A 115,343-nucleotide genomic window follows, 5' to 3' on the forward strand; every position below is an offset into this window, starting at 1 on the left:
GACATGCTATTGTATCGATTGCGCGCGCTTTTAGTCCCGCATGGACCCTAGCAGGACAGGGACTCGCCGTCCTTATCGTTCGCGGTACCCTCGAGAAGATATTGCGGCGCGTAGCTCGAGCGGCGGAATTCACGGCCTCAAAGCACGCTTAATTGCGCCCAAGATCGAGCATAAACGCAAGCATTTTATCGAATTACTCACCTTTGCCGTCAAGTTTCACATTGGACAATTGGAGCCAAGGAGGATTGTCGGCGTACATCTCGCGGATCAAACGCTTGATTTGCTCGATCCGGGCGTTGGGCTCATTGTGCCGATAGCTCATGATCACCGGGGAGGTCGCTCTTTCCTCCGCGATTGTCCGATAGCACACGTCATCTGGCCGCTGCCGTTGAGATGCAGCCGGGATGAGACAGACTCCGGCGCCGGCGGCGACCATGCCTAGCGCACCCTGGATGTCGCGAACCTCCTCGACCTTCGAGATTCCAATTCCGAACTCTGTAAACAGAGATAGAACTTCGTCGGCGAAACTCGGCCGCGGCACAGAAGGATAAAGAATGACAATTTCCTGCGAGAGCGAGGCAAGGTCAATTGGCTCTTCGGAAACAGACAAGGGGTGAAACTTGGGTATCGCTGCGACAAGGCGCTCTTCGCGAAGCGTAAGACGTTCGACCTCCCTATCGTTGAACCTGACCCTACCGAAGCCGAGATCAATACGTCGCTCCTTCAAAGCGCTGACCTGCTCCGTCGACATCATCTCCCGAATTTCGATATCAAGATCGGGCCAGACCTGCCTCATACGCCGAACCAGATCAGGAATGCCGCCGTAAAGCGTTGAGCCCACGCATCCGATAACAAACCGCTCGCGCTGCGAGCTGCCGATCTTGCGGGTCTGATCAATAATATGCTCAGTCCGTACGAGGATATGGCGAGCCTGCTCATAGAGAAACCGCCCGGCCTCCGTCAGCGCGATCGGACGTTGATTGCGATCGATCAGTTGTACGCCCAGTTCTTCCTCAAGCTGCTGAATTTGTCGGCTAAGCGGCGGTTGGGCTATATGGAGCAGATCGGCAGCTCGTGAGAAGTTCCGCTCACGCGCCACCGTTACGAAATATCTAAGTTGGCGAAGATCCATCCGCTGGCCTCCCGATGCATCTTTTGGGACTATCGCTGGTGATCGCGAGCCCGTCCAGCCGGATTGCATCGGCCGTTACCGGCATAAAAAATCACAAACCGCCGCATTGAAAGCGTCTGGACTCTCCACGTTTAAAATATGTCGGCCTGGTAGGCAAAGATGACGGCCGTCGCGCACCCCCTTTGCTATCGCTTCCAGATCGTTCGGCGGACATACACTATCATCGGCACCGGACAGAGCGAGGATCGGGTTCGAGATCGAGCCAATATCCTCTCGGAGGTCTGCATCCCGCAACGCTTCGCAGCAGCCGAGATAGCCTTCCTTGGAGGTCCTCGAAAAGCTGCCAAGTACCCTCGCGGTTGCGTCGGGGTGGGAGGCGCGAAACTCGGGCGTGAACCAGCGCTCGGCCGTGGCGGGCACCAAAGACTCCAAGCCGCTGGCTCTGACGTCATCGATCCTCGCTGTCCAACCTTCGGCGCTCCCGATCTTGGCCGCCGTTGCGCAAAGTATTATTTTCTCGAATCGAGCCCGATGATGGATCCCAAGCCACTGTCCCGTCAGGCCACCGATGGAGAGACCACAGAAGTGGGCACGCGGGATACCGAGAGCGTCCATTAGCGAGATCACATCACCGCCGAGGTCGGCAAGCGTATAGGGCCGAGGGGGTGCGGATGACAACCCGTGCCCCCGGCGGTCATAGCGCAGAATCCTGAAACTGTCAGCGAGTTCGCGAATTTGGCGATCCCACATGCGCAGGTCCGTGCCAAGCGAGTTGCAAAATATAAGCCAGGCCTTGTCGGAGGTCTCGCTAGTAGTACCGTCAACTCGATAATGCAGGCGGTGCGTTGGTAGGTCTAGGAATGACATTAGATCAACGTAACGCCCACTGAAACGCACTAAGCGGAGCGTTGTCTATTGTGTCATTCACACCAAAGTCGCACATTGTCTCCTCCCGAGTTGCTACGCATTCAAGAACACGAGGTCAGCCGAGGTCGCCTCCCGCGACCGGCAGTATGCTTCCAGTAATGTATGAGGCCTCGTCGGACGCCAGAAATAGGATTGGCGCGGCCTGCTCGGCGATGCTGCCATAACGCTTCATGAAGCTTGATTGCCTTACCTGCGCGACGACCTCGCCCATCCAGGCCTTTTCCTCGTCGGTGTCGCCTTCAGCGTTCCGAGGGATAGCCCGTGCGGGAGCTTCCGTACCGCCGGGCGCGGTCGCCACGACACGGATGTTCCGTTCAGCCAGCTCCATGGCTAGCGACTGGGTGATGGCATTGATGCCGCCCTTGGCCGCCGAGTAGGGCACGCGATGAATCCCCCGGGTGGCATTCGATGATACGTTGACAATAGTGCCGCCGCCGCGCGCCAGCAGATGCGGGATCACCGCGTGGCATCCGTAGAGCGTCGGCATCAAGGATCGACGTATTTCCGCGTCGATCTGCGCCGGCTGGAATGCTTCGTAGGGACGCATTCGGATCGCTCCGCCGACGTTGTTAATCAATACATCGATGCCGCCGAAGGTTTCTACGGCAAAACGCATCGCAGCCGATGCGCCTTCGTAGGTCTCCAGATCGGCCATGAACGACGCCGCGTGCGTGCCTGCCTCGCGCGCCACTTCCCCGACAAGATCGGCGCGATCCACCAGCACGACGCGAGCACCTTCTTCGGCGGCGCGTATGGCCACGGCACGCCCAATGCCTTGCGCCGCGCCCGTCACAACGAGTACCTTGCGAGCAAAGCGGTCTCGATAGGTGGTCATCGCTATGCCGCCTCTTTCCCAACCGCATTGGGCGTGAACTTCTCGTAGTAGAAGCTGCTAGGGCTGACACCATTGTCATTAAAGTGCTTGCGCACCGCATCGACCATGGGCGGCGGGCCGCAAAGGTAGACGTCGACATCACCGCCGTGCAGGACTTCCGCGGGCATATGCTGCGTTATCCAACCTTTGCGCGGGTGGCTGGACGTGTTTTCGGCGACGACGGTGCTGAAGCTGAAATTCGGCAGGCGATCGGCATAAGCCTCTATCACGTCGACGAGAACGAGATCGAGATCTCGCGTCACCCCATAGATCATATGGATCGACTGGTCAGAGCCGGCGCGAGCGAGCGTTTCAAGCATCGAGAGGAAGGGCGCGAGCCCTGTCCCGCCAGCAAGAAACAACAGGGGACGTTTCACTTCACGCAGATAGAAACTTCCCAGCGGGCCCGTCAGGTCAAGCTTGTCGCCAGGCTTCGCGCCGGCGAGCCAGCCGCTCATCGCACCGTTGGGAATCCGCTTGATGAGAAAGGCGACGCGCTGATCACCCGGAGCCGAGGAGAAGGAGTAGGAGCGGTTCTGACCATAGCCGGTAACGTCGATATTGACGTATTGGCCGGGCAGGAAGGCCGGTAAGGATGCCGCATCCACTCGCATTTCAAGGACAATCGCAGCATCTAGGTGCGGCGTCACTGCGGTAACGGTGGCCGTGAACTTCTGATGGCCGGTCTTGCAGGCAAGCGAGGTCGCGGGCACTGAAAGAACGCAATCCGATGTCGGTCTCATCTGGCAGGTGAGCACCAGACCGCTTTCCGCCTCGTCCGCGGTCAGGGCGTCGTCGATAAAATCATCACCGAGGTCGTAGCTGCCGCTTTCAGCGCGGCACTTGCACGTGCCGCACACGCCGTCGGAGCAATCCATCGGGAGGTTGATCTTGGCGCGATAGGCAGCGTCGAGAACCTTCTCGCCGCTATTGCATCCGATGAAACGGGTAACGCCGTCCTCGAAGTTCAAAGCGATGTTGTAGCTGGTCATGGAAGCCTCCTCATGCGTTCCAATGCCGTCAGGAGATGCCTGTCAGATGTGATAGACGTCGATGACCTGGCGGATGTAGTCATTCTTCAGCACGATCTTCTTGTTTGAGATCAGCAGTTGATCGCCGCTCCTGCGCAAGGTGACGAACATGGTTCCGAAGAACTGGTCCGTCACCTTGTAGCGGTGATTGAGCGTGTGGAAGTTGCAGCGAATGTCGACCTCCGCTTCGCGGCGAGCCAATACCTCGACATTGGTGACGTTGTGGCTGGTGCGTGGTTCAGGCGTCGATGCACCGGAGCGCTCGGTCTTGATACGGAACACCCGGTCTTCCAGCCCGTCCCGGCTTGGATAGAAAATCAGCGATATCTGGCTATCCGGGTCCTCGGTCAGTTGATCGTCATCATCCCAGGCCGGCATCCAGTATTCGACATCCGGTGCATAGCAGGTCAACCATTCATCCCATTCGCGATCATCGAGCAGTCGCGCCTCGCGATAGAGGAAGGCGCGGATCTCGTCATAGGAAATGCTCATGAGAGGACTCCTTCCTTCTCGGCCGCGAGCGCCTCGCGCATCACCTTCGCCCAATATTCATGCTGGCGGACGAACAGTCCCTCGTCCTCGCTGCGTTCCCCTGACAGCAGCGGCTCCACGCCCATCCGCCTGGCATTCTCGTCCGGGCCGTCGATCCAGAGGGGCGCCCCGCGCGACAGATCATTCCATAGTGCCGTCGTTCCGGCGTAACCGGCCTGGCAGGCTCGGAATTCCTCCAGGTCATCTGCGGTACCCATGCCCGATACATTGAAGAAGTCTTCATATTGCCGGATACGAAGCGTGCGATCCGCCTCGCTTTCGCCCTTCGGCGCAAAGCAGAAGATGCTGATCTCTGTCTTGTCGACGCTGATGGGGCGGGTCACGCGGATCTGGGTGCTGAACTGGTCCATCAGGAACATATTCGGATAAAGGCAGAGATTGCGGGTCTGGTTGATGATGAAATCCGCCTTGTCGGCGCCCATGCGGGTTTCGATCTCGTCGCGACGGTTATAGACCGGCCTGACCTCCGGGTTCATCGCCCGGGTCCACAACAGGATATGGCCGTTCTCGAAACCGTAGACGCCGGCGATGGACTTGCTCCAGCCATTGGCATCGACGGCCTTCGTGCCCTCCTCGTTGCGCCGTCCCATGGTGGCGGCGTAGTTCCAGTGGACGGAGCTGACGTGATAGCCGTCGCAACCGTTCTCCATCTGCAGCTTCCAGTTTCCGTCATAGATGTAGGACGAGTTGCCACGCAGGACTTCCAGGCCCTCGGGCGCCTGATCCACGACCTGGTCGATGATGACCTTGGCTGCGCCGAGATAATGCTCCAGTGAGGCAACGTCTCCGTTCAGGCTGCCGAAGAGGAAGCCGCGATAGCTCTGGAAAAGCGGCACCCGCTTGAGATCGTGCGAGCCATCCTTTGCGAATTGCTCGGGATATTGCGTCGTCTTCTCGTCCTTGACCTTCAGCAGCTTGCCGGTGTTGGAGAAGGTCCAGCCGTGGAAGGGGCAGGTGAAGCTGCCCTTGTTGCCATGCTTGCGGCGGCAGAGCATGGCGCCGCGATGAGCACAGGCATTGATGACGGCATGCAGCTCTCCAGTCTTGTCGCGAGTTATGACCACGGGCTGACGGCCGATATAGGTGGTGTAATAGTCGTTGTTATCTGGAATCTGGCTTTCATGCGCCAGGTAGACCCAATTGCTCTCGAAGATATGCTTCATCTCCAGCTCGAACAGGTCTTCATTAGTGAAGATGTCGCGGCGGCAGCGGAATATTCCCGCCTCCTTGTCATCCTGCACCGCGGTTGCAAGCAGATGATCGAGATCTCGGGCCTTATCGATGATCGCAGACATGGTTTTTCTCCCGCTCGCGGCGCCTCGGCGCGGCACTAGCAACAATGTCGATGATGAAGAGAGGGGCGGTGGCCGTCCCGGCCACCGCGTCATGCGGTTAGGCTGCCGCGCGCTTGCGCTGCTCGTTGATCTGGTTGTCGACGCCGTTGACGAGGGCTGTCAGATGGAAGTCGAACTTGATTTCGGCATAGGGGCCACTGAGATTATTGGCCTTGATACCGGCCTCGTCGGTGCGTTCGGTGACCTCGGGCACGAGGCCGTCCCTGGTCGCATAGGCAAAGTCGTCATTGACGAGCGGATCGCCGGCGATGTTGATCTGGGTCGTCAGCTTGCGATGGTCGTCGGCGCTGATGAAGAAGTGGATATGAGCTGGGCGCTGGCCGTGGCGGCCGAGTGCCGACAGCAGCTTTTCGGTGGGGCTGCCCGGCGGCACGCCATAGCCATGCGGCACGATGCTCTGGAACTTGTAACAGCCGTTGACGTCGGCGATGATCGTGCGACGCATGTTGAACGGGGCCTGCTTTCCCGTGGGGTCGAAATGCGAATAGAAGCCACGGGTATCACAGTGCCATACCTCGACGCTTGCGCCGGGTAGCGGCTTGCCATCGGCGCCATGGACGGTGCCGTGCATGATGAGCGTGTGGCCGTTGGCATCGGTGCCGTCGTCAAGGCGGGCAAAGCCGTGCGCGACCGGCGCGCCGGCCACATAGAGCGGCCCTTCGATCGTGCGCGGCGTCTCGTTCTTGATGCCGAGCGCGTCGTCGATGGCATCGAGGCGTTCGTCGAGAAAATGGTCCAGCCCGAGGCCGGGCGAGATGAGGCCGGCCTGGCCGGCCGCGCCGAGTTCGTTCAGCCAGGCGATCGCCGTCCAGTATTCGTCGGGTGTGATGCCGAGGTCGTCAATCGCCCTGAACAGATCCGACACCAGCCGGTGGATGACCTGCTTGACGCGCGGATTGCCGCCATCATTGGTCAGGCCGCTGAGCACCTTCAGGAAATCCTGTACGTCAGGCCTGTCAAAAATCCTCACACTCATGTCGTACTCCTCCTCTTTTCCGATCGTTGCGATAGCCGCTTCGAAGACCCTGCGAGCGGCAAGGCCCTCTTGCGGGTCGTCGCCTCAGGTGTCGTCGTCGCGGATCGACGACGGATGCCGCAAAAGCGGCGTGACTTTGATGGTCATGAACTTGAACAGCGGCAATCCACTCAGGATCGCATGCAGCTCTTCATTGTCCTTCACATCGAAAATACTGTGGTTCGCGTATTCGCCGGCAATGCGCCAAATATGCCGCCATTTGCCGCTGCGCTGCAGTTCCTGCGAATAGGCCTTCTCTCTAGCGATAATCTCACCCGCGTCGGTCTGCGGGAGATCCCAGGGGATGTTAACGTCCATTCGCACGAGAAAAAGCATGACCCCTATCCTTTACATAGCGACGCTGACGGTCTTGCGCGGCCCATCGCGCAGGAAGAATTTCACGCGCTCATCGTCGAGCGCGATGCCGAGGCCTGGCCCATTTGGAACGGCGAGCTCGAATTCGCCATAGTCTAGCGGCGTCGCGAGAATTTCCTCGGTCAGCAGCAGCGGCCCGAAGAGTTCCGTTCCCCATTGCAGATTGGCGAAAGTGGAAAAGACGTGAGCGGAAGCGGCGGTCCCAACGACGCCCTCGAGCATGGTGCCACCATAGAGTTCGATGCCGGCTGCATCGGCGATGGACGCGACGCGCTGCGCATTGAAGAGGCCGCCGCTTTGCTCGATCTTGATGGCGAAGACATCCACGCCGTTGGTCTTCGCGAGCTCGAAAGCGGTTTCTGGACCCTGTAGGGATTCATCGGCCATCAGGGCGATGGAAAAGCGGCGCACGAGCCGCGTCAATGCCGCCGCGGAAGCGACTGGCTGTTCGACCAGCTGGCAGCCCGCATCAGCAAGCGCGGCCATGCCGTAGGCCGCTTCGGTTTCGCTCCAGGCCATGTTGACGTCGACGCGAACCGCGCCGCGGTCCCCAAGCGCGCGCTTGATCGCCGCGACATGCGCGATGTCTTCGCTGAGCGTCCTGGCGCCGATCTTCAGCTTGAAAATCCTGTGGCGGCGAAGGTCGAGCATCTTCTCGGCCTCGGCTATGTCGGTGGCCGTATCGCCGGAGGCGAGTGTCCATGCGACTGGCAACCGGTCGCGTACGCGTCCTCCCAGGAGTTCGCTGACCGGCAAGCCGAGACGCTTGCCGTGCGCATCCAGCAGTGCCGTTTCGACGGCGCATTTGGCGAAGCGGTTTTCCTTGATCCTTTTACCGACGCGCGCCATCAGGAGCTGTATACGGGTGGCGTCCTGGCCCATCAGAGCCGGCTAAAAATAGGTATCGATCGCGAGTTTCATACCCTCCGGGCTTTCCCCGCCGTAGGAGAGCCCGCCGATCGTCGTTCCCTCGCCAATGCCAACGATGCCGTCGCTGCAATGGATTTTGACCAGCATCAGGCTCTGACCATGCATCGTCGTGACGGAGAGCCTGTGCGGCCGGATGGTCGGCAGGTCGATCAGCAAGGTTTCCACCCCGTCGATGACCGGGGCTATGGGTGCGTTCTGAGCAATGGGTGCGAAAACCGTGTTCATGACGCAAATGTGCGCCGCGGCCGAAGGATCGTCCAACACTGAATAGGTTTATTATAATACCCTGTAGGTATAATGTGCTTCAACCTGACCGGAATGCAGGCTTTCCGCACTACACAATACCAGACGAGTTTAAAAATAAGCGGTGAGTAGGAGGCGTCGAAAGGGACTTCGTCAACTCCGCTCCTCGTCGGCCGACGAGCACCCAAGCGATCCGGTATCAGTTATCGATAATCGCTACCGCGCGGCACCAGCCGGCGGATGCTCGCTCGATCTTGACGGGGAAGCAGCTGATCGTGAAGCCGGCCGAGGGGAGTTCCTCCAGATTGTGCAGCTTTTCGATATGGCAATAGCCGGTGTGCCGGCCGGCCTTGTGGCCTTCCCAGATCAGCGATGCATCCCCGGTCTCGATATATTTTTTTGCGGTATGCACGAACGGAGCATCCCAGCTCCAGCCGTCCGTGCCGGTGACGCGAACGCCCCGGTCCAGAAGGTACATGGTCGCTTCATAGCCCATGCCGCAGCCGCTTGCGACATAGTCCGGCTGGCCGAACTTGATGCCAGCGGATGTGTTGACGACGACGATTTCCAGGGGCTTCAGCACGTGGCCGATACGCTTCAGCTCGGCTTCGACGTCGGCCGCCGTGGCGACATAACCGTCGGGAAAATGGCGGAAGTCGAGCTTCACCGCCGGCTGGTAGCACCATTCGAGCGGCACCTCGTCGATACGCCAGGCCGGTTCGCCATGGTTCATCGTCGGATGGTAATGCCACGGCGCGTCAAGATGCGTGCCGTTGTGGGTCGAAAGCACCACTTTTTCAACCGCCCAGCCTGCTCCTTCGGGCAGGTCCTCGGCCTTCAACCCTGGAAAGAAGGACAGGATCTGGTCGAGGCTTTGGACGTGGTCGATATAGCTCACGGACGGAATCTGGATCGGCGGGTCGGCCGGGATGTCGTTGGCAATCGGGACTGAAAGGTCGATGATACGGTGCGCCATTGTTTCCTCCCAAGGCGATGCGTTCGCGCAATATGGCGTCAGGCGAATTGCCGGACGACCTTGTTCTTCAAGATGCCGATCTTCTCGATCTCCAACTCGACGATGTCGCCGTCCTCCAGGAAGTGGCCGGTTTCCAGGCCGCATCCGTTGCCGATCGTGCCCGAGCCGATAAATTCGCCAGCATGGACGGTTTCGTCCTGCGACATATGCGCCAGGATCTGCTCGAAGCTGAAGAGCATGCCAGCCGTCGTGCTTTCGCAACGGACCTCGCCGTTCACTCGGACGGCAGCCTTCAGCGAATAGGGATCGGGTATCTCGTCCCGGGTCACGATCCAAGGACCGAGAACGTTGGCGCCGTCGAAGCTTTTGCCCTTGGCCGGGCCGAGCCAGCCCGGCATTTCCTTGCCCTGCTGGTCGCGCGCCGAAAAGTCGTTGAAGATCGTGTAACCGAAGATGTGGTCTCGGGCGTCTTCGACGCTGATATTGGCGGCGGTCTTGCCCACGACGATGCCGTATTCGAGCTCGTAGTCCATCACCCTGGAATAACGGGGCCATGCCACCGTGGCGCCGGGGCCGCCCACGATCAGCCGGTTTGTGATGTAGTAGATCGGCAATTGACGATAGATATCCGCAAGCGGCGCAAGCGGTTCGGCGTCTATGGCCGCAATGGCCTCGCTGTCGCCCGCGGCCATCAAACGCCGCATGCCTCGGCTCGACTGCCGTATATGGGTTTCGTAGCTCATGCCGTCGCGCATCTGACGCGGTTCGGGAAGCGGCGCCAGCAATTCGGCCGAACCGACCGGCAGCCCGAGCGCGGCGTTGTCGCCGTGTTCGGCAAACAGGCGCCGGGCTTCCTCAAGCGCGCCATCGCCGCCGTCGATCAGCGCCAGCATGGAAGAAAAGCTTCGCGCATTGTCGCTGTGAAGCTCGGCCGCGTGTGTCAAGTCGAACAGGCGCGTATCGCCTTCATGCACGATTCCGACACGTGGGGAACCGTCCGCGTTTCGAAAAGTCGCCAGTTTCATCAGTCTCCTCCGACTTGCGATCATATATATTTTGTGACTATATCGATATTTGATATCATCCCGATTGGGAAGCGGGATTTTGGGAGGAATTTAAATGACGGTTTTCGCGAGGGCCGCGTTCGGAGCGGCACTGGTACTTGCTGCGTGGGCAGACAATGCTACGGCGCAGACGAAGGTCAATATCGGCTGCACGGCGACGACGGATTGCGCATCCGCCGCGGTGGCGCTGCAGGAGGGCATCTTCAAGAAGAACGGTCTGGACGTCAGTCTGACGCTGATAGGGCTGAATTCCAACATTCCCGCGGCCCTGCTCTCGGACTCGATCCAGATCGGGGGGCCGACGCCGTCCGTCTTCTTGCAGGCCATCGATGGCGGGCTCGATCTCGTCGCGGTGGCGGGAGCCAGTTCCACCGCCAACAGTACCTATGACTCGGCAGGGGTGATCGCCGCGCCGGCAAGCGGGATCAGCGGCCCGAAAGATTTCGTTGGCAAGAAGGTGGGTGCACCCGGTATAGGGGCCTTCCTCCAGGTCCTTTTCTCCAAGTGGCTGATCGATAACGGCGTCGATCCCAAGCAGGTGAATTTCGTCGAGGTCACCTTTCCGACGATGAGCGATGCACTGAAATCCGGAGCCGTGGATGCCGTGGTCGGGGCCGAGCCGTTCATGTCGCGCATTCTGGCGAGCGGCACAGGCAAGATCGCGGGCTATTTCCTCGAAAAGCTGCCGGAGCGCCGACCGCAGATCCTTTATGCGTCCACTCGTGTCTGGGCGGATGCGAATCCGGATGCCTTGAAGGCGTTCCGGGCCTCCATCCAGGAAGGCGCGAAGATCGTCAACGAGTATCCCGACAAGGGCCGGAAAGCCATCGCCAATTTCACGAAGATTTCGATGGACGTGCTTTCGAAGATGAAGCTTTCTGTTGCGGATCCAGGGATCGATCAGGAACAACTTGATTGGTGGGTCAGCACCATGAGCGAGCAGAATATGCTGCAGGGAAAGCCGGATACGGCGACACTTATCCAGAAATGATCGAAGCTAAAATCAATCCACTGTTCGGGGAGGCTGCGACGGCCTCCGATACCTTGAGCGAGCGCGCCGCGGCGGTTGTCGAGCACGATATTCTGTCGGGCATCTGGCCGCCCGGGGAACGCCTCGGTATTCAGGCCCTCTCCGAGCGTTACGGCATCGGTGCCACGCCGCTCAGGGAAGGTCTGTCTCGTCTTGTCTCGAGAGGATTGATTTCGGCCGTCGGCCAAAAAGGTTTCCGGGTCGCCGGTGTTTCGAAAGCCGATCTTGCCGACATCACGCTCGTGCGAACCCTGACTGAGCTGGAAGCCCTGCGGCTTTCAATGCAGCAGGGAGGCGATGAATGGGAGGCGGGCATCCTGTCGGCTCTCCACCGTCTCGTCCGGTCCGTCGAACGCGATCCTGAGACGATGCGGGAAGGAACTCCGGAGTTCGACCGCCTGCACAAAGCCTTCCATCGGGCGTTGCTCGAAGCCTGCGGCTCGGAGCGCCTGCTGCGAATACACGATGATCTGTATTACCAGGCTTATCGCTACCGACGGGTGATGATGAGTCGCCTTGCGCCGCATCACGATGCTTTCCTGGAAGCCCACAAGGCGCTTGCCGATGTCGTTCTGGCGCGGCGGTTCGACAAGGCCGAGGCCGAGCTCGCCAGCCATCTCGCCCAAACCCTCGATGTCGTCTACGGCCGAACAGAAACATAAGGGGAAACATGAACATGGCCGTGACAGCCAATCCAACGGCGATAAGCAGAGATGCCGTGCAGTCGGTGATAAGCTTCGACGGGGTGAGCCTTGCCTATGGCGGCCGGGTCATCATCTCCGAATTGAGCCTCGACGTCCGCCGCGGCGAAATCGTCTGCATCATTGGGCCTTCGGGCTGCGGCAAGACCACGGCGCTTCGCATGGCCGGGGGCCTCGTGCGTCCGAGCGCCGGCACGGTGAGGCTGCTCGGCGCCCCGCTGACCGCCCCACGGCAGGACGTGGCGATCGTCTTTCAAGACTACGCCAAGGCGCTACTCCCCTGGCGCACGGCGGCCGCGAATATCTCGCTGGCGCTTGAGGCGGCCGGCGTACCGCGTGGCGAGCGGCAGGCCCGCATCGGGCCACTTCTCACCAAGGTTGGGCTTGCGGGACACGAAGATAAATATCCTGGGGAGATGTCGGGTGGCATGCAGCAGCGCATTCAGATTGCCCGCTGTCTGGCCCAGGAGCCGGCCGTGTTGCTGATGGACGAACCGTTCGGAGCTCTCGACGCCATGACCCGACAGGGCCTGCAGGACGAGATGCTCTCGCTGGTGGCGGAAACAGGGACGACCGTCTTCTTCGTGACCCATGACCTGGAGGAGGCGGTCTATCTCGGCGACCGGGTCATTGGCCTCATGCCTAATCCCGGCCGCATCGGCATCGACCAGCCGGTAGATCTGCCCCGCCCGCGCAATCAACTCGAGACCCGCGAAATGCCCGAATTCCTGCGGCTTCGGCGCGCGCTGTTCGATTTCATTGAGAAGGCGGAACCATGAGCGCTAGCCGATGGAAAGGTTTCGTTGTGCCGGGAGCGCTGCTGATTGCGGCGGAAATCGCCATGCGGACCCGTGAATCGGATTCTCTGTCGCTTGCTGCACCGAGCGACATCGCTGCTGCTCTAGTCCGGATCCTGGTTGACGGATCACTGCTGGCTGCAACGCGTGATACGCTGGTGACCGCAGGTGTCGGCCTGTTTCTCGGCGGAGTGATCGGTTTGATACTCGGCATGCTGTTTGGTCTGGTCGAGACGGTGGATCGTCTGATGGAGGTGACTGTGGAAGCGGTGCGCCCGATTCCGTCGGTCGCGGTTCTGCCGATCGCCATGCTGCTGTTTGGCTTCGGTTATCGCATGGAGATCGCCATTGTCGCCTTCTCCTGCCTTTGGCCGATCATGATCCTGACTCGCTCGGCAATGGGTGGCATCGAGCCGCGACTGATGGAAGTCGCGCGAGCACTTAGGCTGTCGACCTGGAGCCAGATGCGAAAGATCGTGCTGCCCGCAGCGCTGCCGCGCATCATGGTCGCATTTCGTTTGGCGGCGGCGATTGCGCTTGTCGTGTCCGTCACAGTCGAAATCGCCGTCAATCCAATCGGACTGGGCTACGGCATCCTGATCGCGCAGCAGGCCCTGCAGCCAGCCATTATGCTCGCATATCTGGTCTGGATCGGTATCGTGGGATGGGGGCTGAACGGTCTGTTGTCGCTGGTGCAGAACAAATTTTTTGGTCGCATCGGACGAGTGGAGGCCGTTACATGAAGGCCTGGCGCGTGCTCTGGCTCGGATTGAGCTTTCTGATCGCCGTTCTCCTCGTCTGGGCATGGCAGATGCTGGCGGAATATAAACTGGTCAGCCCCGTTTTCCTGCCCGGGCCGGATCGCGCCTGGGGCGCTTTGATGAAAGGCTTCATGACCGGCGATCTCGGGAGAAAGCTGCTCTCGACAATGGGGCGGATGTTCTGGGGATGGCTGATCGCCTCCTTGCTCGGCATTATTCTAGGCGCCGCCATCGGCACCTCTCCGCGCCTGCGCGTCTATCTTTCGCCGGTGCTGGAGTTCCTTCGCCCGCTGCCGGCCTCCGCGACGATTCCCGTGGCCATCGCGATACTCGGCCTGTCGGACGGCATGGTGCTTGCCGTGATCGCCTTCGGCGCGCTTTGGCCGGTGCTCCTTGCCACCGTGCATGGTTTTTCGGGGGTTGAACCGCGCCTCTATGAGGTCGGGCGAGCGCTAAAACTTTCGCGAGTGGCCGTGATCGGCAAGATTGCATTGCCATCGGCGAGCCCGGATATTCTCGCTGGTATGCGCCTCGGGCTCACGGTGGCCCTCATCCTGTCAATCGTATGTGAGATGATTGCAGGTCGGGATGGACTCGGTAACTGGATTCTGCTCGCCGCACGCTCGTTTCGTGCCCCGGACCTCTATGCTGGCGTGATCCTGCTCGGTGTGCTGGGATATCTGACCGCGGTTGCGATTGGACTTGTCGAGGCCCGATTGCTTAACTGGCGACGGCGCACGAAATAACTCCAAGCAACAGACGTTGAATCTGCTCACGCGCGGCCACGACGGCACTGCTTTTGCAACCTCCGGCGAGCAACCTATCGCTACGGTTCGGAGGTTGGCCAACGGCGCTGTGTCGCAACGCCAGGCCTATTCGGACCCACAGCTAAAGCGGCGCTGGCAGACTTGGAGCGCTTCGACATCATCAAGGAAATAACGGGTCGCAAGCGCGGGAGAGTCTTCAGCTATGGCCGGTACCTCGCAATTCTGAGTGAGGGCGCCGATCCGTCGTCCCCGGCCGCGTGAAAAAACAGAATATTTATAGGTCGCTGGGTCGAATCCGTTCAGCTGCAAACAGTACCGGAGATTGCGATTGCTTCTGGCCAAATCTATTAAGCTGATGCATGACCTGAGATTGATGCGCGCGCGCGACTGGTACCTAAATTTATGACGCCACAAGCCACATATACGCTGCCGCCGTCCAGGAGAAGCCAAGGCCGCCGCAGCCTTCACCAGTGACCGGGTCGAAATATTCAGCAAAACCCTCCGCCTCGATCGCCGAGATGGTCGACTTGCGCAGCTTCTCGGCATCATCTACGCGGCCATTGCGCTTCAGGCCGTCGATCAGCAGCCAGTTGATGATCGCCCAGGCCGGGCCGCGCCAGTACCGTTTCGGCTCCCAGCTGTCGATGCCGGGCTTTACTGTCGGGAAGGCGACTTTCATCCCCTTGGACCAAGCCTTCATTTCATCGGCGAGAGCGCCGACGACTGCCTTGTCGAGATCGAGCGACAGAAGCGGGATGAAGCCCGCCTGTGTCGGCGCCACGATATCCTGGCCAGAAACGAGATCGCGGGATACGAAACGCGACAGATCGGGTCGCCACTGGGCGAGGATCGCGTTACGAGTTTTTTCATTGAGCGCGGCGATCTCGGACGCGTCTTCCATGCGGCCGAATTCGTGGGCAAGTGCAGCAAGGTCTTCGCCGGCCTTGAGCAGGATCGCGGTGGTCTGGATCTCGGCGACCTTGAAAGATGCCTTCGCCCACTGTCTAGCTGGCTCCCAGGCGCAGGCGGCATAGGTATCAACCAGGTGGATGAAGCGCTGATAGTCCTCGTTGCGGGGACGCATCAAAGCGTTCACGTGGCCGGTATCCTTGCGCACGACCGGCGTGTCGGTGGTGGTGGGAACGCGGGCGAGCGCGACGTCCCATGCGGGAGAATTGTCGCTGCCACTTTCCCAGGGATGGAGCAGGGCAACGAGGCCTGTTCCTTGCGGGTCGCGGGCCGCATACCACCAGCGCTGCCATTTCAGGGCCGCCTCGTAGAGCGGCAGGGTGCGGGTCTTGTCACCGGTGGCTTGGTGCAGCTTGCGCAGCGCGATGGCGAAAACCGGCGGCTGGGTGATGCCGGAGGTGGGGATCGTGTGGTGGGTGCGCCAGACGTTCGGGCCTGGAAAATAGGTATCGCTCGCCTGGTGGAAGACGATATGCGGGATCATGCCGTCCGCCCACTGGCCCTCGACCAGCCGCTCCAGTTCGCGATAGGCGCGGTCCGTATCGTAGAGCGCGAAGCCCATGGCGACGAAGGCGGAATCCCAGTTCCATTGGAAGGGATAGAGCCGGTCCGTCGGCACCGTATAGCCGCCGCGGTCATTGGCGACGAGAATGCGCTTGGCTTGATCGATATGCAGGTTCATGTGGGTACTCCGGTATTGGGGAGGGACGCCCCTAGGCCGTCACGGGCGGAAAGGATTGGCCGCTTTCGGCGGAAAGCCAGGTGATGCGCTTGCGATCGAGCTTCAGGCCGATCGTATCGCCGCTCCTGACGGTTTCGGAGGCAGGCAGGATGACGCGGACGGGCTGATCGTGGATCGAGCCGGTCAGGAGCAGGTGCGAGCCCATCGGTTCGGCGACCCGCACTTTCATTTCAAGGCCCTCGGGCAGGCCCGCGAGCTCGACCGCCTCGCCGCGCAGGCCGAGGATGATCTCCTTGCCGGCTTCCCGCGGTGTATTCAGTTGCTCGATCCCGGCAGCGACCTGGCCGTTCAGGACGGGGACCTTGATGAAGTTCATCGGCGGATTGCCGATGAACCCGCCGACGAAGCGCGTTGCGGGATGATTGTAAACATCGACCGGCGAGCCGACCTGCTCTACGATCCCTCCGTGCATGACGGCGATGCGATCGGAAAGGCCCATCGCCTCCGTCTGGTCGTGCGTGACGTAGATCGTCGTCGTGCCGGCCGACTGCAGCACCGTCTTGAGTTCGGTGCGCATTTCGAGGCGAAGCAGCGCATCGAGGTTGGAGAGCGGTTCGTCCATGAGGAGTACCTTGGGCTCGACGGCAAGCGCGCGGGCAACGGCGACGCGCTGGCGCTGGCCGCCCGAAAGCTTGTTCGGGTAACGGTCGAGATATTGCTCGATATGCAGCAGGCCGGCGGCCTTTTCGACTTGCGCCTTGACGCGTGCCTCGTCCGCCTTCTGCATGCGCAACCCGAAGGCGACGTTTTCATAGACCGTCATATGCGGGAAGACCGCGTAGTTTTGGAAGACCATCGCGAGGCCGCGGTCCTTGGGAGCGAGCCCGAGGACCGACTTGTCGCCGATGCGGACATCGCCGCCGGATGCGGTTTCGAGACCGGCGATGATGCGCAGGAGCGTGGTCTTGCCGCAGCCGGACGGGCCGAGAAGCGAGACGAATTCACCGTCGTTGATCGCCAGCGAGACCTCTTTCAGGGCCTGGAATGTTCCGAAACTCTTGCGGACACGGTCGATGACAATATTGGCCATGGAGTTGGTCCCGTTATTTGGAGGAAATGCCCCAGATCGCGAAAAGGTAGCGCCTGACCGCGAAGATGAAGACAACAGAGGGAAGGATGAGCATCAGGCCGCCGGCGAAGCGGTAATGCATCGGGCTTTCGGAAAGCACCGTCAGCAGATAGGCGGTCAGCGTGCGATTGCGCACCGTCAGCACCGAGGCGGCGAAGACTTCGTTCCACGAAATGACGAACGCGAAGACCGCCGTCGCGACGATCCCCGGCAAGGCGAGCGGCGCCACGACCTTGAAAAAGGCCTGGATGCGGGTGCAGCCGAAAACCCATGCGACTTCTTCCAGCTCCTTCGGGACGCCGAGGAAAATGCCCTGGGTCACTAGAGCCGCGAAGGGGAGCGCCAGGACCGTATGGATCAGGCCGACGCCGACGATCGTATCGTAAAGGCCGAGCCGGATGAAGGAGACGGTGAGCGGCAGCGCCAGGATCGCCAGCGGGAAGGCGCGCGTCAGCAGAACCAGCAGCCGGTAGCTGTCCTTGCCCGGAAAATTGTATCGGGCGAGCGCATAACCGGCAGGTGCCCCGAGCAGGATGGAGAGCGCTACCGTGATGCCCGCGGCGCCCAGCGAATTGAGGAACGAGCGGACGACCCCTTCCGTCTGCAGGAAGAGCATGAAGGGTTCGAGCGAGATACCGGTCGGCAGGCCGGTCTTCGGCCAAATGTAAACGCCCTGTCGTCCGCCGAGCGCGCCTAGCGCCACGAGATAGATCGGCACCAGAACCCAGGCGCAAAGCGCGCCGATACCGCTCCAGAGCAACCAGCGGCGCGATGAAACGAAGCTTGCGGGATTGGCTGTTGCTGCTTCGGAACCGATGGCTTGTGTACTCATGGCAGGCGCTCCGGATCGACCTTGAAGGCCTTGAGATAGACGAGGGTTGCGGCGAGCGAGATGACCATGATCAGAACCGCATAGGCGGCCGCGACGCTGTAATTCTGGTTCTGGTTCTGCCAGTTGTAGGCTTCGCCCACGAGGACCGGGAAATTACGGCCGCCCAGTGCGTATACGACTGCGAAGACCTCGAAGGCGAGCACGGTGCGCAGGATGAGGGCCGATTGCAGCGCCGGGCGGATCAATGGCAGGGTTATTTTCCAGAAGCGCGTCCATGGACCAGCCCCGAAAATTTCGGCGGCCTCCTTGAACTCCTTCGGCACCTGGTTGAGGCCGGCGACGATGATGACCATGACGATCGCCGTGCCGCGCCAGATCTCCGCCACCGCGATGGCGACGAAAAGCGCGACTGGCGTCTGATAGGAGAGCCAACTCGCCTGCCGGCTGATCACGCCGAGGCTGAAGAGCAGCGAGTTGAAATAACCGGTATTCTGCAGGATCGACAGCCAGACGAGGCCGGCGGCGAGATCCGAAATGCCGAGCGGAATCGTCCAGATCCAAAGGATCGTCTCCCGCCCGCGACCGATCTTGGCGACCATCGTACCCATGGCTAGCGCGATGGCGATCTGGACCGGTACGACCACGATCGTCAGCAGGAAGGTGTTGCGCACCGATTGGATGAAATTGATGTCCGCTACCATGCGCTGCATGTTTGCAAGCGACGGCGCGCCGTCATCCGAGACCGCCAGCCAGATCGTCTGCACAAGTGGCACGATGAAAAGCAGGCCGAGGAAAACGACGGATGGCAGGATCAGCAGATAGGGGATCCAGGGTCGGTTTTGGCTCATAGGCTCCCGCCTCGAAAAGCAGGGTTGCGGAAAGAATGACCGGGCATTCGCGCCCAGGCACCCAGGGAGGATTATTGAACCGGGCAGGGGCCGTCACTCTTGGCGTCCGGTGCCCAGCAGGGAGCCTTGGTATCCGTCATCAGCTTGGCCATGACGGCACCTTGCTTGGTGAGCACGTCGCCGATGGGCTGGTTCTGCAGCACGATCAGCTGGAAGCTGTCCATGTAGACCTTGTTAAACTCGCCGCCCTTGTCGGCGAGGCCGACTGGGAGAAGCGAGATCACCGCATCCTTGGCGGCCTGGGTCTTGGTGACTGCACCAGCGAGAAGTGCGACGCCCTGATCGAGATCCGGCGGCAGCTGGACGTTCAGCGTCGGGAAGAAGCCGACCTTGGACGCGGTGAGCAGCTGGATCTTCTCAGTCGTCAGTGTTTCGATGATCTTCATCGCGCCCGCCGCATCCGGGGCGCCCTTCGGGATCGAAAGGCCGGCGAGAACGGGCATGTATCCGCGCCCCTTGGGGCCGGCCGGAGGCGGGAATACGACATAGTCGTCCGGCGAGGCGGAAATGGCATTCTTCAGTCGGGCGACATGGTCCCAGGCGACCATGACTTCACCGGCGGCCAGCGGCTCCTGCATGAAGTCGTAATTGGTCGAGTTGGGGTTTACATAGGCCCAGAGCGACTTGAGTTTCTCCCAGCCTGCCACGGCATCGGCGTTCTTGAAGGTGCGTACTACGCCGCCGGTGAAGGACGGATAGAAATAACCCTGGAAGTAACGTGCCATCAGGCCCTTGGGACCGGCCGGGAAGCCGATCTGCGGCTGGCCAGTCGCCTGCTGCATGTTCTTGCCCCACTCGATCAGCTGATCGTAGGTGATGGCGTTGATATCGGCGCCCTTTGGCAGGTATTGCAGGGCTTCCTTCTTGGCGGCCATGACATAGGTCGCCTGCATCCACGGAATGTATTGCTGGGTGGATTTGCCGAGCTTGCCGAGGTCGAGGAGCGATTGCGGCATGCCGCCGGCAGCGAGCGTCTTAGCGAGATTATCAAGGGGTTCGAGCTGATCCTTGTCGGCAAGTGGCGAAAGCTCACCGTGCAGCGCGCCGATCAGGCTGACGGTGTGCTTGCCGGCCTTGGCCTCCGCTTCCATGCGTACGGCGAACTGCGGCGGTTCCTCGACCACATAATCCACCTTGCCGGCATCCTTCAGCAGGTCCTGCCGCACGACGGTTGCCTCCTCGATCGGGCGAAGCTGGGTGGATACGAAAACCGTCTGGGCAAGCACCGGCGAAGCAAAGGCCAGCACAGTGGAAGCCAGAATTCCGAATGACGTGATGCATTTCATGTTCTCTCCTCCTTCATTGTTTTTATCTGTGATGCACTGTGTCGGATCATGCCGCCTTCATTTGACGGCGATGACTGTCGCGATCAATGAATTCGATCGCGTGAAGCTCCTGCAGTTCCTCCGCGGGCTCGCCGGCGATCGCCCGCAACAGCAGCGAGGCGAAGCTCGCGCCGAGGTTTTCGCCGGTCATGCGCATGGTCGAGAGGGAAGGGCTGGTGAAAGCGCCCGTCGGCAGGTCGTCGTGACCGACAATGCTGATCGCGTCGCCGCCGTCGATCTCGCGTAGCGCCCTCAGCGCTCCGATCGCCATTTCGTCCGTGGAGCAAACGAGCGCAGTGGGACGCGAAGGCTGCCGTAGCAATTCCAGTGCGGCGAGATAACCGCCCTGTTCCGTGGGCGCGCCTTCGGCGCAGAGATCGGCATTCAGACCTGCCTCATCCATCGCGGCCTTCCAGCCCGTGCGGCGCGCATGCGCGAAGTAATATTCCTGAGGCCCGGCAACATGGCCGATGCGGCGGTGGCCGGCGGCCTGAAAGCGGACCGTTGCCGCGTGGAACCCGGCAAAGCCGTCGCCGTCGATATAGGGATGCGGCACGAGGCTTTCGGTGCGGCCGTTGGTGACGAAGGGAATGCCACGCGACTGGAGAAATTCGACGCGTTCATCCCGTCGCCTGGTGCGGACGAGAAGCATGGCGTCGACGCGGCGGCCATCAACGAACCGACGGCAGATGTCGAGTTCGCTCTCACCGCGTGGCACGGGTGCGATGACGAGATTGAGGCCAGCACTTGCAAGATGTTCAGCACAGTTGGAGAGCATGTCGAGGAAATGCGGCGGACCGATATGGCCGGGGTCGCTCGGCAGCGTGACGGCAACCAGTTCCGCGCGTTGTTTTCTGAGCCTGCGCGCCGATGCGTTGGGACGGTAACCAGCTATGTCCGCGGCCTCTCTGACCCGCTTGCGGGTCGCGGCAGAGACATCGTCATAACCATCGAGTGCACGGGAAACCGTGGTGATCGACAGTCCGAGCGACTGCGCGAGCTGCTTGAGATTGGCCAAGATCATCCTCCAAAACAGCAAGAAAGATTCTCCAAAACGTTTTGGGAGTCAAGTCAAAACGTTTTGGGTCCATCGATGGGCAAGCTAAGGTGAACACCTGCCGCCTCCCGATGCGCATGTTTCAGATCCCGTTCGCGATCTGACACCAGCCATGTGATCTCATCTATGGAGATCGCGGCTTTTGCATAAGGCCGCGCCGCCTGCTGACAGATCGTCATGCTGGTCGATGCTTTGAAGAAACGCCCTTGGAACAATGGTCAATCCGAAGGGCGGATCAAGCGCCTCGAGATGCCGAAGCGAGCAATGGACGGCCGCGCGGCCCAGACTGATGAGAGAGAATGCTGCCGATGAATCACGGAAATCGAGGATGAGCCCCGAGAAGTTACTCGGCTCAGTTCCGCGTTGAAACCGACAGCGTGAGTTCTTGGATCTCGGACCCGCCATGCTTCTGTCCCGACGTTTTGCTGCAGGACCGAAAGCAAACTGGACCCGACGGAGGAGCAGCGATCGAATAACAGGCGCGAGACCCGGACACTATTTCAGACGGAAAGATATCTTATCTCGCGCAGCACGCGCTGTGTCGTCCTTTCGAAAGCGAATATCTTGGCATCGATTATATCCGCTCGAAACCCGATGAAGAGCCTTCCGTTCTCGATATCCGGCGTGCAGGAAAGGGATTGGACCGTTCCGGCCGCCACATAGCGGTTGGCAATGGACGTAGGTAGAATGCCGACGCCAAGAGCCGCGGCAACCAGCTCGCCAATGACCGCGACGCTGTTGCAAATAATAATGCGCTCCGGTTTCAAGCCTTCAAGTGCAAACCAATGCGTCACCTGCCGGTACATCGCGGATGGTGGCGGGTTCGAAATGATCGGCCTGTCGGCCAGCACCTTGGGTGTGATCTCGCCCGGCAGGTGCCACGCCCTCGGAGCGACCCATTGTGTCGGCTGAGGTCCGAGCGGCCGCAGATCGAGCTTCTCGTCGCCCAGCGGATTCAACAGCACCGCCACGTCCAGCCGGTTGTCGATCAGCATCCCCTCCAAGAGCGTACTGGTCGTGACCGTCCACTCGGGCTCCAAGGCAGGATGATCGCCGGACAATCCGGCAAGCAATGGTGCGAGGCAGGTGACGGCGAAACCTTCCGCAAGACCTACGCGCAGTGGACCGACAACCTTCGGATCGAACTCCCGCTCCTTGATGCCCCGCATCTCGGCCATGATGGTTGCCGCGCGTGGCAGCAGGTCGCGTCCCTGCGCCGTGATTTCCAGCCCTCGGCTTCCCCTGTGAAACAAGTCGCTCGCGAGCGTCGTGCTCAGCTCCTTGAGTCTCAGGGATACCGTGGGTTGGGAAACGTGAAGCTGGTCCGCCGCCTTCTGGACCGATCCCAGCTGGGCTGTCCAATAGAAGGCCTCAATCTGGGCAAAGGTGATCCGCATTATTTGAAAAACCTATATGACGAGCTCAGAATAACAAATTTGCTCAGGAAAATAAATGATTATATGAAAATATCTCGACGGCATGTGAAGGGCCGCTGGGGAGGAGCAAGATCATGACTGAGCGTTCGGATATCATTCTCAAGGTAAGGAGGAGGGTCATTCCGATCCTGCTGCTTTGCTATTTCGCGGCCTTTCTCGACCGCGTGAATATCGGCTTTGCGGCACTGACCATGAACGCCGATCTCGGCTTCAGCGCATCCGCTTTCGGCTTTGGCGCGGGAATATTCTTCCTCGGGTATGTTCTTTGCGAGCTACCGAGCAACCTCATGCTTGCAAAGGTGGGGGCGCGGCTTTGGATTGCGCGCATATTGATCACTTGGGGCATTCTTTCGGCGCTCACCGCATTCGTCTGGTCGCCCGCCAGCTTCTATGTGGTCCGGGTACTTCTCGGTGCCGCGGAAGCCGGTTTCTTTCCGGGCATCATCTTCTACATTACGCTTTGGTTTCCGAGAGCATATCGTGGCTCGACCTTCGCGCTCTTCAATGTCGCCGTTCCTTTGGCCTCGGTAATCGGTGCGCCGCTATCCGGATTGATTTTGCAGGGGTTCGACGGCGTGGCAGGCCTCCATGGCTGGCAGTGGATGTTCCTCATCGAGGGGTTGCCCGCATTCATCATGGGCTTCGTGGTCCTCTTCGCCTTGCCGGAATTACCTGAAACGGCGCGGTTTCTCACCCACGATGAACGGGGCTGGCTCGTCGACGCCCTGCGAAGCGATCGGCAGATGCAGGAAGCATCCGGACGTTTTTCCGCCGTGCAGGCGCTCTTCGATCCCAAGGTATTGTTGATGTGTCTGATTGCCGTCGGGCTGGTCATGGGCACGACCGGCATTGCCATCTGGATGCCGCAGTTCATCAAGCAATTCGGCCTCTCCAATCTGCAGACCAGCTTTATGGCTGCTATTCCATCTGCTTTCATGGCAGTTGCAATGATCGTGGTGGGCCGGAGTTCGGATCGCAGGCACGAGCGCGTCTGGCATACCGCCGGGCCATTTATGGTAAGTGCTCTCGGATTTCTGATCGCTGCCTTCTCGGGCAATCCGGTTGTTTCGGTGGTGGGCCTGACCCTGGGGGCGGCCGGAATTGGCGGCGCGTCGCCGACTATCTGGACATTCCCATCGACGCTGTTGACGGGCACCGCCGCCGCTGCTGGAATCGCACTCATCAACTCGGTCGGCAGTACCGGCGGTTTCTTTGGGCCCTCGATTATCGGTTGGGTTCGCGACGCGACGGGCGGCTTTCAGGGAGCACTCATATTCCTGGCGATCGTCATGGCGATCACCGCCAGTCTCATCCTCATTCTCGGCAGAAGCATGCGAGAGCTCCTTTCCCCGCTCGGTCGGGGCCAGACTCCGACAAAGGCATGATCATGAAAATCGACGAAATACGCCTCTATCATCTAGTCGCCATGTTGCCGGAGCCAATCGGCAACGCGCTGGTCTCCTTTGCGAAGCGGGAAACCTTGCTGGTGGAAGTCGCGGCCGGTGACCTGACGGGCTGGGGGGAGGCGTGGCTCGCGCCCAGAACCGCGGCTGCCGCCATCGAGTTTCAGCTCGCGGGGCGGATACTCGGGCAGGATCCCTCCCACATATTGTCGGTGTGGCGAAATTTGCGGCAGGCCGTCGAGGGAGAAACCGCCGCACCTGCCATCGCCGCCCTGGATATGGCGCTGCACGATCTGACCGCGCGCGCCTACAAGATTCCGGTGTCCACGCTCATTGGCGGCGCCCGGCGTCAACGGGTGACGGCCTATGCAAGCGGGCCGTTTTTCAAGCCTGGCGGACATCCTTACCGCGACTTTGAGCGGGAGATCGATGGATATCTCGAGGCGGGCTTTCGGGCCATCAAGCTGAGAAGCGGATACACGGTTGAAGAAGATGCCAAGACGGTCCTCGCCTCTCGACGGCAAATCGGCGCTGATCGCGATCTGATGGTCGACTTCAATCAGTCCTGCTCGGCCCGGCGCGCCATGCGAACCGCCGATCTCATGAAAGATGCCGAACTGCTGTGGATCGAAGAGCCGACTAAGCCGACGGATATCGGCGGTTATCATGCTTTCGCTGCTCATGCCGCAACCGCGCTTGCTGGCGGAGAGACATTCACCAATGCATCGGCGTTCCTCCCGTTCCTAATGGGCGGATGCCTGGATATCCTGCAACCCGATATAGCGATCTGCGGCGGGCTGACCGGGGTCTCACAGGTAGGCCTACTCGCCGACCTTTACGATCGACCGCTTATACCGCATGTCTGGGGAAGCATCGTCAATTTGCATGCCGCCCTGCACTTTGTTTCGACATTGCCGGAACATAGAGGCGGTGGGCAAGCGCATTTTCCCTATCTGGAATTCGACGTCGGTCCCAATCCCTTGCTCGATCTTGCGCAAAGACCTGTCCTGAATGTCGATGGAACGATCAGCGTGCCGGACCTGCCAGGCCTTGGCGTGAATCTCAAGGCGGAAGACTTGCAACCCTATACCGCCGAATTCAGGAGGATCGCCTGATCGGGCATCACGACGCCGGCTATGCTTGCCGCCTACAAGTTCACGCTTAGCGAAGTCGCCAACCTCTCCGAAGGTTTCGATCCGCTTCATTGGGGTGCCGTTTGACTATCCTTTGATTGAGCGCATTAGCGGCCTTAAGATAGCGCGCTATTTCCGGACCAAGCTGAAGGTGAAGTGGCTGCCGCGATGATAGTCGACGGCGTAGATCACGGGAACTCCGACATCATTAAAGCAGGTTTCAGTAATGAGGAGGGCAGGGCCGAAATCCTTGAGATCGTGGCGCTCAGCCACCTGTTGGGGAAGCATGACGGCGCTAACGGACGCGGACGACATTCGGGGGCGGTGCCGGTATTGCTCCAGCAGAGACAGTAGCGATCCGCTCCAGTCGATATCGTATAGCCGAGCGGGAACGATACGACGTGGTACGAAGTCAAGGCAATACATGATCGGATTATCGTTCTCGAGGCGTACCCGCTCCAGACGGATGACCGTCTCCTTATCGTCCAGCCGCAAATGCTTGGCGACCGTCGCATCGGGAATTTCTTCGGAGATGGAAAGCACCTTGTTCACGGTCTTATAGCCGTAGGCGAGCGTCATGTCGGTGACGCTTTCGAAGACCGTGATCGGGCGATCGACGTGGACGGCCGACATTGCGGAGACAAAACGGCCGCGGCCATGCTCGACATAGATATCGCCCTCCTGCTCGAGCAATTTCAATGCCTCGCGCAGGGCGGGTCGGGAAACGTTGAAGCGCTGCGTCAGCTGGGCTTCGGTTGGCAATTTTTCGCCGGGCCTTAGTCCCTCGCTTTGAATGAGGTCAGCGATACGGTCGCGAAGCTGGATCACGATGGTGCGCGTATCGCGAATAGACTCGTCCAATTCATCCCTCTCACAACAATTTCATCACATCCACCGTCTTGTCTGACAAATATCGCTTGGTCAAGGCTTTCATGCAAGGTCGAAGGCTTCTCCAACTCTGCCAGTGCACGCGTAGGCACCAATGATCGCATGATCAACGTCTTGACAGTTAGACTCGATGATGTCAGTTGTCTTACAACTTTGCTGGATCGGCGAAGCTACACCCCAAAGCGCGTCCATGCGACGTCATCAACCGAGAGACACTCATGCTGAATTTTGATGAAGAGCGGTTCCTGCGTATTCAGTCCGGCGCTTTGGCGCTGGCCCAGCGCCTCGACCACGTGATTGGTACCTGCCTCGCCGCGGGTGCGCAGAATGTATTTTTCCTCGGAACTGGCGGCGCCGCCATTCTCATGCAGCCGGCGGCCCAATTGCTGCAGCGCAATTCGTCCTTCCCAACCTTCATCGATCTGACGGCTGAGCTTTATATTTCCTCCTCTGTCAACCTGACTGCAAGATCCATCGTCGTCATGCCTTCGCTTTCCGGGACGACAAAAGAGAGCGTCGCCATGCTCTCCAAGCTCAAGGAGATCGGCGCCACCGTGCTGACGCTGGTCGGGCATGAGGAAACGCCTCTCGGCAAAGGCGGCGACCATGTCTTCGTCAACTTCGCCGAGGATGATACGTCCTGCGAATCCTTCTATCTGCAGTCACTTATTATCGCTCTGTCGATCATGAAGCATCGAGGTGAAATCTCCAACTATGACAGCATAGTCAGGGAACTGACGACACTCCCCAAACTTCTGCTGGAGGTGAAGCGCGATTTCGAGGCTAAGGCCCAAGCCTATGCGACGGCGTTCGCATCGTCTGATTATCACATCATCACAGGCGCCGGAAATGTCTGGCCGGAGGCCTTCTACTACGGCATGTGCATCCTTGAAGAAATGCAGTGGATCCGCACGCGCCCGGTCCACGCGTCCGATTTCTTCCACGGCACGCTGGAGTTGGTCGACAAGGACGTCAGCGTTATCCTGTTTAAGGGCGAGGACGCCTTCCGGCCAGTGGCCGAGCGCGTTCAGAACTTCGCCCCGAACTACACGGAAAGGCTCAGCGTGCTGGATACGGCGGAATTCACGTTGTCGGGGATATCAGAGGAGGTCCGCGCGCTGATTTCGCCGGTGCTGCTTGCAACCGTGCTGGAACGCATCAGCGCGCATCTCGAGATCATGCGCAATCATCCGCTGACCACCCGTCGGTACTATAAGCGGGTTGCCTATTGAGCCACCCGTCGAAACAAGCAGCCTAGCCGCGGACGCTGAAGGCGCTCGCGGCTGCAAGCGTCATTAACAGCTGGTTTTTCCGCGGGGGGACGAATGCCGCCTTTTCGATTTGCGACCGTCGGTGACAATTGTATCGATCGCTTTCTGCCGCCGGTGGCCCAGTCGCTCGTCGGCGGAAACGCCGTGAATGTCGCGGTTCAACTCGCCCGGCTCGGTCACTCGGCCACCTATTTTGGGGCGGTAGGCGATGACCTGGACGGTGTCCGGACAAAACACATACTCAAGGAGAATGGCGTTAAAACCGATCATGTTCGTCTCCGTCCCGGCGTGACCGCCTATACGGACATCGAGCAGACCGCTGTTGGTGACCGGATCATGGTCTTTGAAGAGTTCGGCGTCTGCGCGGGCTATCGACCGAGCGAGAGCGAGGTTGCTATTCTGAAGGATGTCGATCACGTCCATCTCGGCTGGATGGATGACGGCGGCGCCTTGCGTCGCCGGCTCGCCGCTGATGGCGTGAGCGTGTCCCAGGACATTTCCGTCAATGCAAGTCCTGAAAATCTGGGCGTCGCGGGACTGACAGTCGCTTTTGCTTCCGCCGGCGCTCGTGGTGACAAGGCCGAAGCTATGCTGTGGCATATGATCAGGGGCGGCGCGATCTGTGCCGTCGTTACGTGCGGCGCCGACGGGGCGATTGCCTCGCGCGGATCGGAGAGGGCCGAGATCGGCATTTCCAAGGTTCAAGTCATCGATACGACAGGGGCAGGAGACAGCTTCATTGCTGGCTTCCTTGCGTCTTTCATTGCTTCGATGCCGCTGTCGGCCTGCATGGCGGCCGGCCGCGACATGGCCGCGATCACCTGCACCCATGTCGGCGGCTTTCCTCAGGCGCCGATGCCGCTCAGGTCCGCGGCGCGATAACTCGCGCCGCGAAAGTGGCGGCCGGCCCTGCCTTCAATGCAGGATCTGGCTTAGGAAGAGTTTGCTGCGCTCGTTCCGAGGATTGTCGAAGAACTCCGCCGGCGTCGCTTCCTCGACGATCGCGCCGCGATCCATGAAGATGACGCGGTCGGCGACCTGGCGCGCGAAGCCCATTTCATGGGTGACGCAGATCATCGTCATACCGGTATCGGCAAGCGATACCATCGTATCGAGAACTTCCTTGACCATTTCAGGATCGAGCGCCGAGGTTGGCTCGTCAAAAAGCATGACCTTCGGCTGCATGCAGAGCGCGCGGGCGATCGCGACGCGCTGTTGCTGGCCGCCGGAAAGCTGGGCAGGAAACTTGTCGGCGTGCTCGGGAATGCGAACCCGTTCGAGATAATGCCTCGCGATTTCGATTGCTTTGTACCTGTCCATCTTACGCACCCAGACGGGCGCAAGAATGCAGTTTTGCAAAACAGTGAGATGTGGGAAGAGATTGAAATGCTGGAAGACCATTCCAACCTCGCGACGGATCTCGTCTATGTTCTTCTCGTTTTCCGAAAGCTCGGTGCCGCGCACGGCGATCCGGCCCTCCTGGTGCGCTTCGAGCCGGTTGATGCAGCGGATAAGCGTCGATTTTCCCGAACCGGACGGGCCGCATATGACCACGCGCTCGCCTTTGCGGATCGAAAGATTGATATCGTCCAGCGCATGGTAGTGACCATACCATTTATGTACGCCTGACAGTTCGATTTCCGGCTGTTCGATGCGGGGCTGTGACATCAATTTATCTCCCTGGATGACTTGAGAACGAGCCAGCCCGACAGGATGATGATAACCCCGCCGGCGATCGTATAGGTTTCAATCGGATTGCCGAACAGCATCACGCCATAAAGGCAGCCCCAGATGATCTGACTGTATTGAAAAGGGGCGAGAACCGAGGCATCGCCACTGCGAAAGGCGCGCACGAGAAATGCATGTCCGGCGTAGAGCAGTGTGCCCGCCAGCCCGGCATACGCCAAGGTGGGCAACGCGACGCGGCCGAAGCCGCCCGTCGCCATGGTGACGCCAAATGCGCCGCAGCCAAGCATGAAGAGAAGGGCGGCGACCAAGGCATCGTCGCTTTCTTCTGCCTCGATGACGCGCAACAGAATGAGCGAGGCGGCGAACAGGGGCGCCGAGCCAATCGCCGCGGCGTGGCCGAAGTTCAGCATCACGCCAGCGGGCCTGAGCGCGACGGCCACGCCGGCAAAACCAAGCAGCACACCCAACTGACCGGTCCAGGACAGCCGCTCTCCCAAAAGGATATAGGCGAGAACGGCAACGAGAACCGGTGTCAGGAACGCTAGGACATAGGCTTGCGCGAGCGGAAGCATCGCGAAAGCATAATGGATGAGGAGCGTATCGCCGGCGAGTAGCAAGGCGCGCAGAAGCGCAAGCCGCGGCCGTTTCGGCACCAGTCCGCTGAGCGTGCCGTTCGAGGCCGCGCGTCCAATGACGAGCGCAAATGCCGCGCAGGTGGTCATGAATGTCACCTGTGGCACCCGCACATCCGCACTCATCAGTTTCACCAGCGCATCGCAGCCGGAAAAGACGCCGAAGGCGGCCAGGACGCCGCCGATAGCGGGCAGATTGGCGCTGGCCCTGAGGGTCGGCGGATGAAGGCTATCGGGCATTGAAGCGGCCAAATCGCTCTTCGATGCGAGCCTGAAGGAATTCCAGCGCCATGGAGAGAATCCAGTAGATCATCGAAGCGGTGATAAGCATTTCGATGTGGCGGAACTCCGTTTGACCCTGGGTGCGGGCAAGATACATGATCTCCCAGACGCCGACGACCGAGACGAGCGAGGAATCCTTCAGCATGGCGATGAATTGATTGCCCGTTGGCGGGATGATGACGCGCATCGCTTGCGGAAGGATTACCAGGAACATGGTCTGGTTCGGGCTGAGCCCCAGAGCTGTCGCGCCTTCGGATTGACCGCGCGGAATGCTCTGGATACCGGCGCGAAAGATTTCCGTCATGTAGGCACCGTAGCACAGGGAAAGCGCCAAGATGCCCGCCGGTATGGCGCTGATGACGTAACCGACCTGAGGCAGGCCGAGATAGATGATATAGATCTGCATCAGGAGCGGCAGACCGCGAAAGAGCGAAGTGTAGAACGTCGCAAGGCCGTAGATGACGCCGTTTCGCGACAATTTCGCGATGGCGCCCGCCAACGCGATCACGGTGGCGATGATGATCGATATGGCGGATATGTAGAGTGTCGTCACCACACCCTGTGAGATGAGGAACCCGATCTTTTTGGCAATGAAGGTATAGGAAAGATCGAAGGTATAAAAGAAGAGCAGCAGGAGCGCGAGGAGCTCGATCCACACACCCACGATCTGCTGACCGCGCGGCAACAATCTCAGAAGCTTGATGTTGACGGCGATGATAAGGGAGATCAGCACGGCGGAGACGAGCCGGCTTGCCTGGGGACTGTCCGTCAGCCAGCCAACCGTCATCGGCACCAGCTTGCCAATCCAGGCCGAACTGATGCCAAGCGCGTATAAAACAGCGGTCATCAGCGTCAGCAGGAGCAGCAGCCCGGTTCGTCGTGCCGCGTCCGGGTAGTTCAAGATCAATCTTCCAAGCATCATCGTTCCCCTTGATGATCTTTCTAGGCGGCTCTTTCGCGCCACCAGTCCTGTGCCTGCAGCTTCCAATAGGTGAGTTGTGCCGCCGCGAGTCCGGCAATCCCGCCGGCCCAGACGAGACCGAAGGGCTGAAACAGGCGGTAACGATCGGATTGACCCAGAATCCCCTCCGCCACGATCTTGCCACCAATCGCGGTCGTATTGAGACCGTGGCCACCAAACGCGGTACAATGCCAGACACCCGGCATCATCTCGCCAATTTGTGGCATGAGGTGACGGGCGTAGGACATTAGCCCTGACCAGGCGAGCTCGGTCTTGAGTTCGGAGAGTTGCGGGTAAGTCCCAGTCATTTCGCGACGCAATTCGCGGGCGAGCGCTACCGGCGAGGCGGCGCGCGTGGTGATGCGCCCGCCCCAGAGAAGACGCCTGCCGTCTTCCACGACGCGATAATAGTCCCCGGCGCGGCGGTTGTCGCCGATCGCGCAGCGTGTCGTGATCGCTTGGGCGATCAGATCGGGATTTTCCTCGGAGATCATCACATAGGTGGCGATCGGCAGGAAAGAGCGCTTGAGCTTGCCAACCAACTGGCCGGTATAACCGCCCGTCGTCAGCACGACCCGGCGCGCCTTCACATGGCCACGCGCCGTCCGCACGATCTTCTGGGCGCCCGCGAGCTGGCAACCGGTCGCCGCGGAACTTTCATATATGCGCCCGCCGAGGCGCTCGAATTCGCGGGCTATCGCTCGCAGATAATTCAGCGGATGGATGTGGAAGGACTTCTTGCTGTGGAGGGCCTGAAAATAGCGATTGGATTTCAAAATGGCGCGAAGCTGATCGCGGTCCATAAATTCGAGATCGCTGCCGAAATCGCGGTTCATGTCTTCGGCATAGCGCTTGAGGCCGTCACCGCCGTCATATCGCAGCGCGCTGATGATGCCCGGCGTCAGCTTAGCGTCGGCAATATCGAGATCGCGGATGGTATCGCGAACGAAGTCGACGCCCTCGATGGAAAGGCGGTGAATGGCCTTTGCGGTTTCGGTGCCGGTGACGCGGGCGATCGCCGCGCTGTCGGTGGCAAACCCCGCGCTGACGAAGCCGCCATTCCGGCCGGAAGCGCCAAAGCCGACGGATTCGGCCTCCAGCACGACGACGTTGAGATTGGCGCGCGCGAGTTGCAAGGCCGTCGTCAATCCGGCAAGGCCGCCGCCGATGATCACCGTGTCGCATTCGACCGGGCCACTCAGCGCGGGCCGCGCGGCAGTCTCACTCATCGTTCGGCGATAATAGGTGTCGGGATACGACATGGTCGATCTTTCAAGGCAATCGGGAAGAAAAAGGGTCGGGGCTGCCGCCCTGACCCGAGCTTGATCAGTCGGTGCTGTAATCCGCGCCGTACCACTTCTTGGTAAGCGTTCCGAGCGTGCCGTCGGCTTTCATGGATTTGATGATCTCGCCAACCTTGGCGGTCCATTCTGAATCACCTTTTTCCGCGATGACCACAAGTGGTTCACGAAAGGCATATTCGCCTTGGATGATGCGAAGCGGATAGCCGTTCTTGATCGCATTCAAAGCGGTCTGTTCTGGCGCGATGACGGCGTCGAGGCGTACGCCCGGACCGAGGCGCAGGTCGTCGAAGGGAAGCATGGAATCAGCGAAGGTACGCACTTCGCCAGGCTCGACCTTATATTGAATTGGCGGCATACCTGGCGCGTCGATCTGCAAATTGCGGCGAATGAAGTCTTCCGAAGTGGTTGCCGTTTCGACCCCGATCACCTTGCCGTTGAGATCGCCAACGGACTTCAGCGGGCTGTCTTTATGGACCACGTAGACATAAGGGCTGTAATAGTAGATGCCGGCGAAATCGATGACCTGGGCGCGGGATTTGGTGGGTGTAACCGAGCCGACACCGACATCGTAGCGGCCCTGCCAGTGCCCACCCGTGAGGGTTGCCCAGTCTGGGGTCTGGAAGCTGACCTGCACGCCAAGGCGCTTGCCGATCTCTCGGGAGACGTCGATATCGAAGCCGACCATCTCATTATTGTCGTTGAGGAAGCTTTGTGGTGGCCAGCCACTGTTCGTCGCGACCACCATGCTTTTCTTTGACATGACGCGGTCAAGCGTTGCGCCCGCATGCGCGAGGGATGCCATTGCGAGGACGGCCGCGGCGATTGCCGTACATTTCACGAAACGTTTCATAGATCCTCCATTGCCAGGCACTCGTTCCACTCTATGTAAGATGTCTGACAACTGGAACTAGATTGCATTGGTCCTAGAGTGTCAAGGCTCCTGTCCCAAAAACTTTATGACCCTTCGGCAATAACTCATGAAATACCCGCATAGCAACTCCCGAGAACACCAATAGCGCGGGTGTGGAGGGATCGAATCCGTGAGAAGTGGTGTCAGACGAGTTTCGCCCACGCACCGAAACTGTGTGCTTTGCGCATTTGCTTATGCGCGCCAGGTCCGGAGATAACCTCTCGGGCTCTTCCAACCGGATAATGTCCAAGCAGCGTTGCCGCATGGACCATATGGCACCGTCGATCCTGGGCTGGACGGAAGCTGAAATGTTGGGCCAGACGCTGGAGCGCATGTTTACCGACCAGCACCGTCAGCGAGACATATTGGGAAATGAGATGCGCGACGCGCTGGCATGCGGATGTGAAGAGGTTTAGACGATACTCGGCCACTAGGCGAGCCGTGTGGAACATTATTTCACTTTGGCAGTTGATCATAAGGGAAATTAAGGAGGATACGCAAATGCGAAAGATAATTATTGCCTGTGCGGCCATCTTCATCGGTGCTGGTTTACCTGTGGCTGCGGTTGCGGAAGAGGTCGTCATTGATGGGCCTTCCTATGATCAGGGCTATCGCCATCATCGCCATCACCATCCGTATGTTGCCTTAACCGATCGGGGCGTTGCCATTGGATCGGTTCGCGATCGTGACCGTTACGATCGATATAATGATCGCGGCGGCTGCATGACAAGGACTGTCACACGCACCGATGAAAACGGCGACCAGATCACTAAAACCATTCGGCGCTGCGATTAACAGCGCCGATGGGTGATTGCTCCCTGCGAGCATCTATCCCTAACGTCACCGGGAGTGGCACGGTCGTCGATTAGACTTCTGCCGGACTGGCACGCGAAGAAAAAGCGCCGCAAGAGATCGTGCGCCCCCAGCTTTTCTGCGCCAGTGCTTGGGCTTGGCGAAGAGCTTATAAGATCGGTCTGAGGCCGCACGAGTACTTGGACGGGAAGAGAAGGCGCATCCTGGCTTTGCGAATGGCGAGGCGCGGCGCCTTGCCCCTGTGACTACGCTCCCGGTCTCGGCCACCTGCTTCGCGATTTAATTGGCGCCCTGTGGCTGACGCCGCGCCGAGCAGAGGCCGCACCCCGCGAAAGCCTCGCGCGAATTAGTCGAATATCCAGCTACCGAGACTGGCCTCCTGTTGGATGGTGGTGCTCGTCGATCAGCAAGGTTTTCGCATCGATACATCTGGCGCTTCATTCTGCTGGCAGGCCGCGGTCCCAACACGATAGCGGAGGTATTCTATTGTCAAACAGCCGCTGGCCTCAGTTGCAGACTCAATTCGATAAACTCCCTCCGAAGGAGATAAGAGCGCGCAGCTGGTGAATTGGAGGTGGCCTAATGGGCTCCGCCTCCAATTCCAATCCATACATACTCAACAATTCGGCGGTTGGCTGGATTACAGCGAGATTTCGCCTACGATGCCGCGAGCAAATATCCCTCCCGCGGATCATCGATTGCGGTCCCATTGATCGTGATCGCATATCCTCCTGTCGGATCAACTCTCGAAACCGAAATTTCGTATCGACCGCTGGGCAGTTCCAGCGCAGCCGAGTAGCCGTCCCATCCGGCCGGCAGCGCAGGCTTGATGTGCAATCGCCCGCTGTCGGTGCGAATGCCGAGGATACCTTCGATTGCGACGCGATAGAACCACCCGGCCGAACCGGTGTACCAGCTCCAGCCACCGCGGCCCCTGAGGTCGCCTTCTCCATAAACGTCGCCGGCGATGACATAGGGCTCGACGCGATAGGTCTCCGCGGACGATTTGTCGAGCGCGTGGTTGATGGGGTTCAGCATTTCGACCGCGCGCCAGGCGTCCTCGCCGCGGCCCATCCGGGCAAGGGCAAGAGCCGTCCACATGGCGGCATGCGTGTATTGGCCGCCGTTTTCGCGGACACCTGGCGGGTAGGCCTTGATCACACCGGGATCATTGACCGGCTTGACGAAAGGTGGCGTCAGCAGGCGGATGAACTTGCCCTCCTCATCAACCAGCTTATCGAGGACCGCGTTCATGGCCATGTTGCTGCGATCGGCATCTCCCTCGCCGGAGAGCACGCTCCAGGATTGGGCGATCGAGTCGATCTTGTCTTCCGCCGATTGGCTGGAGCCGAGAGGCGCGCCGTTGTCGTAGTAACCACGGCGATAATATTCGCCATCCCATCCGGCCGTTTCGATCGCGGCCTTGAGCTTTTCAAGATGATCCGCCCAACGGCTGACGCGTTGCGTGTCGCCGCGCTTTTCCGCATAGGCGATGAAGCGACGCAGGGCGCCCGCGAGGAACCAGCCCAGCCAAACGCTTTCACCACGGCCGGCCACGCCGACACGATCCATCTTGTCGCACCAGTCACCGCTCATCATCAGCGGCAACCCGTTGACGCCCGTGCGCTTGATCGCGAGATCGAGGCCGAGAGCGGCATGTTCGTAGAGCGATGCGGTCTCGTCGGAGACACGTGGCTGCAGGAAGGCGTCGTACTGGCCGGGGCTGAGCTGCGCGCCTTCGACGAAGGGCAGCATCTCGTCCATGATCGAAGCGTCGCCGGTCACCGTGCAATATTGGTCGAGGGCATAGGCAAGCCAGACCGGATCGTCGGAGATGTTCGTGCGAACGCCGGCACCGCTATCTTCCAGCCACCAGTGCTGGAAATCGCCTTCTGGGAACTGACGGCGGCCGGTATTGAGGATCTGCTTGCGGGCGATCTCAGGCGAATGCAGCAGGAAGGCCAGCGAATCCTGCAGCTGGTCGCGCAGGTTCCACGCACCGCTCGATTGGTAGAAGGCGGTACGGGCCATGATGCGGCAGCCATAGGTCTGATAGGGCAGCCAATTGTTGACCATGAAGTCAAGCCGCTTGTCCGGTGTCGAGACGTGCGTCTTGCCGGTGAAGCTCTTCCAGAACTCACGCGTCTTCTCTAGAACCTCCGCAAAACCGATGGAGCGGATGTCGGCGATGAGAGCGGCGGCTTCCTCCTGCGAGGCGGCATCACCCATATAAAAGCAGATGTCGCGCACTTCACCTGACTCGATCGTCAGGTCGAATGCCATAGCGGCTGCGGGATCACCATCGAGATCGACGGCATTGGAGAGCCGCGAGCCGGCCGAAACCGTGCGCGGCTGCTGGATCGTCCCGTGCCGGCCGATGAACTCGCGCCGGCTGGTGGAAACGCTCGAAGGTGTTTCGCTTGCCGCGAATGCCGCCACGCGTGCCCCGAAGCTTACACTGAATGGATTTTTCGCAAAGACCGCTCCGCTCACGCTGTCGAAGCTCGAGATGATGAAGGGCTTGCTCTTGGTCGGGTTGTTGCCGAGAATCCATTCGGCATAGCCGTAAAGACGCAGCTTGCGTGCTTCTCCCGCGTCGTTGCGGATACGCAGTCGCGTCAACTTGACGGGCTTTTCCATGTCGAGGGTCTGGGTGACCTCCAGGGAAATCTCGTCCTGAACCGTCGAAAAGATCGAGTAGCCAAGGCCATGCCGGGCTTCGAAGCGCGTGTCTGCGCGCTGCGCGAGCGACGCGTAGGGCACGATGACGGAGCCGCGGTCGAGATCCTTCAGATAGAAGGCCTCACCCGGACGGTTTGTGACCATGTCGTTGGTCCAGGGCGTCAGCTGATGATCGCGGGAATTCTGGCTCCAGGTGAAGGCAGCGCCTTCCGCCGAGACATGGAAGCCGAAGCTCTCGTTGGCCATGATGTTAACCCACGGATGAGGCGTCTGTTCGCCGCCGGACAGGCGCACGACATATTCGCTGCCGTCGGCCGCAAAGCCGCCATAGCCGTTCCAGAAGACAAGATCGCTGCCGTCGACTGGGGGCGTCCCGACAGTGTCGCGAACCATACGCGGCACCAGGGTGGAATCGCCCCACTGACCAAGCAGCGCGGGCGTACCGGAAACGGAACGGGCCTTCTGCACCTGATCGATGAGGCTGCCGTCGCGACCGCGCAGCACGACGCGCGAGGCGGCGATGATGGCGTCATAGGCTTCCGGAGTCGTCAGATCCTTGCGCAGGACATAGATATTGCGCTGGATGCCGGCAACCTCGCTGGCGTGACGCGCCGCGTCACAGAGCTGGTCGACGGTACGCTGCATTTCGGCAGCCGCCTCACCGGTGCGCTCGTTGAAGATGACAAGATCGACCTCGACGCCGCGCGATTGCAAGAGGCCTTGCGCACGCAGAAGTTCCTTGACGAGATCGGTGCCGAGCTCGTCGGTGATGCGCAAGGTCATCAGTGGTGCATCACCGGAGAGAGTCGCTCCCCAAAGAACGGACTGCGACTTTAGGCCTTCGCGAACCGTCTTATTGTCGGCACGCAGCGCCATGTCCGGATAGATAATGTAGCGGGCAAAGCGCTGGTAGGCGGCCGCCTCCTTCGAATTGACGCCGATCTGGCGCAGCTGGCTCTGCGTTCTCGTCCAGGCCTGAACAAGACCCTGGGCAAAGCTTTCGGGCTGGCGATAGTGATCGACCGCCGCCTCGAGCTCGGTGCGTTCGGCCGCGGCAATGGTCCAGAAGGTTACGCTGACCTTTTCTCCTGCCGGCACACGAAGCGTCCTGCGCAGCGACAGGCAGGTATCCATCGTGAAGCCGCTCGAATTGGAAAGTTCCGCACCTGCGTCGAACGCGGCAGCTTCCGTCAGCGTGCGCCCCCGCCCAAGGAAGCGCATGCGGTCCGTCTCATACTGTGTCTGCAGGCTCTCGCCCGACGTATCGACGATGAGATGGGCGATGGCGACCTCGGGATCCGTCACGCCACGCTTCTGCCGCTCGACGAAGATTGCGTCACCTTTCGCGGCGATTTCTGTCTTCAGGAACATACGCGCAAAGACGGGGTGACCCGTATCGACGGCATCGAGAGTGGCGACAGGCTCCATGTAGGAGGTCACCTCGATCACCCGATCTTCCGTGCCGGTGTTGCTGATCGTCAGACGGCGGCCTTCGGCATCGTAATTGCTTGCGACGAAGACTTCCATTTCGCTCGTCAGCTCACCAACTGTCTTGATGAACTCCGCCTTGTCGTCACTGAAGCTTACGCGAACATGCTCGTTGGCGATCGAGCGCGGCTCCGCCGTTGCCGACCACCATTCGTTCGATGCGGTGTCGCGCAGAAAGACGAACGATCCCCAGCGATCCTCGGTCGGGTCGGCACGCCAGCGATTGACGGAGAGATTTTTCCAGCGGCTGTAGCCGGAGCCGGTCGCCGTCAGCATCGTGGAGTAACGGCCGTTCGACAACAGCAATAGCTCGCGCTCGCGCGATGCCGGGTCTTCGAGGCGCCGCACTTCCGGACGCATCAGGTCGCCTTGGATGGTCGCCGGCGCGTCGGTTTCGTGCTTCGAGGCCATGACGGGAATATCGCGCGGCGCCTTTTCCTGCAGCAGCAATTCGGCAGCCTCGATCACAGGATCGGCATGGAACAGTTCGCGCAGTAAGCCGTCGAAAGCCACATTGGCGACAGCGGCGATCGACATGCCGTGATGGTGCGCATAATAGTTGTAAACCACCGCGCATTGCTTGCCCTCGGGCACGCGGCTTGCCGTGAAATCGACGGCATCATGGAAACCATACATGCCGAGCGCGCCGACGGCCCGCAACCGCTCTAGGTTTTCGAGGGCTGCGACCGGATTGTACTGGCTTGCGAGCAACGAGGCATAGGGCGCAATGACGGCGTTCTGTCCGAGACCGCGTTTCAGGCCGAGCGTCGGCACCCCGAAGTTGCTGTACTGATAGTTCATCTGATGATCGCGGGCGTTGAAGGCCGCTTCCGAGATGCCCCACGGCGTGCCAAGCTTGCGCGCATAGTTCATCTGCTCCAGAACGATCAGATTGTTGGTCTGGTTGAGAATCCCGCCGCTGCGCTCCTGCATGACGAGAGGCGGCATCAGATATTCGAACATCGAGCCGGACCACGAGACCAGCGCACCGCGCGTGCCGACGGGCACGACGTGGCGGCCGAGCTTGTACCAATGCTCCGTCGGCAAATCACCTTTTGCTACGGAGAAGAGGCTCGTCAGACGAGCTTCCGAAGCAAGTAGATCGTAGCAGGCGGCATCCACTTCTTCCGTCTCGACGCGGAAGCCGATCGACAGCAACCGGCGCTCCGGGCGATAGAGGAAGCTGAAATCCATATCGAAGGCGATTTCACGGGCGCGATTGCCGATCCGGATCAGCCTTTCGCTGATATCAGGTGCCTGGGCGGGATCGAAAGCCTTGTCGACCTGATGGAGTTCGCAGGTTTCGACCAACTTCTCCGCCCAATGGACGACTTCCTCGCTCCGCGTGGTCTTGACTTCCCTGTCAAGGCTTCCGGCAAGTTCGCGGATTTCCCGAGCCTGCCCGGCAAATCGTTCGATGAGGCCAGAGGAGAATTCCTTCTCGCGTTTACCGGTCGCGACCGCCGCTTCAAGCTCGGCGATACGGCCGTCCAGCCGGTCATGAAGGGATCGGTTCGACCGCGTATCGTCATCAAGCTCCGAAAGCACCTCGCGCAGAATTGCCGCGACATCGCCGATGCCGTCGAGATCGGTGTGGATATGGGCAAGAGGAGACTGGGCCCAGATGCGGCATGCGGATGAAACGGCGATCAGATGGCCGGCAAAATTTCCGCTATCGACTGAGGATACATATTTGCGGCCCAGCGGCTTCAACGTGTCCGTATGATACCAGTTGAAGAGATGACCTCGATATTTTTCCAGCTTTTCGACCGTCTCGATCGTCTGTTCGATGCGCTTGACCGCGTCCTCGAACGAAATCCAGCCGAAACGACGCGCCGAAATGACCGACAGCAGATAGACGCCGATATTGGTCGGCGATGTACGCATGGCGACGACAGCATGCGGCGTCTGCTGAACGTTGTCGGGCGGCAGGAAGTGCTGATCGGGAACGACGAAGTGGTCGAAGTAGCGCCAGGTACGTCTCGCGATCTTGCGCAATTCGTTGCGGACGTGGTCGGGCACAACAAGCCGATCTTCGGTTTCCGCCGTCTGGCTGACCAGCCAGGCGATGGCTGGCGACAGCACCCAGAGAAACGCGAAGGGAAGTCCGACCAGCCAGGCGATGTCGCCGGAAGAGGCGGCGAAGACCAGCGCCACAATGGCCAGGAGGGGCGCGCGCCACATGACCTTGTAATGGCCGAGGATCGTCGTCTGCGCCATGGCCTGCGCACTTGCGGCGGTGCGCCACTGCAACATCAGCTTGCGGCTGACGAACATGCGGTAGAGCGAGCGGACAATCGCATCCGCCATGACGCAGGCGATGTCGGCGATGAAGATGATGCGCAGCGCCACCTGGGCATTGGCATTCTCAATATCTTTCCAGACGGTATGGAGATGCGCCCGCAGGATGATGTCGCTGGTTCGCGGGATGATGCCATTGATCAGTGACAATGTCGGAGCAACGAACAGGCTGAAGATCAGCAGGATCTGCCAGATGAGCGCGCCGAAAGGATCCATCCAGTACCAACCGAGCACGGAAGCGAAGAACCAGGCGATCGGCGTCAGCGAGCGACGCAAATTGTCGAGCATCTTCCAGCAGCCGAGCGCGGTAATGCCACGGCGCTCGTCGAAAATGTACGGAATGAGCTGCCAGTCGCCGCGAGCCCAGCGATGCTGACGCGAGACTTCGACCTCGTAGCGAATCGGGAAATCTTCAACGAGCTCGCAGTCCGTCACCAGACCGCATCGCGCCATCGAGCCTTCGAGCAAGTCATGGCTCAATATCGAGTTCTCGCTGATCCGCCCCTTCAGCGAGGCTTCGAAGGCATCGACATGATAAAGGCCCTTGCCAGTGAAGGTACCCTCGCCGGTGATGTCCTGATAAACGTCGGAGACGGCGAAGACGTAAGGATCGAGACCGCGATTGACCGAGAAGACGCGCTGGAAGGTCGATGCGTCCTTGCCCGTCGTCAGCGACGGCGTCACGCGCGGCTGCAGCACGCCATAGCCATCGACGACACGCTGCTTCTTGTCGTCGAAAACCGGGCGATTGATCGGATGGTGCATCTTGCCGACGAGCTTCGTGACGGTATCGCGAACAATGCGCGTGTCGCTGTCCAGTGTCATGACGTACTTGACGTCGACCGGCACGGCATCGAAGCCCGCGATAAAGCTCGTGTCTTGGCTGCCGCGCAGCAGCATGTTGAGCTCGTGCAGCTTGCCCCGCTTGCGCTCCCAGCCCATCCACACGCCTTCGGCCGGGTTATATTGTCGGCGGCGATGCAGGAGATAGAAGCGCTGCCTGCCTTCTTCCGAATAACGTGATTCCAGTTCGGCGATCTTGCTGCGCGCATAATCGAGAACGTCGAGATCGCGGGCGGTCTGTTCTTCCTCGGCATCCGGCCAGTCGGTCAGGAGTGCGTAGTAGATTTCGCCGCGGGCATTGGCAAGGTAATGCACTTCAAGATTGCGAACGAGCTCATCCACGTGCTCACGCCTGCCGATCAGGGAAGGAATGGTGACAAGCGTGCGGGCGTCCGCCGGCAAGCCCTTCTTGAATTCATAGCCGACGAGACGATCAGGCGTGATGAAGAACGTGGCGAAGAAATTGAAGAGGCCGGTCGCGCCCTCGGATGCTGGGAGCGCGAACATCAGCAGCAGGACGATCGTCGCAAACAGCGGCATTCCCGCGTCGACGAATGCCCATTCGACCAAGACGAGCGCCAGCAAAGTCAGGAGAAGCACGGGAACGGCGATCGATAGCCAGTTCAGCTTGCGGACCATCCGCATGAACCGCAGGCCGAGCGTCGGCCGGAAGCCGATTTCCGCCTCCAGTGCCGGGCGCCCGTCGCCGACGAAATAGTAGCCAACGTTGCTTGCAGATCCGTCCCTGCTCTCATTCTTTGCACGGTCGGTCAGCCGCACGGCGGCCTCGGCGATATCCATCTCCGTCTTGTCGGACCGCTTCGCGAGCTTTTCGATCTGGCGGCGGTAGCTGTTGCGAGATCCGGCATCGAGCTCTGCATAATCCGTCTGCTGCCAGAGGAGCTTGTCGATGGTGCTGACCTCTTCGACCCATTCGGACCAGTCGGTGTCGTTGATCTCGCGCAGGCTCTTGATGATGCTGCCCATCAGCGCATTGGCCGCGCCAAGACGGGTCTGCTCCGCCGACATGACGGCTTCGGCATCCGTTCCGTTGGCGGAAAGTTTGGCCTCCAACCAATTCAACGCAGCTTCTGTTGGCTCGAGTGCATTGCGAAGACGATAGTGGAGCTGTGTGACGAAGGTCGTGTCGTCGAGATTGGCGGCCAGCGTTTCCAGATGTTGCGCCGCGCCGGCGTCACCGAGCGAAATTGCCTCGGTGGCCGCTGCATTGGCCGCCGCGCGCATTTCGCGGCTCTTATCGATCTGCGATGCCACCCGGCGAAGATTGTCGATCAAGACATAGCGCACCAGCGAGGGCAGCGCCCAGAGTTCGCCGATCCGTAAGGTTTCGCGGTCCTGGAACCCTTCGGTGACCGCGGTCATGCCAGCATTGCTGATATTGCTGTGCGCATGCGCCATGTAGAGCCAGGCAAGTGCGAGGGTGCGCGGCACCTCTGTGCCGTCGAGATTGATCTTGCGCAGTTCGCGATAGAACTTCTTCGGAAAGTCACGGCGAACTTCCTGGATTGCCTCTTCGACAATGTAGTGGTTGTCGAGCAGCCATTCGGCAGCTGGCGTGATGCTTTCGCCAGCATCGACATCCGCGGCGGCGGCGCGATAGACCCGCAGGATCTCGTTTTCGTTCTCCTTATGTCGGAGATAGAAATCGAAGCCACTGAATTTTAGGAGATCAAGCGTGCGAGTTTCTGCAAACTTTGCTGCCATCGCTCTCAGCTGATCGTTGGACAAGAGAGTGGCGCGAATTCCGAATTCGCGATCCAGATGAGCCATCTGAGGAGTTGGAGCAGAATCGTTGACAGTATCTTTAGATGACATGTGTCTTTCGCTTTTGTCTCGTCGTTTCCCAAATGCAGAGTTCCAGAAACGACAACCCGGAGCCTGAGATCTTCATTGCAGCGCCCCAGTTGACGGTAACTGGGGCGATGATTGCCGCTTAACTAGCCGCACCACCCTGAACGCAGGATTAATTGTCTGGGCCGGCGACGTTGGCGGCCGTCGGAATTGCCGTCTCGAAGCAATCGGCCATTCTCGCTGAGCTTTCCTGCAAAGCTCCTTAGAGGCAAAACAAAATCATCTTATTCCGGAATTACTGGCACACAATCTTACGGCGTATTTGATCCCGTAAATTCACAAAGGAATGAATTACCAGAAGGGGAGCTTAAATGTCCGTAATCGCACCGACACTTTCCCATGTGCTTCAAAATATCGAGCGGTTCAAGGCAGAGCTAGACAGCAGCGCCGACCTCCGGCGTCGCCTGGCATATGCTCGCACTTGGTATGCTCTTCAACCGAAGATGGCAAGTGGCTCTTCGCGCCAGACGCGATGGGCGTCGAGCGGAGAAACAGCTGCAATCCTGGTTGACCTCCGTGCCCCAAGCCGATCATCTTAATCAGGAGTTGACGGAAGCGCTCACGACCTTTCTTGCCAGCTACGGCAAATCGCCGAGCACAGCCTGTCGGATCAGCGTAACCAGCGATTTCTACCAGAGCCAAAACAACCGATCGGCGGATGATCATGTTTTGACCAATCTCTTGATTGCCGTGGCAAGTCGCCTGTCACCTGAGGAGCGCCTCGGACTGAGAGCCGCCCTCTGGCGGGAATCCTCGCATATCCTGCGGTTTTCAGCCGAACTTCATGCCACTGCGCGGGCTTACCACGCAGACGCCGTCGAGACACCTAGAATGTGGCGATATTACAATGTGTTAGAGGAAAGAGGGCACAACTCCCATCAAAAGCATGAATAAGATGAAGGCGACTCCAACCGGACACCTGCGTGCCTTCCCGATAGTCGGCACGCGTTCGCAATGAAGCTCCGAAACGGACGGCTACAAATTCCGGATCGGACGCATGTAAGTTCCAACGTGAACGCGCTGGCTATCTTAATTCGCGCCACGGTCGTTTGGTGATAATACGACCGAAAGGTGGCCCCCTGTTGGCTAATGTCGTTTAGTCGCGCCAAGGCGCACCAACGCATATCCGGCACCGCCAATCTCAATCAAAAGGTCTGATCTCATTTCCCGATCGGTGACCACCTTGATTTTAGTCCATTTGTCTATCTTGGTGTCGTGCGGGAGAGGCAATCCCTCTCGCAGCAGGAGGGTGAGCTCAGGTGCTCTTTCCGACTTATAAATACAAATCCTCATCGCGCGGAACCCTAACTGCACAGATTTGTGACAGCTATATTGCAGTGCGTTATCAACTATTGCAATGCCGCGAAATCATTCTTTGCAAATGGCCGACGAATATGTCTGTCGTCCTATCCATGATTCTACCGCGATGCGTCTGGGTAACGATAGATCAATCAGCTTCCGGCATTCGACCGACGCCTTGATCCAACGGCCTCATTGGCTCGTGAGCCGACACGTAGAGCCTCGACAACAGGGCACCACGTCCGCTGGCGCCGAGCTTCGATGTGTCAGCTTTTATGACGAAAGCCATTTTTGGTGGCATGCACCATGAAAACATTTGGCGAATCGCTCGGGATCGTCCCAAATGAAGCGGGTTTGCTGCTCGCGCCAATCGCTTCATCAAATTGTAGCCGGCGCGCAGCATGATCTCTTTGAAGAAGACGAGTTACTTGTTTCTTCTCAATCTCTTGATACACTTCAATCACGAATACCAATCGTAAGTCTCTGCAATCAAAAGGCGTTCAAGAACTAATTGAGGTTGGGATGGGGATTGTAACGCTGGATCATTTCGCCCGTTGTGTCGGGGAGGGGTTCGAAATCGATATGGGGGGAGGCGGCCCTGTCTTTACATTGACCGAGGCGCGGCCGTTGCCTGAACGAGGCTTCGCCGGATTGACGCGGGCGCCATTCGCGCTGCTGTTTCGCAGCGGATCGAAAGTTGTCTTTCCGCAGCAGATTTATAGGCTGAACAACGCCACGCTTGGAATTCTCGACATCTTCCTGGTGCCGGTCGCCAGGGATCAAGATGGGATCATCTACCAGGCGATCTTCAATTGACTCAGGATGATGAATCCCGCGGATCTGACGGAAGCTGATGTCTGCTCCACTCCATGCCTATGTGGGTATCGGTGGCGTCAACTGTCTTAAATCCCAAGACCTGATAAAGCTCGTATGCACGTCTGTTGTTTCGATCGACATGCAAGGTAATCCCCGAGCTTTTGCTCGCTGCTGTCGCATCTTGAATGGCTTTTAGCGTCGCGGTGCCCAGGCCCAAACCACGCCATTCCGGTAGAAATCCGATATCGATGATGTGCCAGATGTCCGTGCTGACATTAAGGTAAAGGCGGCCGATGGAAATGCCGTCCTTTTCTATGATGAGGAAGTCTGTTTGCGGGAAGGTGGCGATATAATAGCGATGTTGGAGATTGAATTGCTGATCTAGAAAAGCCTGTTTGCCCTCCGGCGACCACGGCATCAACGCCAGTTCATTCTCGCGAAACGAACAGTAAAGCTGGCGTAAAAACGGAATATCGTCCAGCCGCGCGGGACGCAGCATGCAGGCGGGAACATCGAGCCGATGATGGCCAGGGCGCGCAGGAAACTCCGGTAGCTGGCCGACCACTGCGCCAGACATCAACCGAAGGATGGAAATGTGCCGCTGAGCGCGATGCTGAAGTTGACCGCGAGATAGGGCTGACGGTTTTCGTGCGGCTGGCCCTCGCCCGCAATGCCGATAACATTTTGCGCGAACTGCGCGTTCGGCTGGGCATTGGCCAGAAACGGACTGCTCGAATTCGGCAGGCTCAAGGCGTTTCCGGCGCTCGGTGTCGCGGCTCGCTTGGACGTGTCGCCTTGATTAAAGAGGGTCAAGGAATGCGCGTGTGCCGGCATCTGCGCCTGGGTTAACGCTACTCCGTTGCTGCCGAAGGTCTCGCCCTCGGTACGTGGCGTCAGGCCTGGTCCCTGTCCCTGATTGCAGCCTGCGCGATTGGCGAAGTTGGGCAACTGGAATGTGGTGGTGCCGTTGCCGCCATACTGGACGCCAAGCAAGGAAAAAAGCGCGGTGTTCTGTTGGATCGGGATCGTCGCGCCATTGCAGAATGCCCAGTTGCGCGGAGCGAAGTCGAAACCAAACAGCTGGATCTCACCGATAAAAGGTTGTGTCATAGCAATGTCCTCGATGGAAAAGGCGCGATTCAACCCTGTGAGGGAAAGATGCCGGCCCATGCGATGCAATACTGCACCGTTAGCGTCGGCATCGTATTGTCATGCGGGGTCGTCGATCCCGTCATCTGCGTTGCCGCCGGTGATGTGGTGATCGGAGTGGCTCCGCTTATATCCGTCGCATACATCGTATCGCCGCTCACCGCGCCAAGTTCGACCGTCGGTCCAACAGCCATGCTGGTCGCGGCGCCAGTGGTGGCAAGGTATGGATGTGTGTGCGACGGCATTTGCAAGGGTAGGAGTGTGACGTTCTCACTGCCAGCGGATTGGCCGATCACATAGGTCGACAAACCCGGCCCCGCACCCTGATGCATGGGCACGCGCCCGCATAGATTGGGCGTCGCGAATGTTGTGATGCCATCGCCACCGTAGATCGTACCGATCAACGTGTACAGTTCCTGATATATGGAGATGGACTGCAGCGAATTGTCGCACGGCAGCCATCCGTAGGGCACGCGGGAAAAGCCAAAAAGCCGGATTTCTCCGACAAAGGGGGCGCTCATCGTTGATCCTCCGAGCAAAAGGTTGACAAGAGCTGATCAGCTGCGAGACGGAAAAATTCCCTGCAGCGCAATGCAATAATTGATTACGTCGTAGGGTTGCATATTGGCGTGAGGCTGGGTGTTGCCGGCGGGAGTCACGGTCTGGCTCGACAGCACCACCGTATCGCCACTGGAAGGGCCGTAGATATTGGCGCTGTTGGTGCCGTAAAGCGCATTACTCGGGCTACGCACGGTGCCGTTGCTGGTCGTCCCGGTCGCGAGGTGAATGTGCTGAGGCAATTGCTGCTGCAGCACGGTCACATTTTCTGCACCGCCGGTTTCGCCGATATTGTATGGCGCGGGCTGCCAGGCGGGATCCACGGAAGGTCCAAATCCGACAGGCGTACGGCTTTGCATGTTGGGCAAGGCAAAGGTTCGAATTCCATCTCCACCGTAGTAGGTGGCCAATAGTGAGAACAAGGCTTGGTTCTGCGCGATGGGAAGAATCTGGCCATTGCAAAGCGCAAAGCCCCTAGGCGCAAACGGAAATCCTGTGAGCATAATCTGGCCAAGAAACACGTCTGACATCTCATACCCCTGAATATTCTAATTATATTATTTGCCATCATCTCTCAATCAATACGATAGATGCAAGAACAAATTTGACCCTCATAGGTATAAAAATTCAGGGAATTTCTATTATTTTTTTAAAAATCAAAGGTTGTGATCGGTTATCAAAAAATCGTAAAAGTCTATATTCATCATCATGTTGCGCGGTTGTATAAATTAAAAATACAAGGATGTGAGTGTTCAAAACACCGGACTACCCGTTCACGGACAGCCCCTGCCATGGAGATCGGCCTATCGTTCGTTCCGTAAGCACAAGTTACACCGATCACGGTCGACCAAATGTTATCCCGGCACGAAACTCCTCCCGTCGGGCGGACGCTTTCTTCGAGTGTATATTTCGATTTCCCCGGCCAGACGTAAGGGGAAAGCAAGGAAGATCGCGCGATATCTCCTACCGAAGGACAGGACATGATCTGGCGAGCCGGATAATTTGAAACCGAACATGGAGCGGCCGTCTATGGGGCGGCCTCAGGATTGGCCGACCCTCGCGAAGCCCTGAGGAGCCCCCTTAAAATTTCTTGCTTGCGGCGACCTTGGCGCCGACGGATTTCTGGCCATCGCCCTCGATATTGAAGAGCAGGCTGGTATCGAGCATCCAGAAGTTCGTTGTCTGTATAGAGACGCCAGCGGTGACCGCACCGAAGGCGCCGGCGCCGTCGAGACCGGAGAAGCCGCCCGTTAAACCAAGCTTCGGTGTCAGCTTGGCGCCGCTTTCGAGCATGAAGGACCTTGCGATCTCGGCGCCAAGGCTGACGCGGAATTGGTCCTCGTTGAAGCCTTCGATGGTGATCGCATCGCCGGCACCGTTCTTAACGGTATAGTCGTCGACCTTTTCCGAGAAATAGATCGCCCTGAGCTTCGGCGACAGCGTCGTGTCCTCGTCGAGGTACCATTGGCCCTCGATCGAGGTATCCGCCATCCACCGCGTGGTCTTGAAATTGCCGTCCCAGAACTGGGTATCGATGGTGTTGTTCGAGCCGCCATAGCGCAGGCTGCCGTTCCAGAATACGCCCTTGCCGAGCTCGATCGAGGCATAGGGTCCGGCAAGCCAGCCATTGCCCGTCAGTTCCGCGTCCTCATCGGTTGGGTCGGTCATGCGGTCATAATGGAAGGAGAGACCAATTAGCGCATGTTCGGAGATCAGATAGTCCACGCCCATGTTAACCATGGCGAAACTGCCCCACTTCGAGTTATGCGTGTCCTTGCTGCCCTTGTCGTCATGGGTCAGGAAGGCACCGCCGATCCAGACGTTGAACCGGGCTGACGCCGCATCCGGATCGCCGCCAGCGGCCCGCATCTGCGTGAGGCTGGTGGAGAAGCTGAGCGTCATGCCCTCTTCCGATGGCATCATGCGACCGCTGATCGGGTCGGTCGCCTTTTCCATCTGCCGGCGCTGCAGGAGCCCAGGTACCTCGATCGTGTTGGCGATCATGTTCTGCCGGGATTGCACGAAGTCATGCACGAGGTTGCTGATATCCTCGGCAACCTTCCCGGCGTCATAACTGACATTATAGGTGACTGTAGCCGTATTGGAGGTTCCAAGCGCGCTGACAAGCTTGTAGCCGACCCGGACCTGGCCGGAATAGGCGGGGTTCAGCACATAATGCAGGTACCAGCCAACCGGAGTGGTGACCGGGCCTGCCTGCGCCAGCTGACCCTGGATGATCGTTGCCGTGCCGGCATTGGCCGGCTCCACGAAAGCGAGGATCGCGGAGGTGAAGGGGCCGCCGGTCGCGCCGCGATTGAGGTAGACGTCGGGCGGAGCCGAGCCTGCAGGTACGTTGACGACCATGTCCAGAACGGTAACCGATCGGGTCTTCACTTTGAGGCTATAGGAGGCGCTCCCGGTCGCGCCGTTGCCATCGCGAACCTGGATGGTGAAATTGTAGTCCCCTTCCGTGCCTGCCGAGATCGGACCGTTGAGCTGGCCAGTGGAGATGTTGAGTACCAGGCCGTTCGGCAGGTTGCCGGAGACAATACTATAGATGTTCGTGCCCGCACCGCCGGTTGTGGTGATCTGCTGGCTATAGGCTTCGCCCGCCATCGCATCGGGGAGGGGGCCGCCTGCCGGACTGAATACGAATGTCGTTGGTGGCGGCGAAATGGCTATCGTATAGGTCGCGGAGGTCACGGCGCCGTTGGCATCGGTGGCGGTGATGGAGAAGCTGTAATTGCCCGGCGTCGTCGGCGTGCCGGTAATGGCTCCCGTCGCATGGTTGAGCGCCAGCCCGGCCGGCAGCGTGCCGGTAGCACTGTAACTATAGGGGCCGGTTCCCCCCGAAGCAGTGATGGTCTCGCTGTAAGCCGTGGTGACGATGCCCGCCGGCAGGGCACCGCTCGGCGGCGAGAATGTTAGGTTTGGCGCCGTGATCGTCATGCTGACGGTTGCCGGTGCCGAAGTGCCTGAGGCATTGGTTGCGGTGTAGGTGAAGCTGTCCGATCCGCTATAGCCCGGGTTCGGCGTGTAGGTGATGGATGTCCCCGAGGCGGTCGCGGTTCCGTGGCTGGGCCCCGTTGCCACCGCCACCGAGGCCGCCCCGCCGCCGGTGATGGCGAGCGTGATCGGATTAGCCGATGAATTGGCGGCAACGGTCGCCGCGACGTTGCCGGCGATCGGTGGCTGGACGTTGACCGCCAGACTGTATGCCCTAGAGCCTGTGAAGGGACCGGCTCCGGTCGAACTATCGGTTGCGGTGATCGTCACATTGAAAGTGCCCGATGCCGTCGGAGTGCCGGAAAGAACACCAGCCGACGAAAGCGTCAGGCCGGCGGGCAGGGCACCTGACGTCACCCCATAGCTATAAGGACTGGTGCCGCCAGACGCGGTGACGGTCTGGTTATAGGCAGCGGCAACGGTCGCAACCGGCAGCGTCGCCGGTGCGATTGCAATCGTCGGAGCGCCGATAACCAAACTGTAGGCCCTGGAGCCGGTAAAAGCGGCGCTGTCCGTCGCCGTGATCGTGATATTGAAGGTGCCTCCGGCGGTCGGCGTGCCCGAAAGTATGCCGCCCGACGACAGGGTGAGGCCGGCTGGCAAGGCGCCTGCCGTGAGCGTGTAGCTGTAGGAGCCGATGCCGCCGGAGGCACTGAAGGTCTGACTATAGGCGGCCCCGATCCCGGCCGGCGGCAGGGTTGCCGGTGTGATCGTGATCGTCGGAGCGCCGATCGTAACGGTATAAGCCTGAGAACCGGTAAAGTGGTTGCCGTCCGTTGCGGTGATGGTGAAGTTGAAAGGCCCGGCTGTTGTCGGCGTGCCGACGAGCGCACCGGCCGACGAAAGCGCTACGCCTGGCGGAAGGCTCCCGCTTGTGAGGCTAAAGGTATAGGAGCCGGTTCCGCCCGAGGCTGTCAATGACTGACTATAGGCGATTCCGGCCGTGCCCCCCGGCAGTGTTGCCGGTGTGATCGTGATCGTCGGGGCGCCGATCGTAACGGTATAGGCCTGCGAGCCGGTAAAGTGGTTGGCGTCCGTTGCGGTGATTGTGAAATTGAAAGGCCCAGCGGTCGTCGGCGTCCCAATGAGAGTGCCTGCCGAGGAAAGCGCCACGCCCGCTGGGAGATTCCCGCTCGCGAGGCTGTAGGTGTAGGGAGCAGTTCCGCCCGAGGAGGTCAGTGTCTGGCTATAGGCGGTTCCGGCCGTACCCCCCGGCAGGGTTGCGGGGGTGATCGTGATCGTCGGAGGAGCAACCGCCAGTGTATAGGCCTGTGCGCCTGTAAAGGGACCTGTGCCGGTGGAGCTGTCTCTCGCGACTACAGTGAAAGTGAAGTTCCCGGCGCTGGTCGGCGTGCCGAAAAGAAGGCCGGCTGAGGAAAGTGCCACGCCCTGCGGAAGGTTCCCGCTCGCGAGGCCGAAGGTATAGGAACCCGTGCCGCCAGATGCCGTGAGCGCCTGACTATAGGCTGTTCCAGCCGTCGCGGCTGGCAGAGCCGAAGGGCTGATAGTGATCGTCGGCGCGGAGACGCTCAAGCTATAGGCTCTCGAACCGGTGAACGGCCCAGTCCCGGTCGAGCTATCGGTCGCGGTAACCGTGAAAGTGAATGTGCCGCCTGCCGTCGGCGTGCCGGTGATTACGCCTCCCGGCGACAATGTCAGGCCGTCCGGAAGCGCGCCGCCCGCTGCGACGGCAAAACTATAGGTGCCGATCCCGCCCGTTGCCGTAATGGTTTGGTTATAGGTGGCAGCAACGGTGGCAGACGGAAGCGTGGTCGGCGCGACCGTAATCGTTGGCGATGAAACCGTCAGGGTATAGGCTCTTGAGGTGTTAAAGGGGCCTGTACCCGTGGAACTGTCCGTTGCCGTGACAGTGAAACCGAAGTTGCCTCCCTCCGTCGGCGTGCCGGTGATCACACCTCCCGATGACAAGGTCAGGCCGTTCGGAAGCGAACCTGCGGTAACGGCAAAGCTATAGGAACTGGTGCCGCCTGATGCGGAGATGGTCTGGTTGTAGCTGGCACCGACGGTCGCGGTCGTCAACGTCGCCGGCGCGATCGTAATTGTCGGCGCCGCGATGGTCAGGGTGTAGGCCCTCGAACCGGTGAATGGTGCGCCCGTACCGGTGGAACTATCGCGCGCGGTGACCGTGAAGCTGAACGTGCCGCCGGCTGTCGGCGTGCCGGAAAGCGTGCCTGAGGGAGAGAGCGTCAAGCCGGTCGGAGGAGAACCCGATGTGACGCTAAAACTATAAGAGTTGGTGCCCCCCGATGCCGTGATGGTTTGGCTATAGGCGGTTCCGACCGTGCCCGCCGACAAGAAGGCTGGGTTGACGGAAATCGTTGGCGCGGAAATGCTCAAAGTATAAGATATCGAACCCGTGAACGGCCCGGTTCCAGTCGAGCTGTCGGTCGCGGTAATTGTGAAAGTGAAGCTGCCAGCGGCTGTCGGTGTGCCAGAAATCGCGCCTGTCGTTGCCGACAAGCTAAGGCCGTTGGGAAGAGCGCCTGATGTGACGGCATAAGTATAAGAGCTGGTGCCACCGGTGGCGCTGACGGTCTGGTTATAAGTCGTTCCGACAGCGCCGGAGGTGAGCGTCGTTGGCCCGAGCGTAATCGTCGGGGGACTGACCGTTATGGTCACTGTCGCGGGCGATGAGGTGCCGGCCGCATTGGTCGCTGTATAGGTGAAGCTATCCGGCCCGGAATAGCTCGCTGTCGGCGTATAGGTGATCGAGGTGCCGCTGGCCGTGGCGGTTCCGTGGGACGCCTGCGTCCCGACGGCCACCGAGGAAGCTGCTCCTCCCGACAGGTTCAGCGTAATGGTATTGGAAGTGCTGCCATGGCTTACCGTGGCGCTGACTGGGCCGGCAGTAGGTGGTGTCAATCCCGCTGGCGCGATCGCAATATTGACCGTGAAGGGATGCGCGCTCGCATCGACCAAGGTGAAGGTGTCTTGGGTCGCTCCGTCGCCGCTGTTCGTGTAGGTGAACGAGCCGGCAGCTGAGTTGTAGTTCGTTATCGTTCCATGCTGTGGAAGAACTACGTTTGGATCGCCAATGGGATTGAGACCAACTGGATCGCAGAGTGTCCCGATGTTGACATTCAGCGTCCCGCCGGAAGCCATGGGACTTGTCGATGGCGTCGTATGGGAATCGGGGAAGTTGAGGGTGGTGCATGCCGCGTGGGCTGTGCCCGGAGTTGCAAGTAATAGACCGGTGCAAAATAGGGCGGCGAGCAGCACTATCTTGATCAGCAGCGTGTAAGCTCGAGCGCCGAAATCTATCGATCGCGTCGTTACTTTTGAGAGCTGTCTCGCGTTCCGCATTGCACGGTAGGCTTGAATTTTCGCGAGAGCATTTTCCAATGCGAAACTATTGTTCCCAGGACAGGGTTTTCTTCCCGCGGTCCTGGTCGCCAGCTGTTCGACGCTTTTCATTTGCCCAACCCAAAGACCGAGCAAACCCCACCACGAAAAGCAGGAAATTGCTCTTGTGCTTGCCCGTCTGCATTGTGGCTGACGCCCCTCTACTCAATTGAAGTACTATATAAAGCAACCTGAAAGGCAATTTACCATGCGCAAGAATCCTCAGGATTGATTTTTCTGGGCTCATTATTCAATCAAATGTTGTAGATTAGCAACAATGCGGATTGCATATGTGCCGCGTGGCATCCGGTCGATCATTTCGGGAAATCGCGCCGAACATCTGCTACCAGCCGAACAATCCCCTCGGCTCCCCAACTTTCCGCTGTCTGGCGGGCAAGGATGTCATGGCTAATGCTCCAATAGGAGCACTAGATCGCGGACCGCCATTCTACCAGCCGTCCTGGCCGTCTGGGGACTGGCTGTCGCGGCCAAGACCGGGACACGCGGATTATATCCAGGAATCGTCCAACGTGACCTTCGCGACGTCGCGCAAATTGAGCGGATCGCTCAAATGCCGCGGTTAGCGCGGAGTCTGGCGGAACATTCGGGACGGCACTCGTCAACCATTCCGGACTAGGCTCTTCTAACGAGATGAATCACGTCACAATGCCAAAAATATGTTGGCATCTTCGTCGGCGATGTTGGGCTTTGGACCCTCTCGTCATCTCCAAGGTGTTCGAGTAAAGCTGACGCACTCCGTGATTATCTGTATTTATAAGCTAGTCCATTCAAGTGCTGAAGCTCAGGTCGGTGGAGTGCCGATGAGCCGCTCACGAGCACAATGCATTCTCGCCGTGACGGTCAGAATGCGCTCTTCACCACGCCGCCATCAACCCTGAGCGCCGCGCCATTGGTGGCCGAGGAAAGCGGGCTCGCGATATAGGCGACCATGGTTGCTATTTCTTCGGGCGTTGTGAAGCGCTTGATCAGTGAAGTTGGCCGGATTTTCTCGAAGAATTCGGTCTCGAATTGCGCGAAGCTCTTTCCTTCGGATCCGGGCAACGCTGCGACGAAATCCTCGACCCCGCGCGACTTCGTTGGACCAGGTAGCACACTGTTGACCGTGATCGCGGTGCCGGCAACGGATTCGGCGATACCGCGCGCTGCCGCGATCTGAGCCGCCTTGGTCACACCATAATGCACCATCTCGGCAGGAATATGCACGCCGCTTTCGCTCGATATGAAGATGATGCGCCCCCAGTTATGCCGGCGCATCGACGACAGATAAAGACGCGCGAGACGAACGCCCGAAAGCACGTTGACATCGAAGAAACGTCGCCAGTCAGCATCGGGGATTTCTTCGAATGGCTTGGGTTCGAATATGCCAAGGTTGTTGATCAGGATCTCGACGTTTGGGAAGCGCTTCGTGACCGCATCGGCCGCCGCCTCGGTGCCGAGATCGCCGGCAAATCCGTCAACGTGGCCACTTCCGATCGCGGCAAGTTCGGCGACCGTGCGATCGACCGCATCTTGGGTTCGTCCGTTGACGATGACATGGGCGCCTTCGCGAAGGAGAGTTGCCGCGATGGCATGACCGATGCCGGCGGTGCTGCCGGTGACCAGAGCCAGTTTACCGTTAAGCTCGAGGTTCATGAGGGTTCTCCAATGAGAGATATGACAGGAAGAGCACGCGGAATAAGCATGTTTCGCAAGGGAAGGCTATTTGCTTTGAGAACCGCCACCCTACGACGGATCCGGTTGATTGACTAGCGCACTTCCTTGGTAGCGATCGCCGATGGGATATGACGATCAACGCATTATCCGTAAGCGATCGTGCGAGATCCTCTGCCTCATTCCATGGTGCCGCCATTCAGCCTCGGCTTCTTCTTCCGGTCAGCAACAGCACCGATATGGCATTGCCGTCAATTGGTTGATCAGATTATTCGCGTCGGTCGTTCCTCGCGTCTCTGTTAAAGGCAGCGAGACGGCGTCACGTCCTGGTGAATGTCGGGATTTATGCGGAAGGCGCATAAATTGCATGTTCAAATCTCGTTTGTGGCCGAATTCAAAAGCAACGTAAGCTTTTCCCATTAGAAAACGGAAGCTCACCAACGAGCTCAGGGGATCGAAATTTGATGAATTCAGCGCCACTGGACGTGAATGCGCTTGTGATCGTGCCGCAGCGAAAAATAGGCACGAAGATCATGGCGGCGATCTGCGTTATCCTGCTTGTTCTTCTGGCGAGAGCCTTCTGGAAGGGCGATATCGCCTGGGAATATGTCGGACAGAACCTGTTCACCAGGGCCGTCATGGCGGGTGTCGGCAACACGATCATCATGACCTTCTGCGCCATGATCGTCGGCATCGTTCTCGGTGTCGTTGCCGCAATCATGCGCATGTCGGACAATCCGGTTCTGCGCGGTATCTCGGTCGGCTATATCTGGCTGTTCCGCGGCACGCCGGCGTTGCTGCAGCTTCTCCTGTGGTTCAATCTTGCCTTGATCTTCCCGACGATCGGTATTCCCGGATTGTGGTCGCTCCGCACCGTCGATGTCATGACACCCTTCGTTGCCGCCCTCCTTGGCCTTGGCATTCAGCAGGGTGCTTATACCGCCGAAGTCGTGCGCGCCGGCCTTCTGTCGATCGACAAGGGGCAGATGGAAGCAGCCCAATCGATCGGCATGACGAAACTGCGGGCAACACTGAAAATCGTTCTGCCGCAGGCCATGCGTGTCATCGTCCCGCCGATCGGCAATGAAACCATCGGCATGGTGAAGCTCACCTCGCTTGCCAGCGTCATTCAATATTCGGAAGTGCTCAAAAACGTCGAGGACATCTACTATGTCAACTCGCGGGTCATCGAACTGCTGATCGTCGCCGCCATCTGGTACATGGTCGTCGTCACCATCCTCAGCATCGCACAGATCTATATCGAGCGGCATTTCTCCAAGGGCTGGGGCAGGCGGGATGCGGGCGCCCAGCAGGCGGCCAACCAGACTCTCACCGGGGAGGCAAGCTGATGGACGCGATCATCAAGGCGCACGGCCTGCAGAAGTACTTCGGCACGTTTCATGTCCTGAAGGATATCGATTTCGAGATCAAGAAAGGCGAAGTCGTCTGCATTATCGGACCTTCCGGTTCGGGAAAAAGCACCTTCCTGCGCTGCATCAACCAGCTCGAACAGATCGATGCCGGCTATGTCACGGTCGAAGATGAAATCGCCGGCTATCGCCGCGAGGGCAATCGGCTCTTTCCGCTGCCGGATCGGGAGATCGCCCGCCAGCGGCAGGCCGTCGGCATGGTCTTCCAGAAGTTTCATCTCTTCCCGCATCGCACGGTCCTCCAGAACATCATCGAAGGTCCGGTCGGCGTGCAGAAGCGGCCGAAGCAGGAGTGCCTCGCCGAGGCGCGCGTTCTTCTGCGGCGTGTCGGCCTCGCCGACAAGGCGGGCGCCTATCCAGGCGAGTTGTCCGGTGGTCAGCAGCAGCGCATCGCCATTGCCCGTGCGCTCGCCATGAAACCGAAGGCCATGCTCTTCGACGAGCCGACCTCGGCACTCGATCCCGAACTTGTCGGCGAAGTCCTCGGCGTCATGAAGGAGCTTGCCGCCTCCGGGACGACGATGATCGTCGTCACCCATGAAATCGGCTTTTGCCGAGAGGTCGCCGACCGTGTCGTCTTCATGGATGCCGGCATGATCGTCGAGACCGGCACACCCAGCGACATATTGGAAAACCCCAGGAATCCCAGAGTGAAGAACTTCATCTCTGCGGTGCTTTAACAAGAAAAACCCGAAGCAAGATCATCAGAGGACAATCGCATGAAACTCATTCGTCTCGCCGTTTCGGCGGCCCTGCTTTCGCTCGCGGCCACTGCCGCCTCCGCGGACTCGAGCCTGAACCTCATCAAGGACGGCGAGTTACGCATCATGACCAACCCGATCTATCCGCCCATGGAGTTCGTCAATCCGGATACCGGCACGATCGATGGCTTCGACGTCGACCTGGCGAATGCGATCGCCAAGAAGCTCAACTTGACGACCGTGTTCGTGACCTCCGCCTTCCAGGAGCTGCAGAGCGGCCTTCAGACCGGCCGCGCCGACATGATCATCTCCGGCATGAGCGACAACGTGAAGCGCCAGGCCAGTATGGACTTCGTCGATTACATCACCAGCGGCCCGATCCTCTTCACCGTCAATGCCAATGCCGCCACCTACAAGCAGGCGACCGACCTTTGCGGCAAGACAGTTGCCGGAAGCCGCAGCACCTCCTTCGGTGATAACGTCAAGGCCTGGAGCGCGCAGAATTGCGAAGGCAAGGGCAAGCCCGCCATCAAGTTCGAGGGAACAGCGGATTCGAACGCCGCCCGTCTCGGCATGAAGCAGGGCCGTTATGACGCGGTCGTGCAGGGCATCGAAACGATCGCCTACCAGATGCGTATCGAGCCGAACACCTACACGCTCGTCGGCGAGCCGCTGCTCAGCAACGACACATTTGGCATTGGTTTCAAGAAGGACAACACCGCTCTTCGCGATGCGGTTGCCGGTGCTCTCGACGGGCTGATCAAGGACGGCACCTATGACGAGATCCTCAAGAAGTGGGGCCTCATCCACAATGCCGTTCCGAAAGCCGTGATCAACGGCGTCAAGTAAAGCTTGAAGAAGCGCCGCGATAAGAGCGGCGCTTCCCTTTCCATCGTAGGCAGTCATCGGCCGGGGTGTCTCAGCGCCCGCGGATGGATGGCTGCGTCCCAAACACCTTGAAGCGCATGCAGAGTCCCATGACTGCGAAGAGTGCAATCAAATCGGCAAGACCAAGCCTGTGGCCGGCAGGCCGGCAATCGGCTGTGGCGCTTGCCTTCGATGTCGATGGCCCGACGGGCGATGCGATGCTTGACGGCTCGCTGCTCTCCAATCCCCGCTATTTCACGCAAGGCGCCTACGGCCCGTGGCGGGCACTGCCGCGGCTTCTCGATCTGCTCGCGGCTCATGGGCTCAAGGCGACTTTCTTCGTGCCGACCTGGGTGGTCGAACATTGGCCGTCGCAATGCGAACGCATCCTTCTGGATGCGCATGAGATCGCTTATCACGGCCACTATCACGAGGTTTTCATCGAGTGCAGCCGGCAGCAGCAGCTCGACATCATGGGGCGCTCCCGCGACGTCTTTCAAAGCCGCATGGGTGTGACGCCGGTCGGCTTCCGCACGCCGTCCGGCGACTGGAGTGACGAGACCGCGCAATTGCTGCACGAGTTCGGCGTCATCTATTCGAGCTCTATGCGCGGCGACGACAGGCCTTATTTTCACGCGGCATCGCTCGGTCGTGGGCTGGTCGAGATTCCGGGCCGCTGGGATATCGATGATTATACCGCGCTCGCCTATAGCGAAGAGCCTGATTTTCCCATCGGCCTCGACCGCATCTCCGGTTACGCCGATGTTCAAAGGAACTGGTGCGCCGAATTCGAAGGCTACCACCGCGAAGGGCTCTGCTGGACGACGATCCTGCATCCGAAAGTCTGCGCCAAACCGGGTCGGCTTGCGATCCTCGAGGGTCTGTTCAAGGCGATCACCAGCCATGGCGACAGCGTCTGGGCGACACACTGCGCCGAAATCGCAAAGTGGTGGATCGCACAACATCCGGAGAAGACCGCATGAGCAGCACGGCATTTGAAGGTTTCTGGCCACAGGGCAAGACATGCGCGGCAATCGTCGCGGTGATCTTCGACGATGGGCTCGATGCCGTCGTGCAGGCGCCTGATCTCAAAGGGCGCAGCAAGAGCTTTTCGGTCTGGCAATATGGCGCCGCGCGCGGCGTCGAGCGTCTCTGTAACGCCTTTGCCGATGCTGGCATATCCACCAGCTGGTTCGTACCCGGCATCGTTGCGGAGAAACACGAACGGTTGCTGCGCGACATCGTGGCGCCACATCATCAGATCGAGAGCCACGGCTGGGATTTCGAGCGCTATGACGCGATGGATGCGCCTGCCGCCGTGGACCTCCTCAAGCGCAGCCGTGACAGGTTGAGCGGGATCGCAGCGAACGAGGTTTCCGGCTTCCGGTTGCCTGCCGGAAACTGGCCGCGTCACTTCGACCGGCTACTGGTCGAGGCGGGATATACCTGGTCGGCATCGCTGAACGGAGATGATGTGCCCTACAACCATTCCTCGTCGCTGGTGGAGATCCCGGTTCACATCGAGCTGGAAGATCGGCCTTATTTCCAGTTCAATTTCACCCCGGCCTTTCCAAAAGGGCAAAGCCGCATTCCGTCTTATGAGGCGGTTCTTGGCAACTGGATCGCCGAGTTCGATGCCTATCGCAAATACGGCCTTTGCTATGTCATCCAACTTCGCCCGGAATGGACCGGAACGCCAGGCCGGATCGCGCTCGTCGAGGCCTTGCTCGCCCATATCACAAGCTTCGGTGACGTGTGGCTGGCGACGGCGGCGGATGTCGCGCGCTGGCATGCCAATAAGGGCCTTGCCGCACCGGGCGATCACCCGATCAATGTCTACGAAGCCTATGTCGATGAGGAACGGCCCCGTGAGCGATAATTTGACACAGGCACTGGCGGAGCTTGTCTGCTCGACGAGCTATGAAGCTTTTCCGCCCGAGACCATTCACAAGGCGAAGCTCCATATTCTCGATACGCTGGGAGCGGCCATCGCCGGCTCGGCCTCTCGCGAAACCAATGCGGTCGTGGCGATGCTTGATATCAAGGCCCAGACCGGTCATGCCGCGATCTGGGGACGACCGATCGCGTCGGACGCAAGGACAGCCGCCTTCGTCAACGGCGTATCGGCCCATGCCTACGAGCTTGATGACAGCGGCGGTTGCGATCATTCCGGCGCCGTCGTCCTTCCAGCTGTGGTCGCCGCGCTTGGCGATCGAAGCCAGCCAGTGAGCGGCAGCGAGCTGCTGCGCAGCGTCCTGCTCGGCTATGAAGTCGGCCGTCGCGTGCTGGAGGCGGTCGGCGGATATGAAGAGCACAACGGTCTCGGCTGGCATTCGACAGGCACTTGCGGTTCATTCGGCGCTGCCGCTGCCGTCGGCAGCATCGTGAACCTCGATGTCAATGCAATGGCCTCCGCTCTCGGCTCCGCTTGCTCCTTTGCTGGTGGAACCTGGGCCTTCATCCACAATGGCAGCTCGACCAAGAAGCTTCATGCCGGCCGCGCCGCCGAAGGCGGGCTTATGGCCGCCTATCTCGCACGGCAGGGATTCGAGGGGCCTGATAGCGTCTTCGAGGTGGAGCGCTGGGGCAGCTTTTTTGCGACTTTCGGCGCCGGCAAGGGCGATCCGCAGGCGCTGATCCGCGACTTCGGACACAACTGGCGCCTGAACCGATGCTCGATCAAGCCGCATGCCACCTGCCGTGGCACGCATGCGGGCATCGATGCGCTTGATATCATGCTACAACGTCATGGTCTCAAGCCCGACGATATCGCCGCCATCGAGGTCGATATCAGCGGCTTCCAGTATGGTATGTGCGGCGGCAAGATCATCGAGTCGCGCGCACAGGCCCAGATGAGCTTGCCCTATGCCCTGGCGGCCCGGCTGCGCTACGGCAAGGTCTTTCTGGCCGAGCTTGAGGAGGCCGCGTGGTCGGCCGTGGAGATCGGCCTGTTGATGGATCGCATCACGGTGCGAATTGATCCCTCCATGAAGGACGAGGACGAGCCGGCGATCACCATCGTCACGACATCCGGCGAACGGCATCAGCTCGTCGTCGAATTTCCTCTTGGAGGCCCGCAGAACCCGCTGAGTGATGAGCGACTGATCGGCAAATATGCCGCGCTTGGCGGCATGGTGCTGCCGGCATCAAGGGTCGACGCTCTCAGCGACTTCGTTCTCGATCTCGAAAATCAGACCGACGCCAGCAGCCTGCTGGCGCTGCTTCAATAGGGAGTGTGCCCGGAGGAGGGCGGCATTCGTTCAAAAGGGAAGACCGCGATGAGAAATCAGAAAGAAGTCACATGGTCGCCGCTATTCAAGGAGGCCGTCTCCAGGGATTTCGAGAGCTTTCATGAGTGCCTTGATCAAGACAAGCGCATCGCCTTGCACGACGTCGCCGGATCGAAGGTCCACGCCGAGATGCTTGCGCGCGCGGGTATTCTGACTGCGGAGGACAACGCGCAGATTCAGGCCGGTCTCGACAAGGTGGCCGAAGAGATGCGTTCAGGTGCCTTCGAATGGAAGGCAGAACTCGAAGACGTCCACACCAATGTCGAGGATCGGCTGATCGCGCTTATCGGCGATGCGGGCAAGAAGCTGCACACGGCAAGATCGCGCAACGACCAAGTGGCGACCGACATTCGTCTCTATGCCCGCGAGCAACTGGATCTCCTCGCCGGCGATCTCAAGACGCTGATCGGCGCCTTTGTCGATCTCGCTGAGAAACATGCCGATGCGATCATGCCCGGCTTCACGCATTTGCAGGTGGCGCAGCCCGTCACCTTCGGCCATCATCTGATGGCCTATGTCGAAATGTTCCTGCGCGATCTCGACCGGGTTGGCGCGGCACGCGAACGGCTCAACATTTCGCCGCTTGGCGCGGCGGCGCTTGCGGGCACCGGTTATCCGATTGATCCTGAATACAGCGCGTCCAAGCTTGGCTTTTCTACCTCCTTCGCCAACTCGCTCGACGCCGTCTCCGATCGCGATTATGTCGTCGATGTCTGCAGCGCCGGCTCGATCATCATGGGGCACCTGTCGCGTTTCAGCGAGGAAGTCATTCTCTGGTGCACGCCGATGTTCGGTTTCATCGAGGTCGGCGATCAGTTCTGCACCGGTTCCTCGATCATGCCCCAGAAGCGCAATCCGGATCTGGCCGAGCTGGTGCGCGGCAAGGCCGCCCGCGTCATGGGCAATCTCGCCTTTTCGGCCGCGCTCATGAAAAGCCAGCCGCTTGCCTTCAACAAGGACCAGCAGGAATCGAAGCCGCCGCTGACCGATACGCTTGAGACCGTCCGCGCCGCCGTCAGCGTCACGGCGCAAATGATCCCGACCATCACGGTCAAGCACGCAAGGATGCTCGCGGCCGCTACTCAAGGCTATTCGACCGCAACCGACCTTGCCGATTATCTCGTCCGCGCCGGCGTTCCGTTCCGCGATGCGCACCATGCGGTCGCCGCAATCGTCGGTGCGGCCCGCGACAAGGCCCTTCCGACGCTCTCGGAGCTTTCCCTTGCCGAGATGCAGGCCTTTGCGCCTGGTATTCGCGAGGATGTCTTCGAGGTGCTGACGGTCGAGGGATCGGTTGCTAGCCGCGATCACAAGGGCGGCACGGCGCCGCGAAGGGTCCGGCAAGCCATCGAGACCGTGCGTCGGGCGATCGCCTGAGCGGATCGGTTGCCATTCCATCCACATGCTTTAATGCTTGCCGTTCGAGACAGCAAAGAAGCCGGGTAGGGAATGGAGCCAAGGTTCGATCACAACAGGTTGCCGCCGCTGCAGACCCTGCAGACCTTTTCCGTTGTCGCGGAAACGGGCAGTTTCACAGCGGCGGCGGCGGAGCTCAACCTCAGTCAGAGCGCGATCAGCCGCCAGGTGCAGCAGCTCGAGCATTATTTCGGCTGCAGCCTGTTCGAACGCCACACCCGCAAGGTGGCGCTGACGGAGCGCGGCATGGCGCTGATCCCGATCGTCGACGGATTGCTGGCGTCGCTGAAGACCTCGTTCGAGGCGACGCGAACGACAGTGCGCTCGCTGACCATCCGCATGCCGCCGACCTTCGCGCGCAAATGGTTCCTGCCGCGCCTGCCTGATCTCCACAGGCATCACGAGGACCTGAACATCAATATCGATACCGCCTGGTTCCTGAGGCCCACCTTTTCGGTCGGCGATATCGACATGCTGATCACCTACGGCAATGGTAACTGGCCCGGAATGGACGTGCTGCCGCTATTGCGGGAGCAGTTGACGCCGATGTGCTCGCCACAGTTTCTATCGAAACTGGGCGATCCGCCCGCGGTCAAAAACCTGCAGAACTGCGTTCTGCTGCATTCCAATCCGCGCCATAGCGACTGGACCCTTTGGCTGCAGGCCGAAGGCGTCTATTCGTTCCAGGCGGCCCGTCATCAAGTCTTCGACACGCAGGATTTCGCGATGACCGCTGCTGCGAGCGGCTATGGCGTGACGATGGGCGATCTTGCCTTTTCGCGCCAGGATCTCCAAAGCGGCGAGCTGGTCGCTCCATTCGAGCGGATTATCGACAGCGGCTACGGCTACTACGCACTCTGGCCGGCCCGCGCCGAAGCGCGCCAGAAAGTGCGCGCCTTTTCGGATTGGCTGAGGCACGCCTGCAGCGCGAGCTCGGACGGCTTTGGCGGAGATCGAGCCGGGACGTCATCGTAAGTTCCGTTTCCCGCGCGCGATGGAGCGACCTCAAAGCCTGGTTCATGCCCGGCCGTGCCACCCAAAAAAACGCATCGGCCGCTGGTTCTCCGAAGACAAGGGCAGGGGAGGGCCGAGGAGCGCAGGCGAACTGGGGATCATTGGTCTTCAGGGTATCTGTGATGCCGCATCCTTGTATTGAGGGAATGCCGATAGCCGCGAGCGAGCAGCTATCGGCGTCGGTCAGGAGAACCGAAAGGAAGGCGGGGAGCCCTTCCAGTGCCAGAACGAGGCACCATGCGGAAAGTTCCTGATGACCATTGAAAGAGGTGTGTTCCTCTATTTCCTCGCCAGCTTAGCGCATGGTCGCCGTTGGCCATTTCGCCGTCCGCCCAGGGACTTCGTCAATCGCCGACCTCATATTCCCCGGCGAGTTGTCTATCGAGTGGAACATTTTGGGAGCTTCTGAGTAGTTTGTTCAAGCCAGACATCTTTAACCCACGGACAAACGCGGAAACGGAACAATTCCGCCCAACGCGGAATTGAAACTGTTGAAAACTGTCCCTCGATTTGACGGAGAACGCCGTGCCAAAGGCCGCAAGAATTCCTGACGTTATCTCACCCGACGATCACGTCCTCACGGCAAAGGAAGCGCTTGAGGTTTCTTTTCTCAAGCTGGAGCAAGAAGTGGAGGTCCGCCTCGTCGCCGCGGCTCTACGTGCGGGATGGTCGGCAGACGAGGCGTTGGATGCCATCGATCAGCTCCGGGCGGAGGAAAACGGAGATTGAGGCGCGCGCTCGGGCTCGGCCCTCGCGGTCGGCGTTTAAATCACGTGGCCGTGTGATGAAAAAAGAGACCTGATATAATCCGGCGCCATCTGAATTCCGCTGGGTGCGGCGCCGGCGACTGTGTCCAAGATGTAGGTTCGAAAGGGAGGCTCCGCATGCGGAAGCTCCCTCCAGCGTTTAATCGCGATGCTCCGGCATTGCCTTCAGCTGGTCCTTTGTCCAAGACGTCACGCCATGGACATCGCCGCTTTCGTCACGCATGAAATCGAGATCGGTCACTCGAACGGACACCGGCTTCGCACCGATGCCAAGGAAGCCGCCGACATCAATTACGACGCTGCTGCTGCTGCCGGCTCCATGCACGTGGTCAACCGTACCGATCTTATGATCATCGGCGCCATAAATGGATGTGCCTTCCAGATTAGCTTGTGTGAGTTCTTCTTCGGTCAGTCGTATGTGGTTGCTATGATCCATGAGCGTTTCCTCCTTTTGCTTCCGAACGCCTATTGACCAGCGACGTGATGGTGTTGCGTTCGTGTTTATCCGTGTGCTGGGAGCTGACGTCACAAACCGCGACATCGTCTCCTCGATTAACATGAAGACCAACGACCGTGTAATCGCTTTGTTCCCGGATTGAGACTTCTGGCAAGCAATGGCTGCCCTTCATGCGCGCCAAAGCCGTTTAGGTGGCGGCCTCCACGCACCTCAAAAAGAAAGCAGGGCGTCTGGCCTCTTCAAAAACACTGATTTGCGTTTAACCACACTTCGAAACGCGGGCGTTTGCTCATAGTTGTTCCGCGATCCAGGAACTCGATCTCGTGATCGGGCGTTGTACGTCGTCAATTTGGTGTACGCGAGAGGTGAACGTGGTTGAGAGCAAGAAGCCGGCAGTGGTCAGTTCCGGCATTCCCGGGCTGGACGAAATTCTCCGTGGCGGTTTGCCCGCATCAAATCTCTATATTGTTCAAGGTGCGCCGGGGTCGGGCAAGACGACCGCAGCTTTACAATTCCTCCGCGCCGGTGCCGCGAACGGAGAGCGCTGCATTTATGTCAGCCTGTCTCAGACGAGGGCGGAGCTGGAAGCGATCGCCCTGTCCCACGGCTGGACGCTTGAGGGCATCCGGGTGGAAGAGCTCGCGGCCTCCGATTCGATCAAGGGAGCAACCGACCAGTCCATTTTTCAGACGGCCGAACTCCGTCTCGACGAGACAAGGAAGATGATCGAAACCGCGATTGAGGAACACAAACCGAGCCGATTGGTCTATGACTCACTGCTGGAAATACGGTTGATCACCGGCGATTCACCCCGCTTTCGTCGTGAGTTGATCGCCTTCAAGGCGTTTCTTGCCAAACGCGACATCGTGGCTCTGCTGCTTGATACCCAAACACCAGAGACCGATCGAACAGGCGAAGAGGTCGATGGCATCGCTCACGGCGTCATTCGTCTCGACAAATCGCTTGAGGAATATGGCGCGGTTCGCCGCCGCATCGAGGTCAGTAAGATGCGCGGTGTGCCTGTCGCGGACGGCTATCACGACATGGCGATCCGAGAAGGCGAGGGCGTGGTCGTGTTCCCGCGGATCATACCGGGCGCCGTGGCGAGAGCGATCGAGCCTCAGTTGATCAAGTCAGGTGTGGATACCCTCGATGACATGTTCGGCGGTGGGCAGGAAGCGGGAACAACCACGCTCGTCATCGGTCAGGCGGGTACTGGTAAATCAACCATGGCCTCGCTTTATGCGACTGCGGCCCTCAAACGAGGCGAGAGCGTAGGCCTGTTCCTGTTTGAGGAACGAATAGAGACTTTCTTCCGGCGTTCGGAGGGATTGGGAATGGATCTGCGCCAATTCCACGAAGATGGTCAGTTGATCATCCGGGATTTCAACCCGAATGAGATATCGCCAGGTGAGTTCGGTCAGATCGTGCAGCAAGCGGTGAGCAGTGAAAGGGTAAAAGTCGTCGTCATCGATAGCTTCACGGGATATCTGAATTCATTGCCGCATCGCGAAAAGGCGGTCCGAGACATCCAATCGCTCCTGAAATTTCTGGCGCGAGCTGGCGTGCTTACCATCCTTATAGTGGCGCAGCATGGTCTGCTCGGACAAGGGGTCGCTATTGATGTCGATGTAAGCTTTCTGGGCGACACGGTGCTTTTGCTGCGAATTACCGAGCATGAGGGTAGGCTGCGACGGAGCATTACCGTCGTGAAGAAACGGCACGGTCCACACGATCTCGACGTACGGGAATTGTTCATTCAAAGCTCCGGTGTCGCGGTGATCCCTTATAACCCCATTCCGGAGACCTAATCGCCCGTGGCCGCGAATGACAGCCATCTCGACTGGGTATTGGTAATCGCGCCTTATCGGCGCGACGCCGAACATTTGGAGATACTCTTAGCTCAGGAGGACGTCATTGCGCGGCGAGCGGAGGGCTTGGAACAATTGAGGGCGCTGTTGGCACAAACGCCCGGTGTCGTGGTTGCGACCCAGGAAGCACTCGATCCGGAGGTGCAGAAGGCGATCGGTCGCCACCTTGTCGAGCAGCCAGAATGGTCCGAGATGCCTATCCTTATCCTATTGGATCGGATGGTTCCTGCGACCCGCGTTCAGGCTGAGCTGTCAACCGTTTGGCCCCGCTCGCGGCAGCTCTACTATCAGCGTCCCGTAACGGCGCTCGAATTGCTGAGTGGCGTTCAATCGAGCCTTTTGGCCCGCCTGCGCCAACGAGACGTTCGGGATCACATCGAGCGCGAGCGCGAGCTTCGGCGTGAGCTCAACCATCGGGTAAAGAACATTCTTTCCAGCATTTCCTCAATCTTCCAGATGACGCGTCGGCGTGCGGTTTCGCTGGATGAGTTCGCCGACGATTTCGCCGGTCGGCTTGCCGCTCTTGCCAACGTACATTCCGCGGTATTCCAGGCGAATGGCGATGCAGCCGAGTTCTCTCATATCGCCGAATTGACCTTCAGCCCATATCGGGCGAAAGGCGCCGATCGCATTAGTTTCGCGGGACCGGAAATTTTGCTGAATGCCGAAGCCGCGACGACGTTGGCCTTGTGCTTCCATGAGCTCGCGACAAATGCGCTTAAATACGGTGCCCTCTTAAAACCAGAGGGCCGGATCAGTCTGAAATGGTCCGTCTCACAAGATGGGAACCTGGATCTCGAATGGCTTGAGAGAGGAGGTCCGCCAGTATCGGAACCCAAAAGGAGTGGATATGGAACACGCTACATCCGCTCGGCGTTATACAACCTCTTTGGCACGCCGCCCACCATCCTATTTCATCCACAGGGGCTACGCTGTACTCAAGTCGGTCCCCTTGCACGCGTGTCACCGAAGGACCTTTGACCTCCAGGAGGCCTTTTAGCCATGTCATCTTCGGCATATCCACTGCGCATATTCTGTCTTGAAGACAACCCGCTAATCATCTTTCAGCTTGAGGCCATGATTGAGGATTTGGGGCATATCTTTGCGGGGTCCGCCATGAGCTTCACCGACCTCGTCAAAAGACAGGATCTTGGCAGTATAGACGGAGCGCTAGTGGATATCGATCTCGCTGATGGACGCACTGGCCCTAATGCGGCTATCTGGCTTTCCCAGCAGGGGATTCCAAGTATCTTCGTCACAGGCCAGGAGGCGATCGCGGCGGAATATTCCCAAGCGGTGCTTGCAATTATTGGGAAACCGGTGGCCGAGATCGAACTCGCGGAAAAGCTGGAGCTGTTTCGGCACACCAACCGCAACCATGACCCAAGACGCTGACGATCGCTCGTCGACAGAGGAGCGTTCTTCGGTCGGTTCGAAAGCGGGCTCGTCAATGCCCCGGCGGCTGAAATCCGCCGTGTCTAGCAACCGTCGGGCTTGTCGGCTTTGCTTGGTATTCCCTTGGCACATCTAAGATCATAAGCAAGGCTCTGTTCGCCGAGGGGTGCATGGTTCGCCGGCACGAGGCTTGAGACCGTGTCCACCCACGAACTCTTCCCATACGCGCACTTTCACAGGCCTTTTCGGGGGCTTAGCCGGCGGGTGTTTCGCAATCCGTTACTGATCACGAACCTTGTCACAAGCAGCTAACTCGTGATTGCTCTGGATGGTAACCGAAGAGGAACATTCTCTTTACTGAGTAATTTTCCTTTCAGCTCATAGGAGCTCAAAATGGAAAGGAGAATGCTATGAAAACGAGACTTGTAGTTTCAGTTGCTGCCCTTGGCCTTCTGGCCGGTTCGGCCTTCGCGCAGTCTTCCACGGTAACCGGCGCCGCGGGCGGCGCGGTGACCGGAGCGGTTGTCGGCGGCCCTGTCGGGGCTGCCGTGGGAGGTGTGGCCGGTGCGATTGCCGGTACAGCGATCGATCCGCCGCCGGAGAAAGTGGTCACCTACGTTCAGGAACAGCCCCTGCCTCCATCCGAGGCCGTCGTGCAGGATCAGATCGTTGTGGGCCGCGCGCTTCCAGAGACGGTTGTCGTCACGCCGGTGCCGGATAATCCGACTTATGCGTACGCCGTCGTCAACCACAAACGCGTCATCGTTCAACCGAAAACGCGCAAGGTCGTTCGCATTCTCGAATAATGCCGAAAGGGCCTCCGAGAGAGGCCCTTTTCATTGCATTCGGTCAAGGTGGTGCGAGGCGGACTCAAGCTCGCGACCCTGGACCGACGGGAAACTTATGGAAGAATAGCGCCCGGTTGGCATCGAGCGCCGAGTGGAAGCCGTCGAACACCTCATTTGTCAGACCTTAGGGATTGGCTTCCGTCTTCAGCATCAAGGGAGGGACAGCGGAGACGAGGACGGCCTTGTTGCGGAACTCCGCTCATTCTCGGTAAAAGTCGCTGGTTCGGCTCCTCTCAAGAGCAAACATGCTCGGAGCATATTCCCTGAGAATTTCCATGAGCCCGTTACAGCCCACCCGGCTCGGCACAGCCGAACAGGATCGCTTGGCTCATTTGTCGGTAGCGTGCGGTGATTTCCTCTGGTGACGGTGCGAAAAAGCTTTGATTGGTCATGCGCGCAGACGCTCAGGCGGCTTATTCACATGTCGCCATCGTCAGCGATGCCAGCGTTGTTTTCGCCGAGCAGCGGTAATGCCTTGAAGCTGCGGCGACGTAATGCTGTTGCCCGATCTTACCCAATTGGTCGGCCAGGTCGGGATCGATGACAAGACCGCTCGACGTTATATCCGGCTATTTGACAATTGCTCATCATTCAGCTGCAAATTATCCCCGCATCGTGATCAGCGGCCGCAATACGCCAGCGACAATGATCTGGATTTCATCGCCGATACGGGCAGAATGGACGGGAGAGGCTCCCCAATTGGGAGGTTTGCGCCTTCAGCATGGCTAGGCTAGCGTAGGATAGGGCGATTGGACACCTTAGTGGAGATGAAACGATGTTCACTCACGTCATGATTGGAAGCAACGATTTGGAGCGAGCGAGAAGCTTCTACGACGCCACATTCGCTGCACTGGGAGGCAATCCCGGCGAGATGGACGCGAGAGGCAGGCTGATCTATACCCATGAGGGCGGCCGGCTCATGATCACGAAACCCATCGATGGCAAGCCGGCGACCGCGGCCAATGGCGGGACTATCGGCATAGCCGCCGCGACCCCCGACCATGTTCTTGCGTGGCATGCCGCCGGAACAGCACATGGGGGCATGGCGATCGAGAGCCCGCCCAAGGAGCGTCCAAACGGGTCATTCGTCGCATATCTTCGCGACCCGGACGGAAATAAATTGACCGCGCGGACTGCGCCGACGAAGTGAAGCAGGTGTCAAGCAGCGCCTAGCAAACGGCGTGATCGATGCTCAAGAGGCGAATAGGCGTAGGAATGTCGCCTTCCGGCGGACCTCCGTCATGGCGGCACCGCGCCTTCCCTTCAGCCATTCCAGTCACCTTGGCGATTTCCTGAAAGCCGTCGATCGGGTGAGCGCCGGCCCTCGCCAACTTGCCGATCGTTCCTAAACACAACGGCACATCGATAGTGTCGATGGTCGGACGTTTTGGCGCGTCTAATATGCCCTCTGGTCCGACCAAGAGTGCTCGCGATGGCGGGGAGCTCACTTTCGTGTTCCGATGTACCGGTCTACGAAAACATCCTTCCAAAGCCGGACACACGGCTCAGATCATACCCCACCGCCGATAGTCCGCCGTAAATTGCCGTCGCGACGCTGTCGTGTACGGGTATCCCATGTGCCGCTTCCAGTTGATCAACGAGCGAGGCGCCGGCGAGATTGGTACAAAATACAGCAATTGAATCAGGTTTTGACGGTGCAAGCTCGCCGACCATCTTGGAAATCTTTTCGCCTGTCACCTGACTGAAGCTAAAGTTGTCTCGAATGCCTAAATGCCGTTCGCAGATGATATCGACCCCCTCATTGGCGAAGGATTTCACGATCGCGACCTGGACGTCGTCGGTATACGGGGAAACCAAGCCGATCCTTTTCTCATTTCGCTTACGCATCACGTCAAAGAGGGCAAGCACCGATGTCGACGCCTTCACGCCCGTTGCCTTGGTGATGCGCTCGCATAGGTGACGATCGCTGTCGAGGCCGAGCCAGCCGGCACTGGTGCCGTTCCAGACGATGACATCGACCTTGGCGTCGGCCAGCAATTCGGCAGCCGCCATCATCGGACGATCGTCGAACTGGCTCAGTAGTGCGGCGTCGAGCCCGATTGCAGTGACCCGGAACCGGGAGAAATGCGCCGTCACGTCGGGCAGTTTCTGGAGCATCTGCATGGTCACGGGTTCGAGGACGGTATTGGAGGATGGGGTCAGCATCCCGATGCGAAGCGGTTTCACGGGTGTTTCCTGATGGTAGGGTTGATTATGCATGGATGGGCGGGCGGCCAATTTTCGGCAGAACCGTCTCGAAGGCCGCGGCCGCTGAAAGCACCGGCGCGTCAGCGAGATGGGGACCAATGATCTGCAGACCGATCGGTAGGCCATTGACGAGGCCACATGGTACGCTGGCGGCCGGCTGACCGGTCAGATTGAAGGGCGAGGTGAAGGGGCACCATTCGTAAGGGACAATGGGCTTGCCGTCGATTGTCGACGGGCCATCCTGGTCCTTGGGGAAGGCAGTGACCGAGAGAGTGGGCGTCAAGATGAAATCGCAGCCGCTCATCACCTTTGCTATTTCATCGACGAAGGCCTTACGGGCGGTGATGGCATTCGTGGCATCCTCGAAAGGCCGTGACTCGGCAAGCAGATCTGTCACCGCCTTGGAGACGGGAAGCGGCTTTTCCGCGAGAAGCTTGCGCATGCCGGTCAGGTCGGTTTCGAGAGCGACCATGGTCTTGAATGTCGCGTGCACGGCGATTTCAGGCGGAACGCCGACCACCAACTCCAGTCCGCAGGCCTCGGCAACCAGCGCTACTGCCTTGTCCGTCGCATCCTTCAGTGCCTGTTCGATCGCCTGGTCATGCCAGGTCGGCCAGTAGAGCACCTTCGTGCCGGGGGGCAGTGGGGCGATGCTGGTCCAGTCGAGATCGGCACAGGGTATGGACCAGCGGTCGCGAGGATCGGGGCCGGCGATAACGGAGAGCATGAGCGCTGCGTCTGCAACGTCACGGGCGATGGGGCCGATATGTTCGATCGATTCCCAGCCCGAGACGCCTGGAAGCGAAATGTCGCGGCATCCCGGCCAAAGCGGTACGCGGCCCATCGCCGCCTTTATGCCGACCAGGCCGGACAGAGCCGCTGGCAGACGCACCGAGCCTCCGCCATCGCTGCCGATGGCGATGGGGCAGATACCGGCCGCCACGGCTGCCGCCGAGCCCGCGCTGGAGCCGCCTGGAGATCGTTCGGTGTTCCATGGATTGCCGGTGGCCGGAAACAGCAGATTGTTGCCATGCGCGCCAAAGCCGAACTCGGAGACATTCGTCTTTCCGAGAATAATGGCATCGGCCGCTCTCAGCCGTTCGACGACGATGTCATCAGCATCGGGGACATAGTCGGCATAGAGGTTGGATCCGAAGGTGGTTCGTATGCCCTTCGTCAGAACCAGATCCTTGATTGCGACCGGAACACCGGCGAGAGGGCCAACCGGTTCGCCACGGGCGATCCTGCCATCAAGCGCGTCGGCGGTCGCATAGGCTTCTTCGCGCGCAAGTGTCGCGAAGGCATGGATGATCGGCTCGACCTTGTCGAGAGCCATGAATGCGGCGTCCAGTATCTCGCGGGCCGAAACCGCGCCGGACGACACGCGCTGCGCGATCGTGCGGGCTGACAGGGTCGGGTATTCTTCGATAGGCATGGGATCCTCCTGCTATGAGAACGTTTCGTGCCGTGGCGATGCCGGGCGTGCGCTTGCCAGCAGCGAACGTTCGAGCGCTGCCGAAAGGCCGATGGACGGTTTCGGGTCCGGTCGGCGAAAGCTGCCGGCGGATGCCTTTTTCGGATTGAGGGCAACGAGAAGCTCGGCCTGTTTGACGGCGGCGACGACGGATTCCACCACCGGCACCGGAATTCGGTCGCGAACGCGTGCCGCGAGGCCCGCAAGCGGCGCACCGGCAAGGATGATGGCGTCGGCGCCATCGTCTTCAATGGCCCTGAGCGCCAGTTCGATCAGCAGCCCTTCCTTTTCGTCTTGTATATTGGCCAGCGATGCGAATGGTCCATCCAGAAGCCGGATGCTTGCCAGCCTGTCGAGAAGGCCATGCATTGCCACGCATTCGCGAAACCACGGTCCGAGCGCGCGCGAAAAGGACACGATCGAGAAGCGCTGGCCGAGCATGCAGGCGCTGAGCATGGCGGCTTCGGCAAGGCCGATCACCGGGACCGGCATCAATTCCCGTGCGCCGGCGAGGCCCGGATCGCCGAATGCGGCGACGATGGCGACATCGAAAGTGCCTTCCCGTTCCGCCAGGACATCCAGGACGATGCCCGATGCGATCACGGCTTCCGCCCGTGTGGCGATATAGGGAACGCCGCGGGGCGCGGTCACGGGAATGAGCGTCGATCCGGCCGAGAGGAAGGGGTTTGCTGCCTGGACCAGAAGGTCCGTTACGTCAGTCGATATGTTGGGGTTGAAGAGCAGAATTCGGGTCATGATGGATCGCCTTCAGCCGCGCGATGACAAGCCACCAGATTGCCGTCGCCGCATGGTGTCAGGGGCGGCATGGACTGCGTGCAGGCCGGGAGTTCCACCGGGCAGCGGCCGGCGAAGCGACATGCGTTCGGGTTCGGATCGATCGGACTGGAGGCTGAACCTTCGAGCTTCGTGCGCTCGGAATTCCTCCGTTCTGGATCAGGAATGGCGTCGATCAGCGCCCGAGTGTAGGGATGGCGCGGATTGAAGTAGACGGACTTTGAGGGTCCGAATTCGACGATTCGTCCGAGATACATAACCGCGATCTTGTCGCAGAGAAGCCGGACGACGTTGAGATCATGAGATACGAAAAGATAGCTCATGTTTCGCTGCTTCTGCAGTTTCGACAGGAGATTGAGGATGAGCGACTGAACGGAGACATCGAGTGCTGATGTCGGTTCGTCGAGAACGAGAAGCTTCGGATTGACGGCGATTGCCCGCGCGATGCCGACGCGGGCTTTCTGGCCGCCCGACAGCTGGTGCGGATAGCGGCTGCCATATTCCCGCGGCAGCCCGACATCGTCCAGCGCTGCAAGCACCCGGTCGGCGATCTCCCTGCCGGTGCCGCCAACGAGACGCTTCAGTGGATCGGCGATCGCCTGAAACACAGTGAAGCCCGGATTGAGGCTTTCCGTCGGATCCTGAAACACGACCTGGATGTCCCGTCGCAGAGGCGATCCGCCGAACGCCTTTGCCGGAATCTTTCCGACTTCGACGCCGGAGAGCCTTATCCCGCCTTCCGTCGGATCGATCAGGCGGGCGAGCACCCGGGCGAGCGTCGATTTTCCGCAACCGGATTCGCCGACGAGACCAATGCATTCGCTCTCAGCTATTGTCAGGTCGACCTGGTCGACGGCGTGAAGCATTTTCCGGCGGAAGGTGCCGACGGGATAGCGTTTCGACAGACCGTGGATTTCAATGAGTGGCGAGGAGAAAGCGCTCATAGCGGGTGCCTGCAGCGGACGGAGTGATCACCACCGATCGGGCGAAGCGGGATCGGTGCGGTTTGGCAGTCCGGCTGTCGCCGGTCGCAGCGATGCAGGAATCTGCAGGGCGGAAGCTCGCCTCGCAGATCGGGCAGGCTGCCTGGGATAGAGGCCAGGTGCTCAAGCTCCGTCTCCGCCGTGGGCGTCGCGGCGAAAAGCCCTTTCGTATAGGGGTGTGCGAGATGTGATTGCAGTTCACCGGCCGGTGCGACTTCCACTATATGGCCGGCATGCATCACGACGATACGGTCGCAATATTCCCCGGCAAGGGCGAGGTCATGAGTGATCAGGATGGCCGACATTCTGGTCTCCCGGACAAGGTCGCGGATCAGATCCATGACGACCGCCTGGGTCGTGACGTCGAGCCCTGTCGTCGGTTCATCGGCGATCAGCAATGACGGAGAGCAAGACAGCGCCATGGCGATCATCACGCGCTGGCACATTCCGCCTGAGAGCTCGAAGGGGTAGGCTTCATAGCGTCGCTCGGGATCCGGGATGCGGACGCGGGCAAGGGCGGCAATGGCCGCGGCCTTGGCGTTTGCCCGGGAGACCGGGCCATGCCGCCGCAACACATCCTCGATCTGCCGCCCAACCCGCATGATCGGGTTGAGGGCGGTGCGTGGGCTCTGGAAGATCATCGACAGCTCGCGACCACGAATGGATGCGAGCGGCGAGGTCGGGCCGGCCAGATCGATCCCCCCGAATTCTATCCTATCCGCCTTGATCGCGGCATTGTCGTCGAGCAGCCCCATCAGGGCATAGGAAAGCACGGATTTGCCCGATCCGCTTTCGCCTACGATCCCGAGGATCTCTCCCTTTGGAAGGGAGAAGCTGACATCGTTGAGAACCTTCACGGTGCCCGATCGTGTCAGGAAATCGACGTTCAGGTTTTTTACTGAAAGCAGAGGTACGCTCACGTGCGCCTCCTTGGGTCGATAATGTCTCTCAGGCCGTCGCCGATCAGGTTGAAGCAGAAGACTGTGATGACCAGTGCCGCGCCGGGAAAGACGAAGGTCCACCACTCGCCGGAGAAGATGTAGGAGGCGCCCTCCGAGACCATGATGCCCCATTCCGGCGTTGGAGGCCGCACGCCGAGACCGATGAAGGAAAGACCGGCCGCGTTGAGGATCGCCCAGCCGAGATTAAGGGATCCCTGGACCATCATGGTCGGCAGGATATTGGGCACGATGTGAAACGCCAGCAGCCTGAACGGACGATTACCGCCCATTCTCGCCGCCTCGACGAAGGTCATGTCGCGGCGGACATTGACCTCGCTTCGAGCGAAACGGCTATAGAACGGCAGATTGATGATGGCCGTCGCCAGCACGATGTTCTCGACGCTGTTGCCAAGGGCGGCAACGATGCCCATCGCCAGGACGAAGAGCGGAAACGCCATGATCGTATCCATGAAGCGGCCGATGATGGCATCCGTCCAGCCACCGAAATAGCCGGCGATCGCGCCGGTCGCCGTCCCGAAGACGAACGACAACGCGACGGCGCCGATCGCCATGCCGATGTCGAGCCGCGTGGCGATGGCAACCCGGCTGAGGATGTCGCGGCCTAGCGCATCGGTTCCGAAAGGATGCGCCAGGCTCGGCGCCTTCAGGGCCGCGGCCGGCTCCACCGCCAGCGGATCATAGGGTACGAGCCAGGGCGCCGATACCGAAACGAGGACGAAGAACAGCAGGATCAGAGCTGCGGCCAGCGTTAGCTTGTTTTCGCCGGCCATATGCCTGATATCTCGCCAGAAGGTGCTGGCCTGCATGTTTGATGAGGTGGTTTCAGCCATCGTAGCGAACCCTCGGATCGATCACGGCCGCGGCGAGGTCGACCATGAGGTTGAGGAGGATGTAGAGGATTGCCATCATCAGCACGAAACCCTGGACGGCGGCATAATCCGACGTGATGACGGCATTGACGGCATAGGCGCCGATCCCGGGCCAGGCGAAGACCTGCTCGACCAAGACATTGGCGCCGAGCAGGAAGGAAAAGACCATGCCGAGAATATTGATGACGGGCAGCATCGCGTTGCGTAGGCCGTATCCGTAGACGATCCTGGTTCGAGAGAGGCCCATGGCGCGCGCGGTGCGACAGAAATCGCTGGAAAGCGAAGCCAGCATGGAGGCGCGGGCGATGCGGGCGATCGGTGCTAGCGCGAACAGCCCTAACGAAATGGATGGAAGCAAGAGCTGAGAGAGGGAGGCCCAGAATGCCTGGATGTCGCCCGCCAGCAACGTGTCGACGAGATAGAGCCCGGTAATCGTCGGCGGTATCGAAAAATATGTGTCGTTCAGGCGACCGAGCGGTTCCGGCGCGATGCCAAGCCTGAAATAGAAGACATAAACCAGTCCCAGGGCGACGAAGAAAGTAGGGAAGGCTGCTCCGACAGAGACGATGACGCGGCAGAGATGGTCGATCGCCTTTCCCGGGCGTGTCGCGGCCGCGATGCCGAGCGGCAGTCCGATCAGCATGGCGAACATAAGTGCGCAGAGCGTTAGTTCGATCGATGCCGGCAGTCGCGTGACAAGATCCTGAAACACCGGCTGGCCGCTGGAGAGCGAAGTGCCGAGATCTCCATGAAGAAGGCGCGAGGTGTAATCGCCGAATTGATACCAGAGTGGTTTGTCGAGCCCGAGAGCCTTGCGAATCTGGGCAATGCTTTCGGGCGTTGCGGAGGATCCGGCATAATAGACAGCCGCATCGCCGGGCAGCGCCCGCGCCAGCAGAAACGTGACGACGACAACGCCGATGATGCTGGGGATCGCCGTCGCGATCCGCTTTGCAAAATTCAGGGCAATCTTCATGAACTCAATCTCCGCGCATCACGTTCCTAAGCAATTGGCCGATACGGGTTAGATGCCGGGGAGGTGCCGTCGAGGACGCCCCGGCCTCCGCGCTATTCTTTCGAGATCGACTTCAGGTCGAGGTGCGTGTGAAACCAGTAAACGTAGCCTTTGACGTTCTTCTGCATTGCGATGTCCGAATACAAATGGGCAACGGGCACGCGCGGCACGTCGTCCATGGCGATGGTGTTCATCCTGGTGATGATCGCGTCGTAGGCCGCGGGATCGCTTTCGAAGCGGGCCTGTTCAATCAGCTTGTCCAGTTCGGGATTCGAGTAGTTGGCCGTGTTGAACACGCTGTTGTTCTTGCCGTCATAGGTCCAGAAATAGAAGTATTCCGGATAGTCCAGCCAGCCGTAGAAATAGTTGATGTCCATCGGCATGCTCTTCGAACCCATCTTGGCGAACCATTCGGAGCCGGGCACCTTGTGAATCTCGATGGTGATGCCGATCTTCTTCAGCTGTTCCTGGATCAGCAGCGCCATCGGCTCCTGAACGGTCGTCTGGCTCATGTCGATATAGAGGTCGGACTTGAAACCGTCGGCATAGCCGGCGTCCTTCAGAAGCGCCTTGGCCTTGTCAAGATCGGTATTGTACTTGGAAGCAACCGGCCACTTCGGTGGGAAGGGTGTTGCCGTATCGGCGCCGAAGAGAGGTTCGCCGCGCTCGTAGAGCGCCTGCTTCATGATGCTGTCATAGGGAAGGGCATAGGCGATCGCCTGGCGGACGCGCTTGTCGTCGAAAGGCTTCATCGAGACATTGAGGTCGACGTTGAACTGCTCGTTCTGCATCAGCGTGCCGATGACGTTGACCTTGCCGGCGGCTGCAAGCTCGGCATAGTCCTTCGGCGGCAATCCGACGGAGACGTCGACATCGCCCTTTTCCAGTAGGGCACGACGGGTTCCTGGCGAGGCGATCTCCCGAAGGACGACGCGCTTCAGCGCCGGCAGGGCGCCGGATTTCCAGTTGTCGAAGCGTTCGAAGACGATGCGGTCGCCGCTCTTCCAGCTGCCGATCTTGAACGGGCCGCCACCAGCATCGTTAAGTGAGGTCCATTTGAGCGCCCACGGGTCGTCAGCCGTTGCATGCTGGAGGGCGAGCTTCTTGTTGACGACATACGGAACCGGGACCGCAAGGTCTGGCAGTGTGAGCTTGTCGGCCACAGCGAGGGTGATCTTAAAGGTATGGGGGTCGATAACGGAGAACTGCTTGGGATCGGTCAGCGAGCCGGCCGCCATCTGCACCGTCGGAAAGCCGCCGACAGAGACGGCGCGGTCAAATGACCATTTGACGTCCTCCGCGGTCACCGGCGAGCCATCGTGGAAGGTGGCGTCTTCACGCAGATGGAAGATCAGAGTTTTGCCACCGTCCTGGATTTCCCAGCTCTTTGCCAGCTCGGGCTCGATCTTGGTCGCGTCGTACATGACCTTGCCATCCGGCAGGGTCTTCGTTCCATGCGTTATCAGCCGATCGTAGAGTTGCCACGAGGCCATCTGACTGAATTCATTCGCAGCAGGCGCCATGGCGTCGAGCGAGTTCGGGCCATGCTCCGCGACTTCGATCAGGACGTCTTTCGGGGTTTCTGCGTGGGCGGAGCTATTAAGCAGACCAAGCGACAAGGTCGCTACGATCAGAAGGGATGTGCGGGAGCGGCAGGCTTGCATGCGAGCGATCGCGGATTTGCTTTTGGCCATGTTGGCGAAACCTTCTGCTGGTGTGACGGACAAACATGACTTGCAAGCAATATGCCAAATCATAAATTATTGAAAATATTATATATATTTACAAAGTGCATTATTTATGTAATTTATCTGCATGCCCTCAATGTGGTCAGGATGCTTTAATTTTAGTCATCAAAGTGACTTGCTTAATTGCTGCTCAGTTGGATATCAGTGAGGCAGGCGCGACAATCATGCCCAAGGAAGCGGCCATGGACGAAGACGACGATCCGGCGACGAAAGCACCATATGCGGTGGCCATAAAGCGCGCCTCGCTGCATCATCACGTAGTCGACAAGTTGCGTGAGATGGTCAGCCGTGGCGACCTGCCTGCCGGCGAGAGATTGAATGAAGTCGCTCTTGCTCAGGCGATTGGTGTTTCTCGAACTCCCATGCGCGAGGCCGTGAAATTGCTCGCGTCCGAGGGGCTGCTTGAGCTTCTGCCAGGGCGCGGTGCCCGGGTCCGGCAGTATTCGGCCGAGGAGCTGTTGGATATGTTTGACGTCCTTGGCGCGCTCGAGCGACATGCGATCGAGATCGCGGTCTCCAGGATGACGCCAAGGGCGCTCGCGGAGATCGAGCGCTTGCATCATCAGATGGGCGAGGCCTATGCGAAGCGTAATCAGAAAGCGTACTTCAAGGCGAACCAAAAGCTCCATGCGCTGATTGTCGAGTTGGCGGCCAACCCGGCGCTGACAGCTACGCATACGACCCTGACCAAGCAATCGGTGCACAACAGACACCAAACACTGATTTCGGAGCAGCGATGGAAGGAGTCCGTGGCCGAGCACCAGGCCATCTTCGATGCCATCATAAGGGGAGACGTGTCGCAGGCGGGGCTTTTGATGCTGGATCATAGCCGTAAAACCGGAGCCGCCGTAGTGGATGCCGCGCGCGCCGCAAATGAAATCAGGATAGGAAGTGGTCGATGAACGCGCTTGATCTCGTCATCAAGAACGCCAGGGCGGCAACGGCCTCTGATGTCTACGATGTTGAAAAGGCGGAAAGATCATTCAGATCGGTCAAAACCTTGAAGGCGGGGCGCGTATCATCGATGCGTCCCGAAAATACCTCCTTCAGGGCGGCATGGACAACCATGTTCGCGTCTCTCAACGAGCGGGAAAGGGCATCGTCATGGCCGACAATTTCGAAAGCGGCACCTTGTGCGCATTGTTCGGCGGCAAATACGACGACCATGCCATTTTGCCTTCTGGAGAAAGGGCAGTCGCTTCGCAAAGCACTCACCACTCGGGTCTTGTCGCGAAACGGAATGACAACTCATCCGCGGCACGATCCTTTCGACGCAGGCTGCCCTTCCGCATCTCGGCCCGGGGGGAGTGATCACGATCGGCTCAGCCGGTGCGGATCGGATCGTCGGCGCGACGGGCACGGTTTACTTCATGACGAAATCGGCGCTGCAGTCTTTCACCCGGGGCTTAGCGCAGGAACTGGGACCGCGCGATATCACGGCCAATCTGATCCAGCCAGGTTCGACGGATACCGAGATGAACCCGGCGAATGGAGACTATTCTGAATTCCAGCGTAACCTCATCCCATTGGGCCGATATGGGGCGCTTTCGGACATCGCGGCGGCCGTCGCGTTCCTGGCTAGTCCCGCGGCAAGGCAGGTCACGGGTGTGATCCTTAACGTCGATGGCGGTTTGAACACCTGACCGCGGCGGTTCCTTCATGATGGTTGGCGACGCTTGCCTCTGAGCGACAAATCTTCCCGCTTGGTCGTCGCCAGGCATCTCATCAAACGTTGCTTGGGACTCGGCGGGACATCGTCTCGCTCCCCGCGATAGCACTCCCGCTGATGGTCTAGGCAGCCGCGAGACCGCCAAGTAGTCATGCACTCAAACATGCTTAGGGCGTGATTTGGCTGATCCTCCAATATGGTTAAGCGGCTGGCGTTTGGCGATTAGGCCGTTATTGCAGATTTCTATCTGAAAAGGACCAATCGCGCATTTGCGTCAACTCAAAGAGATACTTTCAACTTTTCGGAATACTTTGTCTTTCTTGGCTAACGCAGGAAAGATGAAGCAAAACGGGTTAAATCGAGACCATGGACGACATTAACCGGGTGATCAAAAATCCCCTGTGTTTTTAGGGGAAAGCGTTAATCCTGTTTCAACAAAACCGGGCTAACTTTTCTCCTGATTGGGCAGGGCATGATGCGCCTGTGATCGAGCGGCGTCTCGATGGCTCACGGACTGCTTTTCTTTTAGAAATTTCACCTCGAGAGCTCCAGAAATACGGGTTTCGGCGAAACGGGTTAGCGTTACGGCACCCTGAACGTAGGTGAGCAATTATGATTTTTTCTCTTCGCAATATACTTGTTGGAATTTTCCTTTTTCTCAGCATCGCTCTATGTGTGCTGACGGGATCTTCGACGCTTGATGCCTATCGCGATGCTGGCAAGTATGCCGACGTCTCGAAGTTCACCATGCTCGACCGCGCGCTCTTCCAGACACTCGCCAACTTCCGCAACGAGCGAGGTGACGGCTCGTCGCTCGCCAAACTTGAGCTTGGCTCGCAAGATGCAACGCTCGCCTTGTTGAAAAAGGACAGGGGCATCGTCGACCAATATATGGGTGACGCAAAATCGGTCTTTGCAGATATCGATGACCAGACGCTCAAAGCCCCGATTGCCGACGTCATGAACGCCTATGATCGGGTAGTTGCATTTCGCTCAAAGCTCGACAGAGAAGTCGCCAAGAAGCTTGCTGATCGCGATCCGACACTGCAGGCTACGACGCTGGACCTCGGTCAGCAGCTCTTGACCGCGTTGGAGGCAGGTTCGACCGCCATCGAAAGCCGGATCCGCACGAGTGATCCCTCAATGACGGCACTCATTCAGATCCGTGCACTGACATGGTACACGCGCGCAACGGCTGGGGCTGCAAACCTGTTGTTCGTCAACACGCTCGCCTCCGGAGAGGCGATGAAGCCCGAGGACGTCAGCAAGATCCAACAATTCGATTACACTGCGAATTTCACCTGGGAACAGATCGGCACTCTGGTCAATCATCCGTCGACGCCACAGGTCGTCAGAGACGCCTATAAAGTCAGCAGCGCGACCTTCTTCAACGGTGATTTTGCAGCAAAACACAGTGCATTGCTTGCGAAGTTCGCAACTGGTGAGAAGAAGGCCATGCCCCTTGACGACTGGCGCCCGCTTGGCAACGCCGCCCTTCTGACCATCACGAACACCGCCGCGGCAGCCGCAGACGGCATGGTCGCGAACGCATCCGCCAGCGAGAACGATGCGTTCGTCAGCTTGATCGTCTACGGGCTTACTTTCCTTGTTTCCGTGGTTCTGAGCATTACGGGCATCTGCGTTATCATCTTTCGGGTCACCAGGCCGGTCGGGGCGCTCACTCATTCCATGACTGACCTCGCTCAAGGCAACCTCTCGGTCTCGATCAGTGGCGTCGAACGGCGTGATGAGATTGGCGCCATGGCGCGTTCCGTACAGGTTTTCCAGCAGGCAGCCCTGCGCAACAAGGCGCTTGAGGCTGAAGCCGCCGAGGCACGTATTACATCGGAGAATGAACGCGCCGAAGTCCAGCGGCGCGCCGAGGCGGAGGCCGAAGAGAAGTTGCTGCAGGCCACCGGTGCGCTTGCGACAGGACTTCGTCATCTGGCATCCGGCGACCTGAGCTGCGAGATCGAAACGCCGCTTGCAGCGCAGTTCGAAGCTCTGCGTCACGACTTTAATTCATCGGTCAGCCAGCTGCGCGCTGCCATGTCCCAGGTCGGCCAGGCTGCATCACTCGTCAACAGCGGCAGTTACGAGATTTCGCAGGCTTCCGATAATCTTTCCAAGCGCACGGAGCAGCAGGCCGCCTCGCTGGAAGAGACGGCAGCTGCGCTGGAAGAGGTTACGGCCAATGTTCAATCGACCTCCAAGCGGGCTGGCGATGCACGTGACTTGGTGCGCGGTGCTCGATCGCGAGCGGAAAACTCCAGCCAAGTCGTCAGCAATGCAGTCAGCGCCATGGGCAGAATTGAGCATTCGTCCAAGCAGATCAGCCAGATCATCAGCGTGATCGACGAGATCGCTTTCCAGACCAACCTGCTTGCGCTCAACGCCGGTGTCGAGGCTGCGCGCGCGGGCGAAGCCGGGAAGGGCTTCGCTGTTGTAGCCCAGGAAGTTCGCGAACTGGCCCAGCGTTCTGCCAATGCCGCCAAAGAGATAAAGGCCCTGATCGGCAATTCCGAAGCTGCCGTCGGCGAGGGCGTGAAACTCGTCAACGACACTGGCGAGGGCCTCGCAGCTATCGCCGACTTGGTCCTGCAGATCAATCAGCACATGGATGCGATTGCCACCGCCGCTCAGGAACAGTCCATGGGGCTGTCGGAGATCAACAGCGCCGTCAATCATATGGACCAGGCGACGCAGCAGAATGCCGCCATGGTCGAAGAGATGAACGCCGCCGGCGCAGGCTTGGCCGAAGAGAGCAAGCGTCTTGGCGAGCTTCTGAGCGCATTCCGCACAGGCGAAACCGAGCGCATGGAGCCGCGGGCGAGGCCCCCGGCCCGGCCTGCCTCAGCCCCGACAGCAGGCCGGCTTGCTGCACGCCCCGCTCCTGTCACGCAAGGCAATGCTGCGCTTAAACATCTTCAGCAGGAATGGTCGGAGTTCTGATTGGTTTGATGTGAGGAGAGGCACCGCGGCTCTAGCGCGGTTCAAGAAGCAAGGATTGCCCCGGACGTTTTGTATGGGGCATTTTCGTTTGGCCAATTCAGTGTTCATGTGTGCCGAGATTCACCCATCTCTGCATTGCACCGTGACCTCTGCGAATGCCGATATCTCTAACTCATCAATGGGTTCTCAGCCACTTATTGGATCAGCTTAACGCAAATCTCGGTCAACGCGCCGTGAAGTTTAATGCCCAAGGTGAATAGCGGAGCAGTCGACTACTCGCGCCACGCGGTGCAGGAAAAGGAGGCAGGGATGATCGAGTGGTTTGACATCATCCACCGTCTTGACGTCCGAGCAAGACCTTGCTCTTCAGCGGTGCGAATGACATCGGTCTCTTGAGGCGCCATGCTGACCGAATCCCGCAATGGACGCTTGTAAGGTTCCGTTCAAGAGCGAGACGTTCAGGGTTTGAGCAACAATTAGCTGCCTGCTCATCGTGCCGGAGAGCATTCACACTTGATCACCAGCCGATATGAGGAACCTTGCCGCGAAAATCCACGCGACACGGACCAGCCACTTCATTCAATCTTTGGTTTCCGGATTCTGACGACGATCCTTTTTGTCGATAAGGCTCCTTTCGACCGGCTCATCGCTTCCTTGCCGCCATATTATCAGGAGTAGGAAGTCCCTATCCAGCGGTCCGCTCCGTGGCGAACTTCTGAAAAGGTTACTTTAAAAGATCCGCTGAGCGATATAGCAGTACTTATCAGGACTAGCTTGATGTATACTTTCTCACTGACGTTGAAGATCAACGCCTAGCGGTATGTATCAAGACAGATAATAAAGGTAGTTGTATTTTTTGATAATTTGGAAATAGATTTCCATGGATCGACATATTTTGACGGATAATTAAGCACAATCCCACATCCTTCTCTTGAGGAAATCTTGGGATATGTTCCATGGCATCGATCCAGCAGAAAATCATCCTTGCAAGCGTGGCAATCTTTGTAATTGCGGGCGGCGCGACTGGTGTTGGCATATGGTCCGCCTCGACCCTGACGCAGAATGCCGAGAAAATAGCAGGGTCGGCTCAGGTGCTGCGTAATCACATGCAGGCAGATATGATGCATGACGCTTTGAGAGCGGATGTGCTGGCTGCGTTGCTCGCATCCGATCCCGCATCCGGCATTGGCTTTGAAACGGTCAACTCGGATCTTTCGGAACATGTCACGTCGTTTCGCGAGATGATCAAGGCCAACAAGGCGCTCGCGACGGATCCGGACACTCAAAGGGTGCTCGCCGGTGTGGAACCTCCGTTGCTGAGCTATATCGGCAACGCAACCAAAATGGTCGCGGCGGCTGAGAAGGATCCGGCAGGCGCGTTGAAGGCATTGCCCGATTTCATGAAGCAATTCTCCGCTTTGGAAACCGCGATGGAGGAGGCGGGTGATCAGATACAAAACGTATCGGAGTCGATCTCGACAGAAAGTGCGCGCACAGCAGGTTCCATACGCAGCATCATGCAGGGGCTCCTAGGGCTGACGGTGCTGTTCTCCATCATGCTCTTCGTGTTGTTCCGCAGGACCGTGTCCAAACCCATCCTGGCGCTTTGCGCCGATATGGCCAAGCTCGCGGGTGGTGAGACCAATATCGTTTGTACCGGCATCGGTCGAAGCGACGAAGTAGGGACGATGGCGCAGGCTGTTGAAGTATTCCGAAAAGCAGCGATCGCCAAGGGCCAGCTCGAAGCGGACGCGGCAAGGGAACGTCAGCAGGCGGAAGCCGACAGGATCGCCACTCAGCGGCAGGCGGAAACCGATGCCGCGGACCGTTTGCGAGTCGCGACATCCGGTCTTGCCATGGGACTTAAGAGGTTGGCTTCCGGGGATCTTTCCTTCCAGCTCGATGAGCCATTCGCTCCGGATTTCGAAGCTCTTCGACACGATTTCAATACGTCATTGCAGCAATTGAGCAGCACATTGCACGCGATTGCCGAGAGTATTGTATCGATTGACAGCGGTACGCAGGAGATCTCTTCCGGAGCCAACGATCTTTCCCGCCGCACCGAGCAGCAGGCGGCATCGCTTGAAGAGACGGCCGCCGCTCTCGATCAGATTACGGTCAATGTAAGCAACTCGAGCAATCGGACGGAAGAAGCGCGAGCGGCAGCGACTGCCGCCGATCATAGCGCAACCCGGTCGGCTGATGTCGTCAGCAGGGCCGAGGAAGCCATGCAGCGCATAGAAAGTTCCTCCCAGCAGATTTCCAATATCATCGGCGTGATCGATGACATTGCCTTCCAGACTAACCTATTGGCGCTCAATGCCGGTGTGGAAGCGGCGCGCGCCGGCGAAGCCGGTAAAGGATTTGCCGTCGTGGCGCAGGAAGTGCGGGAATTGGCGCAGCGCTCCGCGGCCGCGGCAAAAGAGATCAAGGCGCTGATCAATGCTTCTTCGTCCGAGGTCGATGGTGGAGTGAAGCTGGTGCGTGAAACGGGTGTCGCATTGAAGGAAATCGGTGAGCGCATCTCGGGCATAAACCAGCACATGAACGCCATCGCCGCATCCGCCAAGGAGCAGTCGACAGGCCTTGCCGAGGTCAATGCGGCAGTCAATACGATGGATCAGACGACGCAGCAGAATGCGGCGATGGTCGAGCAGTCGACGGCAGCCTCCGCCGCACTTGCCGCTGAGGCCAGCAAGCTGCGTGAACTCGTATCTCAATTCCGCCTCGACGCCGCGGCCTCCGCCAGCTCGGCAGTCTTGCGACAAACCGCGCGCGCCATGGCTGAGCCATCGCGTCGCGCTTCCGCCGAGCCGGTCGCGCAAACGGCCCGTAGATCGGCTGCCGTTAGCGGTCGAGTCGCTTCCGATTGGAAAGAGTTTTAAGCAAGCCATGGGGCGTAATGGCCAAGGGGCTGTTTGGGATCTTTTCACATTCCCAGTTGGGTTAGAAGCGGAAAGCAGACAACTAGCTCTAGATGGACCATCTCCGGCAGGCTAGCTTCCTGCTTCACCAAACGGGAGCATTGCGCGGGCAATAGGCAACAATAGGGTCTCTATTGCCTCTCAAGTGCTGACAACCTGTACTGTCCATACGGCCGCCGCTGATCGGAACGGTCGCCTGGCTATGGAAGACCCCTGAGATGGACCGAACCGCAGCATCGGAAGCAACTAAGCTGCCTACTTAAATTAAGGTTTTCTGATTTGCGGATCAAACAGTGCCAGCCGTATGCTTGCGTCTCTATTTCCGCGCGAGCGAAGAAAATCAAAATATCCCGACAATTAAAAGTATCCGTATGAATCATTGCGAAAGGCGCAATCGGTCCCTTTCAAATAATCAACACAGCAGCGACCCGCACTGCGCTGCTTCAGCGAATTGTAGACATGCGGAACTGACCTGTAGCGGTGACTAATCGATGACCGACCATGGCCAACGAGCCATCGTTGCCGATCGGTTCTTCAATGGACTGCAATCGTGTGATGAATGTTGCGTCGAGAAGGAGTCTGACGCAAATCCTTCGAGCTCGGCAACCTCGAAAAGGCTCACCTCTTTTTTTAGCGCTCTGGAAGAATTGATCCGGATAATATTATTGAAATTATTCTGTTGGCTCCCGCTGAGAAGATATGAATGCAATATTATTGCAAATATATGCTAGTTTAACCCAATAGTTAACTCCAGAATTGAAAAATATTCAAGAATATAACCGTAGGTCGTGATTTGTAATAAGAAATATATTATGATAAGATATAAATAAGCTTGGGGAGGGGAGGGTGTTTTATCTTCGTCACGCCGTGGCCGTTGTGTTGAGTGCCACGCTGCTCGCGCCACTGTCTTTGAAAGCCGCCGAGAAGGTCGGTCAGGCGGTGTTGATCAAAACCGAGGTCACGGGTGCTGGCGGCCCGATCGCGGTCGATGATCCCGTTCATCGGGACGAGCAAATTCGCACCTCGATTTCGGGTCTCGGACAGTTCACATTTCGGGACGGCACCAGACTGGCCATCGGAGCCGGATCGTCCGTTACCATCGACAAATTCGTGTTCGATGACTCGGGCGAGGTGAAAAAGCTGACCGTGAATGCGGCAAAGGGCAGCTTTCGCTGGATGAGCGGAAATTCGAACCACTCAGCCTATCAGATCGTGACGCCGGCGGGAACGATCGGCGTGCGCGGAACAGCGTTTGATTTTTATGTCGGAGCCAACGGCACGACGGCAGTCGTCCTGTTGAACGGCGCTGCGCAATTCTGCGGCGCTGGCGGCTGCAGGCAGCTGAAGCAGCAATGTGATTGCGTCGTTGCGAAGCGCAACGGTCAGATCAGCGAACCTCGCCGGGTCAATCGCGACGTTCTCAAAACGCTAGGCAACCAGCGGGCTCTGCCGTTTCTGTCCGGGGATCAGCAGCTTTCAGGGCGAATGGGTTTTGTCAGTGGCGGTGGCTGCGGTCTGTCGACGGCGATGAAGAGCCAGCCAAACGGGATCTCTCCACGCAGCGCTCCGGCGAACAATCCCGGCCCGACACAGCCTGATACGCCGAGCGTACCTAACACGCGGGAGCCGATACATACGGAGTCGCCGACTGCACCGACCGAAACTCCCACCACACCGAACGTCCCAAATACACCAAATACACCAAGTACACCCGACAAACCGCATAACCATGACGATGATGATGGCAAGCATCACGACGGTCATCATGGCAGGGGCGAGCACGGATGGGGCGATCATCATCGCGGCGACGAGGACAATGAAGGCGATGACGGCGATCATAATGATCAAGGTGATCACGATGGCGGGCATCACCATCGCTGAGGTCCTGAATTGCGGGAGAATAGCGAGTTAGGGCGTCTCCGAGCCTGAAAAGGTTGAATCGCAAAATCAGCTAGATATCGGCTGCCTTGTCCGCGGTCTCGTCGACGAAGTGTCCGCCTCGTCGAGAAATCTGGGCGTAAAAATCCTGCAGTAGTCCTGCTGCCGCCGCTCGCGCCTTAAATTTGGCGGCGCTGATAAGTTTGCGGCTGCCTGTCGAGCGTACCCGAAGGGCATCGACAAGCTGCCTGTGAGCAGCCTGTAGTTCCACAAATCCGGCGGATCTCGCCACGCGTTCGTCGCCGACCACCGCAAAGAGTTTGGTTCGCATGCTCTTACCCTTCAGCGTCAGCGCTCCCGCTTCGAGCAGAGCGCAATCGGGCAGCAATCCTGCCGTCGATTCGGATACCAGAATATCGAAATTGACGTCCTTGCAGGCGGATTCGATACGCGCGGCAATGTTTACGGCATCGCCGACCGCCGTGTAATTGAAACGGGTCTCGGCCCCCATATTGCCGACGCATGCAAGCCCTGTGTGGATGCCGATGCCTATTCCGACCCGCCGCGCGTCTCCGAAACCGAAGGCATCGTCGCCATTGAGGTGGGCGAGTGTTTCCCGCATGCCGAGAGCCGCGCGCACGGCCTTGCCGGCATGATCGTAGACATCGACAGGGGCATTCCAGAAGGCCATGATCGAGTCTCCGATGAACTTGTCGAGCGTGCCGTCATTGGCGATGACATGGTGGCTCAGCGCATCGAGCAGCGTGTTCAGAAACGCAACGACGGCGCTTGGGCTCATCTCCTCGCTGATCTGGGTAAAGTTTCGCACGTCGACGAACATGACCGTCAGTTCGCGTTCATCTCCCCCGAGGCGTAGTGCGTCGCGCGTATGCTCGATGCGATGGAGCAGCGATGGCGAGAGGTAGTGGCCGAAAGCCCGCCGCACGTCGCGCCGCTCCCGATCCGTCACGAGAAAGCGGAATGCCGTCGCGGCGAAGTGCGTGATCGATCCAGAGATGATCGGTGCCAGCGGGTCGAAGAGAAGCCCTCCATAAAGAAAGGCGGCCCAGGAGGCCACAAGGGCAAAAAAGGTAATTAGCAGGCCGCAGGCTAGGGCCGCGGCCGGATTGACGAAGGTGGTGACGATCACCAGAAGGCTGCCCAAGAGGGCGATGGACAGGATTTCCAGCCCATCCGCCCAGTCCGGCCGGGAAAGGAAGCGACCTGAAAGGATCTGCTCGACGATCTGCGCGTGGATGGAGACACCCGGCACATTCTCGTCAAGGGCCGTCGTGCGGACATCTTGGAGGCCGGAAGCGGAGGTTCCGACGAAAACGATACTGCCTTCGATAGCGGTTCTGATATCGGCGGAGGCGCCTTCGGTCGCGAGTATCTTGCTTGCCGAAATATATCGCTCCTTGGTGTCGCGGCTGACATAGAGCCAAAGCTCGCCGGCTGCCGTTACCGGCGCGACGAAATTGCCGATCTTGACTCGGGTGAGGGTATTGGGTGTGCGCGGCGCGGCGTCAAGCACGTAGGTGGAGGCTCCCTGTGCCACGCGAAGCGCCTCAAGCGCGAGATTGGGATAAAGCTGCTTGCCGTCGCTGAGAAAAAGCGGAACCGCGCGTACCACGGCCGATGAAGCGCCCGGATTGAGGCTTATATGGCCGAGCCCCGCAGCATTGGTTTCCAATTGCGGCTGCAGTGGCGTGGCGGCCTTGATCGTCGGCGGCGCACCGGAGGGATCTTCGCCGGTATAGGCAAACCCAGCCTTGACCGGCGGCAGATAATTTCCCTCATTGGAGAGGCCGAAGCCTAGAACCACCGGCCTTCCCGACAGCGATTGGGAAAAAATCTCATCGTTATCCGGTAGTTTGCCAAGCAGTGACGGATCGATGCCAATGACATCGCGAACGATGTTGCGCGGCGAAAGTCGGTCCGGCTCGGCGAAGAGGATATCGAAAGCGATAGCGGCCGCGCCCAGATCGGAAAGCCTGTCGACAAGGGCGGCAATCCGGTTTCTTGGCCAGGGCCATTGACCGAACTCCCGCAGCGACGCCTCGTCTATGTCGACGACCCGGACGGGCTGGTTCTCGAACGTCCGGGGCACCAGGCGCTGATACTGGTCGAATGTCAAATCGCGCGCGAGCCTTAGCAGGGGAGGATCACTTGCCCGTAGGGTCGTCAATGCCGTGACGAAGGCCAGGCCGATCACGACGCCAATTTGCTGCGCACGCGTCACCATTATGGTGTCAGCCCTTTTGCCGTGCATCCCCGGCAATAAGTAACGGTTCGAGGAACTACAAAAATCTATCGGTCTACTGCGCCACGAAACAATATGCTGCCTTGTTCCCGAGCATGATGCAATGATCAAAATATCGAAGAGATAGAGAACAGAATCTTGCACCGCGATTGTCGAGGCAATGCCGCGGGCGCGCGCCTCAACGGAATGACGTTCGGTCTCCCGACGCGATGCCGTTAGCGCTTGCCGAATGCGCGCAGAAAGGTCTTTGTCGCCTCTCTTGCCATACGATGGATTTCTTCCTCTGCAGTTGGACGGCCGATCTGTTGGTTGATCCGTAGATCTGTCGCAAGTAGCGCCATGTACTGCCGTGCGGCAAGTGCCGGATCCTCTATGTCGAGATGGCCAGCCAGCGCGAGCTGCGCAAGCCGAGCCGCGATGGCTGGGTATTTCTTGCCCGGTCCGTATTCCTTCCAGGTCTCGAACAGTTCGGGAAATCTGCTGCCTTCGGTCTCGAGGAGCTTACGTAGCCAGCGACCATTCGGATCACAGACCGCCTTGCGTAGGAGAAGCGATGAAAATTCGGTCAGTTCCTTTTCGAGATCGACAGGCGCCACGGGAAATGTGTCCAATACCCGAAAGAAGTCGGCGCTCGACTTCTCGGTGATCTCTGCAACTACGACCTTGAACAGATTATCCTTGTCGCCGAGTTGATTGTACACCGTCTGACGCGACACGCCGGCCCTTGCCGCGATGGCATCGATGCTCGCCGCGGCGAACCCGTCTTCGGCAAATACGTCCGCGGCCGCGTTCAGGATTGCCTGACGTTTGCTGGTGGCGGGCGGACTCTCTATCTCGGAAGAAACCGCTGCGGGCGAAGTTTTCATGACACCACCATATAGGACTTGACTAATTGGACAATACTGTCCAAAATATTTTACAGGAATGACGGGCTCCGCATTGAACCATTTCCGTCGTTCCACCGTCCTATCTATAATCGCCCACTCAATCCCCGTCACATGCTTTTTGTATGAGGCCTTGCTTCGTCCGGGGAATGTCGTGTGCGGGAAAGGTCTTTCCGTGCAGAGCAAGGATTACGTTTCATCCCCCAGGGCTAGCGGCTCCCACCATGCGATCGTCCTCGGCCTTCTTTCAGCCGTCGGTCTCTTCGCCCTCGACATGTATCTACCCGCGTTGCCGACGATCAGTCTGGATCTTCACGCGGACAACCATGCAGTCCAGGCAAGCCTGATCTCCTTCTTCGCCGCCATGGCCGTGTCGCAGATTATCTACGGTCCGCTGTCGGACATGTTTGGCCGTAAACGGCCTCTCTATGTCGGTCTGGCGCTCTACATCCTCGGCGCGATCGGCTGCGCGCTCTCCACCGATATTGGCTGGCTGGTCGCCTTCCGTTTCATTCAGGGCACCGGCGCCTGTGCCGGCGTCGTGATTGCCCGCGCCATCGTGCGCGACCTGCATACGGGAGCGGCCGCGGCGCAACTGATGTCGCGGCTTATGCTGGTCTTCAGTATCTCACCCATCCTGGCGCCGCTCGCGGGCAGCATCGTGACGGTGTTCGGGAACTGGCGGCTGATCTTTTGGGTCATGGTCTTCGCCGGCGCTGTCGGCTTCGTCGCGGGCCGCTTTTTCCTCGAGGAGACCCGTCCGGTTGCGGCGCGCAGTGAGAGCAGCCTCGGCGGGGCGTTGAAGGCCTATGGAACACTCGTTAGGGACCCGTATTATCTCGGTCTGGTGCTGATGGCTTCCTTTGGCATGTCCAGCTACATGATTTATGTCGCCAACTCCTCCTTCGTGCTCATCGGCCATTACGGGCTCTCTCCGAGCTTTTACAGCGTGGTCTTTTCCGTGAACGCCATTGGCTTCATTGGCATGTCGCAGATGAACGGCTGGCTTGCCCGCCGGATTGGTTTGCGTAAGGTGATTCGCGGCGCGGTATCTGGCTATGCGCTGACGATGGTGGCGCTGGCCGTCCTGATGGCCGGCGGAGTCGATCGCCTAGACATCATGGCTGCCTTCCTGTTTGCGGGCTATGCTTTTCTTGGAATGATCGTGCCGAACGCGGCGGTACTAGCGCTTGAACATCATGGTCGTATCGCCGGCACGGCCTCGGCGATGATGGGGACGGTCCAGTTCATGACGTCGGCGCTGGTGGTTGGCGTCAGCGGCATGTTCATGGATGGCACGGCGAGACCGATGGTAGCCGTCGTTGCCATCTGCTCGGCCATCGTGCTCCTCCTTTCGATCGCGGTGCTAAAGAGCAGGCATGTGGTGGCCGCCGAATAGATCCTGCTGGGCCTATTGCAGCGCCTGGTGCAGGCCGCTTCACCGAGCCCTCTTCGGCGAGCGAACTGTGCCGCCCAAAGGGTGGTATGCTTGGAAGAAAGGGACACACTGCTTGTGTTGGCGCGCGATTGGTACGAACGCGATGGCTGGCTCGGTCTGATGAGGCCGGTCATGGCGCGGCAGTACCTATCTAAGCGAGGCGTCACCGGTTCGGATCCGATCAACGGCACGGTATCCGTCGCTGTGGTGAGCTGATGCTCACCTTCTGTCGAAAGTCTGCGAACCGATGTCCAGGCAGGGGTGATGCCAACGCCCGCGGGCAACAACAAAGTTTCGCGCCCCTCCCGAAACTCGGCGACGTTGTTCCTCTCGTCTCAGGAACTGGACCTGCGGCATGTAGCCGGCGACTTCACATTTCAAGCAAGCACGATGCCGTCGATAATCTTTCGGCGTCTTGGCGTTTCGCAACATAGTCTGCCAGACTGCGCCGTCTTCCCTCTCGCGCATGGCCAAGACGCTTGGTTGCAGATCCTTCCCGCGACTTCAGGCGAGTCTACCGCGGTCATGTTTTGACGTTATCGCGCTGATCACATAGCCTCGAAGGGTCGGAGAAATTTCCAGCAACCCGTTCTGCCTTCGCGCGGGCTGCTATCCCTTTATTCCGGCCGAAAGCATGATCGCGCGCGTGATCTGCTTCTGAAAGACAAGGTAGAGAATGGCGACGGGAAGGCCGGCCAGAACAGCGGCGGCCATGTCCTTGGCAAAACGCACGCCGAAGACATCCTTCACCTGGGTAATCCCAACGGGAATGGTGATCGTGCCGTCCGATGTCGCGACCAGGAAGGGCCACAGGAAATTATTCCATGCCGCGATGAAGGTTGTGATGCCGAGCGCGGTGATCACGCCCCAGTTCATCGGCACATAGATCTTCCAGAGCGTTCTCATGTGCCCGGCATTGTCGAGCATCGCCGCCTCGCGGAATTCCTTTGGAATCTGGTCGAAGAATTGCTTGAGGATGATGATGACCGATGGCACCACCAACTGCGGCAGCACGATGCCGCCCCAGCTGTTGATGAGTCCGAACATGTTCATCAGCACGAAATGGTTGATGATGAGCGCCTCCGCCGGCACCATCACCGAGGCGATCAACGCCCCATAAATCACGCGGCGGCCGGGAAACTGGATTTGGCTGAGCGCGTAGGCGCAGCCGACGCTCATCACAAGCACGAGAACCGCGATGATCGCCGAGGTGCCGACCGAGTTCATATACCATTGCACGATGCTGGAGTGCTCGACCACGTAACGGTAGGGTTGGAGCGTCGGCGCCTTCGGGAAAAGCCCGGGTGTCCGACTGACCACCTCCGTGTCGGATTTGAGCGATGTCATGACCGCCCAGTAGAGCGGAAAGAACCAGATAAGGGCACCGAATGCCGTCAGCGCGGTCAGTGCGCGCCCGCTCCAACCTCTCGAAGCGACATAACTGTTCGCCGTGGCCAGCTCTGTCCGCGCGCTTGTCGTGAGAACGCTCATTTTTCCCCTCGCGCACGCAGGAACTGATATTGCAGGACCGAGGCAATGAGAATGATGGCGAACAGGATGGTGGCGACGGCAGCACCTTCGCCACCCTTGTTCTGCTTGAAGGCGAGGTCGTAGATGACTGTCATGACAACGGCCTGCGCATCCGCCGGCGTGTGGGCGAAATAGCCGAGCAGATAGGGTTGCGCGAAGATCTTAAACTGCGCAATCAACTGCAGTGTCAGAACCAGCGCCGTGACCGGCCAGATCAATGGCCATGTTATTCTCGAAAACACCCGCCAGCGGCTGGCATTGTCGAGTGCGGCCGCCTCGTAGACCTCAGGCGAGATGCTGCGCAGCGCCGCAAGAAACAGAAGGATGTTGAAGCCGATCGTCCACCAGACGGTGACCACGGCAACCGACGGCATGAAATAGGTTGGCGAACGCAACACCGGAAGCGGCCTCCCTCCAGTGAACAGACCGATGATATTCTGGATGACGCCGTATTGCATGTTTGCAATCCAGGTCCAGATCTGCGTCACCACTGATACCGGCAGGATCGAGGGCAGGAAAAAACAGGCGAGAACCAGCATCTGTATGCGGCCGCTCAGGCGATTGATGCCCATGGCAATGAACAGCGCCAGAAACGTGCCGGGGACGACGGTCAGGACGATGAAGTAGAGCGTGTTCACAAGCGCCTTTTGAAATTGGGGTGAGGAGAGCTGGCGCGCATAATTGTCGAGGCCAACCCATTCGCCGGGGCCGATCAACGGTGCATTGGTCAGGCTCATCGCCACCATCCGCCATGTCGGGTAGGCAAATATCACTAGAAACGCGACGACCGCCGGTGCGACAAGCAGCGCGGCAACCACATGATCCTGTTTCTTGTTGCTGACCGCGGCCATCCGCCACCTCTCTCGCTGATGCAACCCCGGGGCAGGGAGGCGTCCCGGGGCCGTGGAAGAAAACGTCACTGAGAGTTCATGTGATCGCGAAACTTCTCGAGCGTTTCCTTCACATCGCCCTCGCCATTGAGCGGTCCCGACGCCATGTTTTGCCAATCGTCGTCGAATTTCGAAGCCGCGCCCGTCAGCGGCGTCTTTGGCATGTAGAAGGCGTTGAGGGCCATGGCGGCATAATCCGCCTGCGGCTTGAGCGCCTTGTAGGCGGCCGAGGTGCTAACCGGCAGATAGGCCGGAATGTGGCCGGCCGCAGCCCATTCCAGTGAGTTCACGTTCATCCAGCGGATGACTTCAAGAACCGCCGCGCGTTTTTCCGGGGTCATGGTGACGCCGACATTGTTGGGGATCACGAAGGAGTGCGAGTCCGACCAGTTGGCGGGCTTGCCCATCCAGGCTGGGATGTTGACCATGCCGTATTCGAAACCGTTGCCCTTGGCGACTTCGGTTTCCATGGTCGGCAGTTCCCAATTGCCATTCAGGAAGAAGGCGGATTGTCCGGCGATGAAGGTGGGAGTGATGGTTTCGGTGTCGATATAGGGCTGCGCCCAGCCCTGTTTCACCCAATCGGCGACTTCATTGTAGGCTTTTTCCATCTTGTCGAAATTGTCGCCCTGCAGGAACTTGCCGTCCGCGGTCAGTTGGCCGCCTTGCTGGCCAAACAGAGTGTAGATATCGCGCAGATCGCCGTTGGACGAAGAAATGACGACGCCGTTCTTGCCGCCGTCCTTCGCCTTGGCCAGCACCGCGCGCCAGCCTTCCAGCGTGTCGATGCCGGTCGGCTTGCCGTCGTTGCCCAATGCGCCCAGCTCTTTCAGTATGGTCTTGTTATAGTAGAGCACTTCCCCATGCACGTCGAAGGGGACGGCGTAGCGCAGATTGTCGACCGTCGAGGCGGCGATCGCGTTCGGTGGATAGTCGCTGTCCTTCAGGCCGACGGCCTCGAGCTCTTTCGGATCGATCGGCGAGATGGTCTTGGCCGCAACCGCGGCTGCCAGGCGTGACAGGTGGTATGTGGCGATGTCGGGCCCCTGGCCGACGGCGGCGGATGTCTGCAGCTTGGTATAGTAGGGAATACCCCATTCGAGCGTCGTGCCCGTGATCTGGATCTTGTCCTTGTGCTCCTGGTTGAAACGCTGGATCAGCGCCTTCATCCGCACGCCGTCGCCTCCGGACAGAAAGTCCCACCAGACGACGTTTTCGACCGCGAACGCCGGAAAGGCAGTCATGAGGGCTAACGCCGCGATCGATGTTCTCAACAGATTACGCATTCTCTCTCCTCCAGGCTGTTTCTGTTTTCCTCCCGGGCCGCTCTTCGCTGGGCGACCCTTATGCCTCGCGCGACGGCCAACGAGCCGCGTGATATCCCTTGCAACTATCTGGACCGCCTCGACCTCCTCCCGGTCATATGCCGCGGTTCAATATTTTGGCCACCTATCCGGCTGCCGTCTCGATGATGCAGTCAAGCAAGGTTGCCGCGACCGGATCGACACCGGCGGCTTCGCGCATCAGGCCGAAGGTCGTGGCGACGATACGGCCGGCGCCAACCTTCCTCTCGGCAATGGTTGCACATGGCTTGTGGATCCAGCCCACCATCGTGCCCGCGTGCACCAAGCCGTCGAAATGGATCGGCCGAAAGCCGGTGATGACGCGGTTCGGGTTGACGCCGACGAAGGAGAGATCGGTCAACGGGCCGCCCGGCATGCGCTCGAATTTCCCCGAACGCTTCACCCAGCTGAAGCCCGTGACCCAATTGCCTTTCCAGATGGTGCCGTTGCGTTCGGTGATGCGCATCTGCGGCATGGATTGCCCGCGATCGCCGCCGGTCGGATAGTTCCAGTTCGGTTGATCGTTGCGCAGATTGCCGAACGGCAGCAGGCCCACATCGGCGAGAGACACATAATGGGCGCCGTGCTCCATGGCGTCGATATCGGCCTGACTGAGAGAAGACGCAACCCGCACGTCCGCCTTGCCGGCCTCGACAACCGCATAGCCAAGCGCTGCCAGATATTGCGCGATCTCGGGTTCGGCCGAGAAGACGGAAAGGGCCGGCTTCGAGCGGCTGCCATAGACGCTGACGTCCAAGCTGTTGCGCGCAATCTCCTTGCCGCTGGCGGTGATCGTAAACTGGACGCTGACCTGACCGCCGGCCATGGTGGCGGTGAAGGGCAGAGAAATTGCCGGTAGATGATGCACCGAGGTCGCGCTAATAGCCGGGATCGCCATTTTTCCAGCGTCCGTCCCATCGATGCTCCAGCTCAGTTCGGCCGCGTGGATTGCCTTGCCACCAGTCGAGATTTCGAGCTCCACGCTCGCCGTATCGCCTGCCCACACGGCATAATGCTGCATGCGCGGGATGATGACGACATCGGTGTTAATCTCGTGGAAGCGATTGTGGTAGGCGCGCGTATTGCGCTGCATGTCCATCAGGCCATTGGCTTCCCAGTGCAAATCCGTCAGCTCGGTGATGACATAGCCCTGAATGGAGGCATGGCGGCGCATCTCCTCGATTTCGAATTTGAGCGCATTGAACTGATGCCACTGCGTGTCCTCGATGAAGGAGCTGAAGGACGGAAAGACCTTGTCGAACTGATAGGTGCGGAAGCGCTGTTCGACGCCATGCGGATAGGTCGCGCCGTCGCTGTCCCACTCCAGGCCATTGATGAACCAGAAAGGTTCCTTGCCGTCCTGCTTGAGCTTGTCGGGATGCGGCAGACCCCACACGCCGAACTCGGAGACGACGAGCGGCTCGTCGCCGCGCCGTCTCGCATCGCCGTTCGGCGAATAGGACCACGCGGGCCGCGCGGCGAAAGCCGATACCCAGTCGGTCCATTCGCGTGCCATTTCCGGAACCGAGGCGTAATAGTGATAGTCGTCTATGTCGGAGACGACATGGAAGTTCGGAATGCAGGCGGAATTGTCAACGACCAGTCGTGTCGGGTCCATCCTCTTCAGCCAGTGATAGGCGCCTTCCAACCAGGCTCGCTGATCGGCGCTTTCGACGAGGCGTGTTCCCCAATCCTCGTTGATGATGGTCCAGATCACGATGGAAGGGTGATTGCCGTCGCGGCGCAGGATTCCTTCCATCGTATCGAGCAGGCGCTTCGCCGATTTCTCGGTGAAGGTCTGAATGTTTGGAATCTCCGTCCAGACCAGCAGGCCAAACCGGTCCGCCACATCGTAGTAGCGTGGATCGGGAACCTTGATATGGCAGCGCAGGAGGTTGAGGCCGAGCTCCTTCGACTTGCGCGCCTGATCCTCCAGAAATTCCAGCGACGGCGGCGTATAGATACCCTCGGGATAATAATCCTGATCCAGCGCGCCGCGCATGTAGAAGGGCTGCCCGTTCAGAAAGAACTTTCCATCCCTTGCCTCGAAGGTGCGAAAACCGAAATTCTCCTCGGCGGCATCGATAACGTTGCCCCCCTCGGATAGCTCGGCAACGGCCCGATAAAGAGCGGGATCGTCGAGCGACCAAGCTTCGACATCGGCGACCTTGAGCGCAGCCGAAAACCGGGCCTTGTCGTTGAGCGCAAATTCGCTCGAAGCTGCGACCGCACCCTTACGATCCAGAATGGTGATCTTCAAGGCGCCGGTAAAAGCCGCTGCCAGCTCGACATCGATAGCGACATCGCCCGTTGCGAGATCGGCGCGAATGGCCTGGTGGGTGATATGCGCTTCGCTGCGGCATTCCAGCCAGACCGATTGCCAGATGCCACCCAGCATTCCGTACCAGCTTTGCTTGCCGTGCGGGATCTCGTCGAACGGGAAATCCGGGAAGGCTCGGGCATCGGCGCTTGGCAGCGTAACCTTCACATCCAGACGCAACTCGCCGGTCAACAGATCGAAAGGGATGACGAATTCGAAGGGCAGATAGCCTCCTTCGTGAGAACCGAGCGCGCGGCCGTTGACCGATACTTCGGCGAAATAGTTCACGGCGCCGAAATGCACGATGACCTGACGGCCAAGCCATTCCTGCGGCACGGTGAAGGCGCGGGAATAGGTTGCCACGCCGGCCGCGGCTCGCAGATCCGGAAAACGAGCCTGCCAGGGCGCGGGCACGGCGATCGTCGTCGGCGTCCGCCCTTCCAGCTGAAAGTTCCAGGTTCCGTCGAGAGGCAGGCGCGCACGCGGCCCGGAACGGGTATCGGCGAAACGGCGAGAGGCGATGGTCATGGCCGCGAGCTTTTCGGTTGGATTAAGTCACAAAATAAGTTACACGAGAGTTTCGTAACTTATAAACTTAACTTCCGCAAGGGCCGTAGCTTCACATTATCCGTCAGATTTCCTAACGTGCGCGCAGACTGCCCTTGAGTCCGAGAAAGAAACCGAGTGAACGACAAGACGACGAAACGACCGACCATGTCCGATATCGCCTCGCAGGTCGGCGTTTCGCATGCGACGGTTTCACTGGTGCTGAACGAGGCTCCCGGCAAGAGAGTCTCGGAGAAAGTGCGCGAGCGCGTGCTGGCTGTCGCCGCGGAACTTGGCTACCAGAAGACAGCGCCGGCCAATGACCCGATCGGCGGCATCATCGTTTTGCTGATAGACGATCTCATGGCCTCGCAGCATGCTGCGCCGCTGATAGAAGGTGTTCGGAGCGCGGCCGAAGAGCAGGGCTTGGCGGCGTTCACCGTCGTGACGGGCGGACAGGTCGAATTCGCCGAATCCATTCTCGACTATCTCGGACGGCGCCAGATCGTCGGCGTAATCTACGCCACGCTCATCACCCAGCTAGCGCCGGTCCTGCCTTCCAACCTTGGCAACTATCCAGCCGTCCTTTTGAATTGCCACCAGCAGCGGGCCGAGTTCTCTTCGATCATTCCAGGCGATCATGCCGGCGGTTATGCGGCGACGGAAGTCTTGATCAAGGCCGGCCATCGCCGCATCGCCATGATCGATGCCGGCAGGCAGCGGCTTGAAGCGGCGCGCGATCGCCTGAGCGGCTATCGCCAGGCGCTGACCACCTACGATATCGCCGTCGATCCGGAACTGATCCTTTCGGAAGCCTGGTCCCTCGATCTCGGGCGGGAAAAGATGCTGCAGCTCCTTGATCTGCCGTTGCCGCCGACGGCGGTTTTCTGCTTTTCCGACCGGGTCGCGATGGGCGCTTATGATGCGATCAGGATGCGCGGGTTGAGGATTCCCGACGACATTTCGGTCGTCGGTTTCGACGATGAAAGTCTCGCCCGAAAAATCCTGCCGCCGCTCACAACATTGAAGCTGCCGCACGAGGATATGGGTCGTTGGGCGGTCTCCGAGCTTTTGGAAAAGGTGATGCAGCCGAAGAAGCCACCAGTGAGGCTGAAGATGGAGTGCCAGTTGATCCTTCGCGCTTCCGTCGGGCCGCCGCCTTGAGTGCGATGAAGGGACAGCTCCTTGGGCATGGTCGGCCCCAGATGCGCCTGAGCGACGACATATGAGTGAGATGCTGCCCTGGCTGAAGTCCGTAAAGAAGAGCGAAGCGGTAATGGCGCGTTTGCGCACCGCGATCGTCTGCGGGATTCGCGAAAACACTCCATCCACCACACGGAAGCCTTCCATCCGCTCCGAGGCGTTGACGAGGAATTCGCTCAGTTCAGCCGGGGCGTCGTATTCTTGATTGGCGAGAAAGTGGAGCACCGCCACGGGGCTGTCGACATACAGCACCGTTGCTCGCTTGAGTCTTCGTTCAAGCTGCTTCGTATACCGCCATTAAAGTTTTTTGCTCTGGAGCCAGCGTCGGATGACCTGGATGAGTTCTTCCTTGCGCTCCAACGGCAGCCAATGCCCGCAGGACAGACTCGCCACGGTAAGGTCTCGGCAGGCTGCACGCATCGGGTCGCCCTGACGATTTCCGTTGATGCTGCAGATCTGATCGAAGTCGCCATTAACGAACAGCACCGGCTGCGACAGTCGGCCCCCATTCGGCGCCCCGCGCGCGTAGGCGGTGTTGGCATCACCGTTCAGATACAACGCGCAGGTAGGGAGGAAGCCGCGAAGCTTGAACGCGTGCACCAGCTCTTCGAAGTCCGCCAGCGGCCACAGTGCCGGGTCAGGCAGAGTGGGCGGAGCTCGGTGTGCGGCGCCAAAGCGTCCACCGTTGCGGGTGACTTTCGCGGATGGCGAAACCTCGCCAACGGCGGCAGGGCTGCCCGATCGAAAGATCGATGCCAACGATGCTTCCGCGTCCGCGTCGAGGTCAGCCACCGCCGTGTCGAAATGCGTCGTGTAGTACCGATAGTAGTCCCATTGGCCGTCCGGATATTGGTCGGCGGGGTAAATCGTTCGATCGACCAGCGCAACGAGCGTGGGCAGGGCGTTCCCGTCGGGGAAATACGCCCACGAGATCAGTACGACGCCACGGCAGCGTTTCGGCTCATGCGCGGCCAAGGCACCGGCTACGATGCTGCCCCAGTCGTGGCCAACCCAGATCGCAGCCTCGCGGCCAAGGTGGTCATGGAGCTCCGCCATGTCCGCCACGATTTCCTCGATGGTATAGGCATCGTTGGCTGCAGGTGCGAAAGAGCTGCCAAAGCCGCGAAGATCAGGGGCGATGCAGTGCCACCCGTCGGCGGCGAAGGCGTTCATCTGGGCGCGCCACATCAAACCTATGCTCGGCCAGCCGTGGAGGAAGATCATCAGCGGTCCGTCGGCCGGCCCGCATTCGATGTAATGCGTTGTCTGACGGGGCGTGCTGAAGGTGCGGGAAACCAGCGTTGATGAGAGCATTCCCCCCGCTGCGCCCGCCAGGACGGCCGCGTCGGTCACGAGGGGGATGGACCGTTGGTCGGGATGCCCGATCAGGATCGGACCTTCGACGGGATGGTGTTGGATCGTAGGCATGCGCAACCGTACGCCGAGCAGATGCTTGCGATTAGGCCTGAAATCACACATGAAGTATGAAGCAAAACTTCAAGGTGGATCACTTGCGACAGAAAAATATCCTCGAAGGCGTGGCTGTGTTTGTCGCCGTGGCCGAAGCTGGTAGCTTTTCCGAAGCAGCGCGGTGTCTCGGCATCTCTCCATCCGCGGCCAGCCAGGCGATCCGAAGCCTCGAGGAGCGTCTCGGCACGCCGCTTTTGCGCCGCTCGACCCGCAGTTTGAGTTTGACGGAAGTCGGTACCGACTATTTGCTCGCGGCGGCTCCTGCCCTGTCGCAATTGAGGCGAGCGGCGGAGGAGGCCGCACGGCGGGGTGGTCGGCCAGCTGGCCCCTTGCGCCTCACCATGCCGCGCGCGCCCTTCGACCTGCTCATCGCCGCAGCACTGGCGGCTTTTCAGGACACCTATCCTGAGGTGGAGCTCGAGATCGCGGTCGAGGCGCGCATGATCGACATCGTCAAGCAAGGCTACGACGCAGGATTACGCTATGGCAATTGCCTCGAGAAGGACATGGTGGCAGTTCCAGTCGCCCCGAAGTCAGAAGCCGTTCTCGTCGCTTCACCTGCCTATCTTCATGCCCGAGGGATACCAAATCTCCCAAGCGATCTGCTCGGTCACCGCGCCGTGGTGTGCCGCAGTCAGACGACCGGCTTGATCATACCATGGATCCTGCAATCCGCAGGCGAGACCGTACAGATCGCGCCGCCCGCGGCAACGATCGTTCACGATCTCGCCTCACAGATCGAGCTGACTGTAAGGGGCTTAGGAATTGTCAGCGCTCCGGCTGCGAGCGTGTCCGACCTCCTGGCCGCTGGAAAGTTGTCACGGGTCCTGCCCGAATGGTCTACGCCGCTGGAGGCGCTTTATCTCTACTTTCCGAGCAGGCGCCATCAATCAGCGGCATTGCGCGCGTTCGTCGCGTTTCTGAAGGGACGCTCCTATCTCCCCTCCAACTGAGTAATGGTCAGGTTAAAAACGTAGATGGGCGAGATGAAGCCTCATCCCGCCGGGATCAAATTCGCGCTCGGCCTTAAGACCGATCAGCCTGAAGGTTAGCAAGCAGTGTGGAGCACACCGAATTCTACGAACCGGCCACCTTCGCTATCCGATCAAGCAAACGATAATCCAGCGCTGAAGCTTGCCATTTACGCAAGAGCCGACGCTTAACTTCGTTTCGAGATCTTGCGGTCAAGCTGCGGCATCGCGCAATTAACGCAATCGGTCCCATCCTTTGGGCAGAGCAGGCGGTTAAGCGGGTGCCGCACCGTCGGATTGGAGGGGCGGCGTCCTTCATCGCCGGCGCGTTCCCTGATGTCACCGGCTGCAAAGTAAGCATCCGCGTCAACGGCGCTAGGGGGTAGAATCACGCAACAGCAGGCGCGTGCCGACCTCTACGATGGATCTGATTGCGGGGAGGAGTTCCTTCCCCAACTCGGTCAACTCGTATTCTACGGTGGGCGGTGATGTCGGTAAAACCTTGCGCGTGAGGACGCCGCGCTGTTCGAGATCCCGCAGCCTGCTCGTCATCACCTTCGCCGAGATGAAAGGATTGTCCCGGCGCAATTCCGAGAACCGGCGTGAGCCTTCGCTCAAGGACCAGAGCACCTCCGGCGTCCAGCAGCCGCCAAGGAGATCCATGCATTTGGACATGGGGCAGCCCGGAGGCGTCTCCACCTTCTTTCGTACCTTGAGTACCATCGTCCTTCCTTCAACGGCAGTTTCCAATTGGTTACCGGAAAATAGAGGTAACCGCAAGATACGTGGTTTCCCCTGGTAACGATGGCCGCTATGTAAAGGCCATCGAATTCATCGCAACCACGAAATGGACTGAACGATGTACGCAGTAACTGGAGCAACCGGACAACTTGGCCGCCTCGTGATCGAGGCGCTGCTGAAAATCATTCCCGCCAACCGGATCGTCGCGGCGGTTCGCAATCCTCCAAAGGCCAGCGATCTGGCTGAGCGCGGCGTGATCGTGCGCGAGGCGGATTATAGCCGGCCCGACACGCTTGGTCCGGCGCTGGCCGGCGTGGAGAAGCTGTTGCTGATTTCCTCGACCGAGGTCAGCGGCCGTCTTCCGCGGCATAGCGCTGTGATCGAGGCAGCCAAAGCGAACGGAGTTTCGCTGATCGCTTACACCAGTATGCTGCACGCCGACACGTCGCCGGCAAGGCTCGCAATCGAGCATCGCCAGACAGAGGAGGTCATCGCGGCCTCTGGGCTGTCCACGGTGATCCTGCGCAACGGCTGGTACACTGAGAACCACCTTATGGCGCTCCCCGCAGCACTAGAGCATGGCGCCTTCGTCGGCGCCGCGAAGGATGGGCGTTTCTCATCCGCGGCCCGGCAGGACTATGCCGAGGCCGCAGCCGTGGTGCTGGCGACTGACGGGCACGCCGGGAAGACCTATGAGCTTGCAGCCGACCAGGCCTTTACCCTTGCTGAGCTTGCCGCAGAGGTCTCGCGCCAGTCGGGCAAGGCCGTCGTCTACAACGACCTGTCCGAGATTGCCTATCGTGATGTCCTGACGGGCGCCGGCCTGCCAGGCGACCTCGCCGCTCTTCTGGCCGATGCCGACGCCGCTGCCTCGCGCGGTGCGCTGTTCGACGATAGTGGTGCGCTCGGGCGGTTGATCGGTCGTCCGACCACTTCGCTGCAGAGCCTGGTCGCCGCCGCGTTGCGCGTCTGAGCCAGGTCTTCAGGCGATGTCACGTTGACAGAACGGCCATGGTTTCCTGTTGGGCGGAGCCGCCTGACCTCCATCCAGCCTCGCAAGCTCGCGTGACACCAACGTGTCCGCGAGGTGAGGAAGTTCCACTCATCAACGCGATCAAGTTCAATTCGTCTCGTAGGATTAATCCGGAGAGCTGCCCCATGCCCACGAAATATCAAACAACCGACAAGGCGACGTCTTCAACAACGCGTCTGGAGCACAATTTGTCCCGCGCCGTCTCAGTCGGTTTCAGCGCTGGATTGACTGCTGGCGTGATCGTTCTCGTGCCCGTTCTGATCCTGCAACTGTCCCGCGGCGTTGGGATCGTACCTGAGATGCAACTGGCAGCCAGCAGCCTGATGGGCATGGCTGCCTATGCGGGCGCGACCGGCTTCGTCTTCGGGACGTTGCTCCACTTTTTCGTGTCGGTCGTTCCAGCCGTCGTCTACGCGCTGGTCGTCTGGCAAGTGCCGGTGGTGAACCGCTGGACGTGGATCGGTGGTCCTGTGCTCGGCATCATCCTGTTCTTCTTCATGGGCTTTGTCGTATTGCCGCTTAGTGCCTTCACGACACCCGCATCGGTGACCCCGATGCCCTTCGTGCCGGCCCTGCTGATCCATATGTTCGGTCTTGGGTTGCCGATCGCATGGGTTGTCAGGCGCGGATGGGCTCGGTCGAACAGTGTCGCTTGATCTGCTATGCGCGGTGATCAGCCTCGCTGGTAAGACAAGGTGAGGAAGAAGCCGATTTAGCGCGAAACGACAGCGGGTTGAACGCGGTTGATCGCCTCCTGTCATCGGCGAGTCGATATGTGCGGTAACAGCAGATAGGATGCATGCTCTCCGCCCGTCGCCAGCGTATCCGTCCCGCCATAGAGGGTGGCGTCGCGGTTAGGATGCGCGGCGAAGAACAGCCCGGAGTTGTTGGAGTTCGGAAGATCGTAGTCCTTGGCGCGAACGATATTGGCGCCTGGGCCGTAGTCGAAATCCTTGCCCTGGATCGTCAAGACCAGGCGATAGCCCTTCGGAATGACGATGCTCGTCGGTTCGGTGAATTCCACATCCACTGGGTAAAGCTGCCCGGGCGTCATCGGCTCCGACGTCAGATGCGGATGGAACGGAGCATACTCGGTCGAGCGCGCCGGATCGACCGCTCGGTGCGACACGCGCAGATAGCCGAGGCCGAGCGGTACGTTCGGGTCGCTGTTGCCCATGAAGGCGACGTCGCGGCCCTGCGGATCGATCAGCCGCACGGCCGCGAAGATGTCCATGTCCGCTGTGGAGGAACCGACCCAGAGCCTGACGCCGATTGGGCCGGTGAACTCCGTCTCCTCAGTGAACGGCGCGGAGGTGAACGTCAGCCCGTCGCCTTGTCCGAGATAGGATTTCTCCGCGGGTGCGGCAGTTCCGAGCGCGGGGTCCATCGATCCGTTTGCCGCGTCGAGATAATAACGCTGCCAGTGGGTTCCAGGCAGCGGCCATGCCGCGGCACCGCGCCACGCCGTTCCGTCGGGACGACGGATCTGCAACGCCACCCGCGGTTCCTTCTCCCATCCGTTGTTCACGCCCTTGAGGAAGTGATCGAAGAAGCGCTTCTGCAGCGCCAGCGCTTCGTCTGAATAGAAGGGCGTCAGATGATCGCCGGTCTGGATGCGCAGCCATTTCTGCTTGCTGGCGGCAGAGCGAAACCCCTGCGTGCTCCAGTCCGTCCAGTTGGCGACATCGAGCAGTGGCACCGTGATGCGGCTTCCGTCGGGGATTCGCTCGCGATAATAGGCATCATCGAACGGATGCTTGGCGAAGGCCTCGACCGGATCGACGCGGTTCTGCTTCAAGACATCAGGAGGGAGAGGCGCCCCCGTATCCTTGCCGCCATCGATGGAGTCGATGAGCGGCGTTTCTGCGTTGCCATTCTGGTTGGGCACCACCTGATGAGTCCACCAATATTCCCAGGCGACGTTGAGGATCCCGCCATAGTAGGCGATCTCACGATACTGATCGAAGGCTCCCTCCCACGGCAGGATCGCCGCAAGACCCTGAGGGTGTAAGGCGGCAACCTGATACTGATTGATCGCCTGGAATGACGTGCCCAGCAGGCCGACCTTTCCTGAGCTCCAGGGCTGCCGCGCGGCCCAGGTGATCAGCGTCGCATAATCTTGCGTTTCGCGCGGCGAGAAGGGATCGAGCACGCCTGGTGAGGCGCCGGCGCCGCGGACATCGGCATGGATGACGATGTAGCCGTTCGCGACCCAGCGTTCTGGATCGGGCGCCTCGAAGCGGATGTAGCGGCAGGAGGATTTTTTGCAGAGATCGGGGTATTTCGCGATCAGCTTCGCCCACGACGTCTTGTAGGCGGGCGCATCCGCGAGGCTCGTATCCTTGCCATAGGGGCCCATCAGCATCAGGACCGGGTACCGGCCCGGCTTTTCCGGGCGATAGATGTTGGCGCGCAGCTGCAGGCCATCGGTCATGGTGATCGGCACATCATGGTCGAAGAGCATCCCGGGAACGCCGGAGGCGACAGGCGTCGCCAGGCTCGGCTTGGCAAAAGCGAGCGCGAGAGTGAAGGCAAGGGGCAGTAGTTTGGTCAATCGCATGGGAGGTTTTCCTTTGTTGTCCGCAGGCCGAGCAGCGACGTTCTTCAGCGCGCGCGATGTTTCGCGACCGAAGTCATGCAGGAATGTGAGTGTGCTTGTACCTTTGGGTTCGCTTCAGGCGAGGGCCGATCATGCCCGCGCGTCGGCGTTGCGGAGAGCCGCGCCGATATCGTCCATGAGCCGCGGATGGGTCGGCTGCCAGCTCAGGCGCCGCTGCGTGAGTTCACTGGACACCGGATTGTCGGCGCTGACGAAGGGCGCGAGCCAGCCGAAATGCTTGTGCGCGTCTTTCGGAAACAAACCTTCGACGCGGATTCCGAGGTGGCTGCCGATCGCCTCCGCGATGGCGCGCACCGGGATTCCTTCTTCGGCGACCGCATGATAGCAGGTGGCGGCTTCGCCCTGTTCGAGGACGAGGCGGAAGAGGCGAGATGCGTCGAGCCGATGGACAGCGCCCCACCTGTTTTCGCTATCGCCGATGATATAGGCGGAGACCCGCTTCTTGCGCGCGATAGCGATCAACTGGGTGACGAGGCCCTGCCGGGTTTCGTCGTGTACCGAAGGCGGTAGCCGAACGATCGTGGCCTTCACGCCGCGGGCTGCGAGCGCCAGGGCTGCCCCCTCGGATCGGGCCCTGAGACCGCCCACAGCATTCGGATCGGCGGGATCCGTTTCGACAGCCACGCGTCCCTGAACCATCGCCATTGTCGGAAAGGCAATGACCAGCGATTGCTGATCTCCGCGCAGCGCGTTGCCGAGCGTCTCGATCGCGCGCCTGTCCGCCTCGACGGCAGCGGTCATAAACCGCTTGACGATATTGGTCGGGCTGCCGCCGAGCATGACCCGCAGGCGCGTTGCGAGACTGGCGTGCGAGAAGGCATGGAAGAAGGCGGTGTGAATCACGCCGTCCGCCCGGCCGGCGCCGCGGGTGAGGCTTTCCAGATCCTCGATTCCGCCGCGCTGGGGTTTCGCACCGGCCGCCTCAAGCTTCGCAGCTGCCTCTGCTGAGCGGACGAGCCCGGTGACGTTATGCCCGGCCTCGACGAGCTCGCGGACGATGGCGGACCCGATGAAGCCGGTGGCACCGGTCACGAATATGCGCATGGCGCTTCTCCTGTATTTGACTTCAAACCCAATTTAGGCCGTTGATCGGGAACGATCCATGCCGCATAGTTCGAATATGGTTTTCGATCGTTCAGGAAGTCACGGATGGATGCACTCTCGGATGTGCTCTCGCTCCTGAAGCTGCGCGGCTATGTGTCGGGCGGCTTTGATGCGGGGGGCGATTGGGCGATCAGTTTCGGGCCGCACGACGGGATCAAGTTTCACGCCGTCGTGACCGGCTCGTGCTGGATATCGGTGGAAGGCGAGTCTCCCGTTCAGGTCAGCGCCGGCGAATGTTTCCTACTGCCGCGTGGCCGGCCGTTCCGGATCGCAAGTGACCTGTCGGTCGCGCCGGTCGATGTCAGTCAGATCCTGCCGCCACGGCCGAGCGGCCGCATCCTCACCTACAATGGCGGTGGCGACTATCTCAGCATTGGCGGCTACTTCACGCTGTCGGAGGGCCAGTCGGAGCTGCTCTTGAACGTCCTTCCGCCACTCCTGCACATCCGTGATCGTCCTGGCAGCGCGACCCTGAATTGGTGCGTCGAGCGCATGCGGCAGGAGCTGTCGGAGGGACAGCCCGGCGATTTCATCGTCGCGCAGCAACTGGCGACGATCGTGCTGGTGCAGGCGCTGCGGCTTTACCTGTCCGACCGGACGGCCGAGGAAGCAGGCTGGCTCTCCGCGCTCGCGGATAAGCGTTTGCGCGCGGCCATCGCCGCAATGCACGGAGCACCTGGCCAGCGATGGACGCTGCAGACCCTCGCCAGGGAGGCTGGGATGTCGCGCACCGCCTTCGCGGTGACCTTCAAGGAAAGGGTTGGCCTTTCGCCGATGGACTATCTGACGCGCTGGCGCATGATGCAGGCGGCGGACAGGCTGACCTCGACGCGTCAGTCGCTTGCCGAGATCGGGTTGGCGCTTGGCTACGAATCCGAAAAGTCCTTCAGTACCGCTTTCAAGCGGGTGATGAACTGCTCGCCCCGGCAATATGGCCGCCGGCAGGTCGAGGCGGGTGAAGCTGGACGTCGCCTAGCGTCTGGTAGTGAGCAGTCCTTCTCGTCACTCCCTTAACGGTGGAGCGGACACGTTCAACATGGTTCCCGTTTTGGTCGCCGGCCGGCAGGAGGATCCCCGCGGTTGGCCGCGAGGATCTGTCCCACAACGGCATGTCCGCGATCCTGTCCGACATGCCCGGCCGAGAGATCTGCCATCAGGAAATTTCGTCCGAGCAATTGAAGCAGCGATTCCTCCGTTACGGCGCGAAAGCCAGGCATGCCGTGCATTCGCGTCTGTGCTCTCAAGCGCTGAGTGGAGCCGGAGCTTTGGGGTTTGGGGAGACCTTGCGCACCTCTTCAAGTGCGCCCGCGATCGAGGCCCGACGCACCTCCTCGCTGCGCCCGAGCCCCTCGGCGATAATAAACTCGATATCCGTGACACCCATGAATGCGAATGCGGAGCGGAGCAGCGTCTCGGCATGTTCGAACGAGTGATAGGGCGAGCCATCGCTGTAGACGTTGCCGCGCGCCAGCGCGACGATCACGCGCTTTCCCTGGGCGAGACCGATCGGCCCGTTTTCGCCGCGCGCAAAGGTCTTTCCCCGCACGACGATATGATCGATCCAGGCCTTGAGCTGGGTGGGAACAGAGAAATTGTAGAAGCCGGCCCCGATCACCACAATGTCCGCGTCGAGGAATTGCTGCACGTCAGTGCCGGCGTCGAGCACCTTGAACGCGTCGAGGGTGAGATGCGGGAGCGGTTCGCTGGCAAGGTCGCGATAGGTGACGTCCACCGCGTCATGTGTTTCGACGATCCGCTCGACGATAGCGGCAGAGAGCACCCGGCTTGCCGAGTTTGCGCCCATGATACTGGAGTCGAGATGAAGAAGTTTCACTGGATATCTCCGGTCTTGATTTGTGACCAGGACTATCTATGTGACCACAGGTGCTCCGCCAAGAACGCATATTTTTAGGACCTGGTCACATGGATATGCCTGCCTCGCCGGCCGTCAGCGCCCAATGCCACAAGGTCGGCAAAGTGCTCGCCATCGTCGGCGACAAATGGACAGTGATGATCGTCAGGATACTGGTCGAGCGGCCGCATCGCTTCAACGAGATCAAACGGACGGTCGGGGGCATCTCGCAGCAGATGCTGACACGCACCCTGAAGGCGCTCGAGCGCGACGGGATCGTGAGCCGGACGGTCTATCCGACGGTCCCACCGCAAGTCGAATATGCCCTGACGGAACTTGGACAATCCCTGGCTGTGCCGGTCCGCGCACTGGGTGCGTGGGCGGGAGAGCATATCGACGAGATCGAGAACAACCGGGCGCGTTATGATCAAGACAAGCATGCTCCTACCGGTCGCGGTGGATCAGAGTAGGCCCGCTGTCTGGCGGAGGGCAGGCCGACATGGCTGAACGCGCTCGCTGCGCAACAGCCGATACGTTCGACAATGCCAGCTTCGTTTCTTTGGCGCGCCGCGGTTATGACGCGGCGTTGAGAAAGTCGATGAGGCTGAAGGGCGCATGCTCACCCAGGCAAAGGTCCAGGACTCGGTGCGCGTCAATGGCAGCGGCCTTGCTGCGCGCGAACATCGCCGCCTCATAGACGGTCAGCGCATTCTCGATGTTTCCAGGCTGAGCGGCTATGGCCTCGCCGAGTTCGGCCCCGTCGAGCATCGCCAGGTTTGCGCCGTCGCCGGCCGGAGGCGACAGATGCGCGGCGTCGCCGAGCAGCGTCACTCCTGGCGTACGATCCCATCGATGACCAACCGGGAGCGCGTTGACCGCTCGCAGGACCGGCGCCGTGTCGCTGCCGGTGATCAATGAGGTGAGAGTGGGTGTCCACCCGTCGAATTCGGCTGCTATCCGTGTTTTCACAGTCTCGGCGTCGTTGAAGTCGATGTCCGCAAACCAAGCCGCAGGTCGCATCAGTTGAACATAGGTGTGGAGAGCGCCTGCCGGCTCCCGGTGCGCGGTGATCCCCTTGCCCGGTTCGAGCGCGAACATTCCGCCGGCCCCGACCGCCGCGGCCGTTGCGGGAAACCGCCGATCAGCGTCATGCAGGTAGGTCTCGACGAAGGAAACGCCGACATAGCCGGGTTTCGCGTCTGACAACAGCGGGCGTACCTTTGACCAGGCGCCATCGGCTCCCACGAGCAACGCGGTCTCTACAGCCGAGCCATCGGTGAACGTCAGTTCATGACGATCGGCGCCAAGCGGTCTGGCTCCGGCGAGCTTCCGCCCCCACCGGATCGTCCCGGCAGGCAAGGAGTCGATGAGGATTCGCCGCAGGTCGCCTCGGAGCACCTCGGGACGTCGGCCGTCTCCGGGTTGGTCGAGCAGCACATTGCCGTTTCGGTCGAGGGCGCGCGTCGCGTCGCCACCGTCGTGAACGATTGCGCGGAATGCGTCGGTCAGGCCGGCGGCAGCGAGCGCGCGCTGACCGTCATGTTCGTGAACGTCAAGCTGGCCGCCTTGAGTGCGGGCGTGTGGGGAGGGCTCCGCTTCGAAGATCGTGGCGGTGATGCCGTGAAGGTGGAGCACGCGGGCGAGGGTCAGGCCGCCCAGGCCTGCGCCAACAATAGTAACGGGAGTGGTTATGATGGCACCTCGAGACGATTGGAACATTGTTCCATATAGCAGGGATTGGAACGGCGTTCCAGATATGTCATCATAGGCATATGTCTAAACGAGCTCACCAGACAGCGCGACGCGCGGACGCCCTTTCCAAGGCGCGGATTGTCAAGGCGGCGGTCGAGATTCTCGATGCGCGCGGGGAGGCCGCTCTGACATTTCGGGCGCTGGCGATACAGCTGGCGACGGGCAGCGGGGCGATCTACTGGCATATCGCCGACAGGAACGACCTGCTTGCCGCAGCGACGGGAGATGTTCTTGCCCGCGCCCTGGCGAATGTGGCCAAGGAAGAGGAGCCAAGAGCCGCGATCCGCGCCATCGCGCTCGCGGTATTCGATGCGATTGACGCTCACCCCTGGGCCGGCGCTCACCTTTCGCGCGAGCCATGGCATTCCGCGGTCGGAGAGATCTTCGAACGCATCGGCGGATGGCTCCAGCCGCTTGGTGTTCCTGCGGATGCACAATTCGACTGCGCCTCCGCGCTGACGAACTACATCCTCGGTGTGGCCGGCCAGAACGCGGCCAACGCCCGCACGCTTCCGGACGGAACGGATCGCAAGGCGTGGCTGGAAACCATCGCCACGGGCTGGATTCAGGATGATCCCGAAGCGCGTCCATTTCTTCGGCGGGTGGCGGCGCAACTGAGCGAGCATGACGATCGCCAACAGTTCGTTGCCGGCGTCGATTTCATCCTGGCGGGCGCCTGCGTCGAGCGAAACGCTTGAGGCGGGACGGTGCTCATGTACCGATAGCCATCCAGAGCGTAGCGCCGAGCTTCTTGGCTCTTAGGACGCAGGGAGGTCCTGCTGCCGCGCATAGCGCGCGGGCGGCAGCCCGACATGGCGGGTGAAGGCGCAGTCTACACGGCGAGCAAGGCGGCGGTGAACGCCTTTACCGAGTCCATGGCGCTGGAAGTCGCACAGTTCGGCATACGCGCGCACATCGTGCTACCCAGGCGCGCGCCCGAGACCCGCTTCGCCGAGAATGGCAGCTCCCGAATGCGGGGTCTCGACCACGAGGCCTATGCCGATCTCGTCAAAGGCTTCATGGCCCGCTTCAGCCAGCCGGGTCCGGTCACCCATTCGCGGGATGTCGCCGAAGCCGTGTGGCGCGCGGTGAACGATCCCTCGATCCCCGTGCGAATCCCCGCAGGCGCCGACGCGGTCGCCTGGGCCGAGGCGAGCTGACCTGAAGGTCGCCCCGCGATCACGCCCAATGGCAATGTCCTGCCCTTGGCACGGATTGATGTTCCTGCTTCCTGTTATTGATCGGTGACTCGCGTATGCTCGTCACATCGCATTGGGTGCGGAGGCCGGATGGGAGGAAGAGGCGCGTCGCGCCCACTCCCTCTCCGGAGCGGTTTGGCTGCCGGGCCTCAGGCCGCGGTAGCGATCTCACTGGCAAAGGCCCGGTAGGAATGCAGAGGGCGACCCAGGATCGTGATCAGCCGCTCGACGTCGCCGAGCTCGGGGATCATGCCATCGGTGACGTAGCGTTCGGCCATCAGGCGCATCTCATAGGCCGTCCACTTCGGCATGAAGCTTGCCATGTTCTGCTCGAATCCGCTGGGATCGTCGCCGCCGTAGACAACCGGGCGGTCGAGCAGGTCCGACCAGATCTTGGCCACATCCGGGCCGGTCAGTGTGTCGGGGCCGACAAGGTTGATCGTCTCGATCGGTAGCTTGCGGGCAGCCTGGTCGCGGCGGATCAGTTCGATGGCGGCGACCTCGGCGATATCGCGGGCGTCGACCATGGCGACGCCCTTGCCGCCGATCGGCATCGGATAGACGCCGTGATTGAGGATTACGTCCTTGATCATCAGCTCATTGTCGATGAAGTATGTCGGGCGCAGGATGGTGGCGCTGAAGCCCATCTGGACGAGCATGCGCTCAGCACCGAACTTGACGGCGAAATGCGGCACATTCACCGCACGATCGGCATCGAACACGGAGAGATAGACGACCCGTTCGACGCCCGCCTCGCGGGCGATGTTGAGCGTGATGATCGCCTGGGTGAATTCATCGCCGGTAACGGCATTCAACAAAAAGAGCGTGCTTACGCCGTGGAAGGCGTTGCGCAGCGCATCGATGTCGAGCAGGTCGCCTTGAGTAACTTCGACGCCGGCCGAGACATTGGCCCTTGAGGGATCGCGGGTCAGCACGCGAACCTTCGCGCCACGCTTGATGAGTTGATCCACGACGTGGTGGCCGACACGACCAGTGGCGCCCGTAACGAGAATGGTCATTGTGATTGCTCCGTTGAGGTGTTCAGTTGACAGTCATCAATTTAATGATCCAAATTATGCCCGATAGACGTCTTATTTGGACAGACTGTCTCGTTGGTGAAACACATGGATCTGCTCGCTCTCGCCGATTTCAATCTGGTCGCTCGCCACGGCGGGTTCGGCAGGGCTGCTCGCGCCACTGGCCGACCGAAGGCAACCTTGTCGCGGCGTGTGGCCGACCTTGAGGCAAGTCTCGACCTGCGGCTGTTCGAGCGCGGTGCACGGACGCTAAAGCTCACTGAGGAAGGGCGCGCACTCTTCGAGCGAACAGGCGCACTCCTGACCGAGCTTGACGAAACGGCGAAGGCTATCGCCTCGGGCGGACATAGTCCCCGAGGGCGATTGCGGATCAGCGCGCCTTTGCTGTTCTCCCAGACGGCAATGGGGAAGC

Annotated in this window: 94 protein-coding genes and 5 pseudogenes (1 of these 99 running past the window's edge); 43 read left to right on the forward strand and 56 right to left on the reverse strand. The window is 59.7% G+C overall.

Annotated elements, in window-relative coordinates; all coding sequences use genetic code 11:
* Positions 1–193: 193 nt before the first annotated feature.
* The 11 genes and pseudogenes from AC13RC_RS20855 to AC13RC_RS20905 all read right to left on the reverse strand — a co-directional run bounded on the left by AC13RC_RS20855 (position 194) and on the right by AC13RC_RS20905 (position 10,435).
* A complete protein-coding gene (locus AC13RC_RS20855; RefSeq protein ID WP_488558321.1) occupies positions 194–1,132 on the reverse strand; it encodes a LysR family transcriptional regulator in 939 nt (312 codons plus the stop codon).
* A gap of 75 nt (positions 1,133–1,207) precedes the next feature.
* Positions 1,208–1,999: a 3-oxoadipate enol-lactonase gene (gene pcaD, locus AC13RC_RS20860; protein WP_488558322.1), complete on the reverse strand. Its 792-nt coding sequence runs from the start codon at positions 1,997–1,999 to the stop codon at positions 1,208–1,210.
* A 115-nt stretch (positions 2,000–2,114) separates the two neighbouring features.
* Positions 2,115–2,894, reverse strand: a complete 780-nt coding sequence (benD, locus tag AC13RC_RS20865; protein WP_113420277.1) for a benzoate diol dehydrogenase BenD — start codon at positions 2,892–2,894, stop codon at positions 2,115–2,117.
* Between the two features lie 2 nt (positions 2,895–2,896).
* Complete coding sequence (benC, locus tag AC13RC_RS20870) at positions 2,897–3,925, reverse strand: benzoate 1,2-dioxygenase electron transfer component BenC (protein ID WP_488558323.1); 1,029 nt, start codon at positions 3,923–3,925, stop codon at positions 2,897–2,899.
* Between the two features lie 42 nt (positions 3,926–3,967).
* A complete protein-coding gene (gene benB, locus AC13RC_RS20875; protein ID WP_113352194.1) occupies positions 3,968–4,456 on the reverse strand; it encodes a benzoate 1,2-dioxygenase small subunit in 489 nt (162 codons plus the stop codon).
* Positions 4,453–5,811: a Rieske 2Fe-2S domain-containing protein gene (locus AC13RC_RS20880; RefSeq protein ID WP_488558324.1), complete on the reverse strand. Its 1,359-nt coding sequence runs from the start codon at positions 5,809–5,811 to the stop codon at positions 4,453–4,455. Before AC13RC_RS20880 ends, benB begins: the two co-directional genes overlap by 4 nt.
* Before the next feature lie 97 nt (positions 5,812–5,908).
* On the reverse strand, positions 5,909–6,847 hold the full coding sequence (gene catA / locus AC13RC_RS20885; protein ID WP_488558325.1) for a catechol 1,2-dioxygenase: 939 nt from the start codon (positions 6,845–6,847) through the stop codon (positions 5,909–5,911).
* Between the two features lie 84 nt (positions 6,848–6,931).
* Positions 6,932–7,222, reverse strand: coding sequence for a muconolactone Delta-isomerase (catC, locus tag AC13RC_RS20890; RefSeq protein WP_113352191.1), 291 nt, complete (start codon positions 7,220–7,222; stop codon positions 6,932–6,934).
* A 12-nt stretch (positions 7,223–7,234) separates the two neighbouring features.
* Positions 7,235–8,416 (reverse strand): annotated as a pseudogene (locus tag AC13RC_RS20895) (muconate/chloromuconate family cycloisomerase).
* Between the two features lie 217 nt (positions 8,417–8,633).
* Positions 8,634–9,410, reverse strand: coding sequence for a cyclase family protein (locus AC13RC_RS20900; RefSeq protein WP_113352189.1), 777 nt, complete (start codon positions 9,408–9,410; stop codon positions 8,634–8,636).
* Positions 9,411–9,448: 38 nt separating this feature from the next.
* On the reverse strand, positions 9,449–10,435 hold the full coding sequence (locus AC13RC_RS20905) for a fumarylacetoacetate hydrolase family protein (RefSeq protein ID WP_488558326.1): 987 nt from the start codon (positions 10,433–10,435) through the stop codon (positions 9,449–9,451).
* A 94-nt stretch (positions 10,436–10,529) separates the two neighbouring features.
* Here AC13RC_RS20905 and AC13RC_RS20910 point away from each other — a divergent pair, with 94 nt between their 5' ends.
* From AC13RC_RS20910 to AC13RC_RS20935, 6 genes and pseudogenes are all read left to right on the forward strand, one after another.
* Positions 10,530–11,465, forward strand: a complete 936-nt coding sequence (locus AC13RC_RS20910) for an ABC transporter substrate-binding protein (RefSeq protein ID WP_113390685.1) — start codon at positions 10,530–10,532, stop codon at positions 11,463–11,465.
* The gene (locus AC13RC_RS20915; protein WP_113352186.1) at positions 11,462–12,166 is read left to right on the forward strand and encodes a GntR family transcriptional regulator; all 705 of its coding nucleotides are present in this window, start codon (positions 11,462–11,464) and stop codon (positions 12,164–12,166) included. The genes AC13RC_RS20910 and AC13RC_RS20915 overlap by 4 nt, the downstream gene beginning before the upstream one ends.
* Positions 12,167–12,180: 14 nt before the next feature.
* Positions 12,181–12,984 carry an ABC transporter ATP-binding protein gene (locus AC13RC_RS20920; RefSeq protein ID WP_488558327.1) on the forward strand — a complete coding sequence of 268 codons (804 nt, stop codon included), beginning with the start codon at positions 12,181–12,183 and terminating at the stop codon, positions 12,982–12,984.
* Positions 12,981–13,745: an ABC transporter permease gene (locus AC13RC_RS20925; RefSeq protein WP_488558328.1), complete on the forward strand. Its 765-nt coding sequence runs from the start codon at positions 12,981–12,983 to the stop codon at positions 13,743–13,745. Before AC13RC_RS20920 ends, AC13RC_RS20925 begins: the two co-directional genes overlap by 4 nt.
* Positions 13,742–14,509, forward strand: a complete 768-nt coding sequence (locus AC13RC_RS20930) for an ABC transporter permease (RefSeq protein ID WP_488558329.1) — start codon at positions 13,742–13,744, stop codon at positions 14,507–14,509. The genes AC13RC_RS20925 and AC13RC_RS20930 overlap by 4 nt, the downstream gene beginning before the upstream one ends.
* A gap of 111 nt (positions 14,510–14,620) precedes the next feature.
* A pseudogene (locus tag AC13RC_RS20935) lies at positions 14,621–14,791 on the forward strand (Fic family protein); the annotation flags it as partial.
* Between the two features lie 139 nt (positions 14,792–14,930).
* On the opposite strand, the gene AC13RC_RS20940 reads toward AC13RC_RS20935, so the two are convergent.
* The 7 genes from AC13RC_RS20940 to AC13RC_RS20970 form a co-directional block, all read right to left on the reverse strand.
* The gene (locus tag AC13RC_RS20940) at positions 14,931–16,181 is read right to left on the reverse strand and encodes an MGH1-like glycoside hydrolase domain-containing protein (RefSeq protein WP_113352182.1); all 1,251 of its coding nucleotides are present in this window, start codon (positions 16,179–16,181) and stop codon (positions 14,931–14,933) included.
* Positions 16,182–16,212: 31 nt separating this feature from the next.
* The gene (locus tag AC13RC_RS20945) at positions 16,213–17,271 is read right to left on the reverse strand and encodes an ABC transporter ATP-binding protein (RefSeq protein WP_113352181.1); all 1,059 of its coding nucleotides are present in this window, start codon (positions 17,269–17,271) and stop codon (positions 16,213–16,215) included.
* Positions 17,272–17,284: 13 nt separating this feature from the next.
* Positions 17,285–18,142: a carbohydrate ABC transporter permease gene (locus AC13RC_RS20950; RefSeq protein ID WP_113390684.1), complete on the reverse strand. Its 858-nt coding sequence runs from the start codon at positions 18,140–18,142 to the stop codon at positions 17,285–17,287.
* A complete protein-coding gene (locus AC13RC_RS20955; RefSeq protein ID WP_488558330.1) occupies positions 18,139–18,990 on the reverse strand; it encodes a carbohydrate ABC transporter permease in 852 nt (283 codons plus the stop codon). The genes AC13RC_RS20950 and AC13RC_RS20955 overlap by 4 nt, the downstream gene beginning before the upstream one ends.
* A 71-nt stretch (positions 18,991–19,061) precedes the next feature.
* Positions 19,062–20,336 carry an ABC transporter substrate-binding protein gene (locus tag AC13RC_RS20960; protein ID WP_488558331.1) on the reverse strand — a complete coding sequence of 425 codons (1,275 nt, stop codon included), beginning with the start codon at positions 20,334–20,336 and terminating at the stop codon, positions 19,062–19,064.
* A gap of 46 nt (positions 20,337–20,382) precedes the next feature.
* On the reverse strand, positions 20,383–21,393 hold the full coding sequence (locus AC13RC_RS20965; protein ID WP_488558332.1) for a LacI family DNA-binding transcriptional regulator: 1,011 nt from the start codon (positions 21,391–21,393) through the stop codon (positions 20,383–20,385).
* A 539-nt stretch (positions 21,394–21,932) separates the two neighbouring features.
* Entirely contained in the window at positions 21,933–22,829 is an 897-nt protein-coding gene (locus tag AC13RC_RS20970; protein ID WP_488558333.1) for a LysR family transcriptional regulator, read from the reverse strand.
* Positions 22,830–22,942: 113 nt separating this feature from the next.
* Between AC13RC_RS20970 and AC13RC_RS20975 the strand changes: the two genes are divergently transcribed.
* Together AC13RC_RS20975 and AC13RC_RS20980 are read left to right on the forward strand one after the other, a co-directional pair.
* Positions 22,943–24,253 (forward strand): MFS transporter, encoded by a 1,311-nt coding sequence (locus AC13RC_RS20975; protein WP_113352175.1) that lies wholly within the window; start codon positions 22,943–22,945, stop codon positions 24,251–24,253.
* Between the two features lie 2 nt (positions 24,254–24,255).
* Entirely contained in the window at positions 24,256–25,386 is a 1,131-nt protein-coding gene (locus tag AC13RC_RS20980) for a mandelate racemase/muconate lactonizing enzyme family protein (RefSeq protein WP_162751157.1), read from the forward strand.
* 147 nt (positions 25,387–25,533) lie between these two features.
* Here the strand turns inward: AC13RC_RS20980 and AC13RC_RS20985 are convergent, their stop codons facing one another.
* Entirely contained in the window at positions 25,534–26,265 is a 732-nt protein-coding gene (locus AC13RC_RS20985) for a GntR family transcriptional regulator (protein WP_113390680.1), read from the reverse strand.
* Positions 26,266–26,510: 245 nt separating this feature from the next.
* Between AC13RC_RS20985 and AC13RC_RS20990 the strand changes: the two genes are divergently transcribed.
* On the forward strand, positions 26,511–27,524 hold the full coding sequence (locus tag AC13RC_RS20990) for an SIS domain-containing protein (RefSeq protein WP_113352172.1): 1,014 nt from the start codon (positions 26,511–26,513) through the stop codon (positions 27,522–27,524).
* Positions 27,525–27,617: 93 nt separating this feature from the next.
* On the forward strand, positions 27,618–28,445 hold the full coding sequence (locus AC13RC_RS20995) for a PfkB family carbohydrate kinase (protein ID WP_113352171.1): 828 nt from the start codon (positions 27,618–27,620) through the stop codon (positions 28,443–28,445).
* Positions 28,446–28,478: 33 nt separating this feature from the next.
* Here the strand turns inward: AC13RC_RS20995 and AC13RC_RS21000 are convergent, their stop codons facing one another.
* The 5 genes from AC13RC_RS21000 to AC13RC_RS21020 form a co-directional block, all read right to left on the reverse strand.
* On the reverse strand, positions 28,479–29,231 hold the full coding sequence (locus tag AC13RC_RS21000) for an amino acid ABC transporter ATP-binding protein (RefSeq protein ID WP_113352170.1): 753 nt from the start codon (positions 29,229–29,231) through the stop codon (positions 28,479–28,481).
* On the reverse strand, positions 29,231–30,124 hold the full coding sequence (locus tag AC13RC_RS21005; protein WP_113395631.1) for a DMT family transporter: 894 nt from the start codon (positions 30,122–30,124) through the stop codon (positions 29,231–29,233). Before AC13RC_RS21005 ends, AC13RC_RS21000 begins: the two co-directional genes overlap by 1 nt.
* On the reverse strand, positions 30,114–31,085 hold the full coding sequence (locus AC13RC_RS21010) for an amino acid ABC transporter permease (protein WP_113352307.1): 972 nt from the start codon (positions 31,083–31,085) through the stop codon (positions 30,114–30,116). Before AC13RC_RS21010 ends, AC13RC_RS21005 begins: the two co-directional genes overlap by 11 nt.
* A gap of 23 nt (positions 31,086–31,108) precedes the next feature.
* Positions 31,109–32,389, reverse strand: a complete 1,281-nt coding sequence (locus AC13RC_RS21015; RefSeq protein WP_113352169.1) for an NAD(P)/FAD-dependent oxidoreductase — start codon at positions 32,387–32,389, stop codon at positions 31,109–31,111.
* A 64-nt stretch (positions 32,390–32,453) separates the two neighbouring features.
* On the reverse strand, positions 32,454–33,281 hold the full coding sequence (locus tag AC13RC_RS21020) for a transporter substrate-binding domain-containing protein (protein WP_113352168.1): 828 nt from the start codon (positions 33,279–33,281) through the stop codon (positions 32,454–32,456).
* A gap of 501 nt (positions 33,282–33,782) precedes the next feature.
* Here AC13RC_RS21020 and AC13RC_RS21025 point away from each other — a divergent pair.
* Positions 33,783–34,136, forward strand: a complete 354-nt coding sequence (locus AC13RC_RS21025; RefSeq protein WP_145322941.1) for a hypothetical protein — start codon at positions 33,783–33,785, stop codon at positions 34,134–34,136.
* 675 nt (positions 34,137–34,811) lie between these two features.
* Here AC13RC_RS21025 and AC13RC_RS21030 read toward each other — a convergent pair.
* Together AC13RC_RS21030 and AC13RC_RS21035 are read right to left on the reverse strand one after the other, a co-directional pair.
* A complete protein-coding gene (locus AC13RC_RS21030; protein ID WP_113352166.1) occupies positions 34,812–43,304 on the reverse strand; it encodes a GH36-type glycosyl hydrolase domain-containing protein in 8,493 nt (2,830 codons plus the stop codon).
* A gap of 1,601 nt (positions 43,305–44,905) precedes the next feature.
* Entirely contained in the window at positions 44,906–45,112 is a 207-nt protein-coding gene (locus AC13RC_RS21035) for a hypothetical protein (RefSeq protein WP_162748800.1), read from the reverse strand.
* A 49-nt stretch (positions 45,113–45,161) separates the two neighbouring features.
* On the opposite strand from AC13RC_RS21035, the gene AC13RC_RS21040 reads away from it, so the two are divergent.
* The gene (locus AC13RC_RS21040; protein ID WP_113352163.1) at positions 45,162–45,455 is read left to right on the forward strand and encodes a DUF6916 family protein; all 294 of its coding nucleotides are present in this window, start codon (positions 45,162–45,164) and stop codon (positions 45,453–45,455) included.
* Between the two features lies 1 nt (position 45,456).
* On the opposite strand, the gene AC13RC_RS21045 is transcribed toward AC13RC_RS21040, so the two are convergent.
* From AC13RC_RS21045 to AC13RC_RS21070, 6 genes are all read right to left on the reverse strand, one after another.
* On the reverse strand, positions 45,457–46,032 hold the full coding sequence (locus AC13RC_RS21045; protein WP_113352162.1) for a GNAT family N-acetyltransferase: 576 nt from the start codon (positions 46,030–46,032) through the stop codon (positions 45,457–45,459).
* On the reverse strand, positions 46,032–46,565 hold the full coding sequence (locus AC13RC_RS21050) for a phage tail protein (RefSeq protein WP_113352306.1): 534 nt from the start codon (positions 46,563–46,565) through the stop codon (positions 46,032–46,034). The genes AC13RC_RS21045 and AC13RC_RS21050 overlap by 1 nt, the downstream gene beginning before the upstream one ends.
* 29 nt (positions 46,566–46,594) lie before the next feature.
* Positions 46,595–47,125, reverse strand: coding sequence for a phage tail protein (locus AC13RC_RS21055; protein ID WP_113352161.1), 531 nt, complete (start codon positions 47,123–47,125; stop codon positions 46,595–46,597).
* Between the two features lie 36 nt (positions 47,126–47,161).
* A complete protein-coding gene (locus AC13RC_RS21060) occupies positions 47,162–47,692 on the reverse strand; it encodes a phage tail protein (protein ID WP_069611887.1) in 531 nt (176 codons plus the stop codon).
* 550 nt (positions 47,693–48,242) lie between these two features.
* Positions 48,243–53,291 (reverse strand): putative Ig domain-containing protein, encoded by a 5,049-nt coding sequence (locus tag AC13RC_RS21065; protein WP_488558334.1) that lies wholly within the window; start codon positions 53,289–53,291, stop codon positions 48,243–48,245.
* Positions 53,292–54,392: 1,101 nt separating this feature from the next.
* Positions 54,393–55,184 (reverse strand): SDR family NAD(P)-dependent oxidoreductase, encoded by a 792-nt coding sequence (locus AC13RC_RS21070; RefSeq protein WP_113352158.1) that lies wholly within the window; start codon positions 55,182–55,184, stop codon positions 54,393–54,395.
* A 482-nt stretch (positions 55,185–55,666) separates the two neighbouring features.
* On the opposite strand from AC13RC_RS21070, the gene AC13RC_RS21075 reads away from it, so the two are divergent.
* The 9 genes from AC13RC_RS21075 (at position 55,667) to AC13RC_RS21115 (ending at position 64,649) form a co-directional block, all read left to right on the forward strand.
* The gene (locus tag AC13RC_RS21075; RefSeq protein WP_113352157.1) at positions 55,667–56,551 is read left to right on the forward strand and encodes an amino acid ABC transporter permease; all 885 of its coding nucleotides are present in this window, start codon (positions 55,667–55,669) and stop codon (positions 56,549–56,551) included.
* Positions 56,551–57,312: an amino acid ABC transporter ATP-binding protein gene (locus AC13RC_RS21080; RefSeq protein ID WP_113352156.1), complete on the forward strand. Its 762-nt coding sequence runs from the start codon at positions 56,551–56,553 to the stop codon at positions 57,310–57,312. Before AC13RC_RS21075 ends, AC13RC_RS21080 begins: the two co-directional genes overlap by 1 nt.
* A gap of 39 nt (positions 57,313–57,351) precedes the next feature.
* Positions 57,352–58,182 (forward strand): ABC transporter substrate-binding protein, encoded by an 831-nt coding sequence (locus AC13RC_RS21085; RefSeq protein ID WP_113352155.1) that lies wholly within the window; start codon positions 57,352–57,354, stop codon positions 58,180–58,182.
* 128 nt (positions 58,183–58,310) lie between these two features.
* Positions 58,311–59,183: a polysaccharide deacetylase family protein gene (locus tag AC13RC_RS21090; protein ID WP_488558335.1), complete on the forward strand. Its 873-nt coding sequence runs from the start codon at positions 58,311–58,313 to the stop codon at positions 59,181–59,183.
* Positions 59,180–60,079, forward strand: coding sequence for a polysaccharide deacetylase family protein (locus tag AC13RC_RS21095; RefSeq protein WP_113352154.1), 900 nt, complete (start codon positions 59,180–59,182; stop codon positions 60,077–60,079). Before AC13RC_RS21090 ends, AC13RC_RS21095 begins: the two co-directional genes overlap by 4 nt.
* A complete protein-coding gene (locus AC13RC_RS21100) occupies positions 60,069–61,430 on the forward strand; it encodes an MmgE/PrpD family protein (RefSeq protein WP_113352153.1) in 1,362 nt (453 codons plus the stop codon). The genes AC13RC_RS21095 and AC13RC_RS21100 overlap by 11 nt, the downstream gene beginning before the upstream one ends.
* 48 nt (positions 61,431–61,478) lie before the next feature.
* The gene (gene argH / locus AC13RC_RS21105; RefSeq protein ID WP_113352152.1) at positions 61,479–62,867 is read left to right on the forward strand and encodes an argininosuccinate lyase; all 1,389 of its coding nucleotides are present in this window, start codon (positions 61,479–61,481) and stop codon (positions 62,865–62,867) included.
* 72 nt (positions 62,868–62,939) lie between these two features.
* Positions 62,940–63,881 (forward strand): LysR substrate-binding domain-containing protein, encoded by a 942-nt coding sequence (locus AC13RC_RS21110; protein WP_113352151.1) that lies wholly within the window; start codon positions 62,940–62,942, stop codon positions 63,879–63,881.
* Between the two features lie 564 nt (positions 63,882–64,445).
* Complete coding sequence (locus AC13RC_RS21115; protein ID WP_113352304.1) at positions 64,446–64,649, forward strand: hypothetical protein; 204 nt, start codon at positions 64,446–64,448, stop codon at positions 64,647–64,649.
* Between the two features lie 177 nt (positions 64,650–64,826).
* Here AC13RC_RS21115 and AC13RC_RS21120 read toward each other — a convergent pair whose 3' ends face one another.
* Positions 64,827–65,123: a PRC-barrel domain-containing protein gene (locus tag AC13RC_RS21120; protein WP_113352150.1), complete on the reverse strand. Its 297-nt coding sequence runs from the start codon at positions 65,121–65,123 to the stop codon at positions 64,827–64,829.
* Between the two features lie 392 nt (positions 65,124–65,515).
* On the opposite strand from AC13RC_RS21120, the gene AC13RC_RS21125 reads away from it, so the two are divergent.
* The 4 genes from AC13RC_RS21125 to AC13RC_RS21140 all read left to right on the forward strand — a co-directional run bounded on the left by AC13RC_RS21125 (position 65,516) and on the right by AC13RC_RS21140 (position 69,216).
* Positions 65,516–66,955, forward strand: a complete 1,440-nt coding sequence (locus AC13RC_RS21125; protein ID WP_162748798.1) for a DUF7125 family protein — start codon at positions 65,516–65,518, stop codon at positions 66,953–66,955.
* Positions 66,956–66,961: 6 nt separating this feature from the next.
* Positions 66,962–67,996, forward strand: coding sequence for a sensor histidine kinase (locus AC13RC_RS21130; RefSeq protein ID WP_113395635.1), 1,035 nt, complete (start codon positions 66,962–66,964; stop codon positions 67,994–67,996).
* Between the two features lie 21 nt (positions 67,997–68,017).
* Positions 68,018–68,410 carry a response regulator gene (locus AC13RC_RS21135; protein WP_113352147.1) on the forward strand — a complete coding sequence of 131 codons (393 nt, stop codon included), beginning with the start codon at positions 68,018–68,020 and terminating at the stop codon, positions 68,408–68,410.
* Between the two features lie 410 nt (positions 68,411–68,820).
* On the forward strand, positions 68,821–69,216 hold the full coding sequence (locus tag AC13RC_RS21140) for a DUF1236 domain-containing protein (RefSeq protein ID WP_113352146.1): 396 nt from the start codon (positions 68,821–68,823) through the stop codon (positions 69,214–69,216).
* 79 nt (positions 69,217–69,295) lie between these two features.
* Here AC13RC_RS21140 and AC13RC_RS21145 read toward each other — a convergent pair.
* A pseudogene (locus AC13RC_RS21145) lies at positions 69,296–69,442 on the reverse strand (alpha/beta fold hydrolase); the annotation flags it as partial.
* Between the two features lie 203 nt (positions 69,443–69,645).
* Here AC13RC_RS21145 and AC13RC_RS21150 point away from each other — a divergent pair.
* A pseudogene (locus AC13RC_RS21150) lies at positions 69,646–69,729 on the forward strand (GntR family transcriptional regulator); the annotation flags it as partial.
* Positions 69,730–70,033: 304 nt separating this feature from the next.
* Positions 70,034–70,408 carry a VOC family protein gene (locus AC13RC_RS21155; RefSeq protein WP_113352144.1) on the forward strand — a complete coding sequence of 125 codons (375 nt, stop codon included), beginning with the start codon at positions 70,034–70,036 and terminating at the stop codon, positions 70,406–70,408.
* Positions 70,409–70,728: 320 nt separating this feature from the next.
* Here the strand turns inward: AC13RC_RS21155 and AC13RC_RS21160 are convergent, their stop codons facing one another.
* From AC13RC_RS21160 to AC13RC_RS21195, 8 genes are all read right to left on the reverse strand, one after another.
* Positions 70,729–71,445 (reverse strand): maleate cis-trans isomerase family protein, encoded by a 717-nt coding sequence (locus AC13RC_RS21160; RefSeq protein ID WP_488558336.1) that lies wholly within the window; start codon positions 71,443–71,445, stop codon positions 70,729–70,731.
* A gap of 25 nt (positions 71,446–71,470) precedes the next feature.
* Positions 71,471–72,901 (reverse strand): amidase, encoded by a 1,431-nt coding sequence (locus AC13RC_RS21165; protein WP_113352142.1) that lies wholly within the window; start codon positions 72,899–72,901, stop codon positions 71,471–71,473.
* A gap of 12 nt (positions 72,902–72,913) precedes the next feature.
* Positions 72,914–73,696, reverse strand: coding sequence for an aspartate/glutamate racemase family protein (locus tag AC13RC_RS21170; protein WP_113352141.1), 783 nt, complete (start codon positions 73,694–73,696; stop codon positions 72,914–72,916).
* Entirely contained in the window at positions 73,693–74,679 is a 987-nt protein-coding gene (locus tag AC13RC_RS21175) for an ABC transporter ATP-binding protein (protein ID WP_113331794.1), read from the reverse strand. The genes AC13RC_RS21170 and AC13RC_RS21175 overlap by 4 nt, the downstream gene beginning before the upstream one ends.
* Positions 74,676–75,638, reverse strand: a complete 963-nt coding sequence (locus AC13RC_RS21180; protein ID WP_113352140.1) for an ABC transporter ATP-binding protein — start codon at positions 75,636–75,638, stop codon at positions 74,676–74,678. The genes AC13RC_RS21175 and AC13RC_RS21180 overlap by 4 nt, the downstream gene beginning before the upstream one ends.
* Positions 75,635–76,510: an ABC transporter permease gene (locus tag AC13RC_RS21185; RefSeq protein WP_233788531.1), complete on the reverse strand. Its 876-nt coding sequence runs from the start codon at positions 76,508–76,510 to the stop codon at positions 75,635–75,637. The genes AC13RC_RS21180 and AC13RC_RS21185 overlap by 4 nt, the downstream gene beginning before the upstream one ends.
* Complete coding sequence (locus AC13RC_RS21190) at positions 76,503–77,525, reverse strand: ABC transporter permease (RefSeq protein WP_113352139.1); 1,023 nt, start codon at positions 77,523–77,525, stop codon at positions 76,503–76,505. The genes AC13RC_RS21185 and AC13RC_RS21190 overlap by 8 nt, the downstream gene beginning before the upstream one ends.
* Before the next feature lie 92 nt (positions 77,526–77,617).
* Positions 77,618–79,258 (reverse strand): ABC transporter substrate-binding protein, encoded by a 1,641-nt coding sequence (locus AC13RC_RS21195; RefSeq protein ID WP_113352138.1) that lies wholly within the window; start codon positions 79,256–79,258, stop codon positions 77,618–77,620.
* Positions 79,259–79,494: 236 nt separating this feature from the next.
* On the opposite strand from AC13RC_RS21195, the gene AC13RC_RS21200 reads away from it, so the two are divergent.
* Positions 79,495–80,214, forward strand: coding sequence for a GntR family transcriptional regulator (locus tag AC13RC_RS21200; protein WP_233788530.1), 720 nt, complete (start codon positions 79,495–79,497; stop codon positions 80,212–80,214).
* Between the two features lie 52 nt (positions 80,215–80,266).
* On the opposite strand, the gene AC13RC_RS21205 is transcribed toward AC13RC_RS21200, so the two are convergent.
* On the reverse strand, positions 80,267–80,479 hold the full coding sequence (locus tag AC13RC_RS21205; protein WP_113352136.1) for a hypothetical protein: 213 nt from the start codon (positions 80,477–80,479) through the stop codon (positions 80,267–80,269).
* A gap of 86 nt (positions 80,480–80,565) precedes the next feature.
* On the opposite strand from AC13RC_RS21205, the pseudogene AC13RC_RS21210 reads away from it, so the two are divergent.
* From AC13RC_RS21210 to AC13RC_RS21225, 4 genes and pseudogenes are all read left to right on the forward strand, one after another.
* A pseudogene (locus tag AC13RC_RS21210) lies at positions 80,566–80,955 on the forward strand (SDR family NAD(P)-dependent oxidoreductase); the annotation flags it as partial.
* 638 nt (positions 80,956–81,593) lie between these two features.
* Positions 81,594–83,933 (forward strand): methyl-accepting chemotaxis protein, encoded by a 2,340-nt coding sequence (locus AC13RC_RS21215; RefSeq protein ID WP_113390670.1) that lies wholly within the window; start codon positions 81,594–81,596, stop codon positions 83,931–83,933.
* Positions 83,934–84,889: 956 nt separating this feature from the next.
* Positions 84,890–86,818, forward strand: coding sequence for a methyl-accepting chemotaxis protein (locus AC13RC_RS21220; protein ID WP_113395638.1), 1,929 nt, complete (start codon positions 84,890–84,892; stop codon positions 86,816–86,818).
* An 885-nt stretch (positions 86,819–87,703) separates the two neighbouring features.
* Positions 87,704–88,738, forward strand: a complete 1,035-nt coding sequence (locus tag AC13RC_RS21225; protein ID WP_113352133.1) for a FecR domain-containing protein — start codon at positions 87,704–87,706, stop codon at positions 88,736–88,738.
* Between the two features lie 70 nt (positions 88,739–88,808).
* On the opposite strand, the gene AC13RC_RS21230 is transcribed toward AC13RC_RS21225, so the two are convergent.
* Positions 88,809–90,980, reverse strand: coding sequence for a CHASE2 domain-containing protein (locus tag AC13RC_RS21230; protein ID WP_488558337.1), 2,172 nt, complete (start codon positions 90,978–90,980; stop codon positions 88,809–88,811).
* A 233-nt stretch (positions 90,981–91,213) separates the two neighbouring features.
* Positions 91,214–91,960, reverse strand: coding sequence for a TetR/AcrR family transcriptional regulator (locus AC13RC_RS21235; RefSeq protein ID WP_488558338.1), 747 nt, complete (start codon positions 91,958–91,960; stop codon positions 91,214–91,216).
* Between the two features lie 97 nt (positions 91,961–92,057).
* Here AC13RC_RS21235 and AC13RC_RS21240 point away from each other — a divergent pair, with 97 nt between their 5' ends.
* Positions 92,058–93,281: a multidrug effflux MFS transporter gene (locus tag AC13RC_RS21240; protein WP_113352131.1), complete on the forward strand. Its 1,224-nt coding sequence runs from the start codon at positions 92,058–92,060 to the stop codon at positions 93,279–93,281.
* 90 nt (positions 93,282–93,371) lie between these two features.
* Complete coding sequence (locus AC13RC_RS21245; protein ID WP_162748797.1) at positions 93,372–93,536, forward strand: hypothetical protein; 165 nt, start codon at positions 93,372–93,374, stop codon at positions 93,534–93,536.
* A 393-nt stretch (positions 93,537–93,929) separates the two neighbouring features.
* Here AC13RC_RS21245 and AC13RC_RS21250 read toward each other — a convergent pair whose 3' ends face one another.
* The 4 genes from AC13RC_RS21250 to AC13RC_RS21265 all read right to left on the reverse strand — a co-directional run bounded on the left by AC13RC_RS21250 (position 93,930) and on the right by AC13RC_RS21265 (position 99,931).
* Positions 93,930–94,667 carry a carbohydrate ABC transporter permease gene (locus AC13RC_RS21250; protein WP_488558350.1) on the reverse strand — a complete coding sequence of 246 codons (738 nt, stop codon included), beginning with the start codon at positions 94,665–94,667 and terminating at the stop codon, positions 93,930–93,932.
* 140 nt (positions 94,668–94,807) lie between these two features.
* Complete coding sequence (locus tag AC13RC_RS21255) at positions 94,808–95,701, reverse strand: carbohydrate ABC transporter permease (RefSeq protein WP_113352128.1); 894 nt, start codon at positions 95,699–95,701, stop codon at positions 94,808–94,810.
* 65 nt (positions 95,702–95,766) lie between these two features.
* Positions 95,767–97,026, reverse strand: coding sequence for an extracellular solute-binding protein (locus AC13RC_RS21260; protein WP_113352127.1), 1,260 nt, complete (start codon positions 97,024–97,026; stop codon positions 95,767–95,769).
* Positions 97,027–97,189: 163 nt separating this feature from the next.
* The gene (locus AC13RC_RS21265; protein WP_113352126.1) at positions 97,190–99,931 is read right to left on the reverse strand and encodes a glycoside hydrolase family 2 TIM barrel-domain containing protein; all 2,742 of its coding nucleotides are present in this window, start codon (positions 99,929–99,931) and stop codon (positions 97,190–97,192) included.
* 156 nt (positions 99,932–100,087) lie between these two features.
* Between AC13RC_RS21265 and AC13RC_RS21270 the strand changes: the two genes are divergently transcribed.
* Complete coding sequence (locus AC13RC_RS21270; RefSeq protein ID WP_233788529.1) at positions 100,088–101,113, forward strand: LacI family DNA-binding transcriptional regulator; 1,026 nt, start codon at positions 100,088–100,090, stop codon at positions 101,111–101,113.
* A 336-nt stretch (positions 101,114–101,449) separates the two neighbouring features.
* On the opposite strand, the gene AC13RC_RS21275 is transcribed toward AC13RC_RS21270, so the two are convergent.
* A complete protein-coding gene (locus AC13RC_RS21275) occupies positions 101,450–102,466 on the reverse strand; it encodes an alpha/beta hydrolase (protein WP_113395664.1) in 1,017 nt (338 codons plus the stop codon).
* A 197-nt stretch (positions 102,467–102,663) separates the two neighbouring features.
* On the opposite strand from AC13RC_RS21275, the gene AC13RC_RS21280 reads away from it, so the two are divergent.
* A complete protein-coding gene (locus AC13RC_RS21280) occupies positions 102,664–103,575 on the forward strand; it encodes a LysR family transcriptional regulator (RefSeq protein WP_162750784.1) in 912 nt (303 codons plus the stop codon).
* A 393-nt stretch (positions 103,576–103,968) separates the two neighbouring features.
* On the opposite strand, the gene AC13RC_RS21285 is transcribed toward AC13RC_RS21280, so the two are convergent.
* Positions 103,969–104,316 carry a winged helix-turn-helix transcriptional regulator gene (locus AC13RC_RS21285; protein WP_113395642.1) on the reverse strand — a complete coding sequence of 116 codons (348 nt, stop codon included), beginning with the start codon at positions 104,314–104,316 and terminating at the stop codon, positions 103,969–103,971.
* Positions 104,317–104,452: 136 nt separating this feature from the next.
* Here AC13RC_RS21285 and AC13RC_RS21290 point away from each other — a divergent pair, with 136 nt between their 5' ends.
* Both AC13RC_RS21290 and AC13RC_RS21295 read left to right on the forward strand, forming a co-directional pair.
* Entirely contained in the window at positions 104,453–105,307 is an 855-nt protein-coding gene (locus AC13RC_RS21290; protein ID WP_113395643.1) for an SDR family oxidoreductase, read from the forward strand.
* A 185-nt stretch (positions 105,308–105,492) separates the two neighbouring features.
* Positions 105,493–106,023 carry a hypothetical protein gene (locus AC13RC_RS21295; protein WP_368518733.1) on the forward strand — a complete coding sequence of 177 codons (531 nt, stop codon included), beginning with the start codon at positions 105,493–105,495 and terminating at the stop codon, positions 106,021–106,023.
* A 101-nt stretch (positions 106,024–106,124) separates the two neighbouring features.
* Here the strand turns inward: AC13RC_RS21295 and AC13RC_RS21300 are convergent, their stop codons facing one another.
* Both AC13RC_RS21300 and AC13RC_RS21305 read right to left on the reverse strand, forming a co-directional pair.
* The gene (locus AC13RC_RS21300; RefSeq protein ID WP_113391161.1) at positions 106,125–107,927 is read right to left on the reverse strand and encodes a CocE/NonD family hydrolase; all 1,803 of its coding nucleotides are present in this window, start codon (positions 107,925–107,927) and stop codon (positions 106,125–106,127) included.
* Positions 107,928–108,056: 129 nt separating this feature from the next.
* Positions 108,057–109,031 carry an SDR family oxidoreductase gene (locus AC13RC_RS21305; RefSeq protein ID WP_113391160.1) on the reverse strand — a complete coding sequence of 325 codons (975 nt, stop codon included), beginning with the start codon at positions 109,029–109,031 and terminating at the stop codon, positions 108,057–108,059.
* A 105-nt stretch (positions 109,032–109,136) separates the two neighbouring features.
* Between AC13RC_RS21305 and AC13RC_RS21310 the strand changes: the two genes are divergently transcribed.
* Entirely contained in the window at positions 109,137–110,105 is a 969-nt protein-coding gene (locus tag AC13RC_RS21310) for an AraC family transcriptional regulator (RefSeq protein WP_113352120.1), read from the forward strand.
* Positions 110,106–110,331: 226 nt separating this feature from the next.
* Here the strand turns inward: AC13RC_RS21310 and AC13RC_RS21315 are convergent, their stop codons facing one another.
* Positions 110,332–110,925: an NAD(P)H-dependent oxidoreductase gene (locus tag AC13RC_RS21315; RefSeq protein WP_113395645.1), complete on the reverse strand. Its 594-nt coding sequence runs from the start codon at positions 110,923–110,925 to the stop codon at positions 110,332–110,334.
* Positions 110,926–111,014: 89 nt separating this feature from the next.
* Between AC13RC_RS21315 and AC13RC_RS21320 the strand changes: the two genes are divergently transcribed.
* Positions 111,015–111,413, forward strand: coding sequence for a winged helix-turn-helix transcriptional regulator (locus AC13RC_RS21320; protein ID WP_113391159.1), 399 nt, complete (start codon positions 111,015–111,017; stop codon positions 111,411–111,413).
* Positions 111,414–111,516: 103 nt separating this feature from the next.
* On the opposite strand, the gene AC13RC_RS21325 is transcribed toward AC13RC_RS21320, so the two are convergent.
* Entirely contained in the window at positions 111,517–112,662 is a 1,146-nt protein-coding gene (locus AC13RC_RS21325; protein ID WP_233788527.1) for an FAD-dependent oxidoreductase, read from the reverse strand.
* Between the two features lie 53 nt (positions 112,663–112,715).
* Between AC13RC_RS21325 and AC13RC_RS21330 the strand changes: the two genes are divergently transcribed.
* Both AC13RC_RS21330 and AC13RC_RS21335 read left to right on the forward strand, forming a co-directional pair.
* Complete coding sequence (locus tag AC13RC_RS21330; RefSeq protein WP_113352117.1) at positions 112,716–113,393, forward strand: helix-turn-helix domain-containing protein; 678 nt, start codon at positions 112,716–112,718, stop codon at positions 113,391–113,393.
* Positions 113,394–113,507: 114 nt separating this feature from the next.
* Positions 113,508–113,855: an SDR family NAD(P)-dependent oxidoreductase gene (locus AC13RC_RS21335; RefSeq protein ID WP_113352116.1), complete on the forward strand. Its 348-nt coding sequence runs from the start codon at positions 113,508–113,510 to the stop codon at positions 113,853–113,855.
* Between the two features lie 188 nt (positions 113,856–114,043).
* Here AC13RC_RS21335 and AC13RC_RS21340 read toward each other — a convergent pair whose 3' ends face one another.
* A complete protein-coding gene (locus AC13RC_RS21340) occupies positions 114,044–114,913 on the reverse strand; it encodes an SDR family oxidoreductase (protein WP_113391158.1) in 870 nt (289 codons plus the stop codon).
* Between the two features lie 105 nt (positions 114,914–115,018).
* On the opposite strand from AC13RC_RS21340, the gene AC13RC_RS21345 reads away from it, so the two are divergent.
* Positions 115,019–115,343 carry the 5' end (the start) of a LysR family transcriptional regulator gene (locus AC13RC_RS21345; RefSeq protein ID WP_113352114.1) on the forward strand. It continues 569 nt past the right edge of the window, so only the first 325 of its 894 coding nucleotides appear in the window; it begins with the start codon at positions 115,019–115,021; its stop codon lies beyond the right edge, outside the window.

This window comes from Martinezella sp. CNPSo 3890 (assembly GCF_057784455.1).

Bases quoted from the DNA above. Each gene is read 5' to 3' on its own strand.
- AC13RC_RS20855 (WP_488558321.1), bottom strand. From the start codon at position 1,132: ATGGATCTTCGCCAACTTAGATATTTCGTAACGGTGGCGCGTGAGCGG.
- pcaD (WP_488558322.1), bottom strand. From the start codon at position 1,999: ATGTCATTCCTAGACCTACCAACGCACCGCCTGCATTATCGAGTTGAC.
- benD (WP_113420277.1), bottom strand. From the start codon at position 2,894: ATGACCACCTATCGAGACCGCTTTGCTCGCAAGGTACTCGTTGTGACG.
- benC (WP_488558323.1), bottom strand. From the start codon at position 3,925: ATGACCAGCTACAACATCGCTTTGAACTTCGAGGACGGCGTTACCCGT.
- benB (WP_113352194.1), bottom strand. From the start codon at position 4,456: ATGAGCATTTCCTATGACGAGATCCGCGCCTTCCTCTATCGCGAGGCG.
- AC13RC_RS20880 (WP_488558324.1), bottom strand. From the start codon at position 5,811: ATGTCTGCGATCATCGATAAGGCCCGAGATCTCGATCATCTGCTTGCA.
- catA (WP_488558325.1), bottom strand. From the start codon at position 6,847: ATGAGTGTGAGGATTTTTGACAGGCCTGACGTACAGGATTTCCTGAAG.
- catC (WP_113352191.1), bottom strand. From the start codon at position 7,222: ATGCTTTTTCTCGTGCGAATGGACGTTAACATCCCCTGGGATCTCCCG.
- AC13RC_RS20900 (WP_113352189.1), bottom strand. From the start codon at position 9,410: ATGGCGCACCGTATCATCGACCTTTCAGTCCCGATTGCCAACGACATC.
- AC13RC_RS20905 (WP_488558326.1), bottom strand. From the start codon at position 10,435: ATGAAACTGGCGACTTTTCGAAACGCGGACGGTTCCCCACGTGTCGGA.
- AC13RC_RS20910 (WP_113390685.1), top strand. From the start codon at position 10,530: ATGACGGTTTTCGCGAGGGCCGCGTTCGGAGCGGCACTGGTACTTGCT.
- AC13RC_RS20915 (WP_113352186.1), top strand. From the start codon at position 11,462: ATGATCGAAGCTAAAATCAATCCACTGTTCGGGGAGGCTGCGACGGCC.
- AC13RC_RS20920 (WP_488558327.1), top strand. From the start codon at position 12,181: ATGGCCGTGACAGCCAATCCAACGGCGATAAGCAGAGATGCCGTGCAG.
- AC13RC_RS20925 (WP_488558328.1), top strand. From the start codon at position 12,981: ATGAGCGCTAGCCGATGGAAAGGTTTCGTTGTGCCGGGAGCGCTGCTG.
- AC13RC_RS20930 (WP_488558329.1), top strand. From the start codon at position 13,742: ATGAAGGCCTGGCGCGTGCTCTGGCTCGGATTGAGCTTTCTGATCGCC.
- AC13RC_RS20940 (WP_113352182.1), bottom strand. From the start codon at position 16,181: ATGAACCTGCATATCGATCAAGCCAAGCGCATTCTCGTCGCCAATGAC.
- AC13RC_RS20945 (WP_113352181.1), bottom strand. From the start codon at position 17,271: ATGGCCAATATTGTCATCGACCGTGTCCGCAAGAGTTTCGGAACATTC.
- AC13RC_RS20950 (WP_113390684.1), bottom strand. From the start codon at position 18,142: ATGAGTACACAAGCCATCGGTTCCGAAGCAGCAACAGCCAATCCCGCA.
- AC13RC_RS20955 (WP_488558330.1), bottom strand. From the start codon at position 18,990: ATGAGCCAAAACCGACCCTGGATCCCCTATCTGCTGATCCTGCCATCC.
- AC13RC_RS20960 (WP_488558331.1), bottom strand. From the start codon at position 20,336: ATGAAATGCATCACGTCATTCGGAATTCTGGCTTCCACTGTGCTGGCC.
- AC13RC_RS20970 (WP_488558333.1), bottom strand. From the start codon at position 22,829: ATGCGGATCACCTTTGCCCAGATTGAGGCCTTCTATTGGACAGCCCAG.
- AC13RC_RS20975 (WP_113352175.1), top strand. From the start codon at position 22,943: ATGACTGAGCGTTCGGATATCATTCTCAAGGTAAGGAGGAGGGTCATT.
- AC13RC_RS20980 (WP_162751157.1), top strand. From the start codon at position 24,256: ATGAAAATCGACGAAATACGCCTCTATCATCTAGTCGCCATGTTGCCG.
- AC13RC_RS20990 (WP_113352172.1), top strand. From the start codon at position 26,511: ATGCTGAATTTTGATGAAGAGCGGTTCCTGCGTATTCAGTCCGGCGCT.
- AC13RC_RS20995 (WP_113352171.1), top strand. From the start codon at position 27,618: ATGCCGCCTTTTCGATTTGCGACCGTCGGTGACAATTGTATCGATCGC.
- AC13RC_RS21000 (WP_113352170.1), bottom strand. From the start codon at position 29,231: ATGTCACAGCCCCGCATCGAACAGCCGGAAATCGAACTGTCAGGCGTA.
- AC13RC_RS21005 (WP_113395631.1), bottom strand. From the start codon at position 30,124: ATGCCCGATAGCCTTCATCCGCCGACCCTCAGGGCCAGCGCCAATCTG.
- AC13RC_RS21010 (WP_113352307.1), bottom strand. From the start codon at position 31,085: ATGCTTGGAAGATTGATCTTGAACTACCCGGACGCGGCACGACGAACC.
- AC13RC_RS21015 (WP_113352169.1), bottom strand. From the start codon at position 32,389: ATGTCGTATCCCGACACCTATTATCGCCGAACGATGAGTGAGACTGCC.
- AC13RC_RS21020 (WP_113352168.1), bottom strand. From the start codon at position 33,281: ATGAAACGTTTCGTGAAATGTACGGCAATCGCCGCGGCCGTCCTCGCA.
- AC13RC_RS21030 (WP_113352166.1), bottom strand. From the start codon at position 43,304: ATGTCATCTAAAGATACTGTCAACGATTCTGCTCCAACTCCTCAGATG.
- AC13RC_RS21040 (WP_113352163.1), top strand. From the start codon at position 45,162: ATGGGGATTGTAACGCTGGATCATTTCGCCCGTTGTGTCGGGGAGGGG.
- AC13RC_RS21045 (WP_113352162.1), bottom strand. From the start codon at position 46,032: ATGTCTGGCGCAGTGGTCGGCCAGCTACCGGAGTTTCCTGCGCGCCCT.
- AC13RC_RS21050 (WP_113352306.1), bottom strand. From the start codon at position 46,565: ATGACACAACCTTTTATCGGTGAGATCCAGCTGTTTGGTTTCGACTTC.
- AC13RC_RS21055 (WP_113352161.1), bottom strand. From the start codon at position 47,125: ATGAGCGCCCCCTTTGTCGGAGAAATCCGGCTTTTTGGCTTTTCCCGC.
- AC13RC_RS21060 (WP_069611887.1), bottom strand. From the start codon at position 47,692: ATGTCAGACGTGTTTCTTGGCCAGATTATGCTCACAGGATTTCCGTTT.
- AC13RC_RS21065 (WP_488558334.1), bottom strand. From the start codon at position 53,291: ATGGCTTCCGGCGGGACGCTGAATGTCAACATCGGGACACTCTGCGAT.
- AC13RC_RS21070 (WP_113352158.1), bottom strand. From the start codon at position 55,184: ATGAACCTCGAGCTTAACGGTAAACTGGCTCTGGTCACCGGCAGCACC.
- AC13RC_RS21075 (WP_113352157.1), top strand. From the start codon at position 55,667: ATGAATTCAGCGCCACTGGACGTGAATGCGCTTGTGATCGTGCCGCAG.
- AC13RC_RS21080 (WP_113352156.1), top strand. From the start codon at position 56,551: ATGGACGCGATCATCAAGGCGCACGGCCTGCAGAAGTACTTCGGCACG.
- AC13RC_RS21085 (WP_113352155.1), top strand. From the start codon at position 57,352: ATGAAACTCATTCGTCTCGCCGTTTCGGCGGCCCTGCTTTCGCTCGCG.
- AC13RC_RS21090 (WP_488558335.1), top strand. From the start codon at position 58,311: ATGACTGCGAAGAGTGCAATCAAATCGGCAAGACCAAGCCTGTGGCCG.
- AC13RC_RS21095 (WP_113352154.1), top strand. From the start codon at position 59,180: ATGAGCAGCACGGCATTTGAAGGTTTCTGGCCACAGGGCAAGACATGC.
- argH (WP_113352152.1), top strand. From the start codon at position 61,479: ATGAGAAATCAGAAAGAAGTCACATGGTCGCCGCTATTCAAGGAGGCC.
- AC13RC_RS21110 (WP_113352151.1), top strand. From the start codon at position 62,940: ATGGAGCCAAGGTTCGATCACAACAGGTTGCCGCCGCTGCAGACCCTG.
- AC13RC_RS21120 (WP_113352150.1), bottom strand. From the start codon at position 65,123: ATGGATCATAGCAACCACATACGACTGACCGAAGAAGAACTCACACAA.
- AC13RC_RS21135 (WP_113352147.1), top strand. From the start codon at position 68,018: ATGTCATCTTCGGCATATCCACTGCGCATATTCTGTCTTGAAGACAAC.
- AC13RC_RS21140 (WP_113352146.1), top strand. From the start codon at position 68,821: ATGAAAACGAGACTTGTAGTTTCAGTTGCTGCCCTTGGCCTTCTGGCC.
- AC13RC_RS21155 (WP_113352144.1), top strand. From the start codon at position 70,034: ATGTTCACTCACGTCATGATTGGAAGCAACGATTTGGAGCGAGCGAGA.
- AC13RC_RS21165 (WP_113352142.1), bottom strand. From the start codon at position 72,901: ATGCCTATCGAAGAATACCCGACCCTGTCAGCCCGCACGATCGCGCAG.
- AC13RC_RS21170 (WP_113352141.1), bottom strand. From the start codon at position 73,696: ATGACCCGAATTCTGCTCTTCAACCCCAACATATCGACTGACGTAACG.
- AC13RC_RS21175 (WP_113331794.1), bottom strand. From the start codon at position 74,679: ATGAGCGCTTTCTCCTCGCCACTCATTGAAATCCACGGTCTGTCGAAA.
- AC13RC_RS21185 (WP_233788531.1), bottom strand. From the start codon at position 76,510: ATGGCTGAAACCACCTCATCAAACATGCAGGCCAGCACCTTCTGGCGA.
- AC13RC_RS21190 (WP_113352139.1), bottom strand. From the start codon at position 77,525: ATGAAGATTGCCCTGAATTTTGCAAAGCGGATCGCGACGGCGATCCCC.
- AC13RC_RS21195 (WP_113352138.1), bottom strand. From the start codon at position 79,258: ATGGCCAAAAGCAAATCCGCGATCGCTCGCATGCAAGCCTGCCGCTCC.
- AC13RC_RS21200 (WP_233788530.1), top strand. From the start codon at position 79,495: ATGGACGAAGACGACGATCCGGCGACGAAAGCACCATATGCGGTGGCC.
- AC13RC_RS21205 (WP_113352136.1), bottom strand. From the start codon at position 80,479: ATGGTCGTCGTATTTGCCGCCGAACAATGCGCACAAGGTGCCGCTTTC.
- AC13RC_RS21215 (WP_113390670.1), top strand. From the start codon at position 81,594: ATGATTTTTTCTCTTCGCAATATACTTGTTGGAATTTTCCTTTTTCTC.
- AC13RC_RS21220 (WP_113395638.1), top strand. From the start codon at position 84,890: ATGGCATCGATCCAGCAGAAAATCATCCTTGCAAGCGTGGCAATCTTT.
- AC13RC_RS21230 (WP_488558337.1), bottom strand. From the start codon at position 90,980: ATGGTGACGCGTGCGCAGCAAATTGGCGTCGTGATCGGCCTGGCCTTC.
- AC13RC_RS21250 (WP_488558350.1), bottom strand. From the start codon at position 94,667: ATGACATCGCTCAAATCCGACACGGAGGTGGTCAGTCGGACACCCGGG.
- AC13RC_RS21255 (WP_113352128.1), bottom strand. From the start codon at position 95,701: ATGGCCGCGGTCAGCAACAAGAAACAGGATCATGTGGTTGCCGCGCTG.
- AC13RC_RS21260 (WP_113352127.1), bottom strand. From the start codon at position 97,026: ATGCGTAATCTGTTGAGAACATCGATCGCGGCGTTAGCCCTCATGACT.
- AC13RC_RS21265 (WP_113352126.1), bottom strand. From the start codon at position 99,931: ATGACCATCGCCTCTCGCCGTTTCGCCGATACCCGTTCCGGGCCGCGT.
- AC13RC_RS21275 (WP_113395664.1), bottom strand. From the start codon at position 102,466: ATGCTCTCATCAACGCTGGTTTCCCGCACCTTCAGCACGCCCCGTCAG.
- AC13RC_RS21285 (WP_113395642.1), bottom strand. From the start codon at position 104,316: ATGGTACTCAAGGTACGAAAGAAGGTGGAGACGCCTCCGGGCTGCCCC.
- AC13RC_RS21290 (WP_113395643.1), top strand. From the start codon at position 104,453: ATGTACGCAGTAACTGGAGCAACCGGACAACTTGGCCGCCTCGTGATC.
- AC13RC_RS21295 (WP_368518733.1), top strand. From the start codon at position 105,493: ATGCCCACGAAATATCAAACAACCGACAAGGCGACGTCTTCAACAACG.
- AC13RC_RS21300 (WP_113391161.1), bottom strand. From the start codon at position 107,927: ATGCGATTGACCAAACTACTGCCCCTTGCCTTCACTCTCGCGCTCGCT.
- AC13RC_RS21305 (WP_113391160.1), bottom strand. From the start codon at position 109,031: ATGCGCATATTCGTGACCGGTGCCACCGGCTTCATCGGGTCCGCCATC.
- AC13RC_RS21310 (WP_113352120.1), top strand. From the start codon at position 109,137: ATGGATGCACTCTCGGATGTGCTCTCGCTCCTGAAGCTGCGCGGCTAT.
- AC13RC_RS21320 (WP_113391159.1), top strand. From the start codon at position 111,015: ATGGATATGCCTGCCTCGCCGGCCGTCAGCGCCCAATGCCACAAGGTC.
- AC13RC_RS21325 (WP_233788527.1), bottom strand. From the start codon at position 112,662: ATGTTCCAATCGTCTCGAGGTGCCATCATAACCACTCCCGTTACTATT.
- AC13RC_RS21330 (WP_113352117.1), top strand. From the start codon at position 112,716: ATGTCTAAACGAGCTCACCAGACAGCGCGACGCGCGGACGCCCTTTCC.
- AC13RC_RS21335 (WP_113352116.1), top strand. From the start codon at position 113,508: ATGGCGGGTGAAGGCGCAGTCTACACGGCGAGCAAGGCGGCGGTGAAC.
- AC13RC_RS21340 (WP_113391158.1), bottom strand. From the start codon at position 114,913: ATGACCATTCTCGTTACGGGCGCCACTGGTCGTGTCGGCCACCACGTC.